The sequence below is a fragment of the Pseudarthrobacter sp. MEB009 genome (assembly GCF_030208875.1).
GTDB lineage: Bacteria > Actinomycetota > Actinomycetes > Actinomycetales > Micrococcaceae > Arthrobacter.
This window is the reverse complement of the sequence record NZ_JARVTC010000015.1, coordinates 114,287-229,629: the sequence shown is the minus strand read 5'-3', so window position 1 is coordinate 229,629 and position 115,343 is coordinate 114,287. Positions and strand designations below refer to the sequence as shown.

The 115,343-nt window shown below is 61.0% G+C and carries 100 protein-coding genes and 2 pseudogenes (2 of these 102 running past the window's edge); 54 read left to right on the top strand and 48 right to left on the bottom strand.

The genetic code is table 11. The features are described 5' to 3' along the window. The 4 genes in view from QRN07_RS16440 to QRN07_RS16425 are tightly spaced (at most 31 nt apart) and all read left to right on the top strand, a layout consistent with a single transcriptional unit that may run on beyond the window. Positions 1-120: the 3' end of an SDR family oxidoreductase gene (locus QRN07_RS16440; protein ID WP_285241627.1), read on the top strand. It extends 657 nt beyond the left edge of the window; the window shows 120 of its 777 coding nt (coding positions 658-777); its start codon lies off the left edge, out of view; the stop codon is at positions 118-120. A gap of 1 nt (position 121) precedes the next feature. After that, a complete protein-coding gene (locus QRN07_RS16435; protein ID WP_056601135.1) occupies positions 122-1,180 on the top strand; it encodes an L-idonate 5-dehydrogenase in 1,059 nt (352 codons plus the stop codon). 31 nt (positions 1,181-1,211) lie between these two features. Continuing rightward, positions 1,212-1,421, top strand: a complete 210-nt coding sequence (locus QRN07_RS16430; RefSeq protein ID WP_285241626.1) for a hypothetical protein — start codon at positions 1,212-1,214, stop codon at positions 1,419-1,421. Position 1,422: 1 nt separating this feature from the next. Beyond that, entirely contained in the window at positions 1,423-1,923 is a 501-nt protein-coding gene (locus tag QRN07_RS16425) for a hypothetical protein (RefSeq protein ID WP_285241625.1), read from the top strand. 14 nt (positions 1,924-1,937) lie between these two features. Here QRN07_RS16425 and QRN07_RS16420 read toward each other — a convergent pair whose 3' ends face one another. From QRN07_RS16420 to QRN07_RS16380, 9 genes are all read right to left on the bottom strand, one after another. Next, positions 1,938-2,528 carry a TetR/AcrR family transcriptional regulator gene (locus QRN07_RS16420; RefSeq protein WP_285241624.1) on the bottom strand — a complete coding sequence of 197 codons (591 nt, stop codon included), beginning with the start codon at positions 2,526-2,528 and terminating at the stop codon, positions 1,938-1,940. Positions 2,529-2,558: 30 nt separating this feature from the next. Then, positions 2,559-3,173 carry a TetR/AcrR family transcriptional regulator gene (locus QRN07_RS16415; protein ID WP_285241623.1) on the bottom strand — a complete coding sequence of 205 codons (615 nt, stop codon included), beginning with the start codon at positions 3,171-3,173 and terminating at the stop codon, positions 2,559-2,561. 5 nt (positions 3,174-3,178) lie between these two features. After that, a complete protein-coding gene (locus QRN07_RS16410; protein ID WP_285241622.1) occupies positions 3,179-4,348 on the bottom strand; it encodes a pyridoxal phosphate-dependent aminotransferase in 1,170 nt (389 codons plus the stop codon). An 84-nt stretch (positions 4,349-4,432) separates the two neighbouring features. Further along, the gene (locus QRN07_RS16405) at positions 4,433-5,236 is read right to left on the bottom strand and encodes an SDR family oxidoreductase (RefSeq protein ID WP_285241621.1); all 804 of its coding nucleotides are present in this window, start codon (positions 5,234-5,236) and stop codon (positions 4,433-4,435) included. Positions 5,237-5,365: 129 nt separating this feature from the next. Further along, on the bottom strand, positions 5,366-6,409 hold the full coding sequence (locus QRN07_RS16400) for a 5-oxoprolinase subunit C family protein (protein ID WP_285241620.1): 1,044 nt from the start codon (positions 6,407-6,409) through the stop codon (positions 5,366-5,368). Continuing rightward, the gene (locus QRN07_RS16395) at positions 6,393-7,181 is read right to left on the bottom strand and encodes a carboxyltransferase domain-containing protein (protein WP_285241619.1); all 789 of its coding nucleotides are present in this window, start codon (positions 7,179-7,181) and stop codon (positions 6,393-6,395) included. Before QRN07_RS16395 ends, QRN07_RS16400 begins: the two co-directional genes overlap by 17 nt. Before the next feature lie 55 nt (positions 7,182-7,236). Further along, a complete protein-coding gene (locus tag QRN07_RS16390) occupies positions 7,237-8,043 on the bottom strand; it encodes a LamB/YcsF family protein (protein ID WP_285241618.1) in 807 nt (268 codons plus the stop codon). Positions 8,044-8,134: 91 nt separating this feature from the next. Next, positions 8,135-9,484, bottom strand: a complete 1,350-nt coding sequence (locus QRN07_RS16385) for an MFS transporter (RefSeq protein WP_285241617.1) — start codon at positions 9,482-9,484, stop codon at positions 8,135-8,137. 48 nt (positions 9,485-9,532) lie between these two features. Continuing rightward, the gene (locus tag QRN07_RS16380; protein ID WP_285241616.1) at positions 9,533-10,165 is read right to left on the bottom strand and encodes an RraA family protein; all 633 of its coding nucleotides are present in this window, start codon (positions 10,163-10,165) and stop codon (positions 9,533-9,535) included. A 299-nt stretch (positions 10,166-10,464) separates the two neighbouring features. Here QRN07_RS16380 and QRN07_RS16375 point away from each other — a divergent pair, with 299 nt between their 5' ends. The 4 genes from QRN07_RS16375 to QRN07_RS16360 are packed head-to-tail and all read left to right on the top strand — an operon-like array spanning position 10,465 to position 15,698. Further along, positions 10,465-12,045, top strand: a complete 1,581-nt coding sequence (locus QRN07_RS16375) for an ABC transporter substrate-binding protein (protein WP_285241615.1) — start codon at positions 10,465-10,467, stop codon at positions 12,043-12,045. A gap of 11 nt (positions 12,046-12,056) precedes the next feature. Beyond that, the gene (locus tag QRN07_RS16370) at positions 12,057-13,103 is read left to right on the top strand and encodes an ABC transporter permease (RefSeq protein WP_235504784.1); all 1,047 of its coding nucleotides are present in this window, start codon (positions 12,057-12,059) and stop codon (positions 13,101-13,103) included. Further along, entirely contained in the window at positions 13,096-14,880 is a 1,785-nt protein-coding gene (locus tag QRN07_RS16365; RefSeq protein ID WP_285241614.1) for a dipeptide/oligopeptide/nickel ABC transporter permease/ATP-binding protein, read from the top strand. The genes QRN07_RS16370 and QRN07_RS16365 overlap by 8 nt, the downstream gene beginning before the upstream one ends. Beyond that, positions 14,877-15,698, top strand: a complete 822-nt coding sequence (locus tag QRN07_RS16360) for an ATP-binding cassette domain-containing protein (RefSeq protein ID WP_285241613.1) — start codon at positions 14,877-14,879, stop codon at positions 15,696-15,698. The genes QRN07_RS16365 and QRN07_RS16360 overlap by 4 nt, the downstream gene beginning before the upstream one ends. Before the next feature lie 106 nt (positions 15,699-15,804). On the opposite strand, the gene QRN07_RS16355 is transcribed toward QRN07_RS16360, so the two are convergent. Next, on the bottom strand, positions 15,805-16,326 hold the full coding sequence (locus tag QRN07_RS16355; RefSeq protein ID WP_285241612.1) for a gluconokinase: 522 nt from the start codon (positions 16,324-16,326) through the stop codon (positions 15,805-15,807). A 178-nt stretch (positions 16,327-16,504) separates the two neighbouring features. Here QRN07_RS16355 and QRN07_RS16350 point away from each other — a divergent pair, with 178 nt between their 5' ends. Further along, positions 16,505-17,446, top strand: a complete 942-nt coding sequence (locus QRN07_RS16350; RefSeq protein ID WP_285241611.1) for a 2-hydroxyacid dehydrogenase — start codon at positions 16,505-16,507, stop codon at positions 17,444-17,446. Between the two features lie 413 nt (positions 17,447-17,859). On the opposite strand, the gene QRN07_RS16345 is transcribed toward QRN07_RS16350, so the two are convergent. Next, positions 17,860-18,525 (bottom strand): TetR/AcrR family transcriptional regulator, encoded by a 666-nt coding sequence (locus QRN07_RS16345; RefSeq protein ID WP_285241610.1) that lies wholly within the window; start codon positions 18,523-18,525, stop codon positions 17,860-17,862. Positions 18,526-18,672: 147 nt separating this feature from the next. Here QRN07_RS16345 and QRN07_RS16340 point away from each other — a divergent pair, with 147 nt between their 5' ends. Both QRN07_RS16340 and QRN07_RS16335 read left to right on the top strand, forming a co-directional pair. Next, the gene (locus QRN07_RS16340; RefSeq protein WP_285241609.1) at positions 18,673-19,920 is read left to right on the top strand and encodes an MFS transporter; all 1,248 of its coding nucleotides are present in this window, start codon (positions 18,673-18,675) and stop codon (positions 19,918-19,920) included. A 240-nt stretch (positions 19,921-20,160) separates the two neighbouring features. Continuing rightward, positions 20,161-21,060: a MerR family transcriptional regulator gene (locus tag QRN07_RS16335; protein WP_285241608.1), complete on the top strand. Its 900-nt coding sequence runs from the start codon at positions 20,161-20,163 to the stop codon at positions 21,058-21,060. 100 nt (positions 21,061-21,160) lie between these two features. On the opposite strand, the gene QRN07_RS16330 is transcribed toward QRN07_RS16335, so the two are convergent. Next, the gene (locus QRN07_RS16330; RefSeq protein WP_285241607.1) at positions 21,161-22,057 is read right to left on the bottom strand and encodes an EamA family transporter; all 897 of its coding nucleotides are present in this window, start codon (positions 22,055-22,057) and stop codon (positions 21,161-21,163) included. Positions 22,058-22,143: 86 nt separating this feature from the next. Here QRN07_RS16330 and QRN07_RS16325 point away from each other — a divergent pair, with 86 nt between their 5' ends. Beyond that, the gene (locus QRN07_RS16325; RefSeq protein WP_285241606.1) at positions 22,144-22,995 is read left to right on the top strand and encodes a LysR family transcriptional regulator; all 852 of its coding nucleotides are present in this window, start codon (positions 22,144-22,146) and stop codon (positions 22,993-22,995) included. A 32-nt stretch (positions 22,996-23,027) separates the two neighbouring features. Here the strand turns inward: QRN07_RS16325 and QRN07_RS16320 are convergent, their stop codons facing one another. Further along, positions 23,028-23,594: an MmyB family transcriptional regulator gene (locus tag QRN07_RS16320; protein WP_285241605.1), complete on the bottom strand. Its 567-nt coding sequence runs from the start codon at positions 23,592-23,594 to the stop codon at positions 23,028-23,030. A 126-nt stretch (positions 23,595-23,720) separates the two neighbouring features. After that, positions 23,721-24,662, bottom strand: a complete 942-nt coding sequence (locus QRN07_RS16315; RefSeq protein WP_050684287.1) for a LysR family transcriptional regulator — start codon at positions 24,660-24,662, stop codon at positions 23,721-23,723. A gap of 120 nt (positions 24,663-24,782) precedes the next feature. On the opposite strand from QRN07_RS16315, the gene QRN07_RS16310 reads away from it, so the two are divergent. From QRN07_RS16310 to QRN07_RS16300, 3 genes are read left to right on the top strand one after another with little or no spacing between them, the layout of a single operon-like run. After that, positions 24,783-25,775, top strand: a complete 993-nt coding sequence (locus QRN07_RS16310; protein WP_050684286.1) for a DUF1852 domain-containing protein — start codon at positions 24,783-24,785, stop codon at positions 25,773-25,775. 20 nt (positions 25,776-25,795) lie between these two features. Beyond that, complete coding sequence (locus tag QRN07_RS16305; RefSeq protein ID WP_285241604.1) at positions 25,796-26,842, top strand: methionine synthase; 1,047 nt, start codon at positions 25,796-25,798, stop codon at positions 26,840-26,842. A 2-nt stretch (positions 26,843-26,844) separates the two neighbouring features. Continuing rightward, positions 26,845-27,417, top strand: coding sequence for a flavin reductase family protein (locus QRN07_RS16300; protein WP_285241603.1), 573 nt, complete (start codon positions 26,845-26,847; stop codon positions 27,415-27,417). Positions 27,418-27,510: 93 nt separating this feature from the next. Here QRN07_RS16300 and QRN07_RS16295 read toward each other — a convergent pair whose 3' ends face one another. After that, positions 27,511-28,704, bottom strand: coding sequence for an IS30 family transposase (locus tag QRN07_RS16295; protein WP_285241602.1), 1,194 nt, complete (start codon positions 28,702-28,704; stop codon positions 27,511-27,513). On the opposite strand from QRN07_RS16295, the gene QRN07_RS16290 reads away from it, so the two are divergent. Then, positions 28,666-29,064, top strand: a complete 399-nt coding sequence (locus QRN07_RS16290) for a hypothetical protein (protein WP_157371076.1) — start codon at positions 28,666-28,668, stop codon at positions 29,062-29,064. The genes QRN07_RS16295 and QRN07_RS16290 overlap by 39 nt on opposite strands. A gap of 1,891 nt (positions 29,065-30,955) precedes the next feature. On the opposite strand, the gene QRN07_RS16285 is transcribed toward QRN07_RS16290, so the two are convergent. Together QRN07_RS16285 and QRN07_RS16280 are read right to left on the bottom strand one after the other, a co-directional pair. Beyond that, entirely contained in the window at positions 30,956-32,407 is a 1,452-nt protein-coding gene (locus QRN07_RS16285) for a hypothetical protein (protein ID WP_285241601.1), read from the bottom strand. Further along, on the bottom strand, positions 32,391-33,383 hold the full coding sequence (locus tag QRN07_RS16280; protein WP_285241600.1) for a hypothetical protein: 993 nt from the start codon (positions 33,381-33,383) through the stop codon (positions 32,391-32,393). Before QRN07_RS16280 ends, QRN07_RS16285 begins: the two co-directional genes overlap by 17 nt. Before the next feature lie 662 nt (positions 33,384-34,045). On the opposite strand from QRN07_RS16280, the gene QRN07_RS16275 reads away from it, so the two are divergent. From QRN07_RS16275 to QRN07_RS16260, 4 genes are all read left to right on the top strand, one after another. Further along, positions 34,046-37,387, top strand: a complete 3,342-nt coding sequence (locus QRN07_RS16275) for a TerB N-terminal domain-containing protein (protein ID WP_285241599.1) — start codon at positions 34,046-34,048, stop codon at positions 37,385-37,387. Then, a complete protein-coding gene (locus QRN07_RS16270) occupies positions 37,384-38,781 on the top strand; it encodes an ATP-binding protein (RefSeq protein WP_285241598.1) in 1,398 nt (465 codons plus the stop codon). Before QRN07_RS16275 ends, QRN07_RS16270 begins: the two co-directional genes overlap by 4 nt. Continuing rightward, positions 38,753-41,596: a DEAD/DEAH box helicase gene (locus QRN07_RS16265; protein WP_285241597.1), complete on the top strand. Its 2,844-nt coding sequence runs from the start codon at positions 38,753-38,755 to the stop codon at positions 41,594-41,596. Before QRN07_RS16270 ends, QRN07_RS16265 begins: the two co-directional genes overlap by 29 nt. A 435-nt stretch (positions 41,597-42,031) precedes the next feature. Further along, a complete protein-coding gene (locus tag QRN07_RS16260) occupies positions 42,032-43,063 on the top strand; it encodes a DUF4192 domain-containing protein (RefSeq protein WP_285241596.1) in 1,032 nt (343 codons plus the stop codon). Between the two features lie 117 nt (positions 43,064-43,180). Here QRN07_RS16260 and QRN07_RS16255 read toward each other — a convergent pair whose 3' ends face one another. Continuing rightward, positions 43,181-43,807, bottom strand: coding sequence for a TetR/AcrR family transcriptional regulator (locus QRN07_RS16255; RefSeq protein ID WP_285241595.1), 627 nt, complete (start codon positions 43,805-43,807; stop codon positions 43,181-43,183). Positions 43,808-43,900: 93 nt separating this feature from the next. On the opposite strand from QRN07_RS16255, the gene QRN07_RS16250 reads away from it, so the two are divergent. From QRN07_RS16250 to QRN07_RS16240, 3 genes are all read left to right on the top strand, one after another. Then, complete coding sequence (locus QRN07_RS16250; protein WP_285241594.1) at positions 43,901-44,296, top strand: nuclear transport factor 2 family protein; 396 nt, start codon at positions 43,901-43,903, stop codon at positions 44,294-44,296. Between the two features lie 138 nt (positions 44,297-44,434). Next, positions 44,435-45,514, top strand: coding sequence for an NADPH dehydrogenase NamA (gene namA / locus QRN07_RS16245; protein WP_285241593.1), 1,080 nt, complete (start codon positions 44,435-44,437; stop codon positions 45,512-45,514). Between the two features lie 205 nt (positions 45,515-45,719). Next, positions 45,720-46,427 (top strand): FadR/GntR family transcriptional regulator, encoded by a 708-nt coding sequence (locus QRN07_RS16240; RefSeq protein WP_285241592.1) that lies wholly within the window; start codon positions 45,720-45,722, stop codon positions 46,425-46,427. Between the two features lie 179 nt (positions 46,428-46,606). Here the strand turns inward: QRN07_RS16240 and QRN07_RS16235 are convergent, their stop codons facing one another. The 3 genes from QRN07_RS16235 to QRN07_RS16225 all read right to left on the bottom strand — a co-directional run bounded on the left by QRN07_RS16235 (position 46,607) and on the right by QRN07_RS16225 (position 49,331). Then, positions 46,607-47,350 carry an amino acid ABC transporter ATP-binding protein gene (locus tag QRN07_RS16235; protein ID WP_285241591.1) on the bottom strand — a complete coding sequence of 248 codons (744 nt, stop codon included), beginning with the start codon at positions 47,348-47,350 and terminating at the stop codon, positions 46,607-46,609. Beyond that, positions 47,350-48,324, bottom strand: a complete 975-nt coding sequence (locus QRN07_RS16230; protein ID WP_285241590.1) for an amino acid ABC transporter permease — start codon at positions 48,322-48,324, stop codon at positions 47,350-47,352. The genes QRN07_RS16235 and QRN07_RS16230 overlap by 1 nt, the downstream gene beginning before the upstream one ends. Before the next feature lie 134 nt (positions 48,325-48,458). Further along, positions 48,459-49,331, bottom strand: a complete 873-nt coding sequence (locus tag QRN07_RS16225) for an ABC transporter substrate-binding protein (protein WP_285241589.1) — start codon at positions 49,329-49,331, stop codon at positions 48,459-48,461. Between the two features lie 386 nt (positions 49,332-49,717). On the opposite strand from QRN07_RS16225, the gene QRN07_RS16220 reads away from it, so the two are divergent. Continuing rightward, a complete protein-coding gene (locus QRN07_RS16220) occupies positions 49,718-50,404 on the top strand; it encodes a gamma-glutamyl-gamma-aminobutyrate hydrolase family protein (RefSeq protein ID WP_285241588.1) in 687 nt (228 codons plus the stop codon). Between the two features lie 400 nt (positions 50,405-50,804). Here QRN07_RS16220 and QRN07_RS16215 read toward each other — a convergent pair whose 3' ends face one another. The 6 genes from QRN07_RS16215 to QRN07_RS16190 form a co-directional block, all read right to left on the bottom strand. After that, positions 50,805-52,166 carry an MFS transporter gene (locus QRN07_RS16215; protein ID WP_285241587.1) on the bottom strand — a complete coding sequence of 454 codons (1,362 nt, stop codon included), beginning with the start codon at positions 52,164-52,166 and terminating at the stop codon, positions 50,805-50,807. An 86-nt stretch (positions 52,167-52,252) separates the two neighbouring features. After that, positions 52,253-53,746 carry an NAD-dependent succinate-semialdehyde dehydrogenase gene (locus QRN07_RS16210; protein WP_285241586.1) on the bottom strand — a complete coding sequence of 498 codons (1,494 nt, stop codon included), beginning with the start codon at positions 53,744-53,746 and terminating at the stop codon, positions 52,253-52,255. Further along, on the bottom strand, positions 53,739-54,653 hold the full coding sequence (locus tag QRN07_RS16205; protein ID WP_285241585.1) for an alpha/beta fold hydrolase: 915 nt from the start codon (positions 54,651-54,653) through the stop codon (positions 53,739-53,741). Before QRN07_RS16205 ends, QRN07_RS16210 begins: the two co-directional genes overlap by 8 nt. Then, a complete protein-coding gene (locus QRN07_RS16200; RefSeq protein WP_285241584.1) occupies positions 54,640-55,050 on the bottom strand; it encodes a hypothetical protein in 411 nt (136 codons plus the stop codon). Before QRN07_RS16200 ends, QRN07_RS16205 begins: the two co-directional genes overlap by 14 nt. Before the next feature lie 82 nt (positions 55,051-55,132). Beyond that, positions 55,133-56,458: an MFS transporter gene (locus QRN07_RS16195; protein ID WP_285241583.1), complete on the bottom strand. Its 1,326-nt coding sequence runs from the start codon at positions 56,456-56,458 to the stop codon at positions 55,133-55,135. A gap of 176 nt (positions 56,459-56,634) precedes the next feature. Next, on the bottom strand, positions 56,635-57,312 hold the full coding sequence (locus tag QRN07_RS16190) for a GntR family transcriptional regulator (protein WP_285241582.1): 678 nt from the start codon (positions 57,310-57,312) through the stop codon (positions 56,635-56,637). Positions 57,313-57,463: 151 nt separating this feature from the next. Between QRN07_RS16190 and QRN07_RS16185 the strand changes: the two genes are divergently transcribed. The 8 genes from QRN07_RS16185 to QRN07_RS16150 are packed head-to-tail and all read left to right on the top strand — an operon-like array spanning position 57,464 to position 63,046. Next, entirely contained in the window at positions 57,464-58,582 is a 1,119-nt protein-coding gene (locus tag QRN07_RS16185) for an alcohol dehydrogenase catalytic domain-containing protein (protein WP_285241581.1), read from the top strand. Then, the gene (locus QRN07_RS16180) at positions 58,579-59,331 is read left to right on the top strand and encodes an SDR family oxidoreductase (protein ID WP_285241580.1); all 753 of its coding nucleotides are present in this window, start codon (positions 58,579-58,581) and stop codon (positions 59,329-59,331) included. The genes QRN07_RS16185 and QRN07_RS16180 overlap by 4 nt, the downstream gene beginning before the upstream one ends. Beyond that, positions 59,325-60,236: an NAD(P)-dependent oxidoreductase gene (locus tag QRN07_RS16175; RefSeq protein ID WP_285241579.1), complete on the top strand. Its 912-nt coding sequence runs from the start codon at positions 59,325-59,327 to the stop codon at positions 60,234-60,236. Before QRN07_RS16180 ends, QRN07_RS16175 begins: the two co-directional genes overlap by 7 nt. Before the next feature lie 28 nt (positions 60,237-60,264). After that, the gene (locus QRN07_RS16170; RefSeq protein WP_285241578.1) at positions 60,265-60,699 is read left to right on the top strand and encodes a carboxymuconolactone decarboxylase family protein; all 435 of its coding nucleotides are present in this window, start codon (positions 60,265-60,267) and stop codon (positions 60,697-60,699) included. After that, positions 60,686-61,516 (top strand): N-acyl homoserine lactonase family protein, encoded by an 831-nt coding sequence (locus tag QRN07_RS16165; protein ID WP_285241577.1) that lies wholly within the window; start codon positions 60,686-60,688, stop codon positions 61,514-61,516. Before QRN07_RS16170 ends, QRN07_RS16165 begins: the two co-directional genes overlap by 14 nt. Before the next feature lie 2 nt (positions 61,517-61,518). After that, positions 61,519-61,833, top strand: coding sequence for a putative quinol monooxygenase (locus QRN07_RS16160; RefSeq protein ID WP_039240871.1), 315 nt, complete (start codon positions 61,519-61,521; stop codon positions 61,831-61,833). Positions 61,834-61,845: 12 nt separating this feature from the next. Continuing rightward, complete coding sequence (locus QRN07_RS16155; protein WP_285241576.1) at positions 61,846-62,064, top strand: hypothetical protein; 219 nt, start codon at positions 61,846-61,848, stop codon at positions 62,062-62,064. Between the two features lie 37 nt (positions 62,065-62,101). Beyond that, positions 62,102-63,046 (top strand): zinc-binding dehydrogenase, encoded by a 945-nt coding sequence (locus QRN07_RS16150; protein WP_285241575.1) that lies wholly within the window; start codon positions 62,102-62,104, stop codon positions 63,044-63,046. A 94-nt stretch (positions 63,047-63,140) separates the two neighbouring features. On the opposite strand, the gene QRN07_RS16145 is transcribed toward QRN07_RS16150, so the two are convergent. Then, positions 63,141-64,670 (bottom strand): APC family permease, encoded by a 1,530-nt coding sequence (locus tag QRN07_RS16145; RefSeq protein ID WP_285241574.1) that lies wholly within the window; start codon positions 64,668-64,670, stop codon positions 63,141-63,143. Between the two features lie 544 nt (positions 64,671-65,214). On the opposite strand from QRN07_RS16145, the gene QRN07_RS16140 reads away from it, so the two are divergent. After that, the gene (locus tag QRN07_RS16140; RefSeq protein WP_285241573.1) at positions 65,215-65,763 is read left to right on the top strand and encodes a TetR/AcrR family transcriptional regulator; all 549 of its coding nucleotides are present in this window, start codon (positions 65,215-65,217) and stop codon (positions 65,761-65,763) included. Positions 65,764-65,852: 89 nt separating this feature from the next. Here QRN07_RS16140 and QRN07_RS16135 read toward each other — a convergent pair whose 3' ends face one another. Both QRN07_RS16135 and QRN07_RS16130 read right to left on the bottom strand, forming a co-directional pair. Beyond that, complete coding sequence (locus tag QRN07_RS16135; protein WP_285241572.1) at positions 65,853-67,160, bottom strand: glutamate-cysteine ligase family protein; 1,308 nt, start codon at positions 67,158-67,160, stop codon at positions 65,853-65,855. A gap of 105 nt (positions 67,161-67,265) precedes the next feature. After that, positions 67,266-67,679 carry a GFA family protein gene (locus QRN07_RS16130; protein WP_285241571.1) on the bottom strand — a complete coding sequence of 138 codons (414 nt, stop codon included), beginning with the start codon at positions 67,677-67,679 and terminating at the stop codon, positions 67,266-67,268. Positions 67,680-67,898: 219 nt separating this feature from the next. Here QRN07_RS16130 and QRN07_RS16125 point away from each other — a divergent pair, with 219 nt between their 5' ends. The 3 genes from QRN07_RS16125 to QRN07_RS16115 all read left to right on the top strand — a co-directional run bounded on the left by QRN07_RS16125 (position 67,899) and on the right by QRN07_RS16115 (position 70,584). After that, complete coding sequence (locus QRN07_RS16125) at positions 67,899-69,365, top strand: aldehyde dehydrogenase family protein (protein WP_285241570.1); 1,467 nt, start codon at positions 67,899-67,901, stop codon at positions 69,363-69,365. Positions 69,366-69,432: 67 nt separating this feature from the next. Continuing rightward, positions 69,433-69,819 carry a nuclear transport factor 2 family protein gene (locus QRN07_RS16120; RefSeq protein ID WP_285241569.1) on the top strand — a complete coding sequence of 129 codons (387 nt, stop codon included), beginning with the start codon at positions 69,433-69,435 and terminating at the stop codon, positions 69,817-69,819. Positions 69,820-69,897: 78 nt separating this feature from the next. Then, positions 69,898-70,584, top strand: coding sequence for a GntR family transcriptional regulator (locus QRN07_RS16115; protein ID WP_285241568.1), 687 nt, complete (start codon positions 69,898-69,900; stop codon positions 70,582-70,584). Between the two features lie 81 nt (positions 70,585-70,665). On the opposite strand, the gene QRN07_RS16110 is transcribed toward QRN07_RS16115, so the two are convergent. Beyond that, the gene (locus tag QRN07_RS16110) at positions 70,666-71,316 is read right to left on the bottom strand and encodes an NAD(P)H-binding protein (RefSeq protein ID WP_285241567.1); all 651 of its coding nucleotides are present in this window, start codon (positions 71,314-71,316) and stop codon (positions 70,666-70,668) included. A gap of 98 nt (positions 71,317-71,414) precedes the next feature. Here QRN07_RS16110 and QRN07_RS16105 point away from each other — a divergent pair, with 98 nt between their 5' ends. Next, a complete protein-coding gene (locus tag QRN07_RS16105) occupies positions 71,415-71,747 on the top strand; it encodes an ArsR/SmtB family transcription factor (RefSeq protein WP_054808240.1) in 333 nt (110 codons plus the stop codon). A 17-nt stretch (positions 71,748-71,764) separates the two neighbouring features. On the opposite strand, the gene QRN07_RS16100 is transcribed toward QRN07_RS16105, so the two are convergent. From QRN07_RS16100 to QRN07_RS16080, 5 genes are all read right to left on the bottom strand, one after another. After that, positions 71,765-72,640 (bottom strand): amino acid ABC transporter permease, encoded by an 876-nt coding sequence (locus tag QRN07_RS16100; RefSeq protein WP_285241566.1) that lies wholly within the window; start codon positions 72,638-72,640, stop codon positions 71,765-71,767. After that, positions 72,637-73,317 (bottom strand): amino acid ABC transporter permease, encoded by a 681-nt coding sequence (locus QRN07_RS16095; protein WP_285241565.1) that lies wholly within the window; start codon positions 73,315-73,317, stop codon positions 72,637-72,639. The genes QRN07_RS16100 and QRN07_RS16095 overlap by 4 nt, the downstream gene beginning before the upstream one ends. 34 nt (positions 73,318-73,351) lie before the next feature. Beyond that, the gene (locus tag QRN07_RS16090; RefSeq protein ID WP_039240846.1) at positions 73,352-74,188 is read right to left on the bottom strand and encodes a glutamate ABC transporter substrate-binding protein; all 837 of its coding nucleotides are present in this window, start codon (positions 74,186-74,188) and stop codon (positions 73,352-73,354) included. 31 nt (positions 74,189-74,219) lie between these two features. Then, on the bottom strand, positions 74,220-74,948 hold the full coding sequence (locus QRN07_RS16085) for an amino acid ABC transporter ATP-binding protein (protein ID WP_285241656.1): 729 nt from the start codon (positions 74,946-74,948) through the stop codon (positions 74,220-74,222). A 276-nt stretch (positions 74,949-75,224) separates the two neighbouring features. Continuing rightward, a complete protein-coding gene (locus QRN07_RS16080; protein WP_082499822.1) occupies positions 75,225-75,944 on the bottom strand; it encodes a GntR family transcriptional regulator in 720 nt (239 codons plus the stop codon). 268 nt (positions 75,945-76,212) lie between these two features. Between QRN07_RS16080 and QRN07_RS16075 the strand changes: the two genes are divergently transcribed. From QRN07_RS16075 to QRN07_RS16060, 4 genes are all read left to right on the top strand, one after another. Next, complete coding sequence (locus QRN07_RS16075) at positions 76,213-77,331, top strand: pyridoxal phosphate-dependent aminotransferase (RefSeq protein WP_285241564.1); 1,119 nt, start codon at positions 76,213-76,215, stop codon at positions 77,329-77,331. Between the two features lie 6 nt (positions 77,332-77,337). Beyond that, a complete protein-coding gene (locus QRN07_RS16070) occupies positions 77,338-77,889 on the top strand; it encodes a thiamine pyrophosphate-binding protein (protein WP_285241563.1) in 552 nt (183 codons plus the stop codon). Continuing rightward, positions 77,886-78,470: a thiamine pyrophosphate-dependent enzyme gene (locus tag QRN07_RS16065; protein WP_285241562.1), complete on the top strand. Its 585-nt coding sequence runs from the start codon at positions 77,886-77,888 to the stop codon at positions 78,468-78,470. The genes QRN07_RS16070 and QRN07_RS16065 overlap by 4 nt, the downstream gene beginning before the upstream one ends. A 76-nt stretch (positions 78,471-78,546) precedes the next feature. Continuing rightward, the gene (locus QRN07_RS16060) at positions 78,547-80,016 is read left to right on the top strand and encodes an NAD-dependent succinate-semialdehyde dehydrogenase (RefSeq protein ID WP_285241561.1); all 1,470 of its coding nucleotides are present in this window, start codon (positions 78,547-78,549) and stop codon (positions 80,014-80,016) included. Between the two features lie 398 nt (positions 80,017-80,414). On the opposite strand, the gene QRN07_RS16055 is transcribed toward QRN07_RS16060, so the two are convergent. After that, positions 80,415-81,158 (bottom strand): SDR family oxidoreductase, encoded by a 744-nt coding sequence (locus QRN07_RS16055; RefSeq protein ID WP_285241560.1) that lies wholly within the window; start codon positions 81,156-81,158, stop codon positions 80,415-80,417. A 12-nt stretch (positions 81,159-81,170) separates the two neighbouring features. Next, positions 81,171-82,280, bottom strand: a complete 1,110-nt coding sequence (locus tag QRN07_RS16050; RefSeq protein WP_285241559.1) for an NADH:flavin oxidoreductase/NADH oxidase — start codon at positions 82,278-82,280, stop codon at positions 81,171-81,173. Between the two features lie 102 nt (positions 82,281-82,382). Between QRN07_RS16050 and QRN07_RS16045 the strand changes: the two genes are divergently transcribed. After that, a complete protein-coding gene (locus QRN07_RS16045; protein ID WP_350224299.1) occupies positions 82,383-82,790 on the top strand; it encodes an ArsR/SmtB family transcription factor in 408 nt (135 codons plus the stop codon). 101 nt (positions 82,791-82,891) lie between these two features. On the opposite strand, the gene QRN07_RS16040 is transcribed toward QRN07_RS16045, so the two are convergent. Continuing rightward, a complete protein-coding gene (locus QRN07_RS16040) occupies positions 82,892-83,611 on the bottom strand; it encodes a GntR family transcriptional regulator (RefSeq protein ID WP_285241558.1) in 720 nt (239 codons plus the stop codon). 301 nt (positions 83,612-83,912) lie between these two features. Here QRN07_RS16040 and QRN07_RS16035 point away from each other — a divergent pair, with 301 nt between their 5' ends. From QRN07_RS16035 to QRN07_RS16020, 4 genes are all read left to right on the top strand, one after another. Beyond that, positions 83,913-85,517 carry a sugar ABC transporter ATP-binding protein gene (locus QRN07_RS16035; protein ID WP_285241557.1) on the top strand — a complete coding sequence of 535 codons (1,605 nt, stop codon included), beginning with the start codon at positions 83,913-83,915 and terminating at the stop codon, positions 85,515-85,517. Beyond that, a complete protein-coding gene (locus QRN07_RS16030; protein WP_285241556.1) occupies positions 85,514-86,506 on the top strand; it encodes an ABC transporter permease in 993 nt (330 codons plus the stop codon). The genes QRN07_RS16035 and QRN07_RS16030 overlap by 4 nt, the downstream gene beginning before the upstream one ends. Further along, positions 86,503-87,522: an ABC transporter permease gene (locus QRN07_RS16025; protein ID WP_285241555.1), complete on the top strand. Its 1,020-nt coding sequence runs from the start codon at positions 86,503-86,505 to the stop codon at positions 87,520-87,522. Before QRN07_RS16030 ends, QRN07_RS16025 begins: the two co-directional genes overlap by 4 nt. A gap of 88 nt (positions 87,523-87,610) precedes the next feature. Beyond that, complete coding sequence (locus QRN07_RS16020) at positions 87,611-88,075, top strand: carboxymuconolactone decarboxylase family protein (protein ID WP_285241554.1); 465 nt, start codon at positions 87,611-87,613, stop codon at positions 88,073-88,075. 332 nt (positions 88,076-88,407) lie between these two features. Here QRN07_RS16020 and QRN07_RS16015 read toward each other — a convergent pair whose 3' ends face one another. The 3 genes from QRN07_RS16015 to QRN07_RS16005 form a co-directional block, all read right to left on the bottom strand. Next, complete coding sequence (locus QRN07_RS16015) at positions 88,408-89,571, bottom strand: iron-containing alcohol dehydrogenase (protein ID WP_285241553.1); 1,164 nt, start codon at positions 89,569-89,571, stop codon at positions 88,408-88,410. Positions 89,572-89,694: 123 nt separating this feature from the next. Further along, positions 89,695-91,254: an FAD-binding protein gene (locus QRN07_RS16010; RefSeq protein ID WP_285241552.1), complete on the bottom strand. Its 1,560-nt coding sequence runs from the start codon at positions 91,252-91,254 to the stop codon at positions 89,695-89,697. 126 nt (positions 91,255-91,380) lie between these two features. Next, positions 91,381-92,637 (bottom strand): ABC transporter substrate-binding protein, encoded by a 1,257-nt coding sequence (locus tag QRN07_RS16005; protein WP_285241551.1) that lies wholly within the window; start codon positions 92,635-92,637, stop codon positions 91,381-91,383. Between the two features lie 241 nt (positions 92,638-92,878). On the opposite strand from QRN07_RS16005, the gene ahlD reads away from it, so the two are divergent. After that, a complete protein-coding gene (gene ahlD, locus QRN07_RS16000) occupies positions 92,879-93,694 on the top strand; it encodes an N-acyl homoserine lactonase AhlD (RefSeq protein ID WP_285241550.1) in 816 nt (271 codons plus the stop codon). 152 nt (positions 93,695-93,846) lie between these two features. On the opposite strand, the gene QRN07_RS15995 is transcribed toward ahlD, so the two are convergent. The 3 genes from QRN07_RS15995 to QRN07_RS15985 are packed head-to-tail and all read right to left on the bottom strand — an operon-like array spanning position 93,847 to position 96,436. Beyond that, positions 93,847-94,071 carry a hypothetical protein gene (locus QRN07_RS15995; protein WP_285241549.1) on the bottom strand — a complete coding sequence of 75 codons (225 nt, stop codon included), beginning with the start codon at positions 94,069-94,071 and terminating at the stop codon, positions 93,847-93,849. Between the two features lie 55 nt (positions 94,072-94,126). Continuing rightward, entirely contained in the window at positions 94,127-95,182 is a 1,056-nt protein-coding gene (locus QRN07_RS15990) for a LacI family DNA-binding transcriptional regulator (protein WP_285241654.1), read from the bottom strand. 21 nt (positions 95,183-95,203) lie between these two features. Further along, a complete protein-coding gene (locus QRN07_RS15985; RefSeq protein WP_285241548.1) occupies positions 95,204-96,436 on the bottom strand; it encodes a Gfo/Idh/MocA family protein in 1,233 nt (410 codons plus the stop codon). A 196-nt stretch (positions 96,437-96,632) separates the two neighbouring features. On the opposite strand from QRN07_RS15985, the gene QRN07_RS15980 reads away from it, so the two are divergent. From QRN07_RS15980 to QRN07_RS15960, 5 genes and pseudogenes are all read left to right on the top strand, one after another. Beyond that, positions 96,633-97,535, top strand: coding sequence for a carbohydrate ABC transporter permease (locus QRN07_RS15980; protein WP_285241653.1), 903 nt, complete (start codon positions 96,633-96,635; stop codon positions 97,533-97,535). A gap of 12 nt (positions 97,536-97,547) precedes the next feature. After that, positions 97,548-98,450 (top strand): carbohydrate ABC transporter permease, encoded by a 903-nt coding sequence (locus tag QRN07_RS15975; RefSeq protein WP_285241547.1) that lies wholly within the window; start codon positions 97,548-97,550, stop codon positions 98,448-98,450. A gap of 75 nt (positions 98,451-98,525) precedes the next feature. Further along, entirely contained in the window at positions 98,526-99,869 is a 1,344-nt protein-coding gene (locus QRN07_RS15970; RefSeq protein ID WP_285241546.1) for an ABC transporter substrate-binding protein, read from the top strand. A gap of 320 nt (positions 99,870-100,189) precedes the next feature. Then, positions 100,190-102,382: an alpha-galactosidase gene (locus tag QRN07_RS15965; RefSeq protein WP_285241545.1), complete on the top strand. Its 2,193-nt coding sequence runs from the start codon at positions 100,190-100,192 to the stop codon at positions 102,380-102,382. Positions 102,383-103,364: 982 nt separating this feature from the next. Further along, positions 103,365-104,510, top strand: a pseudogene (locus QRN07_RS15960) (IS3 family transposase). Between the two features lie 912 nt (positions 104,511-105,422). On the opposite strand, the gene QRN07_RS15955 reads toward QRN07_RS15960, so the two are convergent. From QRN07_RS15955 to QRN07_RS19805, 3 genes and pseudogenes are all read right to left on the bottom strand, one after another. Next, positions 105,423-108,305, bottom strand: a complete 2,883-nt coding sequence (locus tag QRN07_RS15955; protein ID WP_285241544.1) for an aminotransferase — start codon at positions 108,303-108,305, stop codon at positions 105,423-105,425. Positions 108,306-108,710: 405 nt separating this feature from the next. After that, a pseudogene (locus QRN07_RS15950) lies at positions 108,711-110,384 on the bottom strand (amidase); the annotation flags it as partial. Between the two features lie 1,249 nt (positions 110,385-111,633). Further along, complete coding sequence (locus QRN07_RS19805; RefSeq protein WP_350224300.1) at positions 111,634-112,128, bottom strand: TetR/AcrR family transcriptional regulator C-terminal domain-containing protein; 495 nt, start codon at positions 112,126-112,128, stop codon at positions 111,634-111,636. Between the two features lie 616 nt (positions 112,129-112,744). On the opposite strand from QRN07_RS19805, the gene QRN07_RS15945 reads away from it, so the two are divergent. Both QRN07_RS15945 and QRN07_RS15940 read left to right on the top strand, forming a co-directional pair. After that, a complete protein-coding gene (locus QRN07_RS15945; RefSeq protein WP_285241543.1) occupies positions 112,745-113,401 on the top strand; it encodes a nuclear transport factor 2 family protein in 657 nt (218 codons plus the stop codon). Positions 113,402-114,731: 1,330 nt separating this feature from the next. Next, on the top strand, positions 114,732-115,343 hold the beginning of the coding sequence (locus QRN07_RS15940; RefSeq protein ID WP_285241542.1) for an ABC transporter substrate-binding protein. Its footprint extends 933 nt past the window's final position; 612 of the gene's 1,545 nt are visible here — the first part of the coding sequence; it begins with the start codon at positions 114,732-114,734; its stop codon lies off the right edge, out of view.

Genomic DNA, 115,343 nt, shown 5'->3' with positions numbered 1-115,343 from the left:
GGCCGCTGGGGAACCGTGGATGACCTGTCCGGGCCGGTCACCTGGCTCGCCTCGGACGCATCCAACTACGTGAACGGGCAAACAATCTTCATCGACGGCGGAATGACAGTGGTGGTTTGACATGGCAACTACAACAACGAATCTGTTAACGGGCCCGGCCGTCGTCGTCCACGGCGTCGGGGACCTCCGGATCGAAGCCCTCGCGCATGCCGCACCCGAACCCCACGAGGCCGTAGTGGACATCGCCTATGGCGGCATCTGCGGCTCCGACCTGCACTACTGGCTCCACGGCGCGGCCGGCGAATCCATCCTGCGTGCTCCACTGGTGCTGGGCCACGAAGTGGTGGGCACTGTAGTCCAGGCGGCTGCCGGCGGCTCGGGCCCGGCAGCAGGCACCGACGTTGCCGTCCACCCCGCCACGCCGGGCGGAGCCGGCGTCCGCTATCCCGCCGACAGGCCCAACCTCTCCCCCGGCTGCACCTACCTGGGCAGCGCCGCCCGCGTCCCGCATACCCAGGGCGCCTTCAGCCGGTATGCCGTCCTGCCCGCCCGGATGCTCCGGCCGCTTCCTGCCGGGCTGCAGCTGCGCGCGGCCGCCCTCGCCGAACCCGCAAGCGTAGCCTGGCACGCTGTTTCCCAGGCAGGCGACCTCACCGGCAAGCGGGTCCTGGTCATCGGCAGCGGCCCGATCGGCAGCCTCATCGTGGCAGTGGCCAAGCGCGCCGGAGCAGCCGAAATCGTCGCCGTCGACGTGCACGAAGCTCCCCTCCAGATCGCCAAGGCGGTCGGCGCGACGGGAACCATTCTGGCCACTGATGCCGACGCGATCGAGGCGGTCCAGGCCGACGTCGTACTGGAATCCTCCGGCAACCACCGCGGCCTGGCCTCCGCCCTCCGCGGCGCCATGCGCGGCGGCAAAGTGGTCATGGTGGGGCTCCTGCCCAGCGGCGATCAGCCCGTCCCGATCTCGCTGGCCATCACCCGTGAACTGGAACTCCTCGGTTCGTTCCGCTTCAACAACGAGATCGACGACGTGCTTACTGCCCTCGCGGACGGCTCACTGTATGTGGACCCGGTGGTCACCCACGAATTCCCCTCTACGGAGGCGCTGGCGGCCTTCGACCTTGCCAAGGACCCCACCCGGTCCGGCAAGGTGCTCATCTCGTTCCGCGACCAATAACAACGCACCCCAGGCATCAGGAGCAAAGAAAATGATCCAGTCTGTCAAAGCACCCACCCTGCGCTGCCGGCCCCTCCGGGCTCTGACGGCGGTCACCGGCGCGCACTGCCCGGCCAGCGGCCGGTGGAGCCCCAACGGCGAAGCACAGAAAGGCCAGGTGTTCTTCGAGGGCAGCCTTATGCCTTCCTTTGGCGGCGCGCCGGTGGTGTGGGTGCTGGCCCCGGAAGCGGACACGCACTAGCGTGGCCGTCCAGCCGCTGCGGGCAGGCCGGCGCCGCCGGTTCGAACCCATCGACCAGGAGACGCTCCGCCAGGAACTGGCACTGAACCGCCAGCAGGTGGCGCAGGCGGACAGCAGCGTACGCGGCGCCCTTAGGCTGCGGAACGACACCGTCGCCCAGGCCCTGGCCGACGGCGTATCGGTGGCCAGGATCGCCGACGCAGCGGGCGTCGGCAAAGTGGACGTTCGACGGCGGATCGGCGCCGGCTACACGGAGCTGCAACCGGCGGGCTGGCCGGCCGGGACGCACCTCGAAGCGATCCGCGGCTGTACGAAGGCCCTGGCTGCCGCCGTCGAGCGTAAGAGCGCGCTGGAAGTACGACGCCGGTCCCTTACCGTGATGGCGCTGAAGACAGACCAGCTGGACCTCTTCGAAGTCGCATCCCTGGCCGCCGTTCCGCCCGAGAGGATCCGCCGCGAAATGCGCGGGATAACCCTCCGGAGCGTGCGGCTGGCGAACTAGGACCAGTGTTCAGTTCAGTCCGTGCCCGCGGACTTGTTCCCGTCCCAGCCAACCAGGGCGCCCCGAAGCGCGGCCACCAGCCGCTCAGTGGCCTGCTTCTTACTCAGGCCCACGGTGTTGATCAGGTCGAGGATTTCGCGGGGATCAAACAGGATGTTCCAGAGGAACATTGCCTCGTCCCCCAGCGGGCTCAGACCCAGCTCGGCGCAGGCTTCCTCCAGCGGGCGCTGCAGTGCCTCGGCCTGGACGGTGAGGTAGAAAGCCCCGGTCCGGAGCCGGGCGAGGTATCCCTCGCCCGAACGCGTGTAGAGCATGGCCCCGCCGTGTTTGACCACCAGGTCCACCCATTTGCGGCTGACCGCTTCGAGCAGCTCAAGGCCGCTGGTGGTCTGCTTCAAGCTGTAGTCCCGCAGCTTGTGGCCCACGTTGAAGCGGTACTCGGCCAGGACATCCTCAACGGACGCAAAATGCCGGTATGCCGTGGCCGTGGAGATCTCGGCGTGCTTGGCGATGTCCGTCATGTTGATGGTCCCCCGCCGGGCGGCAAACAGTGCACCGGCCGCGTTGACCAGTTCCCTGCGGTTACGTTGGGTATCGCTTCGCATTCCCGGGCCCCTTTCTGTTGCATACCAAGCCTATTGCCTCGGCCCGCCGATCGGGCCGCACCAGCCCTTCAAGGCCCCCACCAGCGTGGCTGCCAGCCGCCGGGCGGTCTCGTCGGGGCCCAATCCCAGCGTCTCGATCAGGTCGAAGATTTCGCGCGGATCGAACAGAACGTTCCACAGGAACATGGCCTCATCGCCGGGGTCATCCACGCCGAGTTCAAGGCAGGTGTCCCGAAGCGCCGCGCTCAGGGCGTCAGCCTGGACGGTCAGGTGCGTGGCACCTGTACGCAGCCGCGCCAGGTAGCCTTCGCCGGACCGGGTGTGGACCATCGCGCGGCCGTGGGTCACCACCAGGGTGACCCACTTGGTGCTGACAAGGCGCAGCAGCTCCAGCCCCGTGGCCTGCTGCTGCTGGCTGAACTCCAGGAGTTCGCTGCCCACCTCGAACCGGAAGCGGGCCAGGACCTCATCGACGGAGGCAAAATGCCGGTACGCGGTGGCGGTCGAGACCTCGGCGGCCCGGGCTATGTCCGCCATGGTGGCCTGGTGGCCTTCGGCGAACAGTTTTCCGGCGGAACGGATGATGAGCTTCCGGTTGCGGAGCGTGTCGCTGCGCAGTCCGGGAACTGCGGCAGTGGTGGCCAAGTGCGCTACTTCACGTCGGCGAGGCCGGCCGCAAGCCGTTCGACGCCGGCAGTGATGGCTTCGGCACTGGCGGCGTAGGAGAGCCGCAGGTGGAATTCGCCGTTGCGGCCGAACTCGCTGCCGGGACGGACTGCCACGCCGTGGTTGCGCAGGTGCGCCACCATTTCCGAGGCCGGCAGGTCGGCGTCGTACTTCGGGAAGAGGTAGAACGCGCCCTCCGGTGAGCTGACCGTGAGCCCCTGGATGTCTTTCAGGCCGTTGTACATCAGCTCGCGGCGGGCCGCGTAGGAGGCGTGCATCCGCTCGATGTCCGGCCCGCAGGTCTGCAGGGCGGTGAGCGCGGCCAGCTGGACCGCTGTGTTCATGGAGCCATTGAACGTGTTGTGGACCCTCGCTGCGGAGGCGATGACGTCCGCGGGACCCCACAGGTAGCCCACCCGCCAGCCGGTCATGGCGTAGCTCTTCGAGAAGGTCTGGCAGTAGATGATGCGGCCCGCGAGGCCCTCGATTTCCAGGGCGGACGTGAACGGCTCAGGCGTGTAGACCAGGTCGCTGTAGGCCTCATCGGAGAGGACCAGGATGTCGGTGCCGGCGACCATCAGGGCCAGTGCCTCGAGCTCCGCGCGGGAGTGGACAATTCCGGTGGGGTTGGACGGGTTGCAGAAGACAAACATCTTCGCCCCCTCGAGGGCGCCCGCCAGCGCTTCCAGGTCCCAGTGCAGGTTCGTGGCGAGGGGCACCGGAACGATCGTGCCGCCGGCCATGCTGACCAGGTCTGCGTAGAGGGAGTAGGTGGGATCCGGGATGACTACCTTGTCGCCCGGGTTGACGGTGCCAAGGATCGCGGCGGCCAGCCCAGCCGTGCCGCCCTGGGTGATCAGCACATCGTTGGTGCTGACGGCGGATCCCAGCAGGGCGCCGATCCGCACAGCCAGTTCGTCGCGGAGGACCGGTTCGCCGAGCAGCGGCGAGTAGTGGGTGTAGCCGTCCTGCAGGGCCTTCGCCGCGGCGTCGCGGACCTGCTGCGGGGTATCAAAGTCGGGTTCGCCCATGGCCAGGGACACCAGGTCTCCGCTGGACTGCGGCTGCTGGACGCGCAGCGACGTCCGGAGCACGCGCTGGACGGCGTCGGAAGGAGGGAAGCTGAGGATACTGGGTGCTGCTGGAGTGGTCACGACGGTGTCCTTTCAGACAGGGAGGCAGGAGGTAGTCAGGGGCGCAGGGAGAACGGTCCGTGCCGCTTTCTGCTGGGGGCGGCGCTATTTACTGCCCTGTGGGAGGTCGGTTGCGGGGGCGCCGGTCCAGCGGCTGATCTCGATGTCGCCAGAGGTGTCCCGCTGCACGGTGGGGGCGATGACCAGTTCCTGGACCACCGTCCGCTGCGGCAGTGTTGCCACCAGGTGGATGGCCCGGGCCACATCCTCCGGCTGGACCATGGCGTCCCGTTCCTCTTGGCGCGGCGGGCGGGCCCGGTTGTCCAGGATGGGCGTTGCGGTCTCACCCGGCAGGATGGTCACGGCACGCAGCCCCTCGTTGCGGAATGTGGTGTGCAGGTACGTCATGAAGTTCCGGACCGCCGCCTTGGCGGCGCCGTACGCTGCACCGCCCAACAGGTTCGGGGTCACAGCCGCCAGCGAGGAGACGGTGATGATGGAGCCGGTGTTGCGGCTGAGCATGTCCGGCAGCACCGCCTGGGTGAGCAGGAAGACGGCGTTCAGGTTCACGTCCAGGACCTGGTTCCATTCCTCTTCGGCGATCCACCGCACGTTCAGGACCTTGCTGGCGCTGCCGGCATTGTTGATAAGAATGTCCACCAGGCCCACGTTTTGGTGGATCCAGTCCACCAGGGCATCCACCTCGGCCTTGCTGCCGATGTCGGCGGTGCGGACGAAGGCCTTGCCGCCGCTTGCTGAAATCTCGACGGAGAGTTCGTCCAGCACGTCCTGCCGCCGCCCTACCAGCACCATGGTGGCACCTTCGGCGGCGAGCAGCTTGGCCGTTTCGCGGCCCATGCCGGTTCCGGCGCCGGTGATGATGGCAACCTTGCCATTCAGAAGCTCCATGATGCATCTCTTTCGTCCGGCACGCTGCGGGAGGCAGCGCGGCAGTGGCAACCGGGTAACCCGGCTAAAACAAGAACCAAATTAGATATGAGAATAGTTTCTCATTTGAAACTGGGGGCGTCAACCCTTTCAGGCGGCGCGGGTGCTGGGCGGCGTGCCGGGATCCGCGGACTCCGCGACGGGAAGCCCGACGGCGGCGAACAGGTTGTGCACCCGCTCCTCCAGCGCGCCGAGCAGCCGCTGCTGCTCCCGCCAGCGTTCGACGGCGGCCTCCTGGCTGACCCACCGGAAGGTCATCTTCCGGCCCGGGCTGGCTTGGCCCAGAAGCGGCAGCGAGGCCTTCGTCGCCACCGCCACAATGGGGTAGCCCGCGGTCAGCGTACGTGAGCGGCCCAGGATGATCAGTTCGTCGCCGTGCGGGATCTCGAAAGCGCCGATCGGGACGCCGTGCGACACGATCTCACCCAGCCCTTCGGGATGGATGACCGGGCCGTCCAGGCGGAGGCCCACATGGTCGGATTTGCCGCCCACGGTGTAAATGCTGCTGCTCAGGAGCTCCCGGATGCCCGGGGTCCTGTCCGTTTCCGGCCCTTCCACCACCTCAACCGTCCAGACGTCGGGGCTGAAGTCGGGCACCGGTACCGGCAGCCTGAACAGCGGCTGGCCAAGGTAGGGCTGGCTGAAGCCCCGGTACCGGCTGGTAAGTGCTATCTGCTGGCCCGCGACGATCCGCTGCGCGAACCCCATCCGGGATTCCGGCGCAGCGCTGCCCATAAACCGCGGGGTGTCCAGGTCGCCGCTGAAGGCCAGGTAGTTGCGCATGCCTCCAGTGGCCTTGGAGATGACCACCTTGGTCCGGGCCGGCACGCAGACCGGCTGCCACATGGGCACCGGAACCCCGCCGACGGTTACTTCTGCCGGCGTGCCGGTGATGGCGATGAAGATGTCGTGCGACGGGGTGAACGCGAAGCGTCCGCCCATGATTTCCAGCAGCGCGGCGCCGCGCCGGTTGCCCACAAGGATGTTGGCTGCAGCCGCGGAATGCTGGTCGGCGGCGCCCCCGCAGGGCACGCCCATGAACTCGGAGTCCACGCGTCCCAGGTCCTGGAACGTGGACAGCCAGCCGGCCTCGCTGATCGAAAGGATGACCGCCTGCTCAGGCTTCGCTGCCATGGCTGCTGCCTTCCTGCTGGTCTGCGGGCGCTACGGGCCGGAGGAACCGGCCTTCGAGCTCCGCCCAGCCACTTTCCGGTATGACCTTGAAGGTGACCCTGTCCCCCGGCCGGTAGGACGTTGCCGGATCCTCCCGGATATCGCAGACGGTCAGGGGCGTGCGGCCGATCACCTTCCAGCCCGTGGGTCCCGGGAACGGCTGGATGATGGCGCTGGTGCCGGCCACCATCACCGAACCCGGAGCAACGTCCGTCCGGGGTTCGGCGCAGCGGCTTACCTGGCCCGGGAACTGAACCCCGGCCATCATGGGGGCCATCGCGGCCGCCAACAGGTTAATCGTGAGCACCGACGTGGTGAGCGCTTCAAGTGTGGCTTCCTGGCTGAGTCCCAGCTCCTCGGCCACCCCGGGAAGGTCGGGCGCAAACTCGTCGCTGACCACAATGGGGACCACAAAGTCCCTCGCGCCCAGGGCCGGCCCGGCGTCCTGCAGCCCCAGCCCGGCCACTGCGAGCCTGACCGTCTGGGCGAGCTGTCCGTGGCGGACCGCCAGGCAATCGAACTCCACCAGCAGCGATTCCGCGCCCGCCACCAGGTTCAGCACCCCGTACGGCCGGACCTCGAGCAGGACGTCCCGCAACCGCCTGGCACCGGTCCGCCTGACCTCGGGGTCGTCGTCGGCGATGCCCAGCATCAGGGCTGAGTCTCCAAACGGGTGCGCCTCAAGGCCGGGCGACCGGCTGGGGTTCGCGGCTGGCGGTGGTTGCGGGGTCATATGTCCTGCTCGGTGGTGTGACGGCGGTCTGGGGCGGGGGCAATGGACGCCGCGGTCAGGCCGCGGCCGCCGCTTTGGCTTTCTCGGCAAGGACTTCCTGCAGCCCGGCCGCCTTGACCCCGGCCTTCTCCAGAGCCGCGCGGAGGGCGGTGCCGTTCTCAAGGACCTGCGGGTGGTCGCCGTGGAGGAGGACGACGTCGGCATCGTGGCCCAGGGGAACCACCTTGCCGGTGACGGCGCGGACCGTTCCCTCGGTCACCACCTGGACAACCCGGCGGCCGATCTCGTCGGGGTCGTGCAGCAGGGCGCCTTCGGTGTTGCGGGAGACGGGCATGCCGTCCTCGCCGTAGCCGCGGTCCGCCAGGAAAACGTAGCCCACTTCGAGGCCGCGCTTCCGGGATTCGTCGGCCAGCAGGCCGTTCTGGCAGATCACGATGTAAGACGGGTCGTAGGCCTTGATGGCGTCGGTGATGGCCCGGGCATGCTTGGCGTCGGTCTGGGCGATGCTGCCCATCCGGCCGTGCGGGGCCACGTGGCTGATCTTGCCGCCGTGGATCCGGGCGAACGCGTCCAGGGCACCGATCTGGTAGAGGACATCCGTGCGGATTTCCTCTTCGCTGGCCTCGATCAGGCGCCGGCCGAAGCCCACCAGGTCGGGGTAGCCGGGGTGGGCGCCGAGCTCGATGCCGCGCTCCACGCACGACTTCACCGTGGCGTCCATAACGCGCGGGTCCCCTGCGTGGAAGCCGCAGGCGATGTTCGACGCCGTGACCAGGCCCAGGAGGGCCTCATCGTCGCCGATGCTGTAATTTCCGTAGCTCTCGCCGAGGTCTGCAACGACGGCGACTGAATTGATGCCCAAGGTGACTCCCGATGGTTCTGGTTGAGGTGGTTCCGGTCCGGCCACGGCGGCCTGCCGGCAATGGCGGCAGGCCGCCGTCGTACGTGTTTTGCTAATGGGTGGCCAGCGGCTGGCCCTTCGTTTCCTTCAGGAAGTAGACCGACGTGAGCGTGATGACGGCGGTGCCCATCGCGGCGTAGGCCGGGACCATGCTGTTGCCGGTTGCCTTGATGATTTCGGTCATCACCAGCGGGGCGCTGCCGCCGAAGATGATGGTGCTGATGCTGAAGCCGATGCTGTAGGCGCTGTAGCGGACCGTGGTGGGGAACATTTCCGTCAGGACGGTGTGCACAACGGCGGCATGGCCGGAAAACGCGATCGCCATCACCACGGTGGCGATGCAGGCCAGGGCCATGTTGCCAGTGGTGATCATCGCGAACATCGGGTAGGACACCAGGGCCATCAGCACGGCGGAGGCGGCGAGGACGGGCTTGCGGCCGATCCGGTCGGAGAGCCGGGCCATCAGCGGGATGCTGATGATGATGGCCACGAGGCTGACGGCCGTCACCATCAGCGCCTGCACCATGGTGAAGTTGTTGCCGGTGCCCAGCTGGGTCTTCAGGTAGGTGGGCATATAGGCGAACAGGAGATAGTAGCCGGGGCCGTTCAGTGCTGGCAGGAAGATGGTCAGCACAATGGCCTTCAGGTGCCGCTTGGAGGTGAAGACAGCCTTCAGCGGGTTGCGCTCTACTTCGTTGCGTTCACGCAGGGCGGCGAAATGCGGGGTGTCCTCCATCTTGGAGCGGATGTAGTAGCCCACATAGCCGAGTGGAAGGGCGAAGAGGAACGGGATGCGCCAGGCCCAGGATTCCATGGTGGCGTCGCCCAGGGTGGTAATAAGGGTGGCGGAGAGTGCACTGCCGAACAGGAGGGCGCAGAAGGAACCCACGGCGATGAAACTCATGGAGAAGTTGCGGTGCTTGTTGTGCGCGTACTCGCCCACGAACGCCATGGCGCCCGCCACTTCGCCGCCGGCGGAGAAGCCCTGCAGGATGCGGAACAGGATCAGCAGCGCCGGGGCTGCCCAGCCGATCACGGAGGAAGAGGGGATCAGGCCGATACAAGCGGTGGCGCCGGAGATCAGGAGCAGCAGGACGGCCAGGAGGTTCTTGCGGCCCAGCTTGTCGCCCAGAAAGCCGCAGATCACGCTGCCGAAGGGCCGGGCCAGGAAGCTGACCAGGAAGCCGACGTTGGTCAGGAGCAGGGATCCGAGATCCTTGGACCCCATGATGTTGATGGCCAGGTACGTGGTCAGCAGGCCGTAAATGCCATAGTCGTACCATTCCACGAAGGAGCCCATGGTGCCGGCGAGGGTCGCCTTGCGCACCATCTTGCCGTCAGCGGTGACAACCTTGATTTGTGCGGTATTCAGGTCCACTGAGTCCGTCGATGCAGTAGTCATTAGGTCTCTCTTAGTTTAGGGCTGGTCCTTGGGCGGTGAAGCGCCGGGTCAGCTGTATTCGCGCGTGATTTCGGCCGTCATCTCGGCCTCGTGGGCGGCAACAGCGATAACGCGTTCCAGGATTTCGGCCGCACGGGCCGCAGGGATGATAACGACGCCGTCATCGTCTGCGGCGACGACGTCACCGGCGGCGCAAACGATCCCGCCGATCGCCACCGGTTCGCCGATGACGCCGGGGCCGTTCTTGAAGGGACCGGCGGGGGTGACGCCGCGGGCGAAGACGGGGAATTTGATCTCGCTGATGGTGTGGCGGTCGCGGATGTAGCCGTCGATCACGGCTCCGGTGGCGCCGGCAGCCTCGAAGCGCTGCGACAGCTGCTCACCAACCAGGGCACGGTGTTCGTGGCCGAACCCGTTGATGACCACCACGTCGCCGGGCTGTATGTAGCCGAGGGCCTCGATGACCGCCGCATTGTCGCCCGCCGCACCGAGCACCGGGAGGGCCGAGCCGACGCAGTGTGCGCCTTCCCAGACCGCGCTGATGCCGCCGTCGACTATTCCCAAACGCTCCATGGCGTCCCCGATGTTGGCCACGGGGAAGGCGGCGAAGGCTTCCACGAGTTCCTTGGGAAGCCGGGTCCAGGTGGCCTTGCGGACCGTGAGCTCGAGTGTTGTTGCCATTGTTGTCACCTTTGGTTGGTTCGGTGGGTTGCGCCCTCCCCGCCGGCAAGGGGCCAGTCAGATGAGGCGGCTGTCACATATGAGAAAAGTTTCGCGTTTCAAATCCGATTCGTCAAGAGGGTTCGATGGATTGGCCCAAATAAGTCGGGCGATTGTTGCCAGCAGGTAAATTGCGGCGGCGCCGGGTTACGGCCGTGTGTCAGCTCACAAAAAACCGTTGACTTGGCTGGGCGAATAAGAGAAACTCTTCTCATTCGCGAACTTTCTCGCAGATTCCCGTTGTATCGAGGAGACACACCATGCACGGAAGACTTACCACCCTGGCGGCAGCCGCGGCGGCAGCAGCGTTGCTCCTGACCGGCTGCACCACCGGCGGCGGCAGTACCGGCACAGGGACCGGCGGAAGCGCCGGTCCCGCCACGGACACCATCCGCACCGCCCTGAATTCGGATCCCACCACGTTCAACGCAGCCAAGGCCAACGCCAAGGACGACTACGAAGTAGCCCGTTTCCTCTTCGACACCGTGGTGCGCCGCGACGATGACGGCAAGTTCATCGGCGGCCTGGCCACCGAGTGGACCGCCACGGCCACGGACGCCGCACTGACCATCCGCAAAGACGCAACCTGCGCTGACGGCACGGTCATTACCCCCACCATCGTGGCCAAGTCCCTTACCTACTTCGCTGATCCCGCCACCAAAAACAACTTCGCCAGGCTGGTCTTCGGACCGGGCCAGCCCACCATCACGGCCGACGACGCTGCGGGCACCGTGGCGGTCAAGCTGGCCCAGCCCTGGTCCGAACTCATCGGCGGACTGACCCTGGCCCAGACCGGCATCATCTGCCCCGCCGGCCTCGCCGACCTTGAGGGCCTTGCCAAGGGATCCGTGCAGGCAGCCTTCTCCGGACCCTACACCCTGACGAAGGCGAGCCACGGCGTCAGCTACGACATGACTCTCCGCGAGGACTATGAGGCCTGGCCGAAGTGGTCCAAGCCGCTAGAGGGAACGCCGGCCAAGACCGTGCGCTTTTTCCCCGGCGTCAACAAGACCACCGTGGCCAACCAGCTCCTCACCGGTGAGATGGACGTCTCGGATATCGCTCCGGCGGACACTGCCCGCTTCGAAGGGAACAAGGACTACGCAGTCACCACGGTGCCCTTCGCCGGGATCTTCCTGCTCTTCAACCAGCGCGAAGGGAGCCCATTCACGGACCCCGCCCTGCGCAAGGCCGTGGCCCAGCTGATGAACCAGCAGGCGTTCAATGCCGCAGCCTACGCCAACAAGGGAATCCCCTACACCTCCATCGTCGCCCCCACCGTGGCCTGCGCCCTTGAGGACAACTCGCACTTCACGAAGGAAGACGCGGATGCTGCCAAGGCAGTGCTCGCCGGGAAGACCTTCAAGATGGTGGGCACCACCAGCATCGGCCCCAACGGTGCAGGCAGCACCTACGTCCAGGAAGCCCTCAGGGCAGCCGGCGCCACGGTCAACCTAAGCCTAGTGGACAACGGCACCTGGGCCACCATGACCCAGACCAAGCCGGAGACCTGGGACCTGACCATCCAGGGCGACGCGAACTTCGTAGGCACAGTGGCCGCGTCCCTGACCCGGATCGCCGGCGTCCCCACCGAGAAGGGCGGCCGCAACATCGGTGGCGGCGAGAACGCGGATATCCTGGCCGACATCGCCACCGCACAGTCCGCAACGGACCAGGACAAGCGGTGCGAAGCCTACGAGCGCGCGCAGATCAGCATTCTCGAGGACAACGACATTGTCCCCTTCGTGGGCGAACCCCAGATCGTTGCCCAGCGCGCAGGATTCTCCATCCAGGCGCCGTCCGGCATCGTCGACTACGCCACCATGCGCATCACTAAGTAAGGCCAGGGACCATGACTGAACCGACCATGCTGAACAGGGAAAGCGCCCTGTTCAGCAACCCCCCGGGGGCCACAAAGGGCCCCCGGGGCGGGCTCCGCAACCTCTCCCCCTGGGCTGGCTACGGCCTGCGCCGCACCGGCGGAGTGCTGCTGTCCGTAATCCTCCTCGTGGTGGTTACCTTCTTCATGGTCCCGCTCATCCCCGGCGACCCGGCGGTGGCAGTCGCCGGCGCCGACGCCACCACGGAACAGATCGAAGCCATCAGGGAAAGCCTGGGGCTGAACCAGCCCCTGCACCTGCAGTTCCTCCAGTACGTGGGGAACCTGTTCACGGGCAACCTCGGCGAATCATTCGCGTACAGCACATCTGTATCCTCGATCATCGCCACCAAGCTGCCCTTCACGGCAGAACTGGCCCTGCTGGGCATCATCGTGACCCTTTTGCTTTCGATCCCGGCCGGGATGGTGGTGGGCATCCTCACCCGCGGCGGGCGCCGCAAGTGGCTGGATGTCTCCTTCGGCATGCTCACCGGGTTCTTCCAGGCCGTGCCGCAGTATGTCATCGCCACGATGCTGGTCGTGGTTTTCGCCATCGTGCTCAAGGTCCTGCCGGCCGCCGGCGCGGCCACCCTCACGTCCCTGATCCTTCCCGTCGTTGGCCTCTCGATTGCGCCCATCTGCTCGATCGCCCGGGTGGTCCGCCGGGAAACCTCCACCGTCCTCGAGCAGGATTACCTGCGGACCGCCCGCGGCTGGCGCCTGCCGCCGCTGCGGCTCTACGCCCGCCATGCGTTGCCCAACCTGATGACCACCACCCTGACCCTCGCCGGGCTGATCCTCGCCGGCATGCTCGGCGGAGCGATCATCATCGAGAACGTCTTCAACTGGCCCGGACTCGGCAAGGAAATCGTCACGGCCATTGTCAACAAGGACTACCCGGTCATCCAGGGCATCATCCTGGTCCTCGGCTTCCTTGCCATCATCCTCAACCTGCTGGTCGACGTCATCCTCGGAATCATCGATCCGCGCACCCTCGGAGGAGGAAAGTCCCATGGCTGAAACGACCCGCACCAAGCGCCATTTCCGCTGGACTACCGGCCTGATAATTGGCATCGCCCTGATGAGCGTCATGATCCTGATCGGCCTCCTCGCACCCCTGTTCCTCAGCGAAGCGGCCGAAAAGCTCACCGCCAACGCCTCCCAGGGGCCCAGCTCCGCGCACTGGCTGGGAACTGACGACTTCGGCCGTGACGTGCTGGCCCGGTCGCTTGTGGCCACCAGGCTCACCCTGGTGATGACTGCAGCCACAACGGCAATCTCGGTGGTGGGCGGCGTTTTGATCGGCACTTTCATCTGGCTTGCCCCGCCGCAGATCCGCAACGCTGTCCTCCGCGTCATCGATGCCGCCGTCGCCTATCCCAGCCTGATTTTTGCGCTGCTCATCGCCGCAATCCTCGGCCAGGGAGCCTGGTCCGCCGTCCTCGCCATCGCCATCGCCAGCATTCCGGCGTTCGCCCGCCTTACCGCCAACATGGCTGCCTCGATCTCTCAGCGCAATTACGTGTCAACGGCACGCCTGCTCGGCGTTCCGGGCCCACGCATCATCACCCGGCACCTGCTGCCGAACATGGCAGAGCCGCTGCTGGTGCTGACCGCCACGGTGTTTGCAACCACCCTGATCGAGCTGTCCAGCCTGTCGTTCATCGGACTGGGCGTCCAGAACCCCGAGTACGACTTCGGGCGCCTGCTCAACGAGGCGCTCGTGAACATCTACTCCCAGCCGCTGCAGGCCGTGATGCCCTCGATCATGATCACCATCGCGGGGTTGAGCGCCATGCTCATTGGCGACGGCCTTGCTGCCGCCACGGACCCACGCGGCGGACGGAAGTTCGGCAGCGTCAAGGCCGCCTCTGAGCTGCCGGCCTCGATGCGGGCCGACCGGGAGGCGCTGGTGGAGGTGGACAACCTCACCGTCCTCACCCCCAACGGCGTGCCCCTGGTCAAGGGTGTGTCCCTGAGTATCCATGCCGGCGAAGTGGTGGGGCTCGTGGGGGAATCCGGATCAGGAAAGTCCCTGACGGCCATGTCCATCGCCGGACTGCTGCCGGAGGAACTCACGGTCAGGGCGCACTCCATGCGCCTCGGCGAACTGGACCTGCTCAAGAAGAACGATCCGCGCACGCTGGCCACGTCCATCGGGCTGGTCTACCAGGACCCGGGAACCAGCTTCAACCCGGCCCTGCGGATCGGGTCCCAGCTGACTGAGGTCAGCAGGATCCACCTGAAGCAGTCGGGGAAGACCTCGTTCACCAGGATGGTCAAAGCACTGGCGGACATCCGGATCACTCAGCCGGAACTGCGGATGAAGCAGCACCCGCACGAGCTCTCCGGCGGCATGCTCCAGCGCGCCATGATTGCCTCAACCCTGGTCACGGACCCGCGGCTGATCATCGCCGACGAGCCCACCACGGCGTTGGACGTCACCGTCCAGGCGGACGTCCTGCGCCAGTTCCGCACCATCAACCGGGAAATGGGGACCGCCATGCTGTTCATCTCCCATGACATCGGTGTGGTCCAGGCCCTGTGCGACAAGGTGATCGTGATGAACGGCGGGAAAATCCTCGAACGGCTTACCGGTGCCCAGCTTGCTGCCGGCGACGTCAAGCACCCTTACACCAAAGCGCTGCTGGCAGCGACGCCGAGCATCGCCGAACGCAAGACGGAACTCGTCGCCGTCCGGGCCGAGGACTTCACCTTCGACGAAATCACCGACGACGCCCCCGGCCCCGTTCAGGCCGGGACGGTTCAGCCGGAAACAGAGAGGCTCCAGCCATGACAAGCACCGCAATGTCCGCCGCCCCGGTCCTGGAAGTCCGCGACCTGGAAGTCACGTTCGGTTCCGGACAGGCAGCAGCCAAGGTCCTTAAGGGCGTATCGGCCACCATCGAACGCGGCAAGACCCTGGGGATCGTCGGGGAATCAGGCTCGGGCAAGTCAACCCTGGCCAAGGCCATCGTTGGTCTGAACCCTGTCAGTTCCGGCAGCATCTGGGTCAACGGGGCCGATGTGTCCCGCATGACGCCGGGTCAGCGCCGTGCCATGCGCCGGGAAGTCCAGATGATTCCGCAGGACCCGTACTCGTCGCTGAATCCCCGCCGCACCATCGGGCAGACCCTGGCCGAGGCGATCGATCCGGTGAAGTCGAATCCCCGCGCACACCGGGAGAAGATCTCGTACTGGCTCTCCACCATCCGCCTGGACGCCGACGTGGCCGAGCGGTACCCGCACGAATTCTCGGGCGGGCAGCGTCAGCGCATTGCCATCGCGCGCGCACTGGCAGTGGGGCCCAAACTGATCATCGCGGACGAGATCACCTCGGCGCTGGACCTGTCCGTCCAGGCGGAGATCCTGAACCTCATCAGCCGGCTGCGCACCGAACTGGACCTGACCATGGCATTCATCTCCCACGACCTGGACGTGGTGCACCACGTCAGCGACGGGATCATGGTGCTCTTCCACGGCGAGGTGGTGGAGCTCGGTGACGTGGACAGCGTCTACGGCAACCCGAAGCATCCTTACACGCGAAAACTGATCGACTCCGTCCCGGGTGGTCCCGGCTTCGACATCGGAGAGCGCCGGGCGGCCGTCGCCTAACTAAAAACCGAACCCAACTAGGTCGCAGTTGTTGTCGTTATGAGTCCTCATAACGACAACAACTGCGACCTAGTTGGGTCTAATGCGCGCGGGTGACAGGCCTCGACTAGTCTCCCGCCGCCGTCGTCCAATCCACCGCCAAACCATCCAGCGCCGCGGCGGCCTGGTCCGCCAGCTCGGATGGTGACTTGCGGACATCGAGCAGCACCTGTCGCTCATCCGTAGCCAGCGGTTCCAGGGCCTCCAGCTGGGAGGCCAGCAGCGTTGCAGGCATAAACTCATGGTTCCGGGCCGCCATCCGGGCGGCGAGGGTGTCCGATGAACCTTGGAGATGAAGGAACACAACCTCCGGGGCATGCTCCCTCAGGAGGTCGCGGTAGCGGCGCTTGAGGGCGGAGCAGGCGACGATGACGCCTTCTCCGGCCTGCTGGCGTAGCTGCAGCGTACGCCCGATCGCCGTCAGCCACGGGCGGCGGTCCAGGTCGTCCAGCGGAATCCCGGTTCGCATTTTCTCCTTGTTGGCCTCGGGATGCAGGTCATCGCCGTCAATGAACGGGACCCCCAGCCGGCGTCCCAGGAGCTCTCCTACTGTCGATTTTCCGGAACCTGACACACCCATGATGACCATGGGCGGAAACCTTGTGTTCTTCACTCGAATTGCCTCCGCGGAACTCTTGCCTGACGCTTTCTGAAGTGCGATGATTGTCACACATGAGAAAAGTTTCTCAGATTGGTGTTGGGGCGTCAACGGTTTTCCCGGAGAGGTCTGCACCGCTGGGAGCCACTCCTACCGAACAGGGCCAACGATGCAGACAGTCTGGACAGTCACCTTCCCCGACCGGGACCTCCTCGCCAGGGTGCAGCCCCTGCCCGCCGGAATTGAGGCCTCGGTCTGGGACCTCCGCTCCGGGCCGGAGGGCATCGCACTGGATGCCATCGACGCCGTCATCCTGCCCTACATTGATGCGTCCGCCGTCCTCGGCTCGCTGTCGAAGACCCCGAACCTGAAGTTTGTGCAGACGCAGTCCACGGGGTTTGACGGAGTTCCGGAGGCGGCGGGCCCCGAGGCCGCGGTGGCGAGCGCCTCGGGCGTCCACGCGGCAGCCACGGCCGAGCTGGCCATCGGCCTGATGATCGCTAAACTCCGCGGCATCGACCAGGCCGTCCGCGACCAGCAGACCGGCAACTGGCAGCCGCAGCGACGTTCCTCGCTGGCGGACCGGAAGGTTCTGCTGGTGGGCGTTGGCGGCATCGGAAACGAAATCGCGAAGCGCCTTGAGCCCTTCGAGGTGGCGATCACCCGCGTGGGCAGCAGCGCACGCGGGGACAGCACCGGACGGATCCACGCCTCCTCCGAGCTCGCCGCCCTGGCCCAGAGCCATGACATCCTGGTTGCGGTGACCCCGTTGAACGAACACACCCACCGGCTGGTGGATGCCTCCGTCCTTGCTGCACTGCCGGACGGTGCGCTGGTGGTCAACGTCGGCCGGGGGCCGGTGGTGGATACCGCAGCCCTGACCGCTGAGGTCCTGTCCGGCAGGCTCCACTGCGCGCTCGACGTCGTCGATCCCGAACCCTTCCCGGCCAACCACCCCCTTTGGTCATCCCCCAACGCACTGATTACCCCGCACATCGGCGGCAACGCCTCGGCCTTCGAGCCGCGGATCGTCAAGCTCCTCGCCAGCCAGCTCAAGGCGCTGGCCAGCGGCGACCGGCCGGCGAACCTGGTCCAGTCCGGACCTTTCTGATACGGCCTTAAACCCGCACGCACCGTCTCCTTTGCATCCACTCACCAGGAACCGCACAGTCATGAAAAGCAGGGCACTCGTCCACAGCAACTATGAATCCCGTCTCCTCGCCGCCCAGCCCCGGGGCGGTCAGCTGCCCTCGGCCGCAACGGCTGCACGGACACCCGGCCGGCTTGCAGCGGAACAGTCATCCATAAAGCCGGCACCGACGGCGTACCAACCTCAGCTGGCTCGCTCGCCCAGAACGTGAGGGTGCGTCGAGGCGGGAAGTGTGCGCACTGCCCGCACTTTCCGCCTCGCCACGCGTTTTCCCAACCGCTACCACATGCAGCACGGCAAATTGCCGGGCCGGGCAGACGTCACCTATGAACCGGGGTGATATGAAACGGCCGTAGCCACCTGCGGGAGACACTTCAGCCTTGAGTGCGGGGCTGGAGAAGTGCGTGGGTCTCGTGGGTCGTCAAGGCAGCAACGGGAAGCTTTGAGGGCGCTGATGCCGATGCCCGCAGTCCGTCCAGTACGATCCAGAGGTAGCGGCGGTACAGTCGGTCGGCATCATCGCGACCCTCGGGAGCTGACCCGCTCTGGACCGTGCCTGAGATGTCGGTTAGGGCGATCTGGAGGAAAATCAGGTCCGTGCCGGTGACGTCCTCGCGGAGCGCTCCGGCCCCGCGCGCGCGGTCGGCCACCTGGTCAACCAAGGGTGCGAGCCGGTCTCGTTGCTGGTCGTAGTGGTCGGGCCACGTTCGCCCTGCAAGCATCTGCGCCATGCCTCGGTCTTTGGCTTGCGCGGCAAGGGACTTTTCAAGGTATTGCACCAAGCCCTCCCAGGGATCCGGAGCGGCCACTGCCTCGCGCAGGATCGCCTCCAGCTCGTCGACCTGCTGCTGCCAGATCGCCTCGATTAGTTCCTCCTTGTTGGCGAAGCGACGGTAGGCAGTGCCCACGCCAACCCCGGCGTGGTGGGCCACGTCGTTGAGCGTGGCAGCCAGTCCACGCCGGGCAAACAGGTCCCGGCCAGCAGAGATAAGAAGATCGCGATTACGGGCGGCGTCCTTGCGCAATGCCTGAGTATCCATCATCCGAGTCTAGTACAAGTGGATGCACGGTATCCGAATAACTGCTAGCGTAGTTCAAGCGGATATAGATGATCCGCTTCCTCGGGTTCGATGTTCGCCAGCGTCGCCCACCCCTTTGGCTTTTACTTCCTGAAAGGACGCATCGTTATGTCCACCACGCATACCCTGTCCGAAACCGCCGCAGGAGCGGCCATCATCAGCCCGCCAGGCCGGCAGCGGCTTCCTCTGATCGTATGGATGCTCGGCGTCGTGACGTTCGTTATGGGCACCACAGAAATGATCGTCGCCGGTCTTCTGCCCCAGGTCGCCTCCTCGCTTGAGGTGACCATCGCCCAGGCGGGACTCCTCATCACCGTGTTCGCACTGGGAATGGTGATCGGAACGCCTGTCATGGCCATCGCCACACTGCGCCTTCCCCGGAGGGCAACGCTCATCATGGCGCTGGTTTTGTTCGCAGTGGCACATGTCGCCGCCGCCTCCACTGACGTATTCGCTGTCGTGCTCGTTGCCCGGTTCGCGGCGGCCGTGGCCACCGGTACATTTTGGGCCATCGGCGCTGTTGTCGCGGCAGCGGCCGCAGGTCCCGGGGCCGGAGCGAAGGCGATGGGCATCATGGTAGGCGGGGTCACCCTCGCAACAGTCCTCGGTGTGCCGATCGGTACCGCGGCCGGCCAGTTCCTGGGTTGGCAGGGACCCTTCTGGGGACTGGCCTTCCTCGCTACTGCCTGCGCAGCCCTCCTGTGGAAGGTGCTCCCTGGAAACAAAACCTCGGAGGGGGAAACAAACCTTCGCGCCGAATTCAGTCGGCTGCGCAACGCCCGCCTGTGGTCCGTTTACGTGGCAACGGCGCTCATCCAGGCTGCCTTCCTTGGCGTCTACAGCTACATCGCTCCGCAGCTGACCGAACGCGCCGAACTGGCAGAAGCAGTGGTACCCCTCATCATGATCGCCTACGGCGTCGGTGCCCTGACCGGCACCACGATTGGTGGCCGATTCGGTGACCGCCGCCCCTACACGGTCATCGGTGCAGCCGTGGCAGGTCTGCTGATCACTATGACCGTGCTCCTGCTCTGGGGCGGCAACGCCCCCGTTGCGATCGTGTTTTTCACCCTTATGGGCATGTTTGGATTCGCTGCGAACCCGACACTTGTCTCCGAGGCACTGCGTGCAGCAGGACCGGACGGCGTACTCCCGATCGCGTTGAGCAATTCGTTCTTCAACATCGGTGTTGCCGTTGGCTCCGGGCTTGGTGGCGTCGCGATCGCGTCTTCCCTGGCCGAACAGGGCGTACCGGCCGTCGGCCTGGCCCTGACAATTGCCGCCGCCGTGCCATGCATCGGCCTCGGCCTCACCGCAAAAAAGACCCAGCGCCCGCGGCGCCACACCATGACGTAGACCACGCACCGACGATCGCGGGGACCTGAACAGACCAACACCCTTAACAACGGTGTGACCATGCCAGCCCTCACCCCAGGCGAACTTCAAAGCTCCCCCAAGGAGAACACAGGCGCCGTACCGGCAGCCACGCAGCCGGCTACCGCGTTATCGACACCGGGTCCGGCTATTTTGTTGCACCTGCCGCAGCGTCATGTGGTCTGCTGGAAGCACGTCCCGTCCCACTCCGAGAGGTCCGCCATGCAACCGTTCCCGACCCCTCCGCGAGAGGTCCTCATCGGCGACGCCGCGGCATTCGTCGGCGTCACTCCCCGGACGATCCGCCACTACCACCAGGTTGACCTGTTGCCCGAGCGGGAGCGGGGCGGCGACGGCCGCCGGCGGTATGGCTACCCGGAAATCATCCGGCTGCTCTGGATCCGTCGAATGGCCGACGCCGGGATCGCCCTCGATGACATCCGCGACGCCTTCGACGGCGGCAAACCGAGCGGCGCCGACGACGAGGACGGGATCGCAGGCGTCCTCGCGCGGCTGGAGGACACCCTCGCCGCGCAGGAAGCCGAGCTCCAGCGGAAGCGCGCCTCGGTGCAGCGCATGCGGACCCTTGGCAGCAGGCTGGGACTGCTCGATGATCTCGTCTCCGACCGCCTTGAGGGCGCACCCGAGGGCTCGCTGCGCCAGGATGACCTGGACGTCCTGCTGGTCACTGAGCGGATCTTCGGTCCGCTCGGCGCGGCCGTCCAGGCCGGCCGCTTCCTCGCCCTGGCTGCCGATCCGTCGCTGCGTGCGGAGTCCGACCGCGTCGAGGCCGCCGAGGAGGCCCTGGACGATACGGTCGCCGTCGACGACCCCCGCGTTTCGGAGGTGGCGGCCGAGCGGCACGCCTTCGAGACCGCGCTGATGCGCGTTATCGAGGAGTCCGGTCAGCCGGCGGAGGATGACGCTCTCTTCGACGCTTGGGACGAGCTGCACCCGCTCGATGACGCTGATCCGGCGCCTGACCCCGACCCGGCAGAGGGCTCCCGCGTCAAGAGCGCGGCGGAGACTATCTGGAACATGCCCTACGACTTCTCCCCGGCCCGTCTGCGCTGTATGGAGCTGGCGGTGCAACTCGGCGCTTCGGCGACGCCTGCGCCCTAAGCGGGGCCTGCAGCATCGGCATGATCCGCGCAAGACGCATCGTTCTGCTGCATCGTGCACTTCACGCGCGCCTCCCCCACCAACTTGAGGTGTCCGCGGTTCAGTCGCGACGCTGTCCGGCTCCGGCCGTCGCATCGCGTGGTGTGCCGCATGGGAGGAGCAGGGCGGCTGTGTTCGCAGCGACAATGAGGGCTATTCCAACCCATTCGATAGTGCCGAGTTCTTCGTGGAGGAGTATCGCTCCGATGAAAGCGGCCAGGACAGGGTTGATGCTCATGAGGATCCCGAACAGGTGTGCGGGGATCTTCCGGAGCGCAATCAGGTCAGCGACGAATGGGACCGTCGAGGCCAGGACGCCGGCACCGACAGCACAGACCAAAGCGAACATGTCCGGGCGGGTGGTGATGAGTATCCAGACGCCGATGGGTAGGAACAGGACGGCGGAGATTCCGGTTGCCGTGGCTGTGCCCTCCACTCCGGGGATGCGGGAGCCGATGGTCCTGTTGAGCAGAATGTAGGCAGCCCAACTGCAGGCGGCGATCAGGCCGAGCCCGACACCCAGGTAATCAGTAGTTGGTTGGGGCCGGGTGATCGCCATGACGCCGGCTGCTGCGATGGCCGCGCAGATCGCACTGTTCCTGGTCCGGGTACTTAGGAGAGCGACCGCCAGAGGCCCGCAAAACTCCAGTGTCACCGCCAAACCGAGACCGATGCGTTCGACGGCCAGGTACAGGGTCAGGTTCATGATCCCGAACACCAACGCCAGGAGCAGGACCGGCCACCATTGAGCCCTGGTCAGATCCCTGATCCGTGGCCTCACGACCGGTAGCAGGATCATGGCTGCGACGAGCTGGCGGACGGCGACGACACCGAGCGGACCCATGCCAGGAAAAGCCAAGGACCCACTGGCCGCCCCGAGCTGGTTCGAGAGCGCACCACCCAAAGCGGTCGCGATACCAGCGATCCGGCCACTTCCTGCCCGCTGCGTGTTGATCATGCTGCAACTTTGCAAGCCGGTCACCTGCTGCTCATAATGCATGAATCTACACATTGATGCGTTATGCGCATGAGTACACTGCAGGAATGGAAGTCGAACTGCGTCACCTGCGATCCCTGGTCAGCGTCATCGATACGGGTACTTTCACTGACGCCGGCATCGAGCTCGGCATCTCCCAGACCGCTGTCTCACGAAATATCGCCGCACTGGAATCAGCCCTTGGGGTGAGGCTCCTGCATCGGACGACCCGTAGTGTCTCCCCCACCCCAGCTGGTGAACGAGTACTCCGCCACGCCCGCCGTGCCCTCGCCGTGGTGGCTGATCTGCGCCAGGAAGCACTGGATGGGGCGAGTTCGATCCGGGTCGGGTACGCGTGGTCGGCCTTGGGCAAGCAAACCCTGGAATTCCAACGCCAATGGGCCGTAGCCCTTCCACACCATGAATTGCGCCTGACCCGAACAAATACACCCACCGCAGGACTGCTTGAGGGCACCAGTGACTTGGCGATACTGCGCCGCGTACCGGACACGACACGCCTCGAAATGGTTCTGATCGGTGTCGAGAAACGTTACTGCGCGATATCAGTCGATGACTCCCTGGCCACGAAACGCACGGTGACCCTCGCCCAGGTCGCCACGGCCCCGCTGGCGATCGATGACCGAACCGGAAGCACCCGACTCGACCTGTGGCCCGATGGCGGCCACCCGCACCACACCATTCCCACCAGCGACGTCGATGACTGGCTCACGGTTATCAGCAGCGGTAAAGCCCGCGGAGTAACCGCAGAATCAACAGCCCACCAGTACCGACGCCAAGGCCTCACCTACCGGGCCGTCCGCGACGCACCCCCCGTACCTGTTTACGCTGCCTGGACGAAAAAGGACCCGCCCGCAAGACTGCAGGACATCATCGCCCTCCTCGCAGGCCTCTACCTCTGACCCCGCCGAAACTCCGTGCATTGGAGCATCCTTCACGGTGCGTTTGGGGACGCGCTGTTAGCGCGGAGCGCCTGCCAGGTCACCGGTGATTCTGGCAATAACCTCCGACGAGACGGCAAGCATCTTTGTATCGAGCACAGCCATCGGCGCATAGGCCTTAGCGGCATCAGCCTTGAGATCTTCGGACAGAGCGAGCGCCGCGACCAGCAAATGAAGGCGCCGACTACGGTGTGCTGGAAGGACTTGGTGCCGGACCCGTGGAGGCGGACGTTCTGGGCGGCCCACATGCTCCGGAAGTCCTCGCTTTGGGTGGAGAGCTCTCCGATGAGGTCGGTCAGGTCCCGGTTATGGGGGTCCCGTGCAGCCTCCTGCCTCAGGATGGCAACAATGTCCTGGGCCATGGGCTCCCAGTCCACCACCTGGCCGGGCGCCGCAGGATCGAGGAAGAGGAAGCGGGCGAAGTTCTGTGGCTGCTCCGGCTCGTCCCCGTTGGGGTGGTAGAGCGCGCGGGCCAGGGATCCCAGGATGCTGTCGGAAACGCCAGTGAGGTTCCCCCGTTCGAGCCGGTTGTAGTAGTCAACGCTCATTCCTGCGAGCATGGCGAGTTCCTCACGGCTGAGTCCCGGCACGCGGCGCAAACCCACCGTAGACCGTTAACCCCGCCATATCAGGTGCAACAAACACATCCAATCACCGAAAGGGTAAAGTCCCGCCCGCTCATGCAGTCAGTCAAGTAGCGCGACGCCAAACTCGGCGACGACGGCCCGCAATTCCCTGAGGTAGAGCTGTGCCTGGTCGGTCAGCGGGATCGCTGCGTGGCCGATCCAGCCGATCTCTATGCGTTCGTCAACGTCGAGCGGGATGGCGACGATCTCCGGGTCGAGCTGCCCGCTGATGATGCCGGTCGAGATCGTGTAGCCGTGGAGCCCGATCATGAGGTTGAAGATCGTGGCCCGGTCAGAGACCCGGATCTCTTGCTTACTGGACATGGTGGAGAGAATCTCCTCGGCGAAGTAAAAGGAGTTGTTCGCACCTTGATCGAAGGTTAGCCGCGGCAAGCCGGCGAGATCGGCGAGAGTCGCACGCTCTTTTGAGGCGAGCGGATTGTTCCGCGAAATGAAAATGTGCGGATCGGCGAGGAAAAGCGGAGTGAACGCGAGCCCGGATTCCCGGAGCAGTTTGTCGATGATCTTCCGGTTGAAATCGTTCCGGTAGAGGATGCCTATTTCGCTGCGGAGCGTCCGGACATCCTCGATGATGTCCCAGGTACGGGACTCACGGAGCGAGAACTCGTACTCTGCCACATCAGTGGCCTTGACCATCCGGACGAAGGCGTCCACCGCGAACGAGTAGTGCTGCGTTGACACCCCGAGCAGGCGTCGCCGCGGTGGCCTGCCAAGGTAGCGCTGCTCGAGGAGAGCAAACTGCTCAACGACCTGCCTCGCGTAGCCGAGGAACTCCACCCCGTCGGCGGTGAGGGTGACCCCGCGGGCGGAGCGAGCCAGGAGCCCACGGCCCACCCGGGCCTCAAGGTCCTTCATCGCTGCGGACATTGTCGGCTGCGCCACGTAGAGAAGATCGGCCGCCGCGGAGATCGACCCCTCCGCTGCAACTTCTATGAAATAGCGGAGCTGCTGCAGGGTCAATCCGCTCGAAATCTGGGCCATAGGAAAATTCTATATGAATGCATAGTAGCCACGAGTTACTTGATACCTCTCGGAAGGCTGCACTATGGATGCACCCCCTTCGGAAAGGCCGTCTCCGGCCCATCAACGGATTGGCAGCACATGGCAGACGACTTCACCTTCAGCATCACCACCACCCCCTTCAACGAGGAATACGCCCCGTCGGAAGGCTCCCGGATCACCACAAATTTTGCCAACCTGGCACGGGGCGAGCACCGCCAGGAGAACCTCCGCAACGCCTTGACCATGATTCGGCGACGCTTCAACGATCTCGCAAGCTGGGACAACCCGGACCGGGACCGTTACACGCTCGAACTTGAGATCGTTTCCGTGCAAATAGAGTTCACGGCGGAGGGTACAGATCAGAAGTTCCCCCTGTTCGAGGTTCTCGACATCCAGATCGTCGACCAGCTAAACGGGGTCCGCCACCAAGGGATCGTGGGGAACAATTTCTCCTCCTACGTCCGTGACTTCGACTTCAGCGTCGTACTGCCAGCGGCAGCAACGGAGTCAGGCAAGCCCACCATCCCCGGGGACTTCGGCGATCTGCACGGAAAACTGTTCCAGCAGTTCCTCGATTCCCCGGCATGCCAGGAACGCTTCCCGCAGCCGCCAGTGGTGTGCATCAGCGTCTCCACGACCAAGACCTACCGGCGAACGGAGAACCGCCACCCGGTCCTGGGCGTCGAATACCAGCAGGACGAGTTCTCACTGACGGACGCCTACTTCGCAAAGATGGGGCTGCAGGTCCGCTACTTCATGCCGCGCGGCAGCGTTGCGCCACTCGCCTTCTATTTCCGCGGCGACCTGCTCAACGATTACTCCAACCTGCAGCTCATCGGCACGATCAGCACCATGGAGACGTTCCAGAAGATCTACCGCCCGGAGGTCTACAACGCGAACTCCGCCGCCGCCGTCGTCTACCAGCCGAGCCTGGGAGAGCAGGATTACTCGCGGACCCAGATCGATTACGACCGCGTCGAGCGCAGTCAGCTCGCGGTAACCCAGGCGAAGTACACCGAGGAACACTTCATCACGCCCCACAAAGATCTACTGGACCAGTGGACCGCCAAGTACCCCGCACTCGTCAACTGACCCACGGAGAATCGTCAATCATGAACACACTTTTGCCCACCACCGTTGTCGGAAGCCTGCCGAAACCATCGTGGCTCGCACAACCGGAGACTCTGTGGTCCCCGTGGAAACTGGACGGGGATACGCTGCTCGAGGGCAAGCAGGATGCACTGCGCATCGCCATCCACGAGCAGAGCCGACGCGGTATCGACATCGTCAGCGACGGCGAACAAACGCGCCAGCACTTCGTCACAACCTTCATCGAGCATCTCAGCGGGGTCGACTTTGAACAGCGCAAGACCGTGCGCATCCGCGATCGCTACGACGCGAGCGTGCCGACCGTCGTCGGAGCCGTGCGCCGCGAGCGGCCGGTATTCGTCGAAGACGCTAAGTTCCTCCGCGCAACCACCGACCTGCCGATCAAATGGACTCTTCCCGGTCCAATGACCATGGTGGACACACTTTACGATGACCACTACAAGAGCCGCGAGAAGCTGGCCTGGGAGTTCGCTGCGATCCTGAACCAGGAGGCGAAGGAACTGGAGGCGGCCGGCGTGGACATCATCCAGTTCGACGAGCCCGCGTTCAATGTCTTCCTCGACGAGGTCAAGGACTGGGGCGTGGCTGCGCTTGAAAGAGCGGCAGAAGGGCTGCGTGCGGAGACCGCCGTGCATATCTGCTACGGCTACGGGATCAAGGCCAATAACGACTGGAAGGCGACGCTCGGCTCGCAGTGGAGGCAGTACGAGGAAACGTTCCCGCTGCTTCAGGGCTCCAGCATCGACATCATCTCGCTGGAATCCCAGAACTCCCACGTGCCCATGGACCTCATCGAGCTCCTCCGCGGCAAGAAAGTCATGCTCGGGGCAATCGACGTCGCAAGCGAGACCATCGAGACCCCAGAGGAAGTCGCCGACACCCTCCGCAAGGCCCTGCAGTTCGTCGATGCGGACAAGCTCATTGCCAGCTCCAACTGCGGCATGGCACCGTTCCCCCGGGACATCGCACTGGCCAAGCTGAGTGCTCTCAGCGCAGGGACGAGAATCGTTCGCGAGGAACTCGCCAGCTCCACCCCCAGGGCGTCATAACGATGTTCCACGCCTACCCCGCAGATACTTGGCTCGAGGCTCCGAAGCAACGCTTCCCGTCCACCCTCTCGGCCGAGGAATTCAAGTCACTGTTCCGTGGCCACCCGGGAGGTGTCGCCGTCGTCACGGCGGATGCCGGCGAGGGACCGGTGGCGCTGACGGTATCGTCGGTCGTGTCAGTGAGTGCGGAACCTCCGTTGCTGATTTTCTCGGTCTCGGCACTGTCCTCGGCGTCCGAAGTGCTTTCGCGCGCCGAAACCGTCGTCGTGCACCTGCTTGACGCGCACGACGTCAACTTGGCGAAGTTTGGAGCGACGCCCGGCGTCGACCGCTTTGACCAGACGCACCGCTGGTCGTCCCTCGCAACCGGCGAAGCGGTGTATGACGATGTCCGCGCCTGGGTGCGCTGCGCCGTCATCAATCGCATGGAGGTGGGGACCGCCACCATCATTGCCGTTCACGCCCTGGAGTCCCGTGTGATGCGTGACGTCCAAGCGGGTGAACCCGGCGACGCGCTGGTCCACCACAACCGTTCGTGGCACCGTCTGGGCGAGCATTCCAAGCTGGAAGGCTGAGCGACGCGCCACCAATGCGAGGCGGTAAGGCTAACGGCTCACGACGGCGGGAGGTAAGGCGGTTTCTAGGGGTCGTTGCAACACCGTTGGTGGCTAGGTGGTTGTTAGTAGATCACGCAGGCGCTCGGCCGGGGTATCCCAGCCGAGCGTTTTGCGTGGGCGGGCGTTGAGTTCCTGGGCGACGTGCTCGAGGTCTTCGGGTCCGTAGACAGAGAGATCGGTGCCTTTGGGGAAGTATTGCCGGAGCAGCCCGTTGGTGTTCTCGTTGGAGCCGCGTTGCCAGGGGCTTGCTGGGTCGCAGAAGTAGACCTGTATGTCTGTGGCGAGAGTGAAGGATTTGTGGGCTGCCATTTCCACGCCCTGGTCCCAGGTCAGGGATCCGCGGAGGTGGGCCGGCAGGGTGGACATCGTGGCGATGAGTCCGTCCCTGACGGATTCCGCGGTGTGATCGGTTGGCAGGTGGACCAGCATGACGTAGCGGGTGGAGCGTTCGACCAGGGTTCCGATCGCTGACTGGTTCAGCGCCCCGGTGATTAAGTCCCCTTCCCAATGTCCGGGCACTGCCCGGTCCTCGATTTCGGGAGGCCGTTCGGAGATCATCACCATGGGATCGACGAACCGAGGCCGTCGCTCGTCGCCGTTTCTGTGAGGCTTCCGGCGCGCCCGGCCGGTCCGCAGGGCGGTCGCGAGTTCTCTACGCAGCCCGCCCCGGCCCTGAAGGTAAAGCGCCTGGTAGATCTTCTCGTGGGTCACGCGCATCTCCTGATCATCGGGAAAGTCCCTGATCAAAGTCTTGCTGATTTGTTCCGGCGACAATCGCAGGAGCAGTTTCGCTTCGATATGGTCACGCAGCCGGGGCAGGACCAGGATCTTGCGTTCTTTTGGTCTTGGCCGGCGGGAGGCAGCTTTGCGGTGGGCTGCGTAGGGTTGGTACCCGATCACAGGCTGGCTATTGCGGGCGAACTCCCTGCTGACCGTTGATGGCGAGCGGCCGAGTGCGGCCGCGATGGCACGAAGTGATGCCCCGGAGGAGCGGAGGTCCCGGATCATTTCCCGGTCCTGCAGCGACAGGAACCGCCCGTCGAGGGTCTTGTCCAGAGCGTCGAGCCCTGGAAGGGATATGCCCCGGACGCCCGGGGTGGTGGTTGTGCTCACTTCACGTGTGTAGTCCACGGACCGCCCGCCAGGATAGATGCGTCCATTCCTGGTTTTGCGGATCCCAACGTCCCACTCCTCAGCTGTGGTCTGGTGGATTCCCAGAGCTGCTGCGGCCTCGCGCCGGGACATACCGGCATCCCGGAGGCGGCGGAAGTCTTCGCGCTGCGGTCGGTCAGAGCGTTTGCGGGCTCTCCCGGCTTTCTGCATCCACCGATAGCAAGTGTTCCGGTTCAACCCGAGTTCACTGGCAGCAGCGGTGACACTGCCGGCCCGTTGCAGAACAGTAAAAAACAGGTCCTTCTTTTCCTGCGTGTGCTTTTCTCGCCCAGCCCCAATCCCTGCCTTGTGGGTCCACTGATAGCACGTCATCTGATTGAACCCGAGCTCCTCCGCAGCAACTGCCACCGAGCCAACCCGGTCGAAAACAGCAAAGAAGCGGTCCTTCTGTTCCTGCGTGTACTTTCTCTTCCCCGACGCTTTCCTGATTAAAGACGGCACGGTCGTTGCAACTCCCAAAATCTAGGGATGTTGCAACGACCGCTAGAACCCAAGGAGCCTCCCGCCGTTGTCCTCCTTAACATCGGGGCGTCCACCGAAGCAAACCGCGCGGCTCACTCCTGCATGAGGCCTTGGACGGCTCCAACGTAGACATCGACGCGATGACCACGTATCGACAAGGACCGGAGGCCCACACCCTGCGAATGAGGTCGGGCCTAGGACCTGCCGGACGCACCAAGAAGAACCCGCATAACCCGAATCCAGAGCAAGCAGACGGCCCACCAGCCGATCCTGATCCTGCTCCCCCGCTACCAAACAGGCAACCCGCGGCGCCAGGCACACCCCGCGGTCAGTGTCAGATGGACGCAACCCCAAGCCATGTCAACACGCTGAGGCAAAAACTCCTCCGACGAGGGGTCATGCTGTGCCCGAGGCGGGACTCGAACGCGATTCCCGGCCTTGTCATTGCTGGAATCCCGCGGAAACATGCGGAATCCGGGCCAGTCCGGCCGCTGTACGAGGCAGTCCGGGGCCGAAAGTGTGGACATTGTCCACACCTCTTTATCACCCGCTTGGATGGTCCTCGTGGCGACGTCCTCAAGCGAGGCAGAACACAGGGCTACGCGGGCGGCGACGAGTGCATATTGGTTGACAGAAGTACCGACCGGCATCGAGCAAGACACTCTCATCAGATTCCCTCCTTTCACACATACATGGCGGTTCGATCAGGAGGCGACACGACGTTGCAGAACGTTCTGAAAGGATTGGCACCGAAGGGTCCCCAAACATCGGTGCCACGCTGGGCTAAGGTTCTTACCAGGCAAGCTCTGTTTATCAACGGCTCTCTGCGAACTGATGGCCACCTACCCGTTACTTGAATCCTCAATTCCCGCACATCCGCGACCGGCTCATGGCAGACATACCCGGCAACAACGAACCAGCCTCTCTGTTGTGGTCGACTTTGAAGACCTGAACCGATTCAGCGGCTCCTTAGAAGTCGCGCGATGCTGCGTCACCGGCATGGCTTGGTAACGCCGCAAACCGGCCCTTTGACGACACTGGTCCCGAAGGAAGTGGAGCCTGGGTCAGGCGAGCAACGCCCTGCCTCCATCTCACGGGCTGAGCCAGACAACCGCTCACAAGCGGAGCCCGGTTGCTGATCCCGTATCCATCGCACTACGAGATCGATCAAGAGGACAATCAGGGATCCTGCCTGCGCCCTGTTAGTAGTAGCGACTCATTACAGCCAACTGACACGAGCTCCCGTAAGCTGGGTCCCCCTCACATACTCCAGACGAACGAATACAAAGAAGTTATCGGAAAGCTCGCGTACTCGATCGTGGAGCTATAAGGGGAAATCGTGGAGCTGCGAGCCGAAATCGCCGGGCTACGCGGCGAGATAGGAACTAGGTAAGTGCAGGTCCTGTCTTCACTGCAATTCAACACACTTGGGCCCTGACGAGTTGTGGTCTTAATGAGAGGAGCAACTTCGAACCGGTGGTTGGAGATCGAATGCACTGAAGCGTTGAATCGGGCTCATCCCCCACCGCCAGGCCCTGTCATCCGAACACGGAAAGGGTTAGCGCCTGTGGCAGAACCTTGAATTTCATCGCGTATTAGCCGGGCCGTCTTTATGTCGGACCGTACTGGGCGTTAAGGCCCCTTCTGAAGAAAGAAAGACTCACAGCTATTGCGCGCTAAGCCGTCCAACGGGCACCGGACTTCCCGCGACGACGAGCCTCGAAAATGACCGTAGCCTTGGCCTTCTTCACAGATGATGAAATTGTCGTGTGCGGGGACGGCGACGTGATCACCGAGGGCAAGATGCTCCGTGGGAGCATCTTTACTGGCTTGGGTCGTGAGACTTTCTGAGCGCAGCAGATCAGTCGAGGAAATACGCGAGAATCTTTTCACTAGAGTCCAGAATTTCGTCAGCAGACACACCAAGTCCTCGGGCGAGCGCACCTGATCCTATAAGGGCGATCTCCACGTCCGGCGAGAAGGCCCGTTCGACTAGTCCGAGATAGGCGGCCATGCCCTGCTCTAGTGTCACTATGAGTTCCTGGTACTCGATCGCAAGCTGCTCGTCGAGCACTTGCTGCTCGAGGAAGTATCGTTCGATCAGTTCGGCCTCTCGTCTTGATAGAGACGATGAGAGGGCCCTGTAAATCAGGATTCCGACCGTGTTGCCAATGATGGCGCCGAGGACGGGAACAGGGATGAACGCCTGACCGACAAATGAGGACAGCGCGCTAACTGCAGCCTCAAGGGAGACCAGCTGTGAGTTCTCGATAAACTTCTGCTCGTCGATTTCGCCCCTGCGGAGCTTGTTCGCCTGTTCTGCGATACCGAAGGTAGCGGTGACAATGGAGCTGGCGACTGCGGCGGATGTGGCGGTGAAGTTGGTCAGTGCGTAGACGCTAATGCCCCTAGCTCCGCCCTTAATCGTGCCAAAGCCCGTTTCGCCTGCGATATTGAGCCAGTCTTGCTCACTGAAATCGCGAAGCCGTTTGCCCTGCCGGAGCTTCGCGACAACGGCCAGCATGAAAGCAGTCCCACCCTCGATTGCGGCTGCTGTGAGTGTGACCGTTGCTGCTTCTTGAAGATCCGGCCGGCTCTCTTGGTAGGACGTGTCACGGAGGGACTGGTCGGTGGAAAGCAGGGATTCTTGCTCCGCCGCCATGGTCGACTTGTAGACGTTCCGCTGTACCTCGCGATACTTCAGCGTCGAGGGTTCCAGAGATTCAATGCCGATCGATCCGTCCCTAAAGAACGACTCGATCCGCTGCCAGTCCTTGAAGGACGGTCCGCTACCGCTGCGCGACAGGAGCTCGCCCGCCTCTTCGGGCGGCATGGAGTACAGCTTCTGGATCACCTCGAAATGATCACCAGGGATCTGGTACTTGCCGCCGTTCAGCACGTAGTCGGGATACTTTTGGAGGTGCTCAGCGATTGCCCCTAGCGAGAATCGGCCGCCGGCAGAGACGAACTTCTGCTGGATATCGATACCGTTGCGCAGCAGGTCCACTGGTCCGTTGTCGTTCACCCACTGGTAAACGGACTCCTGCCCGAGAATCAGTTTTCGTGCATTCCCTATACCCACTTCGGCGATTTCCGCGATAAAGCCGTGCATGCCGCGCAGTCCACCGCGATTGGCAGTCACCACCTCCAGTTCGATCTTCCTGATGGCTTCATCGATGCTTCCGAGTGCCTTCAGGAGGTTCTCGTCCTGATGCCGCAAGGAACTGAGTAGCTCGTCTATGCGGAGTTGATTGAGATAGTTCACCCAGGAAGCAACCGCCTGCTCCTGGTTACTCCTAACGAACTCCGTCATACTCTTCGTCACCCGTGCCGCGCTCGATGCGCTTCCCCAGCAGGGCCGCGCACGATTTGGTGTTGTTTACCAAGACGCCCAGCTTCTTCTGTTGGGACTCGGAGAGCGAAAGGAAGTCCGCTCCAAAGCACACCAGCGCTTCGCCGTAGCCCTTCAAGAGTTCTTCGCGAATCGTTGTTGTCTTCTGGAGGAGGTCCCCGATTCGGGCTTGATCGGCTTTGACCAAGGCGGTGTTGTGTTTCACGTCAGTAAGCGCCGCCTGCTTTGCTTCTCGATTATCGAACTTCTTCTTTGCGAACAACGCGATTGACGTGAGGAGGGATGCTCCTGCGACGGTCCATCCTATGGGGCCGGCCAGTGCCAGCAGAGCTCCGCCTGCGGCACTGCCTCCACCACCCGCTGCCAAGGCGCCGCCTCCAAGCCAGGCAAGAGCGGCCTTGCTCGCAACTGCGCCGGAAAGCGTGGAGATCGCGGTGCCAGTCGAGGCAGTTCCGAAGGTGGTCGCCACCCACATTGCGGCTGTCGGCGCCACGCTGGCGATCGCAGCTCCCGCAGCAAACCCGGCGCCGGCGCCGGCGGCGGACTTCCGCGCTGCTTCGAGTTCCTGCCTTGCTAGCTCTTCCGCGTCCAGGAACTCGGCTTTGTTGAACTCGATTTCTTCAAAGGAGGCCTCGAATGACTTTGGGGTGTTGGCGATGCTATTCAGCAGCAGTTCGACGAGCTCGATCAAGTCTGTCGATCTCTCCCGCTGACGCAGGAGGGCAAGTCCTTCGTCGTTCATCGCAGTGAAGGCAACGTTGTACTCGGCTATGGGCTCCTCATATTGGTCCGGCATCCTTGCAGTCAATTTGTCGACCCCGTCTCTGGCGGCAAGCTTGACATTGTCAGCCTGCTCGATGAGCTGCGTCGAGGCGGTCCGCCAGACCCTCCCAATTCCATTTTTGGGATTGCTTGTATCGAAGCGGTCAACCACCATTTCCCCCTAAATTGATGTGCGTCTTGTCTACCAGGAAAAGAGTATCGACTCCGAGTGACAAGATTGGACGTGCCGCCTGCCGACCCGTTCACTTTCGAATGCGCTGCCGCCGACCTTGATAAAGCGGGCAGCGCATTTTGGCAAGTAGGCACGTCTAGCAGACGCTCTGTCCCCGCTCCGGGCTACGGCAAGTGGACAGGTGCGCCGTCCGGTGTCTCCAGGATGGAGAAAGCAAACTATCCGCGCCGAGCGCAGGGACAGCCGTCGTAGCTTGATCACGGAGGGGCATCATTTTGCAGGTGCCGTGGCGGACCTAGTGCGCACTGTCGTATTTACATGACAGTACTTCAACAGGCCGTAAGACTGTACCTAGTTGCCATTCACGTGGGACATTGCGACTCCCAGGCACAGATATTGCGAAAGCCCTTAGCGCGCGACTTTCAAAGGCTAGGCTCTGAGCTTGCGTTGGCTCCTAAGACCGGAAGCTCCAGTTGAATCCGTAGCGCCGGAACAGGAGACGCTGTTGACTTGCGTAATTCCGGGCGAGCTGTTTGACACATCAGCGACACGTTCGTGTTCCGTTGAAGGATCAACACACGCTGCTGCAACAATGTCACTCATTGATCCGATTGACTGCCGGCTGAACGCCGGGTGTGGGGGTAATGGTGGGTTTTTACGTTCGGAAGAGCCTGAAGGCAGGTCCGTTCAGGTTTAATCTGAGCAAGTCCGGGCTCGGCGTCAGCGCCGGTGTTCCAGGATTTCGCGTTGGTTCCGGTCCTCGTGGCAACTATGTACGCATGGGCGCCAGCGGTATCTATTATCAGGCTTCTGTCGGTGGCACGAAGCAGGCCGGACAATCTTTCGGGCCCCCCATCCTTCCAGTTTCAGCATCGCCGGATGTGGTCTTTGAGGACCAACGGGGTGCCAGCGTCCAAGCGCTTGCTCCTACATCGTCGGATGACCTCGTACAGCAGCTGAACGAGGCCGGAAAACGTAAACCACTGACTCGCTGGGTCGTCATCGCGGTCGTATTACTGGGCTTGATCACGATGCCTTTTGGCTTGCTTGTGTGGCTGCTCGGTATTCCTGCCATCTGGTGGGTTGTTCAGCGGGACCGCGCCAAACGGTCCGTAGTAATCTTCTATGACGTCAATGACGGGCATGCCCGCCAATTTCAGGCGCTTCTCGACGCTGGAAGTATCTTGGGGCAATCCCAAAAAATCTGGCGCATAAATGAGGCCGGGGCGTTGCAGTCCGGGCACCAACAAAAGGTCAACGCAGGCGCTTCATCCCTGGTTGGACGTTCCACCGCTGGCTTCAGCGTCACCGGCCCGCGGGAGCTGGTGACGAACATTGCCGTACCCGGCATAACTGCCGATAAGACGTCAATGTATTTCCTGCCGGACCGGATCCTCCTCTCGCAAAACGGCGCCTTTGCGGACGTCACTTTTGACTCGCTGCGTATACGTCAGCGGTTGACCAACTTCATCGAATCCCCCGGCGCGACTCCTTCGGACGCGGTCCAGGTTGGATCTACGTGGCAGTACGTCAACAAAAAGGGCGGTCCGGACCGTCGGTTCAAGAACAATCCGGTACTGCCCATCATGAAGTACACGGAGCTGGAGCTCGAAAACACCAACGGCTTCAGATGGACCCTGCAAGTATCCAGCGCCGAGGCGGCATCTCGATTCGCCAGGGAACTGAAATCAGCTGCAGACAACGAAGTCTCCATTCCCAGCCATGCACCCGCCGCTCCAGCGGCACCTCAGCCAAATATCACTCCGTCACCTGCGGTAAACGCCTTCACCCCAGCACCCCAGGCTCAACCCAAGCTAGCGAATCACCCGGCACCGGCCGTGGCGGTTCAGCGCAAGGCACGGTGGTATGGGCCGGAAGAGTCCCTGGATCTCGGCAATGGCGTCCGCATCCCAGGCATGATCTACGCCGGTCAGGAACTCACGTCCCCGCGAGGAGGCACAGAGCCGTCGCTGATCAACCCCACGCTACGGGTCGACTCCCGCAACCCGGACTGGGCAGGCCAATGCCTGAACTACTGGCCCTCCTATGCCGACATCACGCCAGCCGGGCGAGCCGCATACCTCTCATGGTTGGCCCAAGGCCGCCGCCTTCCAAATACGCCGATCGGTTACGTTTTTCTCTTCATGTACGGGCTTGAACGCCGCGTCCTCGTCGACATCGCCAAGCAACCAGAGCTGGCTTCCGAGCTGAGCGGCATCAGGGCGGAGATGTTGGCGCTGCTTGAGGTATACGAGGACTCAAGTGGGTCCTTCCGATCGTACGCATCCCGCTTTGTCGACGTCATCGACTTCATGATGCTGGAGGCTGAGGACGACTCCCCCAAGGTCCCGGCCCTGACAGAATCACGGTGGGACGTACCCCTAGCTCTCCGAGCCCACCTTGGCTCCTTCGCCGCCGACGGCAAGCCCATCCCCGCCGAATGGGCGATGGCATGGGGATGGTTCCACCCTGAAGTCGCCGTCCGCACACCGGCAACCCGCTGCCCCGAAGAATTCACACAACTGTTCCGCGTCCGCTACCAACAACGATTCGGCGACGGATTCACCGTCCGGCCCGGCGCATCGAGAGTGCAGCTCAGCTACACAACAGCCAACTCCCAAATCGGCGGCGCCACCATGACCATGGGAGAAATCGCCGACGTCTTCAACCAGCGTGCACCACAAAAGAAGCTCTCAGCCTTATTCGACGACGTCACCGCAGAACTGGACCCATACAGTCGCTGGCTAGGCCGCAACACCGACAAAACAGAAACCCTTGCGGCAGCAGCACTCCTGCCGAGGGACCTACTCGTCGACGCGGAAGGTCCGGTAGGTGCCTTCCGAAGCTGGGTGACACAAAAACTCGCAGAACACCGAAGCGTGGAAATGACAGGTCAGGACCTGTTCGAACACTGGCCCCCTAACAACGGGGAGAAACTCTCCAAGCCCGAAGCGGTTAACCTTGCGACACTCCTCGACGGCTTCGCCATCGGGCTCGAACCCGACGTACGTTTCGGCGGCACTGCCATCACTCCCGAACTCCCCGTCGTCCTCTTTCACACGGAGCCCGGAAGCCCCCACTCTCCAACACCGTCGTATAGCACCGCCCTGACCATGACGCACCTCGCCGCCGCGGTAATTACGGCCGACGGCGACATCTCCCCCGCCGAGCTGGACCACCTGACTGCCCACATCGAATCTTCCCTGCAGCTAACCTCAGCCGAACGCACTCGGCTCCACGCACATCTCCAGTGGCTCGGGGCATCAGAGGTGAAACTCACCGGACTGACAAAACGGCTCAGCACACTCACCACAACGCAGAAAGCAGCTTTGGGAGACATGCTGGTGACCGTCGCAGCCGCTGACGGACAGATCGCGCCGAGTGAAGTGAGTACCCTCCAGAAGATCTACAAACTTCTCGACTTGGACACCGCCGTCGTCACCAGCCGCCTCCACGCAGCTATGTCCGCACCGAACCCAGCCGCAGCGGGACCGGTTACCGTGCGTCAGGCAGGAAAACCTGATCCGGGAGTTCCCATCCCCGCGCCCCTACCTCTGACTCAGGATGCGCCGCCGGCCAACACGTACCTCCTCGACTCATCGACGATCCAAGCAAAGATGGCCGAAACCGCGGAAGTCTCTGCACTTCTTGGTGACATCTTCAGTGAGGACGATCCGGCCTCTGCCGAACCACAGGCACAACCATCCCCCGCACCAAGTCCATCCGTCTCGGCGCCAAGCAACCAGCCCAGCTCAACCATCGGGGACCTGGACGCATCTCACTCCGACCTCGTCCGCGCACTTGCCGGGGTCACGCAACTCCCCTGGGCCGACTTCGAAGACCTCTCCGCACAGCACGGTTTACTGCCGCAAGGTGCCATGGACGCCGTTAACGAAGCAGCACTGGACGCCGCCGACGAGCCGCTCCTTGAAGGCGACGAAACCCTCACCATTAACCCGACCGCACTGCAGGAGCTCCTGGCATGACCGTCTCGCCTCAAACCACCATCCGACCACGCGAACGTGACGCGCTCCTGCAATCCCTGCGCGCCGGCGTCGTTCCCAGAATGGGACAACAACACGTACAGGTAGGACGGGTCAAGGAAGTCAAAGCACTCCTGTCCGATATCAACAGGATCAACGACGGCGGCTCGGGCAGCCGTTTCATCATCGGAGACTACGGCTCAGGTAAGACCTTCTTCCTACACGTCGTGCGATCCATCGCGCTTCAGCAAAAACTCGTCACCGTCCATGCCGACCTCTCCCCCGACAGGCGCCTTCACGCAACCGGCGGCCAAGCCCGCAGTCTCTACGCCGAACTCATGCGAAACATGGCCACACGAGCCAAACCCGACGGCGGCGCCATGTCCAGCGTCGTGGAGCGATTCGTTTCGCAGGCCCTGACGGAATCCCGGGACACCCGTGTACCTGTCGAGAGCATCATCCGCAGAAGCCTGTCTGAACTCTCCGAGCTCACCGGCGGCTACGACTTCGCCGAAGTCATCGCCAAATACTGGCAAGGACACGACACCGGCAACGAACAGCTCAAGTCCGATGCTGTTCGGTGGCTGCGAGGAGAATTCGCCACCCGTACCGACGCTCGAGCAGCCCTTGGCGTCCGAACAATCATTGATGACTCCAATTTCTACGACCAACTCAAGCTTCTCGCACGCTTTGTCCGCCTGGCTGGCTTCGGGGGGATCCTCGTCTGCCTCGACGAGATGGTCAACCTTTACAAGCTGGCCAACACACAAGCTCGAAACTCCAACTACGAACAAATCCTCCGGATACTCAACGACTCCACCCAAGGCAGCGCAGCAAGCCTTGGTTTCATCTTCGGGGGAACACCCGACTTCCTGCTCGATCCCCGCCGCGGCCTCTACTCTTACTCCGCATTGCAATCTCGCCTGGAAGAAAACAGCTACGCCGTCGACGGACTCGTGGACTACTCCGGACCCGTCCTGCGCCTGGCCAGCCTGACGCCGGAAGACTTCTACGTCCTGCTGACCAAACTCCGGCATGTCCAGGCCGCCGGAGACGAATCAGCCTACCTGATCAGCGACGAAGGCATCACCCAGTACATGAACCACTGCGCTCAGCGCATCGGAGACGCGTACTTCCGAACCCCCCGGAACACGATCAAAGGCTTCCTCGACCTGCTGGCGGTGCTAGAACAAAACCCAGACCGCGCCTGGGAGGACCTCGTGACGGGCATCAACATCCAACGGGAGTCCAACCCGGACCTAGCTCCGTTGGCTCCCACCACTGACCCTTCTTCCGTACCCACCCGAACCCGCGATATTCTCTCTGACCAGAACCCAGCCGACGACCGCCACACAACGAACGACACCGATGACGACCTTTCAGTCTTCAAGCTCTAGGGCCTCAGAAGCCCACACAGCGTTTAATCGGCTCCATCGAAGTGTTCAGTCGTGGATTTGGGAACAGAAATGGGAGCATCTGCGCCCTGCCCAGGCCGAAGCGATCGACCCCATCCTCCGCGGCGATACCGACGTCATCATCAGTGCAGCTACCGCCTCAGGCAAAACAGAAGCGGCCTGGCTACCAATCTTGTCGTCCTTAGCCGCGGCTCGGGACAGCGAAACGCTGCTCAATGGGGTGAAGGCACTTTACATCTCCCCCTTAAAGGCCCTGATCAACGATCAGTACGGCAGGCTCGAATCCTTGGCCGAAAAAGTGGATATGCCGATTCATCGCCGCCACGGAGACGTAGGCGACAGCGCCCGCCGTGCCCTCAAGGAATCACCCGACGGGCTCCTGCTCATTACCCCGGAATCCTTGGAAGCGATGTTTATTATCCAAGGGACTCGCCTCCCGGTCATGCTCAGCGGGCTGCAGTACATTGTGATCGACGAATTGCACTCCTTCATCGGCACTGAACGCGGAGCGCAGCTGCAATCGCTGCTGCACCGGGTCGAGCTGGCCATCCGCAGACGGATCCCCCGCATCGGGCTCTCCGCCACACTCTCCGACGCCTCCATCGCCGCGCGCTTCCTCAGACCAGGTAACGAACAAGCCGTCCACGTGATCGGGGGCCACGACGATGACGCCGCTGAGCTCCGCATGCAGCTGCGCGGGTACATCACCAGCGGCGGCGGTGTGTCCGACGGCGAAGATCCCACGGAGGTCGAACCCGACAAGCTGGCAATCGCTGACCACCTATTCCGGAACCTGCGCGGACAGGACAACCTGGTTTTCGCCAATTCGCGTGCCAATGTCGAAACCTACGCCGACCTCCTCAAAAGCATCAGCGACCGAGCACGGGTCGTGAACGAGTTCTTCCCCCACCACGGCAACCTGTCCAAGGACTTCCGCGAAAACGTTGAGTCCCGGCTACGGTCTGCCGGGACACCAACAACGGCCGTCTGCACCTCCACGCTCGAGATGGGCATCGATATAGGTTCCGCCGACGCCGTAGCCCAAGTCGGCGCACCGGGTAGTGTTTCCGCGCTGCGCCAACGTCTGGGAAGGTCAGGCCGACGTGGCAAACCGGCCACCCTACGCATCTACGTATCGGAACGGCCAGTCGATCAACGGACCCCTCCCGTCGACCAACTCCGTGCCGAGTTGTTCGAAACAGTCGCCACCATCGAACTGCTGCTTGAGAAGTGGTACGAACCACCCAATACCGACGGCCTTCACCTCTCCACGCTGATCCAACAGACTCTCTCCGTGATCGCCCAACACGGCGGCGCGACGGCGGCCGAGCTCTACAGCGCCCTCTGCACGGAGGGCCCCTTCAGCCATATTGATCAACCCATGTTCATCCAGTTGCTACGCAGCTTGGGAAACAACGACATCATCGTGCAGTCATCCGATGGCACCCTCCTGGCTGGAACCAAGGGGGAACGGCTCATCAACCACTACAGCTTCTACAGTGCCTTCCACACAGCCGAGGAGTATCGGCTCGTATCCTCGGGCCGCACGCTCGGATCGATCCCCATAGACCAGCCGCTTGTGGAAGGCGGCCTCCTGATCTTCGCCGGACGTCGGTGGCGCATCCTTGACGTCGACATCGCTGGCAAAGTCATCAACCTGACCAAGGCCGGAGGCGGCCGGCCCCCGTCCTTCTCAGGTAGTGGCATCCTAATTGCCGACGGCATACGTCAACGGATGAAGCAGCTCTACGAAACTCGGGATGTACCCGTTTACCTCGACGAAGCGGCACGAGCGCTCTTCCAGGAAGGCCGGGCCGCATACGACAGGCTTGGCCTCCGAGAGAGCCCTCTCATCACGTGGGGCGATGACACTATCCTGTTCCCTTGGGCCGGTGACCGGACCTTGAACACACTCCATGTCCTTTTCAGCAGCGAAAACTACGAGTCAACCCTCGACGATGTGGGAATGACGCTCCGTAAGACATCGCGTGTGCAAGCAGCTACCGCTCTCAAGTATCTGGCTGCCCTCCCCTCACCCGATCCATCTGACCTAGCGAGCAACGTCATTGTCAAAGAGCGCGACAAGCATGATGTATACCTTGACGACCAATTACTCACGCATTCCTACGCGGCCGCAGCGCTCGACGTCGAGACAGCGTGGCCACTTGTCAAACATTTGGCCGAGGCAACCACCCAATTTGCGGAAGACCTGACAAACTACCGGCCAAAATCAGTCGTCACGACGAACACCGAGCCCATGCTTGAACTAGCTGACGGCGGACCATATGCCGTGATCGATGTCGAAACAACCGGATTCTCACCGCAGCGGGACCGCATTGTCGAAATTGCCATCGTGCATGTTAACGAACAGGGCACCGTTCAGGGCACGTGGTCAACCCTCGTCGACCCTGAGCAAGCAACCGGCCCTAGCCACGTCCACGGGATCAGTGATCACGACGTCCGCAACGCCCCACGGTTCATCGACGTACTCCCTCACATTCAGCAAAAGCTAGCCGGACGAACTGTGGTGGCACACAACGCAGCATTCGACCTGGGATTTCTCAGGTCGGAGTTCCAGCGAGCGGGAGAAATGATCCCGCACTGGCCTCTTGTCTGCACGATGCAACTGACAAAGAGCTATCACCCCGGCGAGAGCGCCTCCCTGGCAGACACCTGCAAACGACTCAATGTCGAAACAGGAAAAGCGCACACGGCAGCCGCCGATGCCCTCGCCGCGGCTGGTGTACTTTCCTCATACATCGGAAGAGACCCTAAAGTCGCAGCTCGTCCCGCCTAGCCCATGCCGGCGACCGCTGACTAACCCGAGCATCACCGATAACGGCTCATATGTTGGGACCGGAAGCAGTTCGCTGGCCCATCCGACGCAGTTATCCCGCCAGACGATGTCACGTGCCGAATAGCGGGTCCCTTCACGTCATGACGCCGAACCCTAGCCTGCCCATGAATAGCCACAAGCAACAACACTGTTTGTCATTCTGATATCCGATCATCGTTGGGCGGTCCTCCGCGCAACCAGGCGCTAACGCGCCGGACCCGATACGGAGCCTTCGGTCGGCGATCCTGCGTCGCTATTCTCCTCCCGAAGTTTCCGGACCTGTCCCGGTCCACCAAGTTGCGCTCCAGTCTCTAGCTCAGCGACCAGGTCCCCTATCAGAGCGACGCGCAAGTCTAACGACCGCAAGGTAACAGACGAGGGTAAAGGACACGGACAATGAATGCGCTCACCATTAAGGACCCGGCCGACCTGCTCAGCTTCATCGGGCACACCCTAGGGTTCTGGCCCGAGGAAAGCCTGGTCTGCATCACCCTGGACAAAGGCAAGGTCGGCGCCACCCTCCGCATCGATCTCCCCCGCCAACCGGGAACGGAACTTCCCTACGCCAGGACTGTCAGTAGCTACCTCACCAGTGACACCAGCGCGACGAGCATCGTCTTCGCCCTCTACACCTCAACCCACTGCGAACCAGGACAACCGAAGCCGCACGCCGCTACCATCGCTGCCCTCACCGGAGTCCTCGCCGAAAACGACATCACCATCCGCGACGGAATCTTCGTCAGCGACGAAACCTACTCCCCCTACGACAGCGAACCCGGACAAGACATCAGCCTGCCCCTCAGCACCACTGAATACAGCCGCGTCAACGCCGAATTCATCTACCGCGGAAGCACCATCGAACCCACCAACCGAATAGTCCTCCCCACGCCGACCGACGAAGCAGACCACGCCATCGCCGTCGAGAAGCGCATGAAGACCATCCGATCACAGGCACCGCACCAAGCGGCGCTACAAGCCACCAGGCTCTGGACGACCATGCTGGACTCAAACGACTTCCCGACCGACGAGGACTGCACCACCCTCATCGCGAACTTCCAATTCCCCCACATCCGCGACCGACTCATGGCAGACATCCCCGGCATTGACGAACCACCGCAACACATCCTCTTCGCCCAAACTCAGTCCGCGCCCAGGTGGTCGCGCGTTGAGTGGGCACAACAACTCCTCCTCCACGTCTACACAAGAACCAGCCCACAACACGCCGCCCCGATCCTCACCACCATCGGCTACATCAACTGGTGGGAAGGCCGAGGATCCAAAGCCCACCAATATATGCAACTCGCCCTCGACACAGACCCCGGCTACCGCTTCGCACGACTCACCGACCAAATGCTCGGAGCCGGCATCATCGCAGGCTGGAACACCAACAAAAACACCGCCTACAAAACACGCCTCGATATGCCGTAGGTCGAGACCGCCGGTCAGCTTGCCGCTAGCTCGTCACGGCCTCCAAAAGACCATTTGTGGTTTGGCGGGGAGTCCGCGGCTTCGTCCAGAGGGCTAGCCCCACTCCTGATATTCCCTCTACTTGGCTTCCGGGATCATGCGTAGCCCCGCCGCCATCTGCCTTCGCAACATCTCTGACGGGACGCCGTCATGCGCTCGGAGTGCGAGTCCCTCGGAAAGCATGTTAATGGCGTGCGCGAGCGCGAGTGTGTCTGTCCCAGCGAGGATCTGGCCGCTTCGAATACCCAAATCGAGCTTGCCTTGAAAACGGCGCACTCCGTCGTCTCCGATAGCTGCGAGTGCGCGTGCGACGTCACTATCGCGGTCTTCCAAACTCACCGCAGAATGGACTACCAAGCACCCAAGGTGAGGCCCTGGCGCCGTTATCACGTCCACAAAATCTTCGAAGAATCGTTTGAAGGCTTCTACCACCCGAGGTTCTTGATCGAAGGTATCCCACACGGGATCCCAGAACGTGCGTTCGTACTGGTCAACGACGTTGATGAACAGCTGCGCTTTGCTGCCGAACGCCGCATACAGGCTCGGTGGGTTGATTCCGATGCCAGTGCACAACTGGCTGATTGAGGTCGCCTCGTAGCCATGCTCCCAGAACATGTCCATCGCGGCCTCAAGCGCCTGCTTCTCATCGAAGCCCCGACGTCGCCCCCGCGCGGCATCTCGGGGCTTCGCGTTGGACGTGGACATAAGCACCTCACGAGTTGACGAATAACTGTAGCGCTCACTACAGTAGCATCTGTAGCGACCGCTACAGAATGTTTCGAGCCCCAAGGAGTGCTAGTGTCCGAGAAAACCTACGTCCAGGAATACAACGCCGTGTTGGAGGCGCTGTCGAAGTACATCGAAGGGTGCGCCAAGGCTGACGGCTCCATCATGCGGCCGGCATTCCACGGGGATGCGGTGATGTTTACCGCGACCGAATCGGCAGTATCACGAGTGCCGATTCAAGAGCTTTTCGACGGGATCGAAAGGGACTTCAAGCCTTCGAACCCAAGCTCTGCCGTCGTAACCGTCGACATCGTGGGCAGTGTCGCCAGCGCGCGGGTCGACACCGATAACCTCGATGGTTTCCGCTTCAGCGACTTCTTCCACCTGCTGAAGACGGACGGTGAGTGGCAGATCGTTGCGAAGACTTTCCACACACACTCCACCCCTTCCTCCACCCCTTCGAGCTAACACACGCCCGGCATCGGGGCGAGCCCTGCGCGCCGCCCCGATGCCCCCATTCCAAGGGGCAGAGCACCCATCGGCTCTACCGCGCCCGGCACGCCCCCAGCTCAACCGGCCTTCACTGCACCATTTCAAGGAGTCTTCTTGTCCACAACACTTTTCGAGCCATACACAATCCGTGGCGTCTCTTTCCGGAACCGCATCGCGATGTCCCCGATGTGCATGCATTCCGCGACGGCCGATGGAGTCGCCACAGACTTCCACGTCATGCACTACGGATCCCGCGCCCTCGGCGGTGCCGGCCTGGTCATGACCGAGACCGCAGCGGTTACCCCCAACGGCCCGATCGGTCCTGGCGACCTCGGAATCTGGGACGACGCGCACATCCCGAACCTCCGCCGCATCGTAGACGCCGTCCACCTGGTCGACGGCCGGATCGGCGTGCAGATCGGCCACGCTGGACGACAACTCGGCCTCCCCGAACTGACTGCCGTCGCTCCCTCCGCGATCGCGTGGGGACCGGGCTCCCGCGTCCCTGAGGAACTCACCCAAGACGGCATCGCCGAAATCGTCGAAGCCTTCCGTACCGCTGCCGCTCGCGCCTCGGCGGCAGGGTTCGATGTCCTCGAGGTACATGCCGCCCACGGCTTCCTCCTCAACGAATTCCTCTCTCCCGTGTCCAACAAGCGCACCGACGAATACGGCGGAGACCACGCCAGCCGTTACCGCATCGTCCGCGAAGTCCTGGACGCAGTCCGCACCGAATGGAACGGGCCTTTATTCGTGCGGATCTCTTCCACCGACTATGTCGAGGGCGGGAACACCCCGGAGGACTTCATCGTCTTCGGCCGGTGGATGAAAGAGCAGGGCGTGGACCTCATCGACGCATCCTCCGGCGGCAGCGCACCCGTCAAAGTGTCCTCGTTCCCGGGTTTCCAGGTCCCCGCAGCGGAGCTCATCCGTCGGGAAGTTGGTATCCTCACTGGCGCCGTGGGGCGCATCGAGACCGGCCAGCAGGCAGAGGACATCCTCCGCAACGGCCGCGCCGACCTTGTCTTCATCGGCCGCGAGATGCTCAAGGATCCCTTCTGGGCACGCACCGCAGCCGACGACCTTCGACTCTCGATCCAACCACCGGCGCAATACACACGCTACGGCTCCGTATGGCAGCGCAGCCAGCCCCCGCTGCCCGCCGCCCCGCTCCACGAGACAGTCGCGGCGTAGGAAAAGGGTCCTTCTTTTCCGACCTGCCGAAGGACGTCTTTGGGTTCTACGAACCAAGCGTGAAGACGCCGGGTTATCCCCGGCGTCTTCACGCCAAGCTAAAGACCGGATTAGAGGAAGCCGATCGTTGGCACCGAGTTGCCCACCACATCACCGCGGCCCAAGATAGCAACTCGTTGTCGCTTTTTGGCCTTAAGATGGAACCATGGCCAATGAAGTGAATTCAGTGTCAGTTCCGCAAGGCGTCGCAGAGTACGTCAAGGGACTGATCCGACGAGGCGAACTTGGACCCGGAGACAGGCTTCCCCCGGAGCGGCAGCTTGCTGAATCCCTGGGTGTAGCAAGGGTGAGTCTCCGGGAAGCCTTCAGGCAACTGCAAGAGGAGGGCTACATCGTGGTTCGGCGGGGCAAGACCGGAGGCAATTTCGTCACGGCCTTGAGCCAGCCACTAGCAGAGTGGCGTCGCAGCATTCTGGAGCAAGAGGAAGAGCTCGACGACCTGACCACCGTGAGGGTTGCAATGGAGTCCCATGCTGCGACTCTGGCCGCCACGCGGCGAACTGAACACGACCTCGACGCCATGATGGCCGCCATCAACCAACAGGCCGCCGCTTCCAACCGGGCCGAATACAGGCTTGCAGATTCTGCCTTCCATGATGCAGTAGCAAGGGCGGCAGGGAGTAAGCGGCTGGAGGCTGCCATTCGAAATGCGCGCAGCGAGTTCTTCAGTCCGGCGGACATGCTGGAACATCCCGATCCCGTCGAGGATGATCAGCGTCAGCACAGACGTGTATTCGAAGCCATCAAGGACAGGGCTCCCCTGCTCGCACATGAAGCCATGCTGGATCACATCGAGCACACGCGCCACGAGATCCTGAGGATACTCAAATCTGAAACTGAGCAGGTCTCGTAGGTAGGAACATTCCTTTGGTGAGATCCAGGAACATTTGCCAGCTCACGGCACCGACTTCCCGGAATCGTTCATAAGCGAAAGCCTACAAAGAACGCCCGGCAGACCTCCCCTCGGGAAGCGCTGCCGGGCGCGGGACAACCAATCCAACGGTTGAATGTACTTCGTGGATAAATCCAGGGTTAGAGCCGGCCAGCCTCCACAATTTGGCGAAGGAACTCACGCGTACGTGGTTGCACTGGATCACCAAACACCTGCTCCGGAGGCCCTTGCTCCAGGAGCCGTCCCTGCTCTAAGAAGACGACAAGGTCGGATACTTCGCGAGCGAAGTGCATTTCGTGGGTTGCAAGCATCATGGTCATCCCATCCGCCGCGAGCTCACGAACGATGTTAAGGACCTCGGCAACCAGCTCCGGGTCAAGCGCAGAAGTGATTTCGTCCAGGAGCACAGCTTTGGGCTCCATCGCGAGTGTCCGCATGATCGCTACGCGTTGCTGCTGACCGCCGGACAGCTGCTCCGGGAAATAGCTTGAGCGATTTCCAAGGTTGACCCGCTCAAGAAGAGCGTAGGCGCGTTCACGTGCGACCTCTGGGCGAAGCCCCAGGAGTTTGATGGGACCGATGGCAACGTTATCCAAAACACTCATATGGGGGAAAAGGTTGAAGGACTGAAATACCATTCCCACCGTCCGGCGAAGACTGTTGACATTCACGCCGGGTCCACTGACCACGTCTCCGTCAATGCGGATCTCGCCTGTATCTATGGGCTCCAGGGCATTGATGCATCGCAGCAGGGTAGATTTTCCGGATCCGGAGGCACCAATCAGAGTGACGACTTGATGCTGCTCGACTTGTAGGTCGATACCTTGCAGTACGGTATGGGCACCGTAGCTCTTGTGTAGACCGACCAATTCAATGAAAGACATTATTTGCTTCCCTTTCGTCCACGGCGGGAAACGCCTCGCGCCAGCATCCCATCAACGAAGCGGGTCTGCGGGATAGTGATCAAGATAAAGAGAACGGCCACTACTGTGACTGACGAAAGGTTGAAGTTCGCCGATGAATAGAACTTGGCCTGGTTGAACGCGTCCATCGTGCCAATAATGTTTACCAGCGAAGTGTCCTTCTGCAGCGAGATGAACAAGCTGAGCAGGGGCGGGATGACCCCCCGCACGGCTTGAGGCAAGATGACGAAGCGGAGTGTCTTTCCGAAGGAGAATCCGAGCGAACGGGAAGCGGACCACTGTGACGGGTGGATGGCTTCTATGCCAGCCCTGTATGTCTCGGCGGTATAGGCGCTGAACGTCAGAGTCAGCGCAATAATCGCGAACCATTCCGGCGGCAGATCTGACAGTACGGGTAGCTGTAATAGAGGCAGGCCAAATCCCACCAGATAGATGACGATGATAGCCGGCACGGCGCGCAGGCAGTCGACATAGGCGATGGCAATGGCCCGTACCGGCCGCCAGGCGTTTCCGGGGGCAAGGCGGGCTACTGCCAGCAGTAGACCGAAGGCGAGGACGAAGATTTCGGTGATCACGGCGATCCAAATGTTCAGGCCAAAGGCCGCAAAGACGTCACCCGCACTCGCAGCCATGAGGTCCCAACGAAGGAATGTCTTCTGGATAACAGAATCGTTGAGCGTGAGCATCACGGCGGCGGTGATGACAATGAGGACTGCAATGCCAAGCCCGAAGGTGAAGGTTGCATCATTCAGTGATGCTGCACCGCTCGCTCGGGCGTCGAGAATGCGCCCTTCATTCACTTGACGGGACGCACGAAGGGACCGGCGTAATGACCGAACAGCGATCCACAATACCCCGCCGGCGGTCAGCACCCCCACGGTACTCAAAAGCCAGCCAACAACATGGGGAGTGGTGCCTTCCTCGGATCCGTTCATGGCTGCTGCACCGAGGGCCGCGACTGCCAATACAAGGATCGCGGCGAAGACTGTGGCTGCCGACGATAGTGCTCGACTCTTGGGCGGAGGGCTGAGACGCGGGGCGCCAGCTAGAGCCGAGGCAGCTACCGAGGTCACTTCACTGTCCAGAACGGAATGGAGTTGGGGTCAACCCCAAAGGTTGGCTGAAGGTAGTCAGCGGCAAGCGACTTAAGTGTCCCGTCAGAGTCCAGGTCACCGACGGCCTTATCGACGGCCGAGGTGTTCTCGGAGTTGTGAGGTAGTACAACCCCATAGCCCTGATCGAGGGCTATCTGCCCCTTTACGGTAAGAGCGCCTCCGGTTTCTTTCACACTGATGAGGGCAATTGTGGTGTCAGTAACAACTGCGTCAACCTGACCGGCGCTGAGCGCGGTGAAGATTTCCGAGGCGGACTGGAACACGGCTGCGGGCTTGGTCGGCTTGAGCACATCCGCCACCCATTGCGCGCCTACATTGCCTTGGAGGACGGCGACCTTGGAGTCACGGAGAGTGTCGGCAGTGACCTTTGAATCCTTTTTGGTGGCTATGCCAAGGTTTGATGAGAAATAACGCCGTGAGAAATCAAAGACCTCCTTCCGCTTATCAGTGATGGTCACCGTGGCCAGTCCAATGTCGTAGCCGGATGCCGTCCCGGAGATGAACTGGTCCCAGGCCAGGTTTTTCAACTGGACTGACTTGAGGCCTGCACGGTGGGCTATGTCCGCTGCCATGCAGTACTCGAATCCACTCTTAACCGAATCCGGGCCGGAGCCATTGGACCACCCAGGGTTTGGCAGTGCGACGGCAACAGTTAGGACATCGGGCTTTTGTGTTTTGAGTTTGATGCTGTCCGGCTGGCCAGTAACTTTGCAGTCGCCAAAACCGGCGGCGTTACTGGACGAACTCGAATTTGCGTTACCACCGCATGCAGTAAGGGCGAGAACCCCGATCGTCAGGGTGACGGCGGCAAAGGATTGCTTCTTCATCTAAATGCTCCCAAGGAGTAGTGAGAGAGGGCGGCGGCCCACGAGTGCGACTGAGACCGCAGTGATCAGCGAGCCCATCTCCGCTGCAAAGGTCTTAGGTACGGTCCATTGACCTTCCAACTATGAAACATGACACACTTTCAGGTGTCAAGAGTGGACGCGATATAGCCGTGATTGGGTATGTTCGCTCCAGTTGACAGGCTCCGCCAGGTGACGTCATCCTGTTAAGGTATTTGGCTCGTACCTAATACCTAAGTTTTCACAACCCCTTATAGCTGGTCGACACCACTCAGGAGCATATTTTGGCCACATCTGCAACGAACTCCCCCAGGATTGGCATTCCAATCCGCCTCTCAGGCCTCAGTTGCGGAGCTTCGGACCCGGTCATGCAGGAGGCCGAAAGGGCCTTCGACGCAGTGGTCGCTCTGATCCAGGAATCCGGCGCTGAACCCGTCATTATCGGTCCAGCCAGCGATGCGGAGCTCGAGGCAACCTTCGCTTCCTGCCAAGGCTTCGTACTCCCGGGCGGTGGCGACGTCAATCCGGTCCTTTTCGGTGCATCGGCCGAGGATCCTTCCCTTTTTGGCGTTGATGTGGCGCAAGACAGCCTTGACCTCGCTGTCATCAGGTACGGCATAGACCATGGAATCCCTGTGTTGGGCATCTGCCGTGGAATGCAACTTCTCAATGTTGCTTATGGCGGTTCCCTGCACGTCGACTTGGGACCAAGCAGCGTCTCACATGTAAGCAAAAGCGAAGAAGGCGCCAGGGACTTCTCCGTCCATGAGGTGGAACTCGAGCGGGACAGCCGCGTTGCCGTCGCATTCAACGGTGTATCCCGGATTCCGGTAGCGTCTTTCCACCATCAGGCCGTCGATTTCCTCGCCGAAGGTCTGCGTATCACCGCTGTGGCCGACGATGGTCTGCTTGAGGCCATCGAGTCGGTGGACGACAACTGGGTAGTCGGCATCCAGTGGCATCCTGAAGCGCACCTGCCTGCGCCAGAGTTGCGACAGCCGTTGTTCACCGCTCTGAAAACCGAAGCTACGAAGGCGCTGCAGAAGATCTGCTGATGAGTAATTCTGCTTGCCAGCGGAGTGTTCCATTATGAGCGTTAGTGAGCCCCGGGGACCCGCATTCCAGGGGGCGCAAGCCCTCGTTAATTGCAGGAAGGTTGGGTCGACGGCCTCCATGCCTAAGCATGTATAGCTGACGACCCAACCGAACCCACACAATTGCAGCCCCGTTTTCTCCAAGTTCTGCGCCTGATCCGGATGTTCAGGCGGTCTCATCCTTACGGGTTATCTGAGACCTCATCCTGGAGTGGGACAGGCATCGATTTGTAGAGCCCGTCACAACATGCCGCCATCAGGCCCCTCAACAACATTCGCAGTCGCTCACAGAACATCGGCTGGCTCCCACTGGCCACTGCAATTGACAAGGGGAGCAAACGGTCGTTGACCCTGACACTGTCTAACCAGCATGGATGTCCTTCTTGAAAGTCTCCGGAAGCCACTTGAGCAGGATCGGCACGGCGACGAGTGCCACCACTGCCATGTACCAAGCCGCCGACGTCGACGTTCCGGTCGAGCTTGCCAGCGCTGCTGCGATCAGCGGTCCAGGGCCGGCGACGATGGCGAGTCCCAGGTTGTAGCCGAGTGCGCTGCCGCTGGACCGGGTAGAGGCAGGGAAGAGCTCCACGAGCAGTACCACGTTGGTCACACTGCACAGTGCCTGACAGGCCCCGAAGAGGATAAGCCCCGCAACGATTGCCACGCCGTTCCCGGTTCCCATGAGCAGGAAGGACGGGATGGACAGCACAACGAAACCTACCGTTCCAAGAATGTTCAAGCTGCGACGGCCAAAGCGGTCAGACAGGATGCCCGCCAAAGGGCACATCAACAGATAAATGAACAAGCCTGCACCGCTGAGCGTTAGCGCTGAGGCACGGTCCAAACCAAGCGAGGTGGTCAGGTGGTTGTTCATGTACGTCGCCAAATAATAGATGCCGAGCCCGGAGACGCTGGAGAACGCGAACGCGAACGTGATCAGGATCGGTTTAAGGCCCTTCGTGCCTGCCTTTGCCAAAGGGGAACCAGCCAAACGGTCCTCCGACTTCATGCTCTCAAAGACGGGGGTATCCCCCAGCTTCATGCGGATATACAGTCCGGCCAGGGACATGGGTGCTGCAAGGAGGAACGGAAGACGCCATCCCCAGCCCGATAGGTCTTCCGGGGAAAGTGCAGAGCTAAGACCAAGCGCAACGAAGCTTCCGACGATGAACGCCAAGGCAGCGGTACCGGAGATGAGGCTCGCATAAAGCCCACGCTTATTGTTCGGGGCGCTTTCCACCAGGTAGGCGGCGGAGCCACTCCACTCACCACCAGCGGCGATGCCCTGCACGCAACGAAGCAGGACCAGCAGAATGGGGGCCAGAAGGCCAGCCACTGCGTACATAGGAAGCAGGCCCATGACAGTCGTCGCCCCGCCCATGAGCAGAACCGACCAAACGAGCGCTGCCTTGCGACCATGCTTGTCGCCAATGGGTCCAAGGATAAACGCTCCCAGGGGGCGCATGATGAAGCCCACGGCAAAGACTGCGAACGCACTCAGCAGGGAAAGAATCGGGGTGCTTTCGGGGAAGAACAGTTTCCCGATGATGCTGGCAAAAAAGCCATAAACGGCGAAGTCGAACCATTCCATGAAGTTGCCGATACCCACCGCGAGGGCAGTCTTGCGGCGGGTGGCTGCGGATGGTTCTGTGGTGCCGGGAAGTGTTGTTGTGCTTGCGCTTTGCATGAAGACAACCTCTCTGTTGACGTCTGTTTTGGGCATGGAATGGCCCCCGCCCCTGTTGCGAGCAAAGGGCGGGGGCCAGTGTGTGGGCGATGCTCCGCGTTTAAGAACGCGGGGGCACCGTGTTAGTCCGCGTACGGGTCGGGGATGGCGATGTACTGGGCGGTGGTGTATTCACCGAGGCCTTCGGCTCCGCCTTCCCTGCCGAGTCCGGACTGCTTCACGCCACCGAACGGAGCGGCCGCATTGGAGATCATGCCGCTGTTGAAACCGACCATGCCGAACTCGATCTGTTCTGCTACGCGGAGCATCCGCGCGTGATCGCGGCTGAAGAGGTAGGAAGCCAGTCCGTACTCGGAGGAATTTGCCAGGCGGATGGCTTCTTCCTCAGTGCGGAAGGTGGTGACCGGAGCAACGGGACCAAAAATCTCGCTGGACAGAATCGTTGCATCGTGCGGGACGCTTGCCAGAACAGTCGGCGGATAGAAGTAGCCCGCGCCGTCGCGCGGTGCGCCGCCTGTTGCCACGGTGGCTCCTTGCGCTACTGCTTCGGTGACCAGAGCGTGGATGTCCTTGCGGGCACCACCATCAATGATGGGCCCGACGGCGGTACCCGGGTCAGTGCCTCGGCCCAGCGTCAGTGAACCCATGGCCGCGGCAAACTTCGAGGTGAAATCTTCTGCGACCGATTCGTGCACCAGGAAACGGTTGGCTGCGGTGCATGCTTCGCCCATGTTGCGCATCTTCGCTGCCATCGCGCCCTGGACTGCCTTGTCCACGTCAGCGTCCTCGAACACGATGAACGGCGCGTTGCCGCCCAACTCCATCGACGTCCGCAGCACATTGTGGGACGCATCCGCGAGCAACCGTCGGCCGACCGGCGTCGAGCCCGTAAAGGACACCTTCCGGAGGCGCGAGTCCTTCATCAGGGGACCCGAGATTGCTGACGCGGATGATGAAGCGACGACGTTCAGTACGCCTGCGGGAAGACCCGCCTCCTGCATCACCTGGGCGAACAACAGCGACGTCAGCGGCGTGAACTTGGCTGGCTTGAGGACCATAGTGCAGCCGGCAGCAATGGCAGGGGCCACCTTTCGGGTGGCCATCGCCAGCGGGAAGTTCCACGGTGTGATCAGCAGGCATGGCCCCACGGGCTTGCGCTGAACCAGGATCTTGTTCTTCCCCTCAGGGGACGTCAGGTAGCGGCCGTAATCGCGGACCGTTTCCTCCGAGAACCACCGCAGGAACTCCGCTCCGTAGGTCACTTCGCCGCGTGCCTCAGCCAAGGGCTTACCCATCTCCAGGGTCATCAGCAGAGCGAAGTCTTCGGCCCGTTCGGTCACAAGTTCAAAGCCGCGTCGGAGGATCTCTGCCCGGACGCGAGGGGCAGTCCGCGCCCAGGACGCTTGCACCGCGTCAGCAGCATCCAGTGCCGCCATGGCGTCGGCGCTGGTGGCGTCCGCGATCTCCAGGAGCTTCTTTCCCGTTGCGGGGTCCTCGACGGCGAACGTCCCGCCGCCGCTGGCATCGCGCCACTGGCCATTGATCAGCAGGCCGGTGGGGATAGTCGAGAGCAGAAGGCGCTCAAGTTCAGGGGTGACAGTAGCCGTTTCAGGCATGGTGGGTTCCTTCCAAGGCAAGGGAATCAAGGTCTTTACTGGCCACGTCCGGGTGGAGTTCTTCGAGGATCGGCAGGAGGTATGTTTTGAACAGCGGGTAGTTCTCCGCCATTGGGAAGTGCCCGATGTCTTTCATGGCACCGCCCTTCGCGCCCGGGATCTCGGCGATGGCATCTGCCGTGTCTGCAGGAGTGCAGGCGTGATCGTATTCACCCGTGAGGAGGTACACCGGGCACGCCCTGGTGTCGATCTCATGTCCTCTGCCTCGGAGGTCCAAGTCCTGGGAGTAGAAGTAGGTGTCACCACGGTAAATACCGGGGCCGCCCTGGCTGTAGATCCACCAGACTTCGCGGCGGGATACCTCTGGGCTTTGCGGTGCCATCAGGCTCGATGTCCAGGTGGGGACAGACTGTTGGGCGTTGACGTCCGGCCGAAGGGACCAGTCCTGGAAGCGCCCGTTGACCTTGAGCGCTCCCGACAACCCTATGACTGCCCCGATTTCATCGGCGTGCCTGCGGGCCAGTTCCAACACAAGGGACCCGGCCATGGAGCAACCGATAACTGTTGGTTGCTCTATATTCAGGGCCGCCGCAAAGTCTCGGACAACTGCGACATAGGCGTCAGCGGTGAGCAGGTATTCTTCTTCCCACCAGCCCTCCGGTGGGAGGGATCGCCCGTGCCAGGGAAGGTCGAATGCCACCACTCGGAACCGACTGGTGATCTCCGGGTCATTAAGCAGGTGCCGGAATTGGCGCGAATCAGCGCCGGCAGTATGCAGGCAAAGGAGGACCGGTCCGCTGCCGGCTTCTTCGAAGTAGATGCGCTGATCGCGGCCTGACGAACGCAGGTTCACGTAGCGGCCAACCACATCTTCGAAGCTGGCTGCAGGTGTGTCAGTGCTGGACATGGAGTGCCTTTCCGAGATCCACGAGACGTGCAAGGACCCTCAAATTGCGGACGAGTTCGACGTCGGACCCACCGAGCGCTACATCCGGGCTGTTCTTTCCGAGCGCGAGCAGGTCATGCAGCAAAGGTTTGGGGTTGGGGTCGAAGATCTGTCCCCAGCCGGTTGGGGAAGCGGATATGGCGATGTGGTCCGCCGGCAGGTCTTTCCAAGGCGTAGGAATGAGGCTGGAATTTTGGAAATTCAGGACAACGCGCCAGTTACCTGGTGAGACGGCGTCAAGCCAGAAGTCGCTGTATTTGCCAATGACCTGGAGCTCACGGTCAGCGTGCACCGCGTTGGCGAGATGAGTGAACCACACGTCCGATATGACAGGGAGTGTGTTGTTGGTTGAAGTCATGAGCTTCTTTCTGCGCTCGGTAACGGACTCAGAGTGCTGTGGTGCAAGGCCGGAGACGTCTCCGGCCCTGCACCACGAAGGATCAGATGCTCAGTTCGTCCACGCGAACGGTGTCACTGGCCTTCTTGTGCTTGATGGTCTTCGCGGTGACGATGGCGATGAAGCCGAGGACTGCGGAGATGACCATGTACCAAGCGACTGCGTCGCTTGATTGGTACTGCTGAATCAGCAGGGTTGCGATGATCGGCACTGGTGCTGATGTGACGATGCCGCCGAGTTGGTATGCAAGGGAGGTGCCGGTGTAGCGAACTTCCGTGGGGAAGAGTTCTGCCGTGAAACCGGAAATTACCCCGTAAGAGACGCCGTGAAGAAGCGGCAGCGCGATGACGAGCGCCAGCAGAATACCCCAGAAGGTTCCAGTGCTAAAGAGGGCGAAGACCGGGAAGGCGCCGACGGCGACCAGAACGCAGCCCGTCAGAAGCACCTTCTTCTGGCTGTATTTATCCGCGAAGGTGGCGAAGAACGGCAAGGTAAACACCTGAAGGGAGGCGGCAATCATCAGTGCGACGAAGATCGTGCTTGAAGGTATGCCAAGCTGCTTGGGGCCGTAGCTGACCAGGAACACGGTTGCGATGTAGAACGTGAAGTTTGGCGCGAAACCGCAGAGAATGCCGTGCATGAGTGAGCGCTTGTGGTGCTTGAAGACTTCAAACGCCGGCACCTTGGGGACTTCGTTCTTCTCCTGGATTTCCAGGAACTCAGGCGATTCGGTGACTTTGAGTCGGATCCACAGGCCAACGATGACCAGCAGGATGGAAGCAATGAACGGGATTCGCCAGCCCCACGACAGAAGCTGGTCCTGCGGCATGAGTGCAATCAGCGCAAAGGTGCCGCTGGAGAGGACGGTGCCGGCAGGTACGCCGGCCTGGGGGAAGCTGGCAAAGAAGGCCCGCTTGTTGGCTGGTGCATGTTCCAGGGACATGAGCACAGCGCCGCCCCATTCCCCGCCGACTGCGAAGCCCTGCAGGAACCGGCAGACCACGAGCAGAATCGGAGCCCAGATACCGATGGTGGCGTAGTTGGGGAGCAACCCCACCACGAGCGTGCCCAATCCCATGGCCAGTACAGACCAAACGAGCATCTTCTTCCGGCCGATCTTGTCACCGAAGTGCCCAAAGAACGCACCACCGAAGGGACGGGCGATAAAAGCCACCGCGAAAGTGGCGAACGAAGCCAGAGTGCCGGCAAACGGGTCCAAAGTAGGGAAGAACTGGCTGTTGAGCACCAAAACAGTGGCAGCGCCAAAGATGTAGTAGTCGTACCACTCGATCGTGGTGCCAATGAAACTGGCCATGGCGACCTTCGCCGGTGAAGGCGGCGACGCCAGTGTCGCGGATGATGCGCCCATTACGCTCAACCTTTCGAAACAGAGAGTTGGGGGGATCCAGTTCATACTGGAATGTCATAAGACCGTATTACGGTGTTACGAGCTTAGAACGCGCATGTGATCCACGTCAACTCGCTATGAGGCAAAACAAAAGCTCCGGTTCACCATGGGCGAACCGGAGCTTGGAGGGGTCGGACTCAGCTGGCGTGAAGCTTGCGCATCTCCCCCAGGGCCGCTTCCGCAGCATTGCGAACATGTTCTTCGCAGGCCAAGCGGGCCTCGTCGGGATCCCGGTTGACGGCTGCCGCAGCTGTGATCCGGGTGATCTCTGCGATGGTTCGGGCATCACGGCCAGGAGCCGCCAGGGAGAGCGTCCGGAGCATCTGAGTCCGGGCATTCACGCTTCGCAACATCCGCGCAATCTCCGCGTTTCCGGTGCCATCAAGCAGCACGTCGTAGTAGCGATCCTTAGCAGCCAAGCGTCTTTCAGGGTCCCCTGAGGCCACTGCCACCTTAACTTCGCCAAGCCTGGAAACCAGCTCAGTACACTGCGCGTCACTCGCCCTTTCCGCGAAAAGGCTGCCGGCCAGGGACTCGAGGGCACGGCGTACTTCATACAGGCTTTCCGCGTCGTGAATGCTGAGCGTGGCAACTTCAGGGCCTCGATTCGGGACCATCGTTACGAGCCCCTCGGACTCTAGCTGCCTGAGGGCTTCACGGATCACCGTCCGGCTCACGGAGTACTTCTCGCACATCACCGTCTCGACGAGGCGGTCCCCCGGCGCGAATTCCTGGGCAACGATGGCTCGACGCAGCGCGTTGACCACTTCCGTGCGAAGCGGCGCAGCTGTTCTGCGGATGGCGTCAATAGTCATGGCATTCCTTCTAAAGGGTTTCACCATCATACGCGATGACACTGATTGTGGGACTGGACACGCTTGTAGGTATTACTGTAATACTGGATTAGCGCAAATGCAGCTCACGGAGAATGATTCCGCCGGTGACGGCGGCGACTTGAGGAGAACGATGAAGTTCAGAGGAGCAGTTCTGGAAACCATCGGGGCATCAACGCCCTGGGGGGAAACCACTCCCATCAATGTGGCTGAGTTGACCCTCGACGCACCGGGCCGAGGCGAAGTCCTTATCCGCATGGAAGCGGCAGGAGTCTGCCACTCGGACCTCTCGCGCGTCAGCGGTGTGCGCGTGTGCGCAGTACCCATGGTCCTTGGCCACGAAGGCTCAGGGATCATCGAGGAACTCGGCGAAGACTGTGACGATCTCAAGATCGGACAGCGCGTCACGATGACCTTTATGCCCCGCTGCGGTGAATGTACTGCCTGTACTTCCAGCGGGTGGGCGCTATGCCTCGAAGGCACCAAGGCCAACGCGGAAGGAACGCTGCTCCACGGAGAGCGACGTCTGCGAATCAACGGCCAGCCCCTGGACCACCACGGTGGAGTTTCGGCGTTTGCCGAGTACGCCGTCGTGGACAAGCATTCTGTCGTTCCGCTGCCCGAAGGCGTACCGGCGGACGTCGGCGCTCTCCTCGGTTGCGCCGTCCTCACGGGCGGCGGCGCGGTCATCAATGCGGCTAAAGTCCGGCCTGGCGAGTCTGTTGCAATTGTTGGCATGGGCGGCGTTGGCCTGGCCGCGGCGCTAGTGGCCATAGCTGCGGGCGCAGGAGAAGTGGTTGCCATCGACATGCTTCCATCCAAGCTGGAAACGTCCCTGGAGATTGGTGCGACTGCCGCCTACACACCTGCCGACGCAGCAGCCGCAGGTCTGAAGTTCGACGCCGTGATCGAATGTGTGGGAAATCCCGCCGCGCTCTCCGGTGCCATCGATATGACCAAACCAGGCGGCCGCACGGTAACAGTCGGGCTTCCCCGGCCCGAAGCACGACTCGAAATCTCGCCGTTGAGCCTGGTTGTTGAAGCCCGCCAGATCATCGGCTCCTACATGGGCTCCGGCATTCCCTCCGAGGACATCGCCCGCTATGCCCAAATGTACTTGGATGGCGTCCTGCCAGTGGAAAAGCTCATCTCCGGCACTATCGCCCTGGACGACATCAATCACGCCATGGATGAACTCCGCGAAGGCAAAGTCATCCGTCAGATCATTGACCTCAAAGGAAACGCCTCGTGAATTTCACTGACCAAACCGTCATAGTCACTGGCGCCGGCAGCGGTATCGGTAGGGCAGCCGCCCTGCGATTCGCTGACCTCGGCGCCAACGTGGTCATCGCCGACAAGAACGAAGCGGCGGCCCGGGAAGTTGCCGACGAGGCCGGCGCCAAGGCACTTGCAGTCACCGTCGATGTCAGCGACTCGGCCAGCGTCCGCTCGATGATCAAGACTGTTGTGGACAACTTCGGAGGCATTGATGTGCTCTGTAATAACGCGGGGTTTGGATTCCCCGGGAACGTGCTGGAAATCGACGAAGAAAACTGGGACCGCCTCATGTCCGTCAATCTCAAAGGCGTGTACCTCTGTTCAAAATACGCCATTCCGGAACTAGCGAAGACCGGTGACGGCAGGATCGTCAACACTTCCTCCTATACAGCCAACGTTGGCATCCGCGACCGAGCTGCATATGTGGCCTCCAAAGGCGGTGTATCCGCGCTCACCCGCGCCATGGCGCTGGACCACGTGGATCAAGGCATTCGCGTCAATGCCGTGGCTCCGGGAACTATCAACTCGCCCTACTTCGACAAGATGATTGCCGAGTCAGCAGAACCGCAAGAGCTCGTTGACTCCCTCAATGGCCGTTCGCCCATGCATCGTATGGGGCGTCCTGAAGAAGTTGCCGAAGCCATCGTCTGGCTGGCAGCCAAAGAGTCCAGTTTCGCTACAGGGTCTGTGCTCACTATCGACGGAGGAACGTCAACATGGTAATCCCCGATACTCACGCGTCCCTTTTTGTAGGGCTCGGGAACATGGGCCGGCCGATGGCCATCAACTACTCCCCCGGCCGCGAGCTGTTCGTTTACGACACGAATCCGGTGGTCGCCGCAGAGGTGGCTGCGGCGACTAACGGCACCGCTCTGCCGGACCTCGAGAACATCCCGTCCCATGTGGGGACCGTGATCCTCATGCTCCCCAACAGCCGGATCATCGAGTCGGTCCTGCGCACCAGTCCGGGACTCCTGAAGCGTCTGACGGCTGGAACGTTGATCATCGACATGAGCTCCTCCGAACCCGAAAGCACCGCAGCCCTTGCTGCTGAGGCCGCTGCCCTCGACATCGATTACGTCGATGCACCGGTGTCCGGTGGTGTCGCCAAGGCCCTGACCGGGAAGCTGGCCATCATGGTCGGTGGCGACAGCACCGCCGTCGAACGCGCCAAACGGCATCTTCGTAACCTCGGCGAGTCCATCACCCATGTCGGGCCCCCAGGGACGGGACACGCAGCCAAAGCGCTGAACAACCTGCTGTCAGCCACCAACCTCGCCGCCGCCGCGGAAATTCTGACGGTGGCCGCAACGGCTGGAATTGCACCGGAGAAGATGCTGGAGGTCATCAATGGCTCGACGGGCCGCAGCCAGGCGTCAGAGTTCAAGTATCCCCGCCACATCCTGACTGGAAGTTTTGATTCCGGCTTTGCCATGGACTTGATGCTCAAAGACCTGAAAATTGCCAAAAACCTCATTTCCCAGCAGTCCGCTGAGGCGCCGATCGTCCTCACCGCACAGGAAACCGCCGAGAAAGCGCGGGAGCTCTTGGACAGTGACAATCCGGACCACACCGAATTTGCCCGATACTACGAAAAACTCAACGGCACACCGCTGCGCACCAGCTGATCGCCGCACCATCCGGAAGGACACCAGTATGACCATTGATCTGAACGACCAGACCGCCGAGGCCCAGACATACATCGACGACATGGCGCGCAAACGCGGATACGTCCTCGATTACCACAAAGTAATGGCCAAACACGATTTTCCCGTACTTCAGGCGGCCAACCATGTGGTCTCCGCCGCCTATTTGGATGAGCGCACCCTGGACCGTAGGACCAAGGAACTCATCTTCATTGTCAGCCTCACAGTCATGCGCGCATCCAAGGGACACATTCAGTCCCACATCCGCGTGGCGCTTGACCTCGGCCTGACGCCCACCGAAATCCTGGAAGCAATCGAGATTTCGCTTCCGGAGGCCGGCGTCGTTGCGTTCCAGGCCGGATTCGAAGCATGGCGGGAAGTTGTGGGAGCCGACGGACTCGAACCGTCCGTGGAAGTTCACGAGGGCGGCAATGGCGCCGGCTAAGAACGACGGCGGCTACCGGGTTGTCGTCGTTCGCGTCGGCACCCGGGCCACTGAACGCAGCGACGTCTACCTTAACTATTGTTTGTACGGGGAAGACGACGGACCGGCCACCGTTGACTACTACTTCTGGATCCTTCAAGGGCCAGAAGGCACCCTTGTTGTGGACACAGGCTTCGGCGAAGAAGCAGGCCGCCGGCGCGGCCGGACCCTGCTGCTGCACCCCGCCGATGCCCTTGCCCACCTGGGCATTGACCCGAACGATGTCGGTGACGTCATAGTGACCCATGGCCATTACGACCACATCGGAAACCTTGACCTGTTCCCGAACGCCCGGATCCACATTGCCGAAGCTGAATACCGGTTCTGGACCTCGCCCACAGCTGGACACGTCCAGTTCTCCTTCTACGCTGAAGACGGTGAAATAGACCAGCTTCGCTTGGCCGAAACCCAGGGGCGCCTCAAAATGTTTTCGGGCGAAACGTCACCGGCTCCGGGAATCAGACTGGTCGAAGTCGGCGGGCACACACCCGGACAGGCAGTTGTCTACGTCCCGACTTCGGAGGGCGACGTTCTTTTGGCCTCTGACGCTGTCCACTTCTACGAGGAGTTGGAGCGCGACATGCCCTTTACTGCAATCAGCGATCTGCCGGCCATGTATGAGGCATTCTCGTTCATACGTGAAGAAGCGCGTCAACGCGGGATCACCGTCGTCGCGGGCCATGATCCGGACGTTCTGGCACGATTCCGTCCCTGTCAGGAACTCCCCGTCGGGGCCGGCGTAGCCATCGGCGCAATCCACCAAGACCCAAAGGAGTAATCATGACCAGCACTTTCAATGTCGTTGCCAGATACAGAACCAAACCAGGAACCACGGAAGAGGTTCTCGGACATTTGGCGAAAATGGCAGCGCAAACCCGTGAAGAACCCGGAAATATCTCCTACGAATTCTTCCGTGGAGTCGAAGATGACAGGAAGATTGTCATCCTGGAGAGCTACCACACTGCCGAGGACTTTGATCTGCATCGACAGACGCAACATTTCCTCACCATCGGGGCTGTCCACATCATCCCGGAGCTCGAAGCGCGGACCGTTTCCACCTATGTCACTGCCAACAGCCCCGCAGAAGCTCCTTAGGAAGGCACGAGGATGGAAACAGCCTCCACCACCGAAGCCCGGATCAGTCAGAACTGGTCCGGGCTTCGGCCTGCCCAGACCGTCCAGGTTCTGGAATCCGTTGGCGAGCAATACCCGGCGACAGTCGACGCGATCACCGAGGACTGCACTGTCATCTGGGTCGTCTCCGACACCACGCACCAGCGCAAGGCTTTCGACTACCGGGAAGGTGTCGTCGTCACGCCGGCTTAGTAAACCTTCGCCCAACAAAGTCAGTTCTGGAGGAACTATGAAGTACTCCCAATCCTCAAAGTCGACGATGCGTGCACTGGCCGTCAGCCTTGAGGCGCCCGGGCGAATCGATGTTCAGGACGTCCCTACCCCCTCAGCACGTCCTGATGAAGTGCTGGTTGAGGTTCATGCCATTTCCCTCAACCGAGGCGAGATGCGTGCACTTCGCAGTGCACCCGCAGGCGTCATCCCCGGCTGGGATTTCGCCGGAGTCCTTCTGGAGGACATCAGTGACGAGCTGACGGCCGGCGCCAGAGTTCTCGGAATAGTGGAACATGGCGCCTGGGCAGAGATGGTCGCCGTGCGCCGGGACTCGATTGCCGCCATTCCTGAAGAGATAACGTTCGCTGAGGCCGCAGCGTTGCCCACCGCCGCACTCACGGCTTTGCGCACATTGCGGCTCGGGGCTGTGGGCCTCGGTGACCACGTCCTGGTCACCGGCGCCTCCGGCGGTGTTGGCCAGTTCGCTGTTCAACTTTCCGCACAAGCAGGAGCCATGGTTACGGCGCTGGTCTCCACGGGCACGAACGCCGATGCGCTCAAGGCCATCGGCGCCAAACACGTGATAACCGACATCGAGCAAGCCCGCGATCGTTTTGACGTGATCATCGAGTCAGTGGGCGGCCAAGTCCTTGGCCGCGCACTGTCCATGCTGGATTCGCGGGGCCGGTTGGTTGCCTTTGGCAATTCGTCAGACGAGCCAAGTAGCTTCAATGTCCGTGATGTTTACAACGGGGCTCTGGTCAAGATCCTGGGTTTCGAGCTGTTCTTTGATCCTCTTCCTTTCGGACGAGACCTGGCAACGCTCCTGGACCTCATGGTGAAAGGTAAGCTCACCCCGCACGTTGCCCAAGTCCTGCCTTGGGATGACATGGCTATCGCTCTTGACCGGTTGGGGAACCGCGCTGTCGGCGGAAAGCTGATCCTCACACTAAGGAGCTGACTACATCCCCGTCTGGCTTGATCCAGAGCACGCCAAGAATGCCGCCCCAATTGCTTGGGGCGGCATTCTTGGCGTTGAGGAGATTTACGCCCGGCTAGGCATCATCTGCGGTCGTTGAGAGCACGCGGCCGAGTCCTTCGTAAGCTGCCGGCCTCTTGGACCTAAGCCAGAAAGCAATAAGGAGACTGAAGACGAACCACGCGATGCAGAACCATGGAATGAGGCTGACCCAGATGATGTCACCACCGAGGTGGCTGAGGTTTGACCACAGCAGGTAGAGGGCGCCGGCCAGTCCAAGAGCGCCGATTGCAGGAGCTACGCCGGTCCGCCACCAGTGCGCATGAACTCGGTGGGCGGGAAGCCGGTGGTAGCGGATGGTGGCGATGGAGCACAGAATTTGGTTGAGCATGACCCAGAAAGTGCAGGCAATGGCAAACCAGCCGAATACTTCGGAGTACGCCGCGGTATTGAAGTCATTGCCTGCAAATTCCTGCGCCGAAGTGGCGGCGAAGTAGAAGGCAGTGAACAGCGCAAGGATAAGGCCCGCTCCGAAGAACGTTGCAACTGCTGCGTGGTGGGGGCTTCCGTAGCGGGGATGCGTGTGGCCCAGTTTGCTGGGAAACAGAACGCCCTCCCGCGCGATTGCGTAGATGTAGCGTGAAACGGTTTGGTGGAACGCCAGGATCGAGGCAAAGCATCCGGTAATCACAAGCCAGTTGATGCAATCGGCCGCCCACGCTCCAACGTAAGTCTGGGCGAGCGAGATATAGGACTGACCCAACAGGCCAGTAGTCTCATCCACCACTTTGCCGGTTCCGAAACCCGTGATTGTTGCCCAGGCCGTGACGAACAGAATGAGGCCGATGCCAATGACCGCGAGGTAGGTTGCCAGCGGCACGAGCTTCCTGGGGTTCTTGGATTCTTCGGCGTAGTTGGGTACGACTTCGAATCCGAGCCAGGACCAGAAGGCGAAGAAGATGCCGATGCCTGGGGCTATTCCACCGAAGGCGTTGATGGGGTTGATCGGTTCGAGGCTTACGCCCTCTGGCCCACCGTTCATGAAGATAGCGCCATTGACGATGGCAAGAATGATAATTTCGCCGATGAACAGGACACCGAGAACCTTAGCCGAGAGTTCGACGCCGAAGTACGATGCCACAGCAGCGAGGACCAGCGCGATACCTGCGATGACAAGCCACGGCACGTCTATCCCGAAGGACTGCTTCAGGGCGGCAGAGCCGAAGTAACCAATGGCCCCCAACACCGCCACCTGGACGCAGAGGTACCCCAGCATCAGGGAAAGCCCTGATGCCAGCCCGAGCGGTTTACTCAGACCGTTGCTGATAAAGCTGTAAAAGCCGCCGGTTGCGCTGAGTCGTCGCGTCATTGCTACATAGCCGACGGCGAAGCAGAGAAGTACGCCCATTGCGACGATGAATCCGGCTGGAGCTCCGACACCGTTGCCGAAGGCGACCGCAAGCGGAATGTTGCCCAAGCAGCCCACCAGGGGGGCTGCGCTGGAGAAAGCCAGCAGAAGAATGCCTACAAGTCCGAGGGAACCGGACTTGAGGCGATGGACTTCTGTCTGTTCAGATGACGCGGAAAGGGCACTGGAAGTTGCCATGGGGGGTCCTTCTTCAAATTTTGACGCACTGTTGGGGAGCACGCCAAAGAACATTGGGAGGGTGCGGATACCGTCGTTGAATTGAGACGGGTGGGGCCGCGTCGCGCTGGCCATCTGCTGTGGAGGGGTCGCCGCACAGAGGAGGGTGGCAGAGCACAAGTATTCGGGCTGACATCGCTGCGTCTGCGACATTGTGAAAGAATGAAACACATTCATCTTTCATATTTGAAGTATGAGGGATGGGTCACAGTTGACGCAATAGGCAGTTTCGGGCAGCGACGCACGATGCCCGACGAACGCCTAGACTGGGCTGACGGTAAGGGTCGTTGATCCGCGGACTATGGGACAGGCTGGAGGGGGTGCCAAGATGAGCCAAGCAGCGAAGCACGAGATGGACGGGGCCCTGGAGGCTTTTGACGGGGACGCTCCCTTGGTTCCCGTACGACCACATTCCCTGTCCGAGCTTCTGACGGAGGCATCCGCCACGGTCGGCGCTCACAGGACGGCGGTACAAAAGCGCAGTCGGTCGAAAATGGCGACCGTAATGACTGCAGCAATCGATCTTTTGGTCGAGGGAGGCCCTGAGGCCGTCACAACTACCACCGTTGCGGCTCGGGCTGGTGTTTCCGTTGGCTGGCTCTACAACTTCTTCGATGGCCGCGAGGCGTTGCTTGAAGAAATTCTTGTCTCGTGCCTGCAGGATCTGGACAACCGGTTGGATGAAGTCAATTTTGACCTGGGCGGACCTGACTGGAAGGAAAAGGCCAAGGCCGGCGTCGAGGCCCATATCGAGTTCTTCAACGAAACACCGGCCTTCCGGGCTATCTGGTTTTCCACTGAGTTCACCGGTCGTATGATTCGTGCTAATCGCGTGCACGACGACGAGCTCGCTGCATATCTGGCCCGAACCATCACCGACGTCAGGCCTGACGCGCCGCAGGTTCCGCTCGACGTTGTAACCCAGATCTTTGTTGGCATGCTGGATAAGGGCTTTGACCTCGCGTACCGCGAGTCGCCGGATCGGGGCAACGAGGCGTTGCTGCAGGAGATGAAACGCTCGAGTATCGAGTATCTGGCCGCATACCTTCCCTAACATCCTGCCCGGCATGGAGGCCAGTACGCAGCTGCCCGACTTCAACGACAGGGCACTATCGCACCCGCATAGCCTCGTTGCGAGCTACTTCATGTTCCTTCTTCACAGCCATCCAGAAAACAGCCCTGATTGCGCTCCGGCCAAGCGGACGGATCGTCATCCGCGGGCGATAGACCTCGGAGCGTCCACCTTTCAGCGAATTCCTCAACCTGGCTGGCAATGGCCCTCGTGGAAGTGTCGAGCCGAAGCTGGTCCGCAGCCAGCGCCATCAACTGCTTGGCCCGGGATGCGATTCCCGGGTCCGCGAGTCCTAACCGGGCAGCGGTTTCCCAGTCCGGGGAACCGGCGCAGATACCCCTGGCTTGGTCTGAGACAGCGGGATTGGAGATGAGCGCGGAAACGACGGCGGCGGGGACAGCCCACCAGCAGCCGGGCTGGGCATCGATGTATCTGATTTCGAAATACCCTTTGGGCCGGACGTGCGGGAAAAGTGTGCTCAAGTGCTGCTGTAAATCCTCAAGGTTTGCCGGCGGCCGGTCCGGTACCACTGCTGTCCCTAGACGGAGCCAATCACGGAACGTCAGACCTGCGGGGGCATGCCACTCCCCCGCTACACGTCGAATCATCATCAGGGGGGCGTCCAGGGCCCACCGGGCGTAGGACACCCCGGGATGCTGGGCCGCGCTGAAATGCGGTACGCCAGTCCTGGCCGGGTCCAGAGCGAGCCACGCTGCGAGCCGTGTGCTCTTCCAACCGCTTCGCCGGCCACCGATCCAGCCGGAGTTCGCGAATGTCGCTGCCAGCACTGGCCCCATTGAATACAGCAGCTTCCACCGATGACGGATTTCGACGTCGTCAGTGCCCGCCTCGACGTTGACCTGCACTGACGCAGTGGAACACATCATGGTGGTGCCCGCCGGCGCCCACGGTTCAAAATACTGTTCCATGGCAGCGTAGCGTGGGGCTTGCGTAATCCGCCTAGGTTCGAGGTGTGGCGACACTCCGGCACCCACCAGGATTGCATCCAAATCGGCAGCCTGCTCCCGCAGCAATTTCAGGCTGCCGTGAACTGAGAAAATGAGGTCTTGCAAAGAGGCTTCGGGGTTCGAGCTGAGCTCAAGCTGACCACCAGGTTCGAGCGTAAGACTTCCGTGAACGTCCAGATGTCGCAGTTCCGAGAACAAGCGCCGGTAGTTGTCGTCGGCAAATGGACGATGCAGGGACGGGTCTCCGATTCGACCCATGAGCAACTCAAGTTCGAGTCCGATGCGCCCGGCAGGACCGGTCGAGAAGCATGTGCGCTGAATCCACTCCTCGGCAGCCGCGACTGTCAGGGGGCCTTCCTGCTGATCAGCGATGCTGTTGGTGCCGCGGAGGATCCCGGTGGACGTCATCATGCTTTGTTCCTTTCGAGAAATAAAGAAAGGGGTCTGGGTGGACCACCGCAAAGAAGCGATCCACCCAACCCCAACGTTGCGCGGCCTCCCGCGCGCAGGCCCGAATCAGGCCGGGATGTCGCCGTCGTACCGCTCGGCACCCGGGAGAGCCTCGACCCATGGTTGCGCGGACCGGCACCAGACTTCCACGGTCGGCTTGAGCCATGACGTGTCGTTGAGCGTCCCCGCCTTAACAAAAGCCAGTCCAGGCATCGCGTCGATGCGGCCAACAATTGGGGAACCGCATTCCCCGCAGAACGACCGGTTGGTGTTGGTCTCGTGCTCAGAGCCGACGGTAATGAACGTCTTTACCGCGTCGCCTGTGATCGTGAGCTTTTCGTCGTCAACACCGATGACCAGCGAGTACGCGCCACCTGTCTGACGTTGGCAATCGGTGCAATGACACAGGGCCGTGAACTTGGGCTCACTGTCAATGGTGTAGGTGACTTCACCACAAAGGCACTGTCCGTCGAGTTTCATGTCTGCTCCTTGAGCTTCATTGGTGAGGGGACTTCAGGGGAGGTCGCACTGCTATCGTGTCGATCATCACATCCCAAGCTGAAACAATATCGCATTTCATAATTTGGCAAAAGGTCTTGCAAGCTCTCGCCTCTGCCCCTAAACTGAAACGTGAATCTGTTTCAGAATTCGATTTGTTTACCGCTCCACGGCAAGCCGCCGCATGATAGGAGAGATCACATGGGAGTTTCCATTACAGAGGGCACGCGTACCATCACGCCCCCGAACTTCAACGGACCCTACGGACTGCTCATTGATGGCAACATCATCCAGACCGAGGACCATTTTGACGTCTACAACCCGGCCACAAACTCGGTCCTCGCATCCGCACCCCAGGGCACACGGGAACACATGGAACGCGCCATCGGTGCCGCCAAACGAGCTTTCCCTGCGTGGGCGGCGCTGGCCGCAGACGAGCGCGAAGCGATCATCGTCAAATTCTTCGAGGCCCTCGAGGCCCACAAAGAAGAGTTCATTACCTTGCTCTCTCTGGAGCAGGGCAAGCCACGACACAACCAGGCGACGTTCGAAGTTAACCTTGCCAACCCCTGGATCCCCAACACAGCCAAGTCGAGGCTGGAGGACAAGGTACTGGTGGAGGACGATGAGAAGCGCGTAGAACTCCGTCGCTCACCGCTCGGTGTCGTGGGGGCCATCATCCCCTGGAACTATCCCTACCTCCACGTTCTGTGGAAGACCGTCCCCGCACTGATCACCGGCAACACCGTAGTTCTCAAGCCTTCTCCCTATACCCCGCTCTGCGCATTGCGGATCGGGGAACTGGCAGCCCAGGTCTTCCCTCCCGGCGTCTTCAACATCGTCACAGGCGGCAACGAACTTGGACAGATCCTCACTGAGAGCCCCGACGTCGGGATGATCACTTTCACGGGATCCACGGAAACAGGGACCAAGATCATGGCTTCAGCCGCCGGCACCATCAAGCGGGTCACCCTCGAACTGGGTGGAAATGACCCCGCGATCCTGCTCCCGGACGCTGACTGGCAGGACGCCGTGCCGCAGGTGTTCAACGCCGCCTTTGGAAACTCCGGTCAGTGGTGCATCGCGGCCAAGCGCATCTACGTACACCGTTCCTTCCATGCAGACTTCGTCAACGCGCTCGTGGACTATGCGAAGACGCAAAAGGTCGGCGACGGCATGGATCCCACCAGCGATCTGGGTCCCATCAACAACCGCATGCAGTACGACAAGCTCCGCGACCTCTTCGAAGACACTCGCCGCAATGGCTACGACGTTCCGCTCGGGGGCACCATCGACGAGTCCCTGGATGGCAATTTCGTTCCAGTCACCATCGTCAACAACCCTCCCGAGAACAGCCGCATCGTCCAGGAGGAACCTTTTGGACCGATCGTGCCCGTCCTTGTGTACGACGACGTCGAGGACGTCATCGAGCGCGCCAACGCCACAATCTTCGGCCTTGGTGCCACCGTGTGGGGACGAGACGAAGAACGGGCACTGGCCGTGGCGGACCGCATCGACTCCGGCAACGTCTGGGTCAATCAAGGCCAGAGCCACCCGGACCACGCACCTTTCGGCGGCCACAAGCAGTCCGGCCTGAGCGTCGAACACGGTGACGAGGGACTGGCTTCGCACACCAACAACAAAACCGTCGTGATTCGAAAGCGCTAGCAGCTCTTCTTCAACCAAACCATCCCGGGGTGCCGCAAACGGACCCGCTCATTCACAAGGAGAAACCATGCCCAAGAACCTCAAAGTCGTTCCGACTGACGAATATGACCAGATCATCACCACCGTTCAGAAGTATGTCGAAGGCCTGCGCGTTGGCAGCCCCGAAGGCGTTGCAGAAGCCTTCCATGAAGACGCCACCATGTACGGCTTTACCAACGGCCAGCTTCTGGGCGGAGCCATCAAGAACTTGTACGACTTCGTCGCCGAGAACGGCGCCGCTCCTGATGTCAAGACCCGCGTGGACATCATCGGCATCACCCAGACCACTGCCGTGGTGAAGGTTGACATGGAAAACGATGCCATTGGTGCTGACTACACCGACTTCCACACCCTGCTGAAGCAGGACGGCGATTGGAAGATCATCGCCAAGGTCTACCACCAGTACGAGGCCTAATCGAACAGAACCGGGGGAGGCTCGCCGCCTCCCCCGGTTTTTTCGTTCGTACAGGTATTCAGCACCCGAGGGGCGAGAATGATTTTGGAAACAATCCAGCGAACCGCCGCGCCATTGCGCCAAGAGGTGCTTGCGGCCCTTCGGCGGGCGATCGTTATCTCCGAGTACAAACCTGGAGAGAGGCTGGTAGAGACTGCGCTTTGCGATAAGTTCTCCGTGAGCCGGACAGTGGTTCGTGAAGCACTGCGGCAGCTGGAATCCGAGCAGCTGGTAGTGACGGTGCCGAACAAGGGCCCCGAAGTTGCAACCCTCACACCCACCGAAGCCCGAAGTCTCTATGAAGTTCGCGGCGCTTTGGAATCGCTCGCCGGAAACCTGTTCGCTGAGCGAGCCACAGAAGCTCAGCGCGGGCAACTCGTGGCGAGACTTTTTGACATCCGAAGAGCAGAGTCAGCCGGTGGGGCGCAGCAGTTGCTGGCAGCGAAAGACAGCTACTACGAAGTGCTTTTGGCTGGCGCTGGCAACAAAGAAATCTCGGGCATGCTTCGGCAAATCAATGCCCGCACTCAAGTACTTAGGGCCCTCTCTACAAGTTCCCCGGGGAGAAGTCCGCTCATGCTGGCCGAACTGACGGACATCACAACGTCAGCGGCCATCACTAGAGATCCCGAGGCAGCCCGGCGAGCTTGTGATGTACATGCATCAAACGCCGCGGAAGCCGCACTTAGTGCCATGGAGTCGACGCCTAAGCCTGGACACCCATGAAAGCATGAATGAATACAAGGAAGGGATGCACGCGATTCGCGTGCATCCCTTCCTGCCTTTGGAAAAGGCGGTCCCTGCCTGTCAGCCAACGAGGGTAGACACGGCCTCGGCCACTGGTGTTTCGCCATCAGTCAGCTCAACGATAGTCCGATTCAACTTGGAGTTTTGAAGCGCAGCATCAATGAACGCCGCGACGTTATCGCGTCGGATGTCTCCGTACTCAATCGCAGGACCCGCGGTAACCCGCCCATCTCCGGGGGCGTCAGTCAGAAGCCCCGGGCGAACTATCAACCAGTCCAGATCAGTACGCGTGAGGTAGACGTCTGCTGTCTTCTTCGTGCGCATATAGTGCTCAAAGCGTTCGTTCACCGACTCACCACGCCCTGACTCCGGGAAGGCGGACACCAGGACAAAACGGGACACTCCGGCGAGGGCGGCTGCATCGGCAGCCTTCTCGAGCCCCTTGCCGTCGATGAGGGTGGTTTGGTCCATTCCGGTGCCATGGGCGCCCGCAGAGAAGACCACGGCATCGTGTCCCATGAACTTTTCGGCCAACACCTCAACGGAGTCCTTGATCAGGTCTCCCTCCACGGGCGTCGCACCACTGGAGGCAACAGTCTCAGCTTGAGCGGGATTCCTGAACATTCCCGTGACGGCGTCACCGCGGCCACTCAGTAGTTGAGCCAGCCGTCGGCCAACTCCCCCGGCTGCGCCTACTTGGAATACCTTCATGCGCTTCTCCCTTCGCTTGTAGTTCGATATTCATCGTAGTACGACTCGTGTAGGAATTAGAAATCGCCAGGTCTTGGAACTTCTTGGATAATCGAAGCATGCGAACTTTGGACCACCCTACGCCCGACGAGATTCATATCGACGGCGTACTCTCGGCGCTGGCCGATCCGATCCGGCGTCGGATCGTGACCCAACTGGCCGATGGCCATGACGACCAGGCATGCATCGCGTTTGAGTTGCCCGTGAGCAAGTCCACGTCCACGCATCACTTCCGCGTGCTTCGCGAGGCGGGAATCATTGAACAGCACTATCAGGGAACGGCGATTCTCAACACGCTCCGGACGGGCGTAATGGAATCGCTGTTTCCAGGCTTGCTCAGTGTCGTCATTGCGGCTGAACGCAAGTCCACACTGAGGCAACGAGCGTCCTGACGCATGATCGCCCCCATCTAGATCTGGGGAACCAGGACGTCGCCAACCTTTGCAGCGGCAGGGACCTTGCGGCCGCTTCGGAGTCGAAGCTCAATGTACGTCGCCAGTCGCGATAGCCCCAGATTGATCACAATCATCACAAGCGCGATCACTACCAGCGCCGGGATGTAATTCGAATACGCAGAGCCGGCCTGGATTCCTTGCCGCACTGCTTCCACGTAGGTGATTTGGTAACCAAGCGCAGTGTCCTTCAGCGCTACAACCAATTGAGCGACGATTGCCGGGAGCATTGCCGTGATCGCCTGGGGCAGGAGAATCATCCGGAGTGTTTGTCCAGTGCCCAGGCCAAGAGCCACAGCAGCTTCCCCCTGGCCTCTCGGAATGGCTTTGATTCCTGCGCGCACAATCTCTGCAATCACGGCCCCGTTGCTCAGGGCAAGGCCGGTAACTACCGCCGCAACGGCAAGATCGGTTGACGGGAACAGGTCGTAGTCGGCGAAGAGCTGAAAGCAGAAAATCATCAGAATCAGCAGGGGAATTGCCCGGAAGAACTCCACCACGGCGGCGCACCCGTAGCGAACGAACCGATTGTCGGAGAGACGCCCGACGCCGAGCAGGATACCCAAGATTATGGCCAGGATGATGGCAAACACCGCAGCCTGAAGCGTTCCCACAATCCCGGGCAGAAGGTACGTCTGCCACATTTCCGGCGTGAGAAATGGCTGCCACTTCTCAGGTGCCAGCTGCCCTTTGTCTGCCAGGGCTGACATCACGAACCATCCGGCCGCTGCCAGCCCAACGACGCACAAAGCGCTGATGACGACGTTCAGAATTTGGCCTTTGGGCCCGGGGACGTCATACAAATTGTTGATGGGTGCTCGAGTGCTGCTCAACGCTTGACCTCAAACTTCCTGCTTAGGTATCCGAAAGCCGCGCCGGTCGGAAGAGTCAGGCACATGAAGCCGGCTCCGAAGATCAGCCCAACGACGATGAGGGCGGAGGTATTCTCGATCATTTCCTTCATCAAAAGGGCGGCTTCAGCCACGCCTATGACGGAAGCAACCGTTGTGTTTTTGGTCAACGCAATGAGGATGCTGCCCAAAGGCGCAATGACCGCCCGGAAAGCCTGCGGCAGGACGATGTGGCCCAATCCCTGCATAAAGTTCAGGCCCAACGACCGGGCCGCTTCCGACTGGCCGGGAGGGACCGTATTAATACCGGCCCTTAGCGCTTCGGATACGAACGTCGACGTGTACAGGCTGAAGGCCAGGACAGCCAGCCGGAACGAACTGTCCGTGATGGATGTGGGGGACTTTGGATCTGCCAAGGTGATGCCGAGTTGCTGCGCCAATCCGAACGATGCGAAAAGCACCACAAGTGTCAAAGGGGTATTCCGGACAATGTTCACGTACCCGGTGGCAAGCGTCCGCATCGCCCAAATCGGTGATACCCGCATGGCAGTCAGGACAGTGCCCAATACCAACGAGCCCAGCGCAGACAGCGCCGTGAGCTGCAGGGTGATCAGGAAGGCCGCCAGGATCTGATCGCCGTATTCGTTGAGGATGTTCATGTTAAGTATCCAGTCTCTTGTCTGGCTGCCCCGACTAGTAGCGGTCTACCACTGGCGTGGCGGGCAATGCATAACCGGACGGTCCAACGTTGCTCTCAAACGCTTTGGCCCACGATCCGTCGTCGATCATGGACTGAATGGCGTCGTTGATCTTGGCACGGCCCGCGGTGTCATCCTTCTTCAGACCAATGCCGTAGTTCTCCTTGCTGAAGGTACTGCCAACAAGCTTCAGCTTTCCCTGATTGGCAGCTGCGTAGCCGGCAAGTTGAATATCATCCGTGGTCATTGCGTCAACGGCGCCACTCTTCAGGGCTTCAACGCATGCGGAAGGGGTGTCGTACTCCTGAAGCTGCGCGTCCTTGCTGTAGTTCTTCTTGATGTTCTGTGCTGGTGTGGAACCGGTCACCGAGCACAACTTTTTGCCCCCATTCAGGGACTCCGGGCCCGTGATGTCTGTGGAGTCAGAACGAACCAGGAGCGACTGGCCAGCCAGGAAGTAAGGCCCCGCGAAGGCGACCTTCTCCTTTCGGGCATCGTTGATGCTGTAGGTATTCACCACATAGTCCACCTGCCCGTTCTGGATCAGGCTCTCTCGCTGCGCCGGAGTCGCTTCCTTCCAGGTGATGGAAGACTCCTCGACGCCAAGCTTCTTGGCGACATACTTGGCAACGTCAACATCGAAACCCTTGAATGATCCGTCCGGAGTCTTGATTCCAAGGCCTGGGCGATCAAAGGAAATGCCGATGGTGAGGTGGCCCGATTGAGCGCTTGCTTCAACTGTTTTCGCTTTGTCGGATGCACCGGAGCAACCGGCGATCGAGCTGGCAAGGAACAGCGCTGCGGCCGGAATGGCCAGGAACTTGAGCTTCACGATGTGCTGCTTTCTAGATTGGGGTGGCTTGTCAGTGGCTGAGGATCTTGCCGAGGAACTCTTTGGCCCGCTCGGTGGTTGGGTTGTCAAAAAACCGGTCAGGGGTTGTGTCCTCGAGGATCTGACCATCGGCCATGAACACCACCCGGTCGGCGGCGCGTCGAGCGAAGCCCATCTCGTGCGTAACTACGAGCATCGTCATGCCTCCTTGTGCCAGCGACGTCATGACATCCAGTACTTCGGTGACCATTTCCGGGTCAAGAGCCGAGGTAGGTTCGTCGAAAAGCATCACCTTCGGCTCCATGGCCAATGCCCGGGCAATGGCAACACGCTGCTGCTGTCCACCCGAAAGCTGGGCGGGGAGCTTATGCGCCTGATTTGCTATACCTACCCTCTCGAGCAGGGCCATTGCCCGCGTTTGAGCCTCAGCCCTTCCGATTCGTCGCACCTTGAGTGGCGCAAGCATGACGTTTTCGAGAATGGTTTTGTGGGCAAAGAGGTTGAATGACTGAAAGACCATTCCGACGTCGGCCCTGTAGCGCGTCAGCGCCTTGCCTTCCTTGGGGAGAGGCTTGCCGTCGACGGCGACCGTGCCGGATTCGACGGTCTCCAACCTGTTGATAGTTCGGCAGAGAGTCGATTTTCCCGAGCCAGAGGGACCCAAGACAACCACAACCTGGCCCTGGGCAACCTCAAGATTGACATCACGGAGCACGTGCAGAGGTCCGAAATGCTTGTTGACCCCCCTGATGGAGATCATCGCCTTCTTCTCGTCGCCAGCAGCCTCAGAAGTGCTGTCAACAAACTTTTGCAGTTCCATGTTCGCCATTCGTTTGGGGATATTTCGTCTCGACGGTCGTGGTGGGAGGTGCAGGTTTCTCACCTTGGGCTCCCATGTGACCTAAGTTACGAAAGTAAGAATGTTAACATTTGTACGGCAAAGAGCAGGAGAGGGCAAGTCGCCGCGGGAGCTCCTGACGCGGACGAGGCCGGCACCGGGCTTCGTCCGCTGGCGAACTTTCAGAAGGACGTGTGACTAGCCCGCACCTTGGAGGCGTTCCTTGCTGTCGAGGTCGGCCTTGATTCTTTCGAACGCAGTCTCGATGTGCTCACGCACCAGCTCTTCAGCCTTCGCACCATCCTGGTCGCGGATGACGCGGAACATTTCCCAATGCTCTGGGCCAATGCGGGCCCTGTAATCATCATGGCCTTGCTGTCGATTGAGGAGAAGCAAAGCGATCTGCGAACGCAGACCCAACCAAACCTGCTCCAACCTCTCATGACCGGCACAGGCGTAGATCGCATCATGAAACGCAATGTCCGATTGGAGCATGTCACCCCTATCCCCCAGGGCGGCCGCCCGCTCAATGTCCTCGGCACGCACTTGAAGGAGGTCCAAATCCTTCCCGGTGCGGTGTGCAATCAGCCGCTGAACGGCGAGCAACTCTATCGAGTACCGGAGGGAGTAGATCTCTTCAAGGTCCTTGTGTGTAAAGACGGTAACCCGCGATCCCCGGTGCCAGTCGCCTTGAAGCAGGCCCTCCTGCCGCAGCAAAACGATGGCATCCCGCACTGGTCCGCGACTGACGGATAGGGACGCGGCCATCTCCACTTCATTGATCCGTTCCCCCGGAGGTATTTCCCCGGCCAGAATTGCGTCACGGATCCGGTCCGCGACGTCCTGGGCCATTCCGCGACGTTTCAGGGGTGCGCGAAGGGTTCCGTTCTTGACATTTGCTGTGGTGTCAGATTTCATAATGTTAACATTCTTGCAGTTGGAGGCTTGCTGGTCACTTCTACCACACTATCCCAGCACTCCATCCGGAACCTGTCCGGATCGCGGGATGCTGAATCCAAGACGGCCGCCTGCTTTCGATGCAGGCTCAATTCCACCACCTGCATCCCCCTGAAATTGGAGTATCCCTATGAGTACCGCTACCACTACACGGTTTGGACGGTTTGCCGATCGGTTGCGGGATATTGGTCCGTCCCCGATCCGAGCGATTTTTGATAAGGCGGCGGCGTTGGAAGCTGCCGGTGAGAAGGTGTATCACTTCGAGATCGGGCGCCCGGATTTTGATACCCCGCAGGTAGCCAAGGACGCTGCGGCTGCGTCGCTGGACCGCGGAGAGGTTCATTACGGCCCGAACGCGGGAACGATTGATCTTCGCGAGGCGATCAGCGGGTATCTGCAAGAGCGCCGCGGGACCATCTATGACCCGGGTACTGAAGTACTCGTCACGATCGGCGCGAACGAAGCGGTGTTCCTGGCATTAATGGCTTTCTGCGGCCCCGGCGATGAAGTGATCTTCCCCGTCCCGGCCTGGGCGCACTACGAGTCATGCATCCGCCTGGCCGGTGCCACCCCCGTCCCTGTCCGGCTCGACGCGGACAATGATTACCGCCTCGATATCGACGCGATCGCCGCCGCGATCACCCCCGCGACACGCATGGTCATCCTCTGCACACCGAACAATCCCACCGGCGGTGTCGCAACGGCCGAGGAAATCGAAAAACTCGCCAACGTCCTGGAACCGACCGACGCGCTGCTGATGTCCGATGAAATCTACGCCGACCTCGTCTACGACGAGATCCGGCACCAGTCCCCGGCCTCCGTAGGGAACCTCCGCGAACGGACTTTGGTCATCGGCGGCTTTGCGAAAGCCTTCGCCATGGACGGCTGGCGCCTCGGTTGGCTCGCCGGCCCCAAAGAACTCATCACACCGGCACTAAGAGTCCGCCAGTACACGACCGTGTGCGCCCCCACCTTCCTCCAACCCGGCGCGGCCGCAGCCCTCCGCCACGCGGGCCCCGAGGCGGAAACGATGCGCATCCAATTCCAGGAACGACGCAAAGCCGGCCTCAAGATCCTCACCGGCATTCCCGGCGTCACGGTAAGCCAACCCGACGGCGCCTTCTACTTCTACCTGACCTACACACCCGATACCGCCGAACCAGCCGAACAACTGGCACTACGACTCCTCGATGAACAACGCGTCGCCGTTGTCCCGGGGACCGCGTTCGACCCCGACGGTGGAACCCACTCCATCCGGATCTCCTACGCCTGCCACATTGACGACCTCACCGAAGGCCTGCGACGCATCGTCCAGACCCTGAACACACCACACCACAAGGGAGCCTGACCACCCATGACTACCACCATCACCCAGGACCGCCACAGCGAAGTGGTGGACGCGATCGTGCGCCTGGCCCCCGACGGCGTCGCGTACGTCCCCTCCGCGTCCATCGCCCCGATCATCAACGGCGTCCTCACCGCCCAAAGCAACGGCGACCTGCCACTGGTCTACCCCGTCTCCCGCGAAGAAGAAGCCATCGGCGTCGTCGGCGCCTACCCGTTCGCCGGGAAATTCGGGGTCATCATCATGCAGGACAACGGCTTCGGCAACGCACTGACCGCACTCACCACCTTCGCCGTGTCCTACCACCTGCCCCTGCTCATCGTCGCGAACACCCGCGGCGGGCTCGGCGAGTACAACTCCATGATCCACACCATCTCCGCACCCGTCCCCGCGTTGCTGGCCTCCACCAACATCCCCGTGTTCCAGGTAGACCGACGCAACACCGCCCAGGACTGGGGCGCGACCGTCGCCGAAGCCGGCAACCACGCCCGCATGACCTACCGACCCGTCGTGGTCCTCATGGAATTCTTCGACCCCAAAGACGCAAAGGCAAAAGCATGAAACGCATCGAAGCCCTCCAGGCCATTGTTGAGACCACCGCCGAGGTCCCCGTCATCGCGACCTGCGCCGCGACCTCCCGCGAACTGGCCTCCGTCGAAGACCGCCCCAACCACCTCTACCTCCTGGACGCCATGGGCCTGGCCATCTCCGTCGGCACCGGCATCGCCCAAGCCATCAAAAACACCCCCATCACAAGGGCAGTGGTCATCGAAGGCGACGGATCCCTCCTGATGAACCCCGGCTCGGCAATCACCGCCGGCTACCTCGCTCCGGAGAATCTCGTCATCATCCTCCTCGACAACGGCGTCTACGCCTCCACCGCCTCCATCCCCACCCAGGCCGTCACCATCGACCTCGGACGCTTCGCCGAATCCGTCGACCTGAAGGTCCTCCGGGCTGAGAACACCGAAGAACTGTCCCTCGCCCTGAAACAAACCCTCACCGAAGACGGGCCATGGTTCATCCACGCCCGTACCGAGCCCGGCAACGAACCAGGCACCAAACTCCTCCTCATCGACCCCGTCACCCACGGCAACCGCTTCCAAAACTGGCTCACCCCACAACTCACCGAGTCCAAGTAGCCAACAATCAATCACTACCGGGCCCGAGCGGGCCCGGCAGTGCCCATCTGCTGAAAGCACGAGAACTTCAATGGAAATGACCACCACTGCCTCCGCTCCCCCGCTTGGATTTCCGGAGAAGCTTATGCCCATCGGCGGCTCATGGATCTCCTCGAGCAACGCTGCAACTCTCACCGTAGCCAACCCGGCCACTGGAGAACCCATTGCTGAAGTTCCCTCTGCAACGGTTCAGGACGGTATGTCTGCCGTCGATGCCGCGGTCGACGCACAGCCTGCCTGGGCTGCGACCCCCGCCCGGGAACGCGCCGACATTCTCTTTCGCACCTACGAAGGTATCCTGGCTCGTCGCGACGAGTTCGCGGCACTCATCACCGCGGAAATGGGTAAGCCGCTCCCGGAAGCCCAGACTGAAGTCGATTACGGTGCCGGGTTCTTCCGCTGGTTCGCCGAATCCGCCGGCAGGATACACACCGAAGGCCAGTTCGGCGTCGAACCCGGAGGCAACTATCAGATCGCAGTCTCCAAACGCCCCGTGGGACCCTCCCTGCTGATCACGCCCTGGAACTTCCCGCTCGCGATGGGCGCGCGGAAGATCGCACCGGCCCTCGCCGCAGGGTGCACAACGATCCTCAAGCCTGCCGAACTGACCCCCTTGACTTCGCTGCTACTTGCCAGGGTTCTTGAAGAAGTAGGCGCTCCTGCCGGTGTTGTCAACGTCATCACCACCTCCAATTCCCGCGACGTTATCGCCGCCATCATGAAGGACTCACGAGTCCGCAAAATCTCCTTCACCGGATCTACACAGGTTGGGCGCGCACTCTTGGCCCAAGCAGCCGAGAACGTCATGAACACCTCCATGGAGCTCGGTGGCAACGCACCCCTGATCGTGTTTGACGACGCCGACCTTGACCAAGCCGTCGAAGGCGCCATGCTCGCCAAACTCCGCAACGGCGGCCAATCCTGCGTCGGCGCCAACCGCATCTACGTTCAAAGTGGTATTGCTACCGAATTCACCGCCCGTTTCACCGCAAGGATGGCCACTGCCCGTCTCGGCGACGGCGCACACCCTGACACGGATCTGGGTCCGCTTGTGGATACAAAACAAGTAAAGACGGTGGCTGCATTGGTTGCCGACGCCATCGCCAAGGGTGCCGCTTGCCTGACGGGCGGAACTATTCCCGAGGGCCCTGGTTCTTACTACCCGGCGACGGTCCTGACTGACATCCCAGCAAACGCCGACATCCGCAGTGAGGAAATCTTCGGCCCCGTCGCAGCAATATACGAGTTCCATACTGAAGCCGAAGCCATTCACGAAGCCAACAACACCCCATACGGGCTGGCCTCCTACGTCTTCACCGAAAACCTCTCCCGTGCGCTGCGCGTCGCAAACGCCATAGATGCCGGTATGACCGGCATCAACCGCGGACTCGTCTCCAACCCCTCCGCACCCTTCGGCGGAACAAACGCCTCCGGACTGGGACGCGAAGGTGGAACCGAAGGCCTCGAGGCCTACCAAGAAACCAAATACACCGGGATTCAGCTTTAGCCGGATGGAAGTCGTGCAAGTCGACCAGGAATATGGGGCTGATCCATGCAGACGGTGATGATTTTCCTGGGGATAGGTGCGGGTGTTGCTTCAATGGTCCTGGCCATTCCGTCTCTGCGTCGTCGTACCAGTGCCGCAGAGTCGCTGTCTGTGGCAGCAACCGGGGCCGTGATATCCGGTTTGCTGGCGTTGGCTTTTTGTGGTGACGACCTCGCCGGTCCTGTTAGTGCACTCAATCTATTGGCGTCGGCGACCGGTGCCACAGCATTGCTGGGCTTAACGCTCACGTCAGGGCGGACAGGTACCCCACGTCACCAGCGCGACTAACTGCACAGACACGACTAACTGCACGGGGAAGGGGCCGTTCCAAGGAACGGCCCCTTCCTCGTGCACTTATGTCACCAATTCTGGCCAGTTGGGGAGATCACCAAATCGTTGACGGTGGTATTTGCTGGTTGATTAAGGACATAAACCACGGCGTCGGCGACGGCCTCCGGAGTAATGGCCAGTGCATTGAGCTCTTTGGCTGCTGCGCGTCCAGCGGGGTCGCCCACTTTGTCGGCCCACCCGGTGTCGATGACTCCGGGGCTGATAGTGCTGGCCTGAATACCGTGTTGTACTCCGAGTTCCTTGCGCATGCTCTCCGTGATGGCTCGTACGAAGAACTTGGTTGCGCTGTATACCCCGGCAGATTCGCCGATCTGATGACCCGCCACAGACGCCATGTTCAAGATGTAACCTGATTGACGCTCCAGCATGATGGGCAGGACAGCCTGGATACCGTTGAGATACCCCCGAATATTCGTATCGATCATCCGGCCCCAGTCGTTGACGGCTAAATCCTTCCAGGCGGAGAACAACATGAGTCCCGCGTTGTTGACCAAGATGTCGACGCCGCCAAAGGTCTCGACAGCATAATGGGCCAGAGCTTCCATATCTGCAGAATCCGTAACGTCGGCGATACGCGCTGCCGCGGTTCCGCCTGAGGCACGAATCTCCCCGACGAGGACGTCGAGGCGATCCTGGTCCCGGGCAGCGAGCACCAGATTCGCGCCATGTGCTGCCAAGGCCTTGGCAGCTGCGGCACCGATGCCTGATGATGCGCCGGTGATGATGATGGTCTTGTTCTGCAAGTGATTCATGGAGAGACCTTCCTACTTCTTGCGACGTTGTACGGCGTAGCCATATTGTTCGGGCCATTGGGGTTCGATGCCGAGCTCACTGGCAGCCTGCTGCGGCCAGTACGGGTTGCGGAGCAGCTCGCGGCCAAGGAATACGGCATCTGCTTGTCCGGTTTTCAGTATGTCCTCAGCCTGGTGGGCGTCGGTGATAAGTCCCACAGCACCGGTAGCAATTCCAGCTTGGTCGCGCGCTTGCCCCGCAAAGGGAACTTGATAGTTGGGGCGGGCAGGAATCTTGGCGTCCCGAACGATGCCTCCGGTGGAAACGTCAAGGAAGTCGACCCCGTGCGCCTGTAGTTCTTTGGCCAGACGGACGGTGTCGTCTGCGGTCCAACCCTCGCGGGGATCGTCGTCGTTCTCGCTTAGCCAGTCGGTGGCTGAGGTACGGAAGAAGACCGGGAGGTCCTGGGGCCAAACTGTCCTGACGGCGTCCACTACCTCGAGCGCAAAACGCATCCTGTTTTCGAAGCTTCCACCGTAGGCATCCGTGCGCTTGTTGGACGCCGGAGATAAGAATGAGTGGATCAGGTATCCATGCGCACCGTGAACCTCGACAACCTCAAAGCCCGCTTTGAGGGCCCGCTTTGCAGATTCGGCGAAGTCGGTGACGAGCTGCTTGATTTCGGCGACGGACAGCTCCGTTGGCAGAGACAGTCCCTGGAAGGCTTCCTGGCTGGGGCCCACAGCAGTCCAGCCGCCGTCGCGTTCGTCCAAGTAGCCGTCAGAAATCCAAGGCTTGTCAACGGACGCCTTTCGCCCCGCGTGGGCCAGTTGGATAGCGGGCACTGAACCATAAGACCGGATTGCTGCTGCTACACGGCCAAAAGACTCTTCTTGCTCGTCATTCCACAGCCCCAGATCCCACTGGCTGATGCGCCCGTCCGGCCGGACACCGGTGGCTTCGACCATGACCAGGCCGGCACCGCCTGCCGCACGACTGGCCAAGTGGGTCAAATGGAAATCCGTGGGGACGCCCGTTTCCGGGCCATTGGCAGCGGCCGAGTACATGCACATCGGGGACATCCAAACCCGGTTCGGAATTGTTAGATCCCGCAGCTTAAGGGGAGCGAAAAGGCTACTCAAGGAAATCTCCTTCTTGGTTCTGTGTGGAGGACGACGGCCAGCGTTGTTCGCAAGCCAACCTAAGTACGATAAGCCTCGTAGTATGCATATTGTCAAACTACGATGAGTGTCGTACCTTTGATGATGACCGACGAAAGGGACACCATGCGCTCTGCCGTAGCTACATCCGAGGCGCGCCTATTGGATCACCCCGAGTCTGAAGAGATTCGACTCGAGGCAGTTCTGCACGCGCTATCGGATCCCATCCGCCTGAAAATTGTCGGAGATCTGGCCATGGGGCACGATGACATGGCATGCATCGCATTTGAGCTGCCCGTGAGCAAATCCACGTCGACGCACCACTTCCGCGTACTTCGGGAGGCGGGCGTCATTCGACAGCACTACCGGGGAACATCCCGTATCAGCAAACTACGCAACGAAGACCTCCAGGCGAGATTCCCGGGACTGCTGGATGCGGTACTGCTGTCGTCGGCGGGCGCGTCAACGACGACGGAACGCACCGGGGATTGACATTCCGGATGGGTCATTCGGGTGTTGATGTGCGCGACTGAAAAGGCCGGCCCCTACTCCCCGACTGCAGCGAAGCGGGAACTGACAGTGCCAGGAAAGAACTAACTTGCCCCCACGGCCGAGTGCCCGCTGGGCGCACCTTCGGCATCCGTAGTGGTGAAACTGGCAAGCGCAATATCACCGGCGTTCTTCACGTGGGCACGGCACAGCCTGCTGGCTTCATCGGCATCTCGGCCGCGGATCGCCTGAACGATCTCGTCCAACTCAGCCACCGTCTGGTCAAATCGACCTGGAGAAGACAGCGTCATCCTACGCAGCATGGTTACGCGATTGTTCAACTGCTGGAGCATCTGGGCGAGCACATGGTTTCCGGACCCGGCGAAGAGAACTTCGTAGAACCCGTTCTTCGCCTGGAGTACGTTTATTTGGTTGGCAGCAATGTCCGACTCATGGAGTGTTCGAACAGAGGCGGCAAGCTTGTCGATTTCGGCGTCCGATGCCTTGAGCGTGAAGCAGTATGCGAGGTGCCCTTCGATGAGCCCCCGGGCCTCATAAATTTCACGGGCATCTTCTTCTGTGATCACCGCCACTGACGGGCCCTTGTGGACCACGTTGGTTATCAGCCCTTCGGCCTCCAATTGCTTCAGCGCCTCTCTCAGGAGAGTACGGCTAACACCGAGCCTGTCACAGAGGTCCCGTTCGATCAGCTTTTGCCCGGGCGTGAAGGCGCCGTACAAGATAGCGTCCCGCAGCGTGTTTTCGGCCAGTTTCCGCAGCGACATGTCGTCGCGCTGCAGCCTCAAACCCAGTGGTGACTCCATGGCAGCCTCCCCTCCCGTCGTGAATATGCCTTGACTTAGGGTACTACGAGCATGGCCGGAGCGGCCATAATGACTGGCGATCGGATTGTCCGACACGTCCTTGCATTTCATTCTCCTGGATCAGGCCTCTCGCGCCCCAAAGAGTCTATTGCCCTAACGACATCCCGCTCTTATACTCAAGCAAAGAGCTGTTTTGTATGACAAAAATGCATTGGGACAATCGTACTTGACAGTTTCTGGTGTGATCTGTACTCCTTCCCGAGGAGGGGATGGAGCAGATACCGACCGTAAGGACAAAGTAATGGTCAATGAAGACCTGAACCTCGATTCGGCCCCGAGAGCAATCGTGGCCGAGAATCACGAGACAGCAGTAGCAATCCAGGAGGTGAAGAAGTCCTTCGGGGAGACACAGGCCCTGCGAGGAGCAAGCTTCTCCGCGCGTGCTGGGGAAATCCACGCGATTGTCGGTGAGAACGGCAGCGGGAAAAGCACGCTGGCAAAAATCATGTCCGGCATCGTTCTCCCAGACGAGGGATCCGTGGACATCCATGGTCACCACGTGTCGAGTCCCGCCGAAGCACTCAAGACAGGCGTCGCGACCGTATTCCAGGAAGTTCTCGTCGCAGAAGGCGCCAGTATTTCGGACAATGTTTTCATCGGATCGCAGGGCGTATGGCGCTCCCGCATGTCCAGGAGCGAGCAGCACCGACGTGCAACCGATGTACTGGAGCAGCTTATGGGCCATTCCGTCGACGCCTCGGCATTGGTGGAAACCCTGAGTCTGGCAGACCGGCAATGGGTCACCATTGCGCGCGCCCTTGTCCGTTCCCCAAGAGTAGTCATCTTCGATGAGTCCACCGCGGCGCTCGACTTATCGGGGGCCGCACGGCTTTACGCCCAAATGGAGCGGCTCCGTTCCGAAGGTGTCTGCGTCGTGATTGTTACTCACCGTATCGCTGAGCTCACGACTTTCGCCGACAGTGCAACGGTTCTGCGCGACGGAATCGACGTCGGGATCCTCAGAGGCAGCGAGATCACCGAAACCCGCCTCATTGAACTCATGACCGGCGTCAAAGAGCGGAGCGGCCTGGCACCTCAATCCCGCAGGCTCTCCAAAGGCGGAACAGCAGATATCGTCCTTCAAGCCGCCGGCCTCGTGGCAACGCAGGGAGCACGTCCTTCGGACTTTGTGCTGCACAGTGGCGAGATCGTCGGCTTTGCCGGGCTGGACGGCCAAGGTCAGGCCGAGTTCCTCCAAACCCTCACCGGCGTTCGCCAGCCAATCAGCGGCGAAGTTACCGCCATTGCCAGGACCGGTGCGGAGCACCCCATCAGCAACCTGGCAGAGGCCATAGCAGCCAGAGTCTCCTACATTTCAGGCGATCGACGCAAGGAAGGAATTTTCCCAAATCTCAGCATTATCGAGAATTTTGGAATGCCGTTATACCGTCATCACCGCCGTGCCGGCGTCATCGACAGGACTGCCATCTCCGCCCGCTTTGATGCCATGTCCAAAACCTTGAAGCTACGGGCAGGCGCACCGTCGAATCCCATCACCTCCCTCAGCGGCGGTAATCAGCAAAAGGTCCTCATCGGTCGGGAACTGGCTCAAGATCCGCAGGTTGTTGCCCTCAACGATCCCGCAAGGGGAGTCGACATCAGCACAAAGCGTGAACTGTATGCCCAGTTGGAACATCTCGCCCTGGAAGGCGCCGGAATCATTTATCTCTCTACTGAGATTGATGAACTCATCGGGCTCTGCGACCGTGTGGCTGTTTTCCGCGACGGCGCACTCCTTGGTTGGGTGACCGGTGACAACATCACGTCCGACCGCGTTCTTGCCGGAATGTTCGGGCACCTTGAAGCAGACTTCGACGTCGAGAAAGCACTGGTGGAGCAGCAATGAAACAACAAAGCCGATTCGGCAGGTTCACCAGCAAATCTGCCTACGCATTCGCCGCGTGGGGTTTGCTTGCCGTCCTTCTCATCGTGTGCGCAGTTCGCGCGCCTTACCTCTTCACCGCCAGCGGAATCGGAGGGCTGCTCGTCTCGGCCGTACCTCTGGTCCTTGTGGTGATGGGAATTACCGTCACGGCCCTGGTGGGCAGTGGCGTCGATCTGTCCGCAGGTCCGCTGATGATCTTCGTCAATGTCACCCTTGTCAAAGTCCTCTTCGACCAGCAGATAGGGTCACCCGTTGCTGTCATCGCATGGGCACTTGGCATTGGAGTCTTGATACAAATCATCCAAGCCATCGTCATTACGGTCGCTCGCATCGAACCTGTGATCGTGACTCTGAGTGCATTCCTGGCACTGTCCGGGATCAACCTGGTCATCCTTGCACAACCGGGCGGACAAGCTCCGAGATGGCTCGCTGAATGGGGATCCGGCAGGTCGATACTCGCCCCCATGACGATAGTTCTGATCACGGCAATATTGGGTTGGTGGGCATTCACCAGGACCCAACTGTTCACGAACCTAAGGCTCGTCGGGTCGAACCAGCGCACCGCGTTCGTCAGCGGAGTACCCGTAACAATGATCCGCGTCGTCGCCCACGGTATTTCCGGGTTGCTGATTGGTGCGGGCGGCCTGGCCTACACCGGTCAAATAGCATCGGGAAACCCCACCCAAGGAGGCACCTACACACTCGCAGCGATCACGGCCTTAGTGCTTGGAGGCATCAGCCTTGCGGGTGGCCGAGGCGGCGTATTGGGCTCCATTCCCGGGGCCATCGCCGTCACCCTTATCTCATTCACTCTGACCACGTTCTCGCTGGGGTCATTGGCTTCATTCGTTGTGCAGCTCTCGTACGGCCTCATCCTGGTCGCAGCACTTCTGATCAGCGTGATAATCCCATCACTGTGGCGCAAGCGCCAGGAGGTAAAGGCATCATGACAACCGTCAAAGCGCAGCAACGCACCATCCGAGTACCGCTGCTGTCCAAGGCTTCGGGGCAAAAGAACGTCATCCTCGGGCTCATCATGCTGGCGGCATTACTTGCCGTCGGAGCCGCCACAGTACAAGGTTTCCTCTCTGGCTCGAATGTTCGCTCCATGCTGCTACTCGGCGCGTTCCTTGGCCTGGCATCGGTTGGGCAGACTCTCTGCGCGTTGCTCGGCGGGCTTGACCTCTCCATTCCCTACTTGATCGGTTCGGCCAACATCGGGACCCTCTACATGATCAGCTCTGGCGTGCCGGCAGGCATGGCGATCGTGATAACTCTTGTTCTCGGCATCGTCGTCGGCACGATAAACGGCCTCATAAGTCTCCATCTCCAGAATCAAGCTCTCATCGTGACACTGGGTGTTGGATTCGCCACGGTGGGGGCAACGCAGGTTCTCACCAGCGCAGGCGCATCGAATGCCGGGGGCACGAGCGGTGTAGTACCCGACTGGCTCGCCAACATTTCCTCGCTGAGCGGGGAAACGCTGGGTCTCCCTGTACCTCCAGTCATCCTCATTTGGCTTGTTCTCGCCGCTGCCCTGATCTTCATCATGCGTTCAACGTGGTTTGGTCGGAGCACCTACGCCTTAGGTGGAAACCGCTCAGCCGCGCGGCTCATGCTCATCTCGGAACCGCGCAGGTGGGTCACTGTCTACGCGCTTAGCGGCCTCTTCTCAGGAGCCACAGGAATACTCCTGCTCGGCTTCACTGGTGGAGCGTTCGTGCGTGTGGGCGATCCCTACCTGTTCCTCACCGTGGCCGCAGTTGCCGTGGGCGGAACCTCCTTGCTTGGCGGCAGGGGCGGATATGGCAGCACTCTCGTCGGCGTGCTCGTCCTGATCGCCTTGACCTCGCTGTTGGTGGGCTACGGCCTGAACAACAACGCGCAACAATTTGTACTCGGCCTACTGATCGTGCCCCTCGTCGGCTTCTACGCGCGCAATCCCCACATCAGACAGCAGATCTAACGCCCGACATCCAACTCAACTTTCTGCCCCGGGGAACTCCGGCAGTGGCGCCGTTCCCCGGGATCGACTGAAGACATGAAGGACCGAAATGACTAACCAGTATGAAGCAGACGAACACAGCGAACTATGGAATGACGGAATCAAGGTACGCCGGGAGGTTCTCGGAGATTCATACGTCAGCGGTTCCCTCGAGCGCACAGCCGGAACCGAAAGTGAAGCCCTTCAGACCCACATCACCGAAACAGTATGGGGTGCCGTGTGGACGCGACCCGGCCTTGACCGTCGAAGCCGAAGCCTCCTCAATATCGGCATGTTGGTCGCGCTCAACCAGCACCATGAACTTTCTGTCCACGTCCGGGGTGGCCTGAGGAACGGCTTAAAACCGAGCGAGATCGTAGAGTCAATCGTCCAGGCCACCGCCTATTGCGGTGCGCCTGCGGGACTCGCAGCGATGCGCGTCGTCCAGGAAACGCTCAATGAAGTTACCCGCTCCGCCAACGTCGACGAAGTCACAGGCGCCGATGCTGACGCCGAAGAGATCAAGACCATATAGGGCCCGAACAATGTCGTGATCGCCATCGACCGAAAGTACGCTCAAGCCCGGCTGGGAACTCCACCGGGCTTTTGCGTGCCCTTGCGCGATTCCCAATGAGGCCCCAAGTCGATTGGCGCTGCGGCGGACCGTGCCAAAGCAACCGGCTAACCAACGGACAGTCTGGCCGTATGCCGGCTGACGCAACGTCCTGTCAACGTTAAAGAGGTCGGTCGCCACGGCCCCAATTATTTGGGTGTCGCGACGACCGACGGGACTGCTGATTGCGAGCCTGGGCATCTATTGCGATGCACGAAGGAGAACCACGTGTTCTCAGCTTTATACGCTGCTCGCTAATAGGCCTTCTGTAAGAGCTCCCTTACATCATCGGCTGATACCGGTCGCGGTGCTTGACGAATGACGGCTTCCGCCTCGCCCATCGTCGCGCGAACAACGTTTTCCAACGCCTCCGGGCTCAGACCAAATTCACGGATTTGGCGCGGTACTCCCAGCTTGTCGAAGAGTAGCTCCAGCTCCTCAGGAGCCGACATCGCGTTCGTTGCTCCTCTTGCCGCTGCCATCGCGGTGGCCATTGTGGCCTGTTGGCTTGCGGTCGCTTCAGCGTAGAACCGCATAACGTGAGGCAGCGTGATGCAGGACGTTACGCCGTGAGGAACGCCGGCCGCACCCAACTGGTGGCCTATGGCATGGGATAACCCAACTGGTACGTTGTGAACTCCGACCAGTGACATCCAGGCCGCCTGCTGGCAGCGCAGAGCCGCTTCGTAGTCATGAGGGTCAGACGCCGTCAGGGGCAGATCCTCGGCCAGGGTGCGGAGAGCCGCAGTGCACAGCGCGGTGGTGAACGGGTGCGCATTCGTTGCATAAGCAATTTCGACCGCATGGTCGATGGCCCTGACACCGGTTGTGATCCACAATTTCCTGGGAGTTAGGGCACACAGCTCCGGATCCAGCACAACAATCCTGGGTGTAAGGGCGAGGTACCTGGTCAGTTCCTTGGTGTTGGTCGTGTCGTCGACAAAGGCGGCAACGCCATTCCACTCTGCCGCCGATAAGGTCGTAGGCACGGCGATGACAGGAAGCGGGATACCTTGCAGCTCCGGCAGCCCGTGGGAAATGCTGTAGCGCAGGAAGTCCTGCTCCGAATGAATACCCTCCCCCACTCCCAAGGCGGTGAGTTTTGCTGCGTCAACAGCGGAGCCTCCGCCTATGCCTATCACGACGTCGGCATGTGCGCTCTGAGCAATCTGCACAAGCTCAGCTAGTCGCTTGACTGGGTTATGGGCCTCGACCCTGCTGTAAACCGCTACGGCACTGGCTCCCAGCGCACTGACGAGATCATCGAATTGTTGGGTGGCGCTGATGGACTTGCCTGCTATGAGAAGGGCACGTTTAAGTCCTCGCCGCTCCAGTTCAGCGGGAATTTGCTGGATAGCACCACCGCCCTCGATGACTCGTTCGATACGCGGCATGTCGAAGACACGTGGTTGACTCATTCTTTCCTCCAATAGGGATTGGCACGCCCCGTTCCCGAGGCGCGCCAGCTCCTGTTATCTAGTTTTGACCCAGCATGGGGACTTGGCGAGGTAACCCCGCGGCAGGCCTCTCACCTGCATCAGCTACCGCCTGCTTCCGGCTGCCTCAGCCGCCTTCGATGCAGCTTCGGACTCCGGCACTGCCGGGATGGCCGAGCCTTGGCTGTCTGCCGCCTCAGCAGCACGGCTGGCCGGTGGAGTTGCCGGTCCCGAAACGGAAGCGTCGCCTGATTCCAGCTCGTTCAGGTAGCTCACAGCGTTCGCCCCTGCTACTCGACCAAAGGTCATGGAGCGAATTGACGACGTCGCCGGCGGGTACTCGTGGTAGAACAATCCCGTAATTTCGCCCGCTGCGTAGAGGCCTGGGATCGGCACTCCCCCGCCGGAGATGACCCTCGCCTCGGTATCTGTTTTGAGCCCACCAAAGGTGAACGTGATCCTCGCCTCAAGGGGGTATCCGTAATATGGCCCGGATTCGATCCGATTCGCCCAGTTGGACTTTGGCGGGACGAGACCTTCGGTGCTCAACCCGTCAAGGATTTCGGGTTGGAATGGTCCACCCGGGGTTGCCGCGTTGAATTCCTGAACGGTGGCTTCGAGTGCTTCCGGGCTGAGACCCAGCTTGCTTGCCAGTTCAGCCAGGGTCGCGCCCTCCTCGGGCTCCATATCGGTAGTCTCGTAGACCCAGCCTGGACGCATGCGTTCCATGACCGGCTTATCGGTGATGAAGTAGGCCTTCTGGTTCTGGTTTTTCCAGACTTCGTATGCCAGCAGTTCGAAGTGGGCAAACAGGTAGTCTTCGCCCTCGTCGAAGAAACGCTTGCCCTGTTGATTGACACAGATTCCATAGTTGTGGCCCCAAATGACTGAGTCCGGGCGACTGGTCCGCGAGTCGACTACCTCCGAGTGGAACATGTCGAACTGTCCAGCTGTGTCGGCCCCAATGTCCATGGCCATGCGGATACCGGCACCCTTGTTGCGGTGCAGCCCTGGAACGATTGGCTTAATGTCGACGGCGTTGTTGCCAAGGTACTGCGTCAACATTTCGGGGTTGCCTTCGAACCCGCCCGATGCAATCACGACGGCCTTCGAGCTCAGCGTTCGAAGGAGCCCGTCCTTACCTCGGACCACCACCCCGTTGACACGCCCTTCGTCTGAGATGCTGAGCTTTACGGCTTCCGTTTCGTAGAGGATCTCGGAATTATCAAACTTCTTGAAATGCGCGAGGAGGTTGTTGACGATTTGAAGACCGCCTCCGACCGGCCATTTGATGCTCTTGTCTGTTTCGTATTCAAGAGCCACATCCTTTTCCCAGTGCTGGTACAGCTCCACCCCATGGGCTTCCAGGTACTTGATGGTCCCGGGGACTTCGCGCTCGAGTGCCAGGCAGTATTCCAAGTCAGCCAGCCCCTTGGAAGTTTCCTGCACTCGGTCCTTCCAGGATTCGTCGAGCCTGCCGTCTTCGTAGACGCGAAGCCAAGCCATGGTCCAGCGGGACCCTCCGGAACGTTCGTCTTCTGCTCCGACTTCGACCAGCGCTACCCGGCCGGACCGACCTTCGTCGGCTGCCTTTTCGCAGTAGCTCAGAGCCGCGGAGGCCCCGGCAAAACCGCTACCAATTACGACCAGATCATACTCAGACATTTCTTGTGTTCTCCATCCATCATCTTTGATGTCTGTCAGCGCATCTGACAGCTTCTTGAGTTTGTTTCTCTTAGTAACTAGAGCTTCCGGTGATCAGCTATCTCCGAAGCGGAGTACGCCCGGCTTCTACGGCTTCTTCCAGGTAAAGGGATCACTTGGCTTCTCGAAGAAGGCATCAAGCTTGGTACCTGTAAGCCAGCCACCCTTGGGTTCCAACCAGCCATCGGCATTAGGGTCACAGTTCGATCCAAGCGCCTCCTTGGCTTCGTCGTAACTTATGGGAGACACGCTCAGCACTATGGACTGAATCTTGGGCCCCTGCTGCTGAAGGATGCGTACCGCCGTCTCGATGCCGAGTTCCATTTCACCCTTGGGCGGCCAAATGTTGTAGCCGGTGTCCGCGAATTCCGGATGATTCACCCAATAGCATGCAGCGCCCGTTTCTCCACCGATATTGATCGGTACCACAGGCCGGCCAGACTGCTGAAGCGCTTGCAAGGCGCCCGTAGCAGAGGCAGGCTGCGCGACAATGCCATCCAGCTGGCCCGGGTGGGTAGCCAGAAACTTCTGCACCTCGGTCTTCGTCACAGGCGCAGACCACATGCCGTTGACGGATCCCACAAGTTTGATGTCAGGGTATTCCTTGAGCGCATCCTGAACTCCGGCCTCAAAATCGATGGCATTGGTGGCTCCCGGCACACCCTGGACGTCCAAGACGTTGCCCTTGCCGCCGATCTTGTCGAAGACTGACTTAGCAAACACGCTCCCAGCCTGACGGTAGTTGGTCACGGCACTGACGGCGTAAGGCGAATCCACGTGCCCACTCCAGGCAACGAAAGGAACACCTTTTTCGTGGGCGTATTCAATTGACTGGTTGAGGGCTGTTTTTGCTGAGCAGCAAGCGATCAAAATGTCGACGCCTTGGTCAACGAGTTGCCGGATCTGCTGGTTCTGCACCGTGTCGTCGCCACCTGACTGGGCAACAATCACCTCTTTAATCAAGCCAGCCTTCTGGTACCGCGGAACCACATCGTTCATCAGGTGGTCCATGGCCGTCGTCTGCCAGGAATTTCCTGCGTACGGACTCGTATAGCCGATAGTCCATGGTGCCGGCCCCTTGGGTTGCCACCCCTCACCGTAGGGCGTTGTTCCGATCAACGCGTCAGCATTCTCATAGGCGGTCTGCGCATCAGCTGGAAGGGATGACAATGCAGACTCGGAAGACGTTGCAGCCCCCGAACCACCTGCCGGACCGAAGTCATTACCGCCGCCACAGGCAGTGAGCGCCAAGACCGATGCCAGGGCAAAAGCCGCTCCCGTACGCATGGCCAGTTTCTTCCCTCTGTTGGGAGGAGAAACACAATCGTGGTCTTCTTTGACCATTCTGAACTCCTTAGATGTTGGCTGACAACCACTACACGTCAGCCGGCGACGGATACGCGCCAACTCGTTTGTATGAAGAACGAATGTATGACAATCATAACGAGCTGTTCCATGAGTATAGGAGTGAGGCCAGTCACGCGCAATAGCGTTCGGACGCCTGCCGGGATCTTGAGGATTGGCCGATCGTCTGACAGTATGTCGATCGATCGCTATACGCCTTGAAGCTAGGGAATGGAGTGGCATGGAAAAAGATCAGCTGAAGGTCCGTGTACTTGAGACCGGGGTCATGGAAGCAGACATGGCCTGGCTCCTGTTGAAGCCGGGACGGATCATTGCGGACCGCAACAACAAGGAGCGTGAGTGGGGCGAAATCCCAACCCATGCAGTCTTGATTGAGCATCCCGAGGGTCGAATTCTCTGGGACACGGGCGTCCCCCGGGACTGGAGTTCCCGCTGGCAAGAGAGCGGCATGGATAATTACTTCCCAGTCAAGACTGAATCATCGAGTGAATCCGGATTCCTGGACTCTTCTCTTGCCCAAGTGGGTCTCGAGCCCGCCGACATAGACCTACTCATTCTTTCCCACCTGCATCTTGACCACGCGGGCAACGCTCGACTTTTCGACAACGGCAAGACCAAGATTGTCGCCAATCGTAAGGAACTGGAGGGAGTTCAGGAAATCATGGGCTCGCACCTTGGTGGGCACCTGAAGGCGGACTTCGAAGGCTTGAAGATCGATGCCATCGAGGGAGATACCGAGATTGTTCCTGGGGTTTCCGTCATAGACACTCCTGGACACACGTGGGGAACCATGTCTCTTCAGGTCGATCTCCCGGAAGACGGGACGAAAATCTTCACCTCCGACGCAGTCTACTTGCGGGACTCTTTCGGCCCACCGGCGGTAGGCGCCGCCGTCGTCTGGAATAACCTTCTCTGGCTTGAGTCGGTCGAGAAGCTCCGGCGAATCCAAGAGCGGACGAACGCCGAGATGATTTTCGGGCACGAATCCGAGCAGACGAGCCAGATACGGTGGGCGCACCAAGGTCACTACCAGTGATTCTTTATGACTTCCGATGCGCCAATGGACATGATTTCGAGGCTGGCCTCACATCGATGTTTGCCGACGACCCGAATTGCCCTTCATGTTCGTCTGACGCGAAGAGGAAACCTCCACGCGTAGGCCTCAGTGGCCGAGTCGATCCCGGGCCATCAAAAGAGGACCGCCCACGCAGCTGGCAACAGGTCAACGGCGGAGACCCGGACACTGTCCGCGCATGGCAACGAAGCATTGAGAAACGGGAAAAACTCGAAGATCACTACGCCGAACTTGCTGGAGATAATCGGCCGGTGTTGGCGCACGAGGGTATCTTTGCCGGCCAACCCCTCAGAGTTGGAGACGACATCAATGCCGCCATGAAGAGCGTTCCAAAGCATGGTGAACCCTGACAACCAGGACGAGGCTTCCCTTGTACTTGAGCCGGATGACTTCTCAGTGACAGCCGCAGGAGGCGCGCAGGATCAGTTCAGCGGGGAAGACCTTTGTCTGAACTTCCTCTGCGGGAGGTTCCAGCAGGGCGTCCAGCGCGGCTCGGGCCATATCCGCAACTGGCTGGGCGACCGTGCTGAGCCGGGGCCATGTGTATTCAGATTCGGGTGAGCCGTCGAAGGAAAAGACCGCCATGTCCTCTGGTACACGAACGCCGCCCTCGTGGAGGGCGCACAATAGTGCAACAGCCTGCTGGTCGGAGCTGACAAAGACTGCGGTGGGACGCTCGATTCGGGCAAGCAGCTCCTGGCCGGCATAGTAACCACCCTCCCGCGTAAACGGAACCCGAAGGACAGGGCCGGGGATGAGGCCGGCGTTCTCGATACCTTGGCGCCAACCAGCCTCGCGCGTGTCCCGATCACCGCCGGCGTTAGTACCCATGACAAGCCCAATGCGTTCATGGCCATGACCGATGAGATGCTCTACCGCCATGCGCGCTCCATCCTGGAAGGCCACACCGACGGAGCTGGCACCGTGCCCCTCCGCAGTGTGTTTCATGCTGGCGGGATCGCCTGCCGTCGCAAGGTCGGTGCCGTGGTTCAGGAGGACGACGGGAATGTCGGCCAATTCGAGGTCAATCAAATCGGGCTCCAACAGTTCACTCCACAGAAACAGGCCATCCACTCTTCGTGCTGCGAAGTTCTTTATCAGTCGGCGCTCTGTTCGCAATGAAGCCTGCGAATCCGCCAATAGGAGGGTATAGCCACGCTCGGCCGCAGCGTTCTCAACGGCGCGGGCGAGCATGGCGAAAAACGGATTCATGGCATCGGGAACGATCATGGCGAGCATCTCGCTGGACCCCAAAGCGAGTGCTCTGGCTGCCGCATTGGGCCGATAGCCCAGTGCCCTGATCGCCTGCCGCACCTTCGCTGTATTCGCAGGCGAGACTGCTCTGGGCCCACCGTTGACTACATAACTGACCACGGCGCTGCTGACCCCCGCCATTCTGGCGACGTCGTCGCGCGTGATGGGCTTGGCCTGTGAAGTCGGGTGCGGCATGGCAACCATGCTAGCTGTCTTTCACTTGGCGGTTTCGCGAAGTACCGGGTTGGGCAGCCCTGCGGGGGCTTCGCCGAAGTCGGGCACGGGCAGGCGTTCACCGCCGCGCAGGGCCGATTGGTGGGCCACGATGCCGGGCAACGTGTAACGGGCCGCTTCCCAAGCGTTGACCGGAGGGAGAGTGCCCGTATTGATGGCTGTGACGAAGTCATCAACGAGGAAGTGGTGGCTGCCCTCGTGTCCATTGGGCATGCCGCGGAACTCTGCTGGCAGCCGTTCGGCGTCGTGCACGGGCGCCATGCCGGAGATAAAGGCATCGCGAAGTGCGGGCGACACGTCGGCCAGCATGGGGTCATCGAGGTCCATGGTGGCCTGGGTCTTGAGCTGGTCACTGATGTCGGTTACTTCATTCTTGTCCTGCCAGACGCTGACCAGGGCGAGCTGTTCCATGCTTGCCTCTGTACCGAAGTAGCGGAAGCGGCTCTCGCGCAGGTGGGACGGGTACCCCACCCTGCGGAACTCGTTGATGCGCATGGACCCGCCGCCGTCGAGTTCGAACAAGGCGCTGGCGTTGGAGAAGTCGTTGCCAAACATGCTTACCTCGCGGTTAAAGACGCCATCTCCGCGCTCGTCCCGGACCCCGACGCAGCTGACACTAACGGCGTGACCGCCGGTTGCTCCGAGCACTCCGCCCACGGAGTGGGTCGGGTAGAGCATGGGCGGGTAGCTGGCTGTGGTCTTCCAGTTTTCTCCGCCACTGTACTGGTACGCGTCGTAGAAGCCGAGGTCCATGTCGTGGACGTAGTCGCCTTCGGCGTAGAAGATCCGCCCGAAGGCGCCCTCGGCGTTCTTGTTGCGGGCAAAAACGGTTGCGGGGTTGTAGTAGCTGGTCTCACCCATCATGTATGTCAGCCCGGTGTCCCGGACCGCGTCGATGATTTCTGCGATCTCCGCTTCGGAGATGGCCATCGGCACGGCGGAATAGACATGCTTGCCTGCCCGCAGCGCTTGGACCACCAGGGGCCCGTGCGTCCAGCGCTGGGTGAAGATTGCCACGGCGTCGACATCGCTTTCAAGCATTGACTCGAAGCTGTCGAACGTCCCTGCCGCACCTGCGCTGAGGCTTTGGGCCTCCGCACGCTCGGCGACGAGGTCGGTGAAGTAGATCTCTGAGATTCCGGGGTGGGCGGCGAAGAGCTTGGCAAAGACGCCAGAGAACTGTCCGGCGCCAACGATTCCAATTGAAGAAGTCATGAGAAGAAGTATGGACAAAAAATCTACGCGCGTCAATATTGCCAAAAAGAGTCAGCTGAGAACGCATCATTACCGTCAGACTATTGCCATATTCGAAACTACGCGCGTAGAGTGGCCGACAATTGTTGCCTGCCTCACAGGAGAGGGATCGAAGATGACCACCATCAGCAAACACCCACCCACCGCACCGCCGAAGATGCCGCAGCATTCAAGTCCGGGCCACCGCAAGGTCAAACTACCTGACACAAAGGTCGCACTGCTGTTTATACTTCCGGCGATGATCGGCCTCGTTGCCTTTTCACTCGTCCCCACCATCCGCGGCATCTACCTCAGCTTCACGGAATACAGCATCCTGGGTGAGCCCACATGGGTCGGGGTGGACAACTACACCGCGATCTTCAAGGATGAACTCTTTTGGAACGCCATGGGCGTCACCCTCCAGTACGTCGCCCTCAACATTGTCTTTCAGACCGTGATCGCCTTGGGCTTGGCCCTACTGATGCACCGGGTGGCCAAATCCACCTTCATCCGAGGGGCGCTGTTGCTGCCGTTCCTGGTGGCCAACGTCATTGTCGCCCTCCTCTGGTTCTGGATGCTCGACTATCAAATCGGCATCGTCAACGAAATCATCAGCTGGATGGGTCTCCCCCGCGTCGCCTTCTTCGGCAGCGAACAATGGGCCATTCCCACCATCGCCTTCGTCAACGTCTGGCGGCACATGGGCTACACCGCGCTGCTCATCTTCGCCGGGCTCCAGGCCATCCCCCACCATGTCTACGAGGTGGCCTCCCTGGATGGAGCCTCCCCCTCCAGGACCTTTTGGAGCATCACCATGCCACTCTTGCGCCCGGTCTTGGCACTGGTCCTTGTGGTCACCGTGATCGGATCATTCCAGGTCTTCGACACCGTCGCGGTTACCACCGGCGGCGGTCCGGTCAATGCCACCCGCGTCATCCAGATGTACATCTACCAAAAAGCCTTCGGCGAATCGGACTTCGGCTATGCCTCCGCCCTGTCCGTCATTCTCTTCGTGATTCTCGCACTTGTGGCCTTCCTCCAGATGAAGTTCCTCAAGGGCAACGAATCAGATCTGGACTAAGGAAACTCAGCCATGACTACTCAAACATTTAGGGTCCGCAAGGCACTCAATTGGCGCCGTATCGGCGCTTGGATTGCCATCGTCGTCGCGCTTGTCATCACCATTTTCCCGTTCCTCTGGATGCTGCGCACCGCACTGTCCAGCAACCACTCCTTGGCGTCCAACTCCGGGAGCCTCTTACCTGCAGACTTCTCCTGGGGCGCCTTCAAGCGTGTCTTTGGAATGCAGACCACGGAGGAGGCCATCGCCGATGGAGGCTCCGGTGCAGCGATCGACTTCTGGCTGTACTTGCGCAACTCGATACTCTTCTCAACCGTGACAACCGCAGCGCAGGTCTTTTTCAGCGCTCTTGCCGCCTACGCCTTCGCCCGCCTGCGCTGGCCGGGACGCGAGAAGGTCTTCTCGGTGTTCCTGGCCACGATGATGATCCCCGGAATCTTCACAGCACTGCCCAACTTCCTCATGATCAAGAACCTCGGGCTGTTGAATACGTTCGCCGGCATGACACTGCCGTTCCTCTTCATGTCGGCCTTCGCCATCTTCTTCCTCCGCCAGTTCTTCCTCAGCATGTCCCGCGAAGTTGAAGAAGCGGCAATGCTCGACGGCGCCAAACACCTGCGCATCTTCTTCCAGATTGTGCTTCCCAACGCCGCCGCCCCCATCGCGACCCTGGCGCTGCTGACCTTCATCGGTCAGTGGAACGAATACTTCTGGCCCCTGCTGGTGGGCAACGATGAGAGCATCCGCGTCCTCACCGTGGGACTCAGCGTCTTCAAATCACAATCCCCCCAAGGCGCCCCGGACTGGTCCGGCCTCATGGCGGCCACCATCGTTGCGGCAGTGCCCATCCTCATCCTGTTCCTCGCCTTCGGCAAGAAGGTAGTCAACTCCATCGGATTCTCCGGCATCAAATAGCCCGCTGGGCCCAACCGCATAACCTCACTCCCCTACCGCTCCGGGCATCCTCATGCCCTCTTCGAAAGGTCCATCATGAAAAGAACTCTTGGTGCCGTCACTGCCGCCGCAGCCATCGCCATCTCCCTCGCCGCGTGCAGCGGCGGGTCCTCCACCACCGCAGGTGAGGCCAAGGGCGACATCAACTACTGGCTGTGGGATGCCAATCAGCTCCCCGCTTACCAGCAATGCGCGTCGGACTTCACCAAAATCAACCCGGACATCAAAGTCAAAATCACCCAGCGCGGATACGGGGACTACTGGACCACGCTGACTAACGGCTTTGTGGCCGGAAACGCCCCGGACGTCTTCGCCAACCACCTGTCCAAGTACCCCGAGTTTGCCGACAAGAAGCAACTCCTGGCCCTCGACGACGCCGTCAAGAAGGACGGCATTAAACTGGACGTCTACAATGAGGGTCTCGCTGACCTATGGGTGGGCCAGGACGGCAAACGCTACGGGCTACCCAAGGACTGGGACACCGTAGCCATGTTCTACAACAAAGCCATGACAGACGCAGCCGGGATCACCCCGGAACAAATGGCCAACCTCGATTGGAACCCCAAGGACGGTGGCAGCTACGAAAAGGCCATCGCACACCTGACCCTGGACAAGAACGGCAAGCGCGGAGACGAAGCAGGGTTCGACAAGAACAACGTAGCCACTTACGGGCTCGGCCTGGAGAGCTCAGGTACCGGCCAGGGCCAGACCCAGTGGAGCTTCCTCACCGGCACCACCGGGTGGACCCACACGGACAAGAACCCGTGGGGCACCAAATTCAACTATGACGACCCCCGATTCCAGGACACCATCAAGTGGTGGGCCGGCCTCGCGGACAAGGGCTACATGCCCAAGCTTGAAACCACCGTTGGCGCCAGCGTTTCTGATGCCTTCGGCGCCGGCAAGGCAGCCGTCAACACCCAAGGTTCCTGGATGATCGGCCAGTACACCAGCTACAAGGGCATTGAAACCGGAATCGCACCCACCCCCAAAGGACCTGACGGCAAGCGCGCCAGCATGTTCAACGGTCTGGCGGACTCCGTCTGGGCCGGCACCAAAAACCCGGCCGCATCCGTTAAGTGGGTGGAATACCTGGCCTCCAGCGCCTGCCAGGACGTTGTGGCCTCCAAGGCCGTCGTATTTCCCGCCATCAAAACCTCTTCGGAGAAAGCTGCCGAAGCCTTCAAAGCCAAGGGCACCGATGTCAGCGCCTTCACCACGCAAGTGACGGACGGAACGACATTCCTCTTCCCCATCACCGAAAACGCGGCGAAGGTCGAGGGCCTCATGGGCCCCGCCATGGACGCAGTGGTGTCCGGCAAGAAGGACGCAAGCACCCTGAGCGAGACCAACGAAAAGGTAAACGCCCTCTTCAAGTAAGCATCCGACGAAGGAGGGGCGCAACCTCTGGGCTCCGTCCCTCCTTCCTTGACGACCACGCGGGACATTAGCGGCGCCATCAACAACCTGAAGTTCACCACGGAAGAGCTCCCGGCGATCGACGAATTCGCCGTGGAATGCGAAATCAACCTGTAGGCACGAAAGTAGCCTTCGACGTCGGCAGGCGGTTCAACATGGCCGCGCCGACATTGCCGGTTAACCATGGCACAACGGACATCTTGCCCAACGTCGCACGGACGGAATTGTCCCAACTGCGTTCGCATCACGCCCTAAGTTCACCCTCATGAAAGGACATCATCGTGGAACCCCTCCACCTCCGATCCGCTGGCACCAGCTTGGTCATCAGCTTCGACAACCAAGAAGCCGAGGTCATCCACTGGGGCGCAGATCTCGGCGGCATCCTGCCGGACCTAGCCATCCTCACAGCGGCTATCCCGCCGTCGTCACTCGACGCCGCCGTTCGCACTGGACTACTGCCCCAGGCTTCAGCTGGCTGGCGGGGACGTCCCGCCCTCCGCGGCCACCGCATCGCCGACGGCGTCTCCGGCCTTGACTTCTCGCCCCGCCTCCGCGTCGTACGCGCTGACACCGACGGCACGTCCGCTTCGATTGTTCAATCCGATCCCGATACCGGACTTACTGTCGCCTCCGCCCTTACACTGCACGACGGCGGTCTGCTGGAGTTGCGTCACACTGTCACCAATGACGGCACCACGCCTTACCAGATCGACGAGCTGGCGACTGTCCTGCCTGTCGCGCAGGACGCCGTCGAAATCCTCGACCTGACCGGACGCTGGTGCAGGGAACGGCACCCACAGCGGCGCCCAATCCAGCAGGGCACCTGGGTTCGCACTGGTCGGCACGGCCGCACAGGGCACGATTCGTCGCTCCTTTTCGCCGCAGGCACCGCCGGCTTCGGCAACCGACACGGCAAGGTCTGGGCCACGCACTTAGCTTGGAGTGGCAACCACGAGCAGTTCGCGGACAGCATCGGCGACGGCCGCACCATGATCGGCGGCTCGGAGCTCTTGGGACCTGCCGAGATCGTCCTAGCGCCGGGCGGGAGCTACACCACTCCGGCGCTCTTTGCTGCGTACTCGGACCGAGGCCTTGACGGCATCACTGAGGCGTTCTATGGCTGGTTCCGTTCACGGCCCCATCACGTCTTGCCGGCCGCTACCACCGGTCTGCCGGCGGGTAAGCCTCGCCCGGTGGTACTAAATGTTTGGGAAGCGGTCTACTTCGACCATAACCTGGCCACATTAATGGAGTTGGCCGAGTCCGCTGCGGAGCTTGGTGTTGAACGCTTTGTGCTCGACGACGGCTGGTTCCGCGGACGCCGTGACGACCGCGCCGGCCTGGGCGACTGGTACGTCGACGAATCACTCTGGCCCGACGGCCTCACGCCGCTGATCAATGCCGTGACGTCCCGGGGCATGGAGTTCGGCCTCTGGGTGGAACCGGAAATGGTCAACATCAATTCCGATATTGTCCGTGCGCACCCCGAATGGATTGTTGGCCCGTCCGTCCAGAGCTACAAGGACGGCGGCCATCTGCCACTTGAATGGCGGCAGCAGCACGTCATCGACCTCGTCAACCCGGATGCGTGGCAGTACATTTACGATCGCATTGACGCCCTCCTGAGTGAGAACAACGTCAGCTACCTCAAGTGGGACCAAAATCGCGACCTGCTGGAACATGGTCATGCCGGACGCTCCTCCGTCCACGAACAGACCCTCGCCGCTTACCGTCTGTTCGACGAACTCCGCAAGGCCCATCCCGGCGTCGAAATTGAGAGCTGCTCCTCAGGTGGCGCCCGCGTTGACCTCGGAATCCTGGAACGCGCAGACCGCATTTGGGGCTCGGATTGCAACGACGCCCTGGAGCGTCAGATCATCCAGCGCTGGACCGGCATGGTGGTTCCACCGGAGTTGGTTGGCGCGCACATTGGACCCACCACGTCACACACCACCGCGCGCACGCACGACCTGTCCTTCCGGGCCATCACGGCCCTGTTCGGCCACTTTGGTATGGAATGGGACGTTCGCACTGTGACTGGCGCTGAGCGGGAGGAGCTCAAACGCTTCATCGGGCTCTACAAGGAACACCGCGGTCTTATCCACAGTGGACGAATGGTGCGCGCCGATGTACCGGACGAGTCGCTGATGCTTCACGGCGTAGTGGCCCCCAGCGGCACCGCCGAGGGCACGACGGCGGGGCTCTTCGCCTTGGTCAGCGCACGCACGGCGGCCGCTGAACAGCCAGGCCGGATCTCCGTCCCGGGGTTGGAGCTGACCCGGGACTACCGCGTGGAGGCCATCTTCCCGGCCTCTGGTGACGCGGACTATTCGCATACGTTTACCCAGGTCCGGCCTCCAGCATGGCTAGCGGAAGGCGCGGTTGCAAACGGGCTGTTCCTGGCCGAGGTTGGGTTACCTATGCCCGCCCTCAACCCGGAACACGCACTGCTGCTCGAAGTAACCGCACTGTAAACAGCGCACAGGGGCGGCCCCGCCGTTTCCACCGCTCTTGGCGGAGGTGGAATCGGCGGGGCAGTCCCGTGAGTCAACTAGGACGTGGACAACCTCACTACACCCGGAAGCACGCGGCCGACCGTTGCCGAGTTCTCACCTCGAAATGACCCTGCACATACAGAGCGCTTCCGAATCCGCGTCATGTCGTTTGGGTAACTCACATGACATGAACAGAAGTAGGGCGAAGGAGGGACAAAGCAATGGCTGCGATCAGTCACAATAAAGATGATTTAAGTGTGGACACTGTCCACACCCCCTTTGGCCTGACAAAGCGTCCGCCAGCCACGTGTGTTCAGCCTAGGAACGAGTCGATATCGAGAATGTCTGTCGAAGGATCCCTATGGTCATGTTGCGCTCAGTCCTCCTACCCATGAAGAGGTGTAGGCCAACCACGACCTAACTGACCAACGAAGAAAGGAAACGCATAACCCCAGTTCACAGCAAGCGGAGGGCCACCAGCCAGGACCATGAACCCGCTCCCCCACAACCAAACAGGCGACCCGCGGCGCCAGGCACACCCCGCGGCCAGCGTCAGAGGGACGCAACCACAAGCCATGTCGACACGTTAAAGCAACAACCCCTCTGACGAGGGGTCATACTGTGCCCGAGGTGGGACTCGAACGGGATTCCGAGCCTTGGTAGCACTGGGAAGTGGCGGAAACATGCGGAATCCGGGCCAGTCCGGCGGCTGTAAGAGACAGTCCGGGGTGGAAAGTGTGGACATTGTCCACACTTCGTTTTGCCCCAGACGGCGTTCGTCGCATCGCCGCCCATGGCGAAGCAAACGCATTGCACGGCGGTCTGTGCACCACGTACACGTCGGCTACCGCAAGTGCGGACCGGAATTGGGCAAGAAACCTTCATCAGATTCCTCGGGACTGCCCCCGGTTTTGTTGACTCCTTGACCTAGCGAGCTTGTGCTCGTGGAAGGATGTTGACCATGCCCACGGCTTATGGGGCGGAGTTCCGCCAGGATGTTATTGATGTGGCCCGCAAGGGCGAGGCGCCGCTGGCGCAGATAGCGAAGGATTTCGGGCTTTCGGTCACGACGCTCAAGCGCTGGATTGCCATCGCCGACCGTAAGGAATCCGGGGCCGGCCCGGCGGCGACGGAGTCGGCCGAAATGCGGGAGCTGAAGAAGCGGAACCGCCTGTTGGAGCAGGAGAACGAGATTCTGCGCCGGGCCGCGGCCTATCTGGCCAGGGACATAAACCCAAAATGATCTACCCGCTGGTCACGGATCTTGCCGCCGACGGTGTTCCCGTGGCGGTGACCTGCAGGGTGTTGGGATTCAGCAAGCAAGGGCTATTACCGGTGGAGGGCCAGCCCGGTGACCGAACGGGACTGGATCGATGCGCACCTCGTCAACGCCGCCCGGGACATCCATGCCGAGGATCCTGCGTTCGGGTACCGGTTCATCGCCGATGAGCTCCCGGAGAAGGGCATCGAGGCGGGTGAGAACAGGGTCCAGCGCCTGTGCAGGGACCACGGCATCTGGTCAGTGTTCTCGAAGAAGCGGGGCCTGAACCGGAAGCCGGGGCCACCGGTCCACGACGACCTGGTGGAGCGGGACTTCACCGCCGCCGCCCCCAACGAGCTGTGGCTGACGGACATCACCGAACACCCCACTGCCGAGGGGAAGCTTTACCTCTGCGCGGTGAAGGACGTCTACTCCGGAAGGATCGTCGGCTACTCGATGGACTCGCGGATGAAGTCCTCGCTTGCCGTCGCCGCCTTGGAGAACGCGGTGCGGGCGCGCCGCCCGGCAGGGACAGTGGTGCACTCGGATCGAGGGTCCCAGTTCCGGTCCCGTCGATTCGTCGAATCACTCCGGCACAACGGGCTCACCGGATCGATGGGCAGGGTCGGGGCGTGCGCGGACAATGCCGCGATGGAATCGTTCTTCTCGCTGCTGCAGAAGAACGTACTGGACCGTCAGCGGTGGCTCACCAGGCAGGACCTCCGGCTGGCCATCACGACTTGGATCGAAAGGACCTACCACCGCCGGCGACGGCAAAGACGGCTAGGAAAACTCACGCCCATCGAATATGAAACAATCAACCGGACCGCGCTCACTGCGGCCTAAGACCCCGAGTCAACAAAAGCCGGGGCAGTCCCCATCGGCAATGGAGGCTTCACGACGTCAACCGCGAGCCAAAACCAAGAACTTTGACGAAGGATCTCGAAGTCATGTTGCGATCAGTCCCCCTACACATGAAGAGGTGTAGCCCAAACACGACCTACCCGACGAGCCAAGAGAGGGAGGAACGCATAGCCCCAGTTCATAACGAGTGGAGGGCGCACCAGCCGACGCCTTGGACCTGCTCCCCCACAACTGAACACGCCAACCGGCGGCCAGGCACAAGCCGGACCTCACACCAGAGACTCGTGTCAACAATTGTCAACACTTTAAAGCAAAAACCTCCTCTGACGAGGGGGTATGCCGTGCCCGACGTGGGGCTCGAACGGTATTTCTAGCCTTGAAAAGGCTGGGACGTGGCGGAAACATTCGGAATCCGGGGCAGTCCGGCGGCGCTATGAGGCAGTTTGAAATGGAAGGTGCGGCATTGTCCACATGCCTTTTTGCCCATCAGCCAGTCTGTGCCGCGATGTGCGCTCCATGCTGCGTCGTCCCCCAGCTGGAGATTCATTTGGCAGCCCCACCTTTTGCGTCTAAGGGCTCCACAGGAAGTACCCCCCTTTCTACCCCTGTCATCGTGCAAACCGGGAGAAGCAACATGACCAGTCACCGAAGCCTGAATCCAGTCAGCCATCCAGGTATAGGAGTGCTGACTCTTACCGGCACTTGCTAGTTCCCCGTCGTGCGTCAGAAAGAGATGCCTTAGCCGATCGGCTGAATGGCCTCAGTGGCAGCTGACAGTACCCACACTAACCAACGCCTATCCTTGGGCCGACAGCCTCTGCGCTAACCTCGAGGGAAGGCCATCCAAGTTCGCGTGTATTCGGCGGCCTCTGAAAGCATTTGCCACACCATTCCTCACCACCCCGTTTCGAGAACGTGGGCCAGGCTGTCAACAAAGTAGTCGGCAGATTCTTGGGAGATGCATAGCGGTGGCTTGATCTTCAGGACGTTCAGATGATCGCCAGTGGGCTGCATGAAGACTCCTAGTTCGAGCAAGCGATTACAGATCGCCGCTGTTTCGTCCGTTGCAGGTTCGAGAGTTGAGCGGTCTTTGACGAACTCGAGACCGAGGTAGAGCCCCGAGCCGTGGACGGCCCCGATGAGGTCGTTCTCTTTGCTCAATGCCTCTAGGCGATTCTTGAGGTGTCGGCCAACGACGCGTGCGTTTTCCTGTAGGCCTTCGTCTTGGATGATGTCAAGTACAGTCATGCCAATCACTGACGAAACGGGGGATCCGCCGGTCGATGAGAAAAAGTATCCCTGTGTGCGATATCGATCAGCGATCTCACGACGGGTAACAACTGCTCCGATGGGTTGCCCCGCTCCGATGGACTTGGCGACAGCAACGACGTCGGGAACAGCTCCCTGCTGCTGAAAACCCCAGAACCATTCGCCGAGGCGGCCGAAGCCAACCTGCACCTCATCGGCGATGGCGATGCCGCCATGTTTGCGGATTGCCGCGTAGACGTCCGTTAGGTAGCCATCCGGCAGTGCGATGCCGCCTGCGTTACCGAAGTAGGACTCGCAGATAAAGCCAGCAGGCAGCGTGCCCCCAGCGGCAAGTTCGTCGATGATCTTCACTGCATTCGATGCATATCCGGCAGCTTCGTTGCCCCGTAGCTCTCCTCTATAGGAGTTGGCTGCTTCCACGGTATGGACCCATTCAGGGCGTGACTCAAGGGCATTTGGATTGTCGGCGATCGATGTGGACACTGCGTCGCTTGCAAAAGTCCACCCATGGTAGGACTCCCGCATCACGACGATGTCACGCCGCCCCGTGCTGGCCATTGCCAGTCGGATGGCTAGGTCAGTGGCTTCGGAACCGGAGTTGACAAAGAACACGGTGTCGAGCTCGTCGGGCAACGTAGCGGCAATCCGCTCGGCATAATCTGCGATTGCGCGGTAGTGAAACCGGGAGTTCGTGTTGAGGAGTCTCATTTGCCGGCTCGCCGCCTCGGCTACCCGAGGGTGGGCGTGGCCCACAGAAGCGACATTGTTGACCATATCGAGATAAATACGGCCATCAACTCCTATGAGGTATTCCCGCCACCCACGTTCGATCTGGGGTGGCACCGCATAGTAATGTTCCTGGACGTTCGCGAGGACACCTTTGCGACGCTCCAGGACGTCATCGTTGGTAGATCTGCTACTGGAGACGAGTCCGAGTGCCGGCGCAGGGTCGCTCAAAATCGCAGCCCATCCTGCCATGAGATCGGCTGTCACCATCGCAGGGGCATCGGATACTCCGCGCCGGTCGAACTGAACAAAGAGCTTCGTGCGTGCCGGTAAAAGATGAGTGCTTTTACGACCCAGGCCCACGGCCGATATCGTGAGCACCGCGCCGGCGATTGCGACGGCGATGGAGTCGTCATTGATTCTGGAAACCAGGGCTTCCGCTGACAAAGATGTTGGCCTTGAAAGCCAGAGCGTCAAACCTGTCGGAAACGTTTCTGGCACCGTCGGCGTCCGGATCGGCGAAGCGGTAAGCACCGCGGACCAGGCGGGCAGCACAACAGCGTCAACTCCGGTGCTCAGAGCCGCGGCGGCGGCCTTATCAAGCGTTGACTCTCTCATCCAGGCACCATTGTCATTAAGGCTTGAGGTGGTTCCTGCGTCAAGAGTTGTAACGACGCCCAGGGGCGGCAGCACGGATTTACAGGTCCAAGATGGGTTGTCCTTGATGGGCATCCCCAGAGCTTGGCGGACTGCCCCCGTCATCACCTCCGGTGGTACGGATGCCGCAACGGTGAGAATTCGCAGCTCGCGCTCGAGGGCGGCGTCCGCATAGGAATTGTCGGCATCCAGCCTGACCTGACACCGCCCACTTAGAACGAGGACGGCTCCTCGCAAAACCACCAGTGCCCAAAGTGCAGATACTTCGCTCTCATCGAGGGGACGCAACTTGTGGAAAGCACGGATCGCGGGCAAGGTCGTCGCCGGGGTCGCTCCATCATGGTGTAGGAGTGAAGAGATGGTGACCGCGAGTTCCCCCACCCGCCACGACGTGCACACATCGCCGAAGTCTATAACCGCATCAGGCAACCGTCCTCCATCCGGACGAAGAACGTTGTCATCGGTAATGTCGAAATGCCCCGCTTGCACCGGCAGCCTGTCTTCGACTTCTTCAAGAACCAGTCCCGCGCGAAGAGCCGATTCCTCAACGAAACGCCGGATGGATGAGTCCGGTTCCAGTGGAAGAAGCCGGTCGATCACCCGGCGGGCGTGCCGGAGATCCCACTGCAGGACCCGATGTGTTCCGGCATGTTCAAAATCCGCTAGTGCCAGACTCGTTCTAGCTGCGATTTCTCCCATACGACTGACAACATCGGGCGCCAAGTAGTCGGACCCCGTCAGCGTGCGTCCCGCGATATTCTCAATCACGCGCGCGTGGAGGAGACCTTGTGAAGTTTCCCACCATGCTGACAGTGGCCCCCGTGGACCCGTCACGATACGAGGTACGCGAAGCGTGTTCTGGTTTTGCGCTAGAAGCAGCGCGGCCTGATCCTGCATTTGGATCTCGGCGAAACTGAAAGCCGGGTTGCTGATTTTGAGCACCCCTTTGGGGTGGGGCGACCCGTGTTCGAACAATCGAAAGTTCTGATCCTGCTGGCTGCCAAGGGCTTCGACCGAGATCTCTAAACCGAAGGTGCTGGCGACAAGGTCCAAGACTTCAGTGGGTTCGAGTGTGGGAGTCGGCAGTTCGACCTGATCGAAATAGTTGAAAATATTTTGAGGCATGGTGCTCCTTTGCGGGGAAAGTGTGTGCGCCCAGTCGTCAGATGGGCAGTCAGCTTAGAGGGGCGCGTGCTTGGATGTTCCCAAGGCGCCAGCCACGGCGCCGCTGGAGCTGCGGACAGCGAGCGTTACCAAGGGACCGTATGCTGGCCGCCACTCGCTGTGTCGATGGTTGTAGGCATTGGCATGGGTCGACCAGCTCCCCACGATCCGAGTTCCTTCCAGCACTGTCGGTGCAGGTTGCCCGTCCACGAAGGCTGCACACTCTGATGCTCTACCTGCTGTTACCGTTGCGACGAAACGGACAGTGGTGTTGGTGGTGGTTCTTTCTACCTCGACGTCTTCGATTCGCACCTCGAGAGAGTCGGATCCGGGAGGGAGGCTGACCGGAAACAGCGCCTCCCCCGGTAGCGGTGGCGTTCGCGGAGGTACGGCGCGTCGTGGTCGGAGTTTTTCCATCGTTGAGGCCAGTTGCAGTAGGCGCATGTCGTCGTATGCAGGGCCAGCGACGGTGACGCCAACCGGCATCCGGGTATCTGACATTGTCCCCAATGGAAGGGTCCAAGTGGGAATGCCAAGGTGTCGTGGTACAAGGTTGCCGTTCGAAACCCAGACGCCGTTGCGCCAGGCGACATCGGCAGACGACGGGTTAACATCTGAGTCGGAGGGTCCAACGTCAGCGGCGGAAGGGAATATCACCGCATCAAAGCCGTTTCCTGACAACCAATCCTCGAAGTCCTCTTTGCGTGTGCGTTCGAGACCACGCAACCCGTCTTCGAGAGTCACAACTTGCTTCCACTCGGTGACCCCATCCTCGGCCATTGCAACAAAATCTGAAAGGTCGTAGGCGATGTCAAACTCAAAGATGCCGTATCTGTCAGGCAGGGCTCCTTTGGGCTGCGGAAAGATGAGTTCAGCCTTCGCTTTGGCCAAGCCATCGATTGCCGGGTCGCCGTTCTGACGCAGGAAGTTGTCCAGCGCCCAGGCCGATAACATTCCGACTTCATCGCTGAGGAAGTCTTTACTCACCCATCCTCGATCGACAAAATCCCGATCGCCATCGTGGAGCCGCTCGTAGTTGTCCACTACAGGGAATGGAGTCTCGATGACCTCGGCACCGGCCTTCCGTAGATCATCACACAGCCCCTCCCACAGGGCCATAATCGATTTCCGGGTCTCAATAGGGTATCTGCTCGTCGGGTCAGCATTCACGTAGTTCCGGGGTACCGCCAAGCGAAGCCCGGCCAATGGAAGGTCGGGAATGGCGGTATATGAATCCGGCCGCATCGTGGACGGCTTTGGTAACGGGATCCACGGCTGCAAACGCCACAAATCGCCCTCCGACGATGGGTCGTCAGCGACGATGACGTCGAGTATGTGCTTCATGTCGGAAATCGAACGGGTGTGCGGCACAACAACGTCCATCGTCGGCACAAGGGGCCAGTTGCCTCGGACGGAGATGAGGCCGCGAGAAGGCGTGTATGCGACCAGCGAGTTGTTCGAGGCCGGCGCTCGCCCTGAGGACCAGGTCTCTTCGCCGAGACCGAAGGCCGCGAAACTGGCCGCGGTCGCGGTCCCGGAACCGTTGGAGGAACCGGAGCCGAACGCCGATGTCAGAAATTCGCCACTATAGGGAGATTCTGCTCGCCCGTAAACACCGCGCTGCATGCCTCCCGCGGCCATAGGAGGCATGTTCGTAAGACCAAGGAACACGGCCCCAGCATCCCGAAGACGTGAAATCGCGAACGCATCTTCACTGGCCGTCAAGTTGGCGAAAGCCGGTGATCCGGCAGCAACCGGCAGGTCCCGGACGCAGTAGCTGTCCTTTGCGGTGAAAGGTATACCGTCCAACGGCCCAAGCATTGCCCCCCGTGAACGCCGGAGGTCTGAGTTCCGGGCCTCCGTCAACACACTCGGATTGATTGTTGATACAGAATTCAGCCTAAGTCCGGAGCGATCATAAAAGGCGACGCGGTTGAGATACCGGATCACTAACTCGACGCTGCTCACGAGCCCTGCCTCAAGTGCGCCGGATAGGTCGTCGATGTCGGCTTCGACGACTGTGAAGCTCCGCAAATCCATGGTACTCACTCTCAAGTGGAAGGCTCAGGCTACTACCTGAAGGACATATGATTTAAAACATACACCGTTTGTTTAGATAGCACTAGGCCCTTTAAAGCAGGCAAGCCTATCAATTGACAAGACATTTCACGCACCATTCCTTCAGAGCGTGATCGATTCCAGGACAAGGTTTTTCACAGCCTGTCCCTGCTGTCTTGGCCCTTCGTCTGCTCCGGTTCCCCCAAAAAGCCTGTTTGCCATGTCATTTTCGACCTCAAAGGCGCCACCCCGCAGATGCCCGCCCTGGACGCGGTAATCGGTCTGGGCAGGAAAGGGTGGCCAGAGGATAGGTTGGTGTTCTTGCACTGGTAGAAGGGATCTCGACCTGCGCGTCGGCAATCACTTTGGCAGCGGCAACCGGACCAGAGGCATGGGTCGTTAGCGATCAGATGCCGGCCATCTTTCTCGTGGGATTCATCCCGATGCTTCTTGTCGCTCTCGGATACGGGCCCCGAACACCGCCATGCCCGACTCCGGAAACCTCATTTACCCGGGGATCCCGCGCGTTCGGACCGTGGCTTGGGTGGCTTACCGGGTGAGCTCGTAGCTTTCACCACTTGTTCTTTTCAATCTTGCCGGAATTGCCGTCGATTTTTTGTCAAACACTAGCCATCGTCCCTAAAGATAAGTCGTGCGTCGGTCTAACCGACAACCACTTAATCAACCTCGTGATGTGCTTGTCATTCATGGCATTGTCGACGGCATCTCCTACCTCGGGATGACCTCGGCCATGATCTTCCAGTACTGCACGGTCGCGTTCCAGATGGCGGATCTGGGGTGATTCCTCATCGAGCTAGGCAAGGAAGCTGCGTCTTCTGACAATCCTGCTGGACCCACGCCCGATATTTCATGGTTTGACCCCACCCGGATGAATAGTTTCAGTGCCTTCTCAGCGGGACTTGCGGTCTCGATCTTCGTTTACTGGGGCTGGGCCACTGTCGCCACAACGGGAGAAGGAACCTAAGTCTCGCGGGGTCCTACTTCCACTGAGAGCACGGCGGCATCGATTCTGGTGGTTGTTTTCGTTAGGCATAGCAGCGGCGATGCTCTCCATTAATGGGCCAGGAGACACCGCAAGCAGCTTGGAAATCCGGGCTTAGCCGAGAGCGTGTTCGTGGTTCTCGTCCACCGAGTGATGGGTTCAGCCGCGATCTTTCTTACCTTCGCCATCCTCCTCGGCGCAATGGGATCGATAAACTCCACAGCGATCTCACCCGCATGCCAGCTGCTGGCCTTCAGAAATTGGGCTGCGTCCTGGCCTGGCGGACGCTACCAACATACTCAAACCCATCTCGAACGCGCGTGACGCGACTGGATCACTTGGGTCCTCAGTTGACAAGGACGCGAACGCCAATGAAAACCTCGGAAGTCGCTCTTCTTGGCCAGTTGGATCGAACACGATGCTGGGCCCCGACATGTCGAGAACACTTCCTAAAATAAAGGACTCGAAGGCAGTCAATAGGGGCAGGACGTCCCTACTTGTCCATCCAACGGCTTCTGCAGCGACCACAAAATCCTCGTACTCCGATAGCAGGACGGGTGACGAGGCGCGCGTTGTCATCAATAAAGGAACCACTCGCGGGTGACCGGCGAATGCCAGTCTGTACGAATGCGCCCATAGCCGGAGTCCTTCTTCCCAAGGGCATTCCCGAAGAGGCCGCGAATCTATGTCCGCAGAGACGATCGCCCTCACGTCTTCAATCATGGCGGCGCGATTTGGTACATGGTTATACAGCGAGGTGGGGTTTACACCGAGCGTCGCCGCGACGCGCCGAATACTGGCACCGTCGGCGCCGATGCGGTCAACGAGGGCGAGGGCGGTACTGGCAATCAACTCGCGGCTTAGCAGTGGTTGGGATGGGCGGGCGATGGCTGACCTCCTTGGGGATCTGATACCCACCCTACCCATCATGGCCAACGGCGCTGCCGCCTGACGTCCGAAATGCCTCGCACTACGCGGCTACGGGCTTGGCATTGATCTCGTACGCGACAATCTTGGTGTCCTTCAGCGACCCCTTGTCCGGTGCCGCCAATGACGTTGCCCGCTTTGTTGTTCATTGCCCCTCCACCGCACATCAGATGGATGAATCCCCGCATCATGACCGAGTGTCCAGAGGAAAACGACTGCCACAGCTGCCCCGCGGCTGCAGGGCAGCCATTGGACGCGCTTCGGAACTCCTGGCCGGTAGGCGTTTCAGATTACGCTTCTGTAGCTTATATCGTCTATCAGTGAACTTGTTTTGCGGAAGATTGGGCTCCATTAGGGCCGATTCGCTTCAAAAGTAATTCACTACTTGACTAAAATAACTACTATACGTAGTGTGGCTTCATTCGGAAAACTGGTGACGAAGGCAGGACGGCTGGACTGGCTTGTCCCCCAAAATGCAGCGTGGGCAGTCGACAACCAACCTGCGCAGTTGACAACCAAGGAGTGTCAGACGATGAATCATGAGGATCTAACGCGGCATCTGATAGCGCTGGAGCGTCGGGTCGAAAATCTCGAGTCGGCACAGGCGATAGCCACGCTTCACCACAAGTACATTCGCGATCTCGCGGCGCGCGACTGGCAAGCAGTGGCTTCCGCCTATACGGAGGACGCGGTATGCGACATCCGTCATCACGGAGTGCACCGGGGACGCGACGCCATCGGCGCGATGTTTACTAATGAATTGGTTCCCGTCGTACACAGCAACGATGGCTACATCCTGTCGTCGCCGGACATCGTGGTAGATGGAGACACGGGGCGCGCCACGTGGACGTGGCACCGGCTGCAGGCTGATTTTAAAACGTCCCTCGGCATGCTTCGAGTATGGGGTCCATGGTCCGAGGGGCGCTACGAGACGGAGTATGTCCGGCAGGACGGCGAGTGGAAAATCTCCAAACTTTGGTTCCGTGTCCACGCGCCCGATCCTGATCAGGAGATGGTCGACATCGGTATCGCTGGCGGCGTGATCGGTGGTGGAACTCGGCGGATTTGAAGTCCCCTAACATGGGCGGGGGCGCCAATGTCGCTCGGGAGAGATGCTCGATCACCTTTGTCTTATCGAGTCCGCATTCTGCCCAGGTCTTGAGAGGCTCGTACAAAGCGGGAAGGCAGGAAGCCGGATCGCCAAGGTCCAAAGGCCAACCTCAGCGCAATGGTTGGCGCTGATGAGCCGAACCCGCTCGGACTCGTTCGTCATGGCACTTCAAACCAGGGAGCACGCTCCATTGCTGGCCGACCAAGAGGAAACCAACATCAACCAATTGGCGATGTAGCACCAGGGCGGAAAGATCGGCGAACCGCACGGACGGCAAGAACTGCCGTCCGTGCTTTCTGCGTCGCGCCAACCTTTCAGCCTCATCTGAAGACGCTCAACACGTACCTGGTCAGGTCGAAGCGCCGGGGTTGCCAAAACACCGGAGATCTTAAATCGGCCGCTCGAGCAGTGGGACTTAAATCAAGGCGAGCTGGTGATTCCCTGTCGCAACCAAATCTGGCTACTCGCCGGCACCCTGAATAACACATCTTCTCGTGTCCGCTGCACCTTGGCCCCTCGTCCCGGCGTCGTGCCGTGTTCCCAACTGCCCCCGCCCAGCGCATGTGCAACGCGACGCCGGAATGCCGGCGTGATGGGATGGTTCACCTATCCTCCAGCAAGGCCGCCTCAAGACAGAGAAGTTGGTCGTAGAACCGATCCCGTCCTCGACGTCGGTTTGGCGGAGCGCTTTTGCAGCTTAGCCTCAGTTATGGGGCCACAGCGACATCCTGCTTGGCGGCTACGCCGTTCACGGTTGCGAGCGACCGTGACGACCACTCCTTGGTGACGACCACTCCTTGGTATGGAGCCGGCATGCGGACAGATCAGCTTTCACCGCCTTCTCCCGGTCGTCAGGCACGGGTCACGAGCCGTCGGCGATTGTTTGGGGCAGGCACCTTCACCTCAAGCCGCAGACCCACGCCGCTGGCTTTATCTCCCCGGCGTACTCTGCCCACGCCCCCCCTCATATCGATCAAGGCAGGGTTCACCCTTGGATAACGCGTAGCAATCAGTTCAGTCATGAACTGTCGTAGATTTTCTTCGTTCATCATGACCCGCGTCTTTCCGGGGGTTTTCGGACTACTCCGCCCCTAAAGTTTCCCAAATATAATTCAGTTGTTGACTACATCACATTTTGCTCTTAGCCTTGTTTTGATGCAGGACCCGGCCGCAAAACAAGCGGCGGTACTTCGACAACCGCGAAGCCGCTCGACCTCAACGAAGACGACAGCTCCACAGCATGTGATATCCCAAGAGACTCATTCCATCGCACTACAGAGGAGTAGAGATGGCTCAAATTTGGAAGCCCCGAACCGCCCACCTATCGGGAGCGGCGCTTCTCGTCGCCGCTACCCTGGCCCTCAGCGCATGTTCCGGCAACGGGACAGGTGAAGGCCTGTCGCAAGCCAACCTCGACGAGGTTCATATCGATCTGTCTACCGCAGTAACCTCGATTGATCCGGCCGCGGGCCCTTACTTGTCCGACTCAGTGATCGTTGGATTGACTACTGGCCGGCTGGTGCGGTTCGTCAAGGGCAGTGCGACCAAGACGGAGCCCATGCTCGCCGAGAGCTTGACCGCCTCTGATGACGCCAAGAACTATACGGTCGTTCTTAAGCCCGACTTGACGTTTTCCGATGGCTCGCCTTTGACGAGCACAGACGTGGTTGCCTCCCTCACCAGGTTGCGCGACACCCCTGGTCCCAATCAAAGCTATGCCGAGCTCATCGCCGACCTGGCAGCGCCGGACAAGACAACAGTGAAGATCAGCCTGAACGCTCCCTCAGCGGACTTTGGGCAGATGCTGGCAGTGCCAGCGATGGGCATCCTTCCTGCCGCAGCGGCGACAGATAAAAACTACTTCCAGGGTAAGCCGGTCTTCTCCGGTTCTTACGCTCCC

Bases quoted from the DNA above. Each gene is read 5' to 3' on its own strand.
- QRN07_RS16380 (WP_285241616.1), bottom strand. From the start codon at position 10,165: ATGGCAACAACACTCGAGCTCACGGTCCGCAAGGCCACCTGGACCCGG.
- QRN07_RS16045 (WP_350224299.1), top strand. From the start codon at position 82,383: ATGAGTGTCGTACCTTTGATGATGACCGACGAAAGGGACACCATGCGC.
- QRN07_RS16140 (WP_285241573.1), top strand. From the start codon at position 65,215: ATGACTGCAGCAATCGATCTTTTGGTCGAGGGAGGCCCTGAGGCCGTC.
- QRN07_RS15985 (WP_285241548.1), bottom strand. From the start codon at position 96,436: ATGACTTCTTCAATTGGAATCGTTGGCGCCGGACAGTTCTCTGGCGTC.
- QRN07_RS16055 (WP_285241560.1), bottom strand. From the start codon at position 81,158: ATGAATCACTTGCAGAACAAGACCATCATCATCACCGGCGCATCATCA.
- QRN07_RS16170 (WP_285241578.1), top strand. From the start codon at position 60,265: ATGACCATTGATCTGAACGACCAGACCGCCGAGGCCCAGACATACATC.
- QRN07_RS16395 (WP_285241619.1), bottom strand. From the start codon at position 7,181: ATGACCCCGCAACCACCGCCAGCCGCGAACCCCAGCCGGTCGCCCGGC.
- QRN07_RS16315 (WP_050684287.1), bottom strand. From the start codon at position 24,662: ATGGCCCAGATTTCGAGCGGATTGACCCTGCAGCAGCTCCGCTATTTC.
- QRN07_RS16310 (WP_050684286.1), top strand. From the start codon at position 24,783: ATGGCAGACGACTTCACCTTCAGCATCACCACCACCCCCTTCAACGAG.
- QRN07_RS16025 (WP_285241555.1), top strand. From the start codon at position 86,503: ATGACAACCGTCAAAGCGCAGCAACGCACCATCCGAGTACCGCTGCTG.
- QRN07_RS16120 (WP_285241569.1), top strand. From the start codon at position 69,433: ATGCCCAAGAACCTCAAAGTCGTTCCGACTGACGAATATGACCAGATC.
- QRN07_RS16065 (WP_285241562.1), top strand. From the start codon at position 77,886: ATGAAACGCATCGAAGCCCTCCAGGCCATTGTTGAGACCACCGCCGAG.
- QRN07_RS15970 (WP_285241546.1), top strand. From the start codon at position 98,526: ATGAAAAGAACTCTTGGTGCCGTCACTGCCGCCGCAGCCATCGCCATC.
- QRN07_RS16205 (WP_285241585.1), bottom strand. From the start codon at position 54,653: ATGTCCAGCACTGACACACCTGCAGCCAGCTTCGAAGATGTGGTTGGC.
- QRN07_RS19805 (WP_350224300.1), bottom strand. From the start codon at position 112,128: ATGATTGAAGACGTGAGGGCGATCGTCTCTGCGGACATAGATTCGCGG.
- QRN07_RS15995 (WP_285241549.1), bottom strand. From the start codon at position 94,071: ATGCTTTGGAACGCTCTTCATGGCGGCATTGATGTCGTCTCCAACTCT.
- QRN07_RS16210 (WP_285241586.1), bottom strand. From the start codon at position 53,746: ATGCCTGAAACGGCTACTGTCACCCCTGAACTTGAGCGCCTTCTGCTC.
- QRN07_RS16255 (WP_285241595.1), bottom strand. From the start codon at position 43,807: ATGTCCACGTCCAACGCGAAGCCCCGAGATGCCGCGCGGGGGCGACGT.
- QRN07_RS16340 (WP_285241609.1), top strand. From the start codon at position 18,673: ATGTCCACCACGCATACCCTGTCCGAAACCGCCGCAGGAGCGGCCATC.
- QRN07_RS16400 (WP_285241620.1), bottom strand. From the start codon at position 6,409: ATGGCAGCGAAGCCTGAGCAGGCGGTCATCCTTTCGATCAGCGAGGCC.
- QRN07_RS16185 (WP_285241581.1), top strand. From the start codon at position 57,464: ATGAAGTTCAGAGGAGCAGTTCTGGAAACCATCGGGGCATCAACGCCC.
- QRN07_RS15975 (WP_285241547.1), top strand. From the start codon at position 97,548: ATGACTACTCAAACATTTAGGGTCCGCAAGGCACTCAATTGGCGCCGT.
- QRN07_RS16040 (WP_285241558.1), bottom strand. From the start codon at position 83,611: ATGGAGTCACCACTGGGTTTGAGGCTGCAGCGCGACGACATGTCGCTG.
- QRN07_RS15955 (WP_285241544.1), bottom strand. From the start codon at position 108,305: ATGCCTCAAAATATTTTCAACTATTTCGATCAGGTCGAACTGCCGACT.
- QRN07_RS16420 (WP_285241624.1), bottom strand. From the start codon at position 2,528: ATGCGAAGCGATACCCAACGTAACCGCAGGGAACTGGTCAACGCGGCC.
- QRN07_RS16260 (WP_285241596.1), top strand. From the start codon at position 42,032: ATGAATGCGCTCACCATTAAGGACCCGGCCGACCTGCTCAGCTTCATC.
- QRN07_RS16230 (WP_285241590.1), bottom strand. From the start codon at position 48,324: ATGAACGGATCCGAGGAAGGCACCACTCCCCATGTTGTTGGCTGGCTT.
- QRN07_RS16155 (WP_285241576.1), top strand. From the start codon at position 61,846: ATGGAAACAGCCTCCACCACCGAAGCCCGGATCAGTCAGAACTGGTCC.
- QRN07_RS15990 (WP_285241654.1), bottom strand. From the start codon at position 95,182: ATGCCGCACCCGACTTCACAGGCCAAGCCCATCACGCGCGACGACGTC.
- QRN07_RS16005 (WP_285241551.1), bottom strand. From the start codon at position 92,637: ATGGTCAAAGAAGACCACGATTGTGTTTCTCCTCCCAACAGAGGGAAG.
- QRN07_RS16105 (WP_054808240.1), top strand. From the start codon at position 71,415: ATGCGAACTTTGGACCACCCTACGCCCGACGAGATTCATATCGACGGC.
- QRN07_RS16265 (WP_285241597.1), top strand. From the start codon at position 38,753: ATGACGACCTTTCAGTCTTCAAGCTCTAGGGCCTCAGAAGCCCACACA.
- QRN07_RS16085 (WP_285241656.1), bottom strand. From the start codon at position 74,948: ATGATCTCCATCAGGGGGGTCAACAAGCATTTCGGACCTCTGCACGTG.
- QRN07_RS16070 (WP_285241563.1), top strand. From the start codon at position 77,338: ATGACTACCACCATCACCCAGGACCGCCACAGCGAAGTGGTGGACGCG.
- QRN07_RS16135 (WP_285241572.1), bottom strand. From the start codon at position 67,160: ATGATGACGTCCACCGGGATCCTCCGCGGCACCAACAGCATCGCTGAT.
- QRN07_RS16335 (WP_285241608.1), top strand. From the start codon at position 20,161: ATGCAACCGTTCCCGACCCCTCCGCGAGAGGTCCTCATCGGCGACGCC.
- QRN07_RS16370 (WP_235504784.1), top strand. From the start codon at position 12,057: ATGACTGAACCGACCATGCTGAACAGGGAAAGCGCCCTGTTCAGCAAC.
- QRN07_RS16235 (WP_285241591.1), bottom strand. From the start codon at position 47,350: ATGTCTTTCATTGAATTGGTCGGTCTACACAAGAGCTACGGTGCCCAT.
- QRN07_RS16030 (WP_285241556.1), top strand. From the start codon at position 85,514: ATGAAACAACAAAGCCGATTCGGCAGGTTCACCAGCAAATCTGCCTAC.
- QRN07_RS16275 (WP_285241599.1), top strand. From the start codon at position 34,046: ATGGTGGGTTTTTACGTTCGGAAGAGCCTGAAGGCAGGTCCGTTCAGG.
- QRN07_RS16190 (WP_285241582.1), bottom strand. From the start codon at position 57,312: ATGACTATTGACGCCATCCGCAGAACAGCTGCGCCGCTTCGCACGGAA.
- QRN07_RS16295 (WP_285241602.1), bottom strand. From the start codon at position 28,704: ATGTCCCGGCGCGAGGCCGCAGCAGCTCTGGGAATCCACCAGACCACA.
- QRN07_RS16095 (WP_285241565.1), bottom strand. From the start codon at position 73,317: ATGAACATCCTCAACGAATACGGCGATCAGATCCTGGCGGCCTTCCTG.
- QRN07_RS16215 (WP_285241587.1), bottom strand. From the start codon at position 52,166: ATGCCCAAAACAGACGTCAACAGAGAGGTTGTCTTCATGCAAAGCGCA.
- QRN07_RS15980 (WP_285241653.1), top strand. From the start codon at position 96,633: ATGCCGCAGCATTCAAGTCCGGGCCACCGCAAGGTCAAACTACCTGAC.
- QRN07_RS16145 (WP_285241574.1), bottom strand. From the start codon at position 64,670: ATGGCAACTTCCAGTGCCCTTTCCGCGTCATCTGAACAGACAGAAGTC.
- QRN07_RS16160 (WP_039240871.1), top strand. From the start codon at position 61,519: ATGACCAGCACTTTCAATGTCGTTGCCAGATACAGAACCAAACCAGGA.
- QRN07_RS16110 (WP_285241567.1), bottom strand. From the start codon at position 71,316: ATGAAGGTATTCCAAGTAGGCGCAGCCGGGGGAGTTGGCCGACGGCTG.
- QRN07_RS16175 (WP_285241579.1), top strand. From the start codon at position 59,325: ATGGTAATCCCCGATACTCACGCGTCCCTTTTTGTAGGGCTCGGGAAC.
- QRN07_RS16345 (WP_285241610.1), bottom strand. From the start codon at position 18,525: ATGGATACTCAGGCATTGCGCAAGGACGCCGCCCGTAATCGCGATCTT.
- QRN07_RS16325 (WP_285241606.1), top strand. From the start codon at position 22,144: ATGGAAGTCGAACTGCGTCACCTGCGATCCCTGGTCAGCGTCATCGAT.
- QRN07_RS16320 (WP_285241605.1), bottom strand. From the start codon at position 23,594: ATGCTCGCAGGAATGAGCGTTGACTACTACAACCGGCTCGAACGGGGG.
- QRN07_RS16300 (WP_285241603.1), top strand. From the start codon at position 26,845: ATGTTCCACGCCTACCCCGCAGATACTTGGCTCGAGGCTCCGAAGCAA.
- QRN07_RS16060 (WP_285241561.1), top strand. From the start codon at position 78,547: ATGACCACCACTGCCTCCGCTCCCCCGCTTGGATTTCCGGAGAAGCTT.
- QRN07_RS16115 (WP_285241568.1), top strand. From the start codon at position 69,898: ATGATTTTGGAAACAATCCAGCGAACCGCCGCGCCATTGCGCCAAGAG.
- QRN07_RS16330 (WP_285241607.1), bottom strand. From the start codon at position 22,057: ATGATCAACACGCAGCGGGCAGGAAGTGGCCGGATCGCTGGTATCGCG.
- QRN07_RS16220 (WP_285241588.1), top strand. From the start codon at position 49,718: ATGCAGGAGGCCGAAAGGGCCTTCGACGCAGTGGTCGCTCTGATCCAG.
- QRN07_RS16285 (WP_285241601.1), bottom strand. From the start codon at position 32,407: ATGACGGAGTTCGTTAGGAGTAACCAGGAGCAGGCGGTTGCTTCCTGG.
- QRN07_RS16080 (WP_082499822.1), bottom strand. From the start codon at position 75,944: ATGAAATCTGACACCACAGCAAATGTCAAGAACGGAACCCTTCGCGCA.
- QRN07_RS16405 (WP_285241621.1), bottom strand. From the start codon at position 5,236: ATGGAGCTTCTGAATGGCAAGGTTGCCATCATCACCGGCGCCGGAACC.
- QRN07_RS16015 (WP_285241553.1), bottom strand. From the start codon at position 89,571: ATGAGTCAACCACGTGTCTTCGACATGCCGCGTATCGAACGAGTCATC.
- QRN07_RS16355 (WP_285241612.1), bottom strand. From the start codon at position 16,326: ATGGTCATCATGGGTGTGTCAGGTTCCGGAAAATCGACAGTAGGAGAG.
- QRN07_RS16165 (WP_285241577.1), top strand. From the start codon at position 60,686: ATGGCGCCGGCTAAGAACGACGGCGGCTACCGGGTTGTCGTCGTTCGC.
- QRN07_RS16020 (WP_285241554.1), top strand. From the start codon at position 87,611: ATGACTAACCAGTATGAAGCAGACGAACACAGCGAACTATGGAATGAC.
- QRN07_RS16365 (WP_285241614.1), top strand. From the start codon at position 13,096: ATGGCTGAAACGACCCGCACCAAGCGCCATTTCCGCTGGACTACCGGC.
- QRN07_RS16200 (WP_285241584.1), bottom strand. From the start codon at position 55,050: ATGACTTCAACCAACAACACACTCCCTGTCATATCGGACGTGTGGTTC.
- QRN07_RS16350 (WP_285241611.1), top strand. From the start codon at position 16,505: ATGCAGACAGTCTGGACAGTCACCTTCCCCGACCGGGACCTCCTCGCC.
- QRN07_RS16375 (WP_285241615.1), top strand. From the start codon at position 10,465: ATGCACGGAAGACTTACCACCCTGGCGGCAGCCGCGGCGGCAGCAGCG.
- QRN07_RS16360 (WP_285241613.1), top strand. From the start codon at position 14,877: ATGACAAGCACCGCAATGTCCGCCGCCCCGGTCCTGGAAGTCCGCGAC.
- QRN07_RS16430 (WP_285241626.1), top strand. From the start codon at position 1,212: ATGATCCAGTCTGTCAAAGCACCCACCCTGCGCTGCCGGCCCCTCCGG.
- QRN07_RS16150 (WP_285241575.1), top strand. From the start codon at position 62,102: ATGAAGTACTCCCAATCCTCAAAGTCGACGATGCGTGCACTGGCCGTC.
- QRN07_RS16225 (WP_285241589.1), bottom strand. From the start codon at position 49,331: ATGAAGAAGCAATCCTTTGCCGCCGTCACCCTGACGATCGGGGTTCTC.
- QRN07_RS16435 (WP_056601135.1), top strand. From the start codon at position 122: ATGGCAACTACAACAACGAATCTGTTAACGGGCCCGGCCGTCGTCGTC.
- QRN07_RS16385 (WP_285241617.1), bottom strand. From the start codon at position 9,484: ATGACTACTGCATCGACGGACTCAGTGGACCTGAATACCGCACAAATC.
- QRN07_RS16035 (WP_285241557.1), top strand. From the start codon at position 83,913: ATGGTCAATGAAGACCTGAACCTCGATTCGGCCCCGAGAGCAATCGTG.
- QRN07_RS16305 (WP_285241604.1), top strand. From the start codon at position 25,796: ATGAACACACTTTTGCCCACCACCGTTGTCGGAAGCCTGCCGAAACCA.
- QRN07_RS16280 (WP_285241600.1), bottom strand. From the start codon at position 33,383: ATGGTGGTTGACCGCTTCGATACAAGCAATCCCAAAAATGGAATTGGG.
- QRN07_RS16130 (WP_285241571.1), bottom strand. From the start codon at position 67,679: ATGAAACTCGACGGACAGTGCCTTTGTGGTGAAGTCACCTACACCATT.
- QRN07_RS16010 (WP_285241552.1), bottom strand. From the start codon at position 91,254: ATGTCTGAGTATGATCTGGTCGTAATTGGTAGCGGTTTTGCCGGGGCC.
- ahlD (WP_285241550.1), top strand. From the start codon at position 92,879: ATGGAAAAAGATCAGCTGAAGGTCCGTGTACTTGAGACCGGGGTCATG.
- QRN07_RS16195 (WP_285241583.1), bottom strand. From the start codon at position 56,458: ATGGGCGCATCATCCGCGACACTGGCGTCGCCGCCTTCACCGGCGAAG.
- QRN07_RS16240 (WP_285241592.1), top strand. From the start codon at position 45,720: ATGGCCAATGAAGTGAATTCAGTGTCAGTTCCGCAAGGCGTCGCAGAG.
- QRN07_RS16270 (WP_285241598.1), top strand. From the start codon at position 37,384: ATGACCGTCTCGCCTCAAACCACCATCCGACCACGCGAACGTGACGCG.
- QRN07_RS16125 (WP_285241570.1), top strand. From the start codon at position 67,899: ATGGGAGTTTCCATTACAGAGGGCACGCGTACCATCACGCCCCCGAAC.